Here is a 110578-nt window from a genome sequence, read left to right on the forward strand (position 1 = left end):
CGCCACCCGCAACCTCGGCGAGCACATCTCGAAGGACCTGCGCAAGGCGCACCGGAAGGCGCTCGAGGGTTAGCCTCGAGGGCCGCGGGCCTCGATCAGGGCGGTGGCCAGCTTGACCGGCTGCCGGGTGCTGACGATCCAGTACGGCGTCGGGTCGTCCGGGTCGTCGAGCAGCACCTGGACGGCCGGGCCGACCCACGGCCGCTGGATCACGAACGCGAGCGGGTGGGCCCCCACCCCGAGCGCCTCCCGCTTGCCCTCCGCGTCCAGCGCGACCACGTCTTTCACGAAGCGCACGGGCAGCCGGGCGTCGTCGACCCGGAACTCCCCGTCGGCCACGGCGACCCGGATCCGGCCGGTCCAGAGCATTCCGGCCACGGTGATCGGGATCAGCACGGCGAACGGCACCCAGGTGGGCAGGGTCGGGAAGCCGAGCAGCACCTCGACGGCCAGGATCGACACGACGACCAGCGCGACCGGCCAGATCCACCAGGTCAGGCTGAGCCGTTCGGCATAGGCGGGCGCCGCGGTCGTGCGCGCGGGGGACTCCGGTGTCACCCTGGAAGGGTACGGCGCGCCTCCGCGACCGGGCACGGCAGGATGGCAGGGTGAGGGCCGCCCGCAGCCGTACGAGTGAGGAACCAGCCTTGACCGATGTAGTGATCCCGATCCGGCGGCTCGACAAGGACCTGCCGCTGCCGGCCTACGCCCATCCGGGTGACGCCGGGGCCGATCTGGTCTCCGCCGAGGACGCCGAACTGGCGCCGGGACAGCGCGTCAAGGTGCGTACGGGCATCGCCGTGGCCATTCCTGACGGCTATGTGGGACTGGTGCATCCCCGGTCCGGGCTGGCGGCCCGCCTGGGTGTGACGGTGCTCAACGCGCCCGGTACGGTCGACGCCGGTTACCGGGGCGAGATTCTGGTCATCCTGGTGAACCACGACCCGGCCAACACGGTCAAGATCTCTCGTGGCGACCGCATCGCCCAGCTGGTCGTCCAGCGGGTCGAGCGGGCCAGTTTCCACGTGGTGGAAGAGCTCGACGACACCGCTCGCGGTGCCGGTGGGCACGGGTCGACAGGCGGGCACAGCGCTCTGCCGACGCAGGTCTGAGACGGAAGGTGGCAGTGATGTTCTCGCGTAAGCGCGGCGGCCCCAAGCACGTACGTGCGACCGACGCGCCGCCCTCGGAGGCGCTGAAGCAGAGCCTGGCCGCGGGCGACGATGCGCCGCCGCCCGACCGGGGCCCGTGGGACCAGTCCTACGCGCCGGACGACGTGCAGCGGCTCGACCTCGGCAGCCTCCTGATCCCCGCGGTCGACGGCGTCGAGGTGCGGGTGCAGGCCAACCCCGAGGGCGTGGTCGAGCAGATCGTGCTGGTCGACGGGGAGAGCGCGCTCCAACTGGGCGTGTTCGCGGCCCCGCGCTCCGAGGGCATCTGGGACGAGGTGCGCGACGAGATCGCGACGGCGATGAAGTCGGACGGCGTGTCGCCGCGCGAGGTCGACGGGCCGTACGGGATCGAACTGACCGCCCGGGTGAACACCCCGGAAGGGCCGGCCGACGTCCGGTTCGTGGGCGTGGACGGGCCGCGCTGGATGGTGCGGGCGCTGTTCCAGGGTGCCGCCGCGTCCGACCCGGGTCGTGAGGGCCGGCTCGGCGAGGTGTTCGCCGGACTGGTCGTCGTGCGCGACCCGGAGGCCCGGCCGGTGCGTGAGGCGCTGCCGCTGCGGCTGCCGAAGGAGATGACCGAGCAGGCCGAGCAGGAACAGCAGGCCCAGGGTGGCACGAACGGCAGCCCGGCCGTCTAGCGGCTCGTGACTGAGGTCACCTAGGGCGTACCGTGTAGGCACGGCACGGGCAGTTGTCCGTGCCGTTGTCACGGTGCAGGGCTGAGGAGAGGTCATGAGTACGGACGAGCGCACCGGCATACGCCGGTTCTTCGACCGTTTGACGGCCACCGATTCCGAGCTCGACGCTCAGGATCTGCAGCGCGAGAGCGCCAAGTGCGGCGCCGTGCCGGCCGGCCAGTGCACCCGGGGGCAGGTCGTCTCGGTGTCCGGGCGGCTGCGTACGGTGGCTTACACGCCGCGCACCAACCTGCCGACGCTCGAGGCCGACCTGTGGGACGGCAGCGACGTGGTGACCCTGGTCTTCCTGGGCCGCCGGTCGATCGCCGGCATCGAACCGGGGCGGCAGCTCACGGCGCGTGGGCGCATCGCGATCCGGGATGACCGTAAGGTGATCTACAACCCGTACTACGAGCTGGAGGCGCCCCGGTGACACCCGGCAGCGAGCCGCGTCACGCCGCGCACGAGAACGTGGAAGAGCGGCTCGCCGAAGAGGTCGTCGAGGAACTCGACCTCCACGAGGTCTCCGCGGCGGTGGCCAAGGACGCGAAGAAGGACGAGGACGAGCCGTTCCCGTCCATGAGCGAGCAGATCTCCGAGCAACTCGGGGGTGTCCGCGGGCTGATCGAGTCGAGCCTGCCGGTGTTCGCCTTCGTGATCTTCAACGTGGTGCTCGGCGACGCCGTGGTCGGGCTCGAGAAGCGCACCGCGCTCTACTGGGCGATCGGCGGCGCCGTGTTCGCCGCGCTGGCCATCGGCGCCTTCCGTCTGGCCCGCAAGGAGCCCGTACGGCATGCGGTGAACGGTCTTTTCGGCATCGCGGTGGGTGCCTTCCTGGCCTACCGCACGGGTAACGCGGAAGACTTCTACCTGCCCGGCATCCTGCTCACGTTCGCCCAGGCGGCGGCGCTGCTGATCTCCGTCTTCGTGCGCAAGCCGATCATCGGCTACGTGTGGGGGATCATGGCCAACAAGGGCCAGCAGGACTGGTTCGGCAACACCCGGCTGTTCCGGACGTTCCAGTGGCTCACCCTGGTCTGGGTGGCGTCGCTGTGCGTGCGCGCAGGCATCCAGTTCTACCTGTGGCAGGCCGGCGAGGCCAACGCGCTCGGCATCGTCCGCATCCTGATCAGCTGGCCGATCTACGCCGCCACGTTCGCCTTCACCGCGTGGGCCATCCACCGCGTCACCAGCGAACAAAAGGTGGCTGAGGCAACCTCTTAGCCCAGTTCGCGGCCTTCGCTGCCCAGGACCACGGCGCGGATCTGATCCTCGACCTCCGCGGTGCAGACGAAGATCAGCTCGTCGCCGGCCTCGAGCGGGTCGTCGGCCGTCGGCACCATGACCCGCTTGCCGCGCAGGATGGCCACCAGCGCCGAGTCGCGGGGCAGGGGCACGTCGCGTACGGGCTTGCCCTCGTACGGCGCGTTGTGCGGCAGGGTGATCTCGACCAGGTTGGCCTCGCCCTGGCGGAAGGTCATCAGCCGGACCAGGTCGCCGACCGTCACCGCCTCTTCGACCAGCGCGGCCATCAGGCGCGGCTTGCTGACCGAGACGTCGACGCCCCACTGCTCGGTGAACAGCCACTCGTTCTCGGCGCGGTTGACCCGGGCCACCACCCGCGGCACCGCGAACTCGGTCTTGGCCAGCAGCGAGACCACCAGGTTGGCCTTGTCGTCGCCGGTGGCCGCCACCACCACGTCGCAGCCGGCCACGTCGGCCTCCTCGAGGCTGCTCAGCTCGCAGGCGTCGGCCAGCACCCAGTCGGCCTCGGGCACCCGCTCGGGCCGCAGCTGCTTGGGCTCGCGTTCGATCAGCATGACCCGGTGGCCGTTGCCGATCAGCTCCTGCGCGATCGACCGCCCCACGTTGCCGGCTCCGGCGATGGCGATGCGCATGGTCAGTGTCCTTCCGTGTGGGTGCCGGAGGCGATGTCGAGCACGTCGCCCACCGTCTCGTCGGTGACCAGCATGAAGACCTGGTCACCGTCCTGGATCACGGTGGACGGGGTGCCGAGGGTGCCCATGCCGAAGCGCATCAGGTAGGCCACGCGGGCGCCGCTGCGTTCCTCGAGCGACTTCAGCGTGCGGCCGACCCAGTCGCGGTGCAAGGGCGCCTCGACGATCGAGACCACGCTGGTCGGGTCGCGGAACACCTCGACGGTGCCTTCGGGGACCAGGTGGCGCACCATCCGGTCGGCCGCCCAGCGGATGGTGGCGACGGTCGGGATGCCGAGCCGCTCGTAGACCTGGGCCCGCTTGGCGTCGTAGATGCGGGCCACGACCCGGGAGACGCCGAACGTCTCGCGGGCCAGCCGGGCCGAGATGATGTTGGAGTTGTCGCCGCTGGACACGGCCGCGAAGGCGTCCGCCCGCTCGATGCCGGCCGCGCGCATGACGTCGCGGTCGAAGCCCATGCCGGTCACCGTGGTGCCGGAGAAATCGGAGCCCAGCCTGCGGAAAGCGTCCGAGTTCTGGTCGATCACGGCCACCGAGTGACCGCGCGCGGAGAGGTTGTGGGCCAGCGTCGAACCGAGCCGCCCGCACCCCATGATCACCACGTGCACGTGTCGCGTCCTCCTGACTCGGTGCTGTTCAGTGAGAGATTGCCATGCGCCTGCCGTCGGCGGTGGCCGGGGCGGGGTACGAGGTGGAAAAGGCGGCCGTACGCTTGGCAGTCGTGGCCAGTACGACTTCCCTCGCTAAACGGATTCTGCTGGGCCGGCCGTTCCGATCCGACAAGCTCCAGCACACGCTGTTGCCCAAGCGGATCGCCCTGCCGGTCTTCGCCAGCGATGCCTTGTCGAGCGTGGCCTACGCGCCGGACGAGATTCTGCTGACCCTGTCGATCGCCGGTGCCGGCGCCTTCTGGATCTCCCCCTGGATCACCCTGGCCGTCGCGGTGGTGATGGTGACCGTGGTCGCCAGCTACCGCCAGAACGTGCACGCCTATCCCTCGGGCGGCGGCGACTACGAGGTCGCCACGGTCAACCTCGGTCCGCGGGCCGGGCTCGGGGTCGGCAGCGCCCTGCTGGTCGACTACATCCTCACCGTGGCCGTATCGACCTCGGCCGGGGTGAACAACCTGGGCTCGGTCGTGCCGTTCGTGGCCGAGCACAAGGTGGCCTTCGCGATCGGCGCGATCGCCCTGCTGACCGCGCTCAACCTGCGCGGGCTGCGCGAGTCGGGCACCGCGTTCGCCATCCCGACGTACGCCTTCATCATCGTGATCGTCGGCATGATCCTGACCGGCCTGTTCCGGGTCTTCGTGCTCGGCGACGACCTGCTCGCGCCGAGCGCCGGCCTGGTCATCACGGCCGAGGAGGACCATCTCACCAGCTTCGGGTTCGCCTATCTGCTGCTGCGGACGTTCTCGTCGGGCTGTGCCGCGCTGACCGGTGTCGAGGCCATCTCGAACGGCGTGCCGGCCTTCAAGCCGCCCAAGAGCAGGAACGCCGCGACCACGCTGATGCTCCTGGGCGGGCTGTCGATCATCATGCTGGTCGGCATCGTGCTGCTGGCCCGGGCGACCAAGCTGCAGTACGTCGAGGACCCGACGATGCAGATCATCTCGGGCCCGGCCAACTACGTGCAGAAGACGGTCACGGCCCAGCTGGCCGAGACGATCTTCGGGCCGGGCTCGGTGCTGCTCTATCTGGTCGGCGCGGTCACCGCCCTGATCCTCTTCCTGGCCGCCAACACCGCGTTCAACGGCTTCCCGGTGCTCGGCTCGATCCTGGCCCAGGACCGCTATCTGCCGCGTCAGCTGCACACCCGCGGCGACCGGCTGGCCTTCAGCAACGGCATCATCTTCCTGGCGATCGCGGCCATGATCCTGGTGGCGGCGTTCCAGGCCGAGACCACCCGGCTCATCCAGCTCTACATCGTGGGCGTGTTCGTGTCGTTCACGCTGTCGCAGGGCGGCATGATCCGGCACTGGAACCGGCTGTTGCGGATCCAGCGTGATCCCGAACGCCGACGGCGGATGATCCGCTCACGGGCCATCAACGCGTTCGGCATGGGCCTGACCGGGGCTGTGCTGATCATCGTGTTGATTACGAAGTTCCTGCTCGGCGCGTGGATCGCGATCGCTGCCATGATCGTCATCTACGGGCTCATGCTGGCCATCCGCAAGCACTACACCCGGGTCGCGCAGGAGCTGCAGCCGACCGACGAACGGCCCGTGCTGCCGTCCCGCAATCACGCGGTCGTGCTGGTCAGCAAGGTGCACATGCCGACGTTGCGTGCGGTCGCGTACGCCCAGGCGACCCGCCCCGACACGCTCACCGCGGTCACCGTCAACGTGGACGACAAGGACACCCGGGCGATCCAGGAGGAATGGGAGCGCCGGCAGATCCCGGTGCCGCTGACCGTGGTCGACTCGCCCTACCGCGAGATCACCGGACCGATCGTCGACTTCGTCAAGGGCGTACGGCGGGGGTCGCCGCGGGACGTGGTGACGGTCTTCGTCCCCGAATACGTCGTCGGCCGCTGGTGGGAGAACCTGCTGCACAACCAGAGCGCGCTGCGGATCAAGGGCCGGTTGCTGTTCGAGCCGGGCGTGATGGTGACCAGCGTGCCGTGGCAGTTGCGCTCGAGCCAGGACCGTAACCTCGACCGCTTCGACCAGAGCCTGACCCGGGTGCCCGCGCGTGGACCGCGGGTGCGCCCGCCGGCCGAGCCGCCCGCCACCGCCGAGAACACGGAGACGCGTACATGAGCTGGGAAGAGGGCGAACGCGTCGAGGTCACGGTCGGTGCCCCGGCCCACGGCGGGCACTGCGTCGCGCGGATCGGGGACGAGCACGGCCAGGTCGTCTTCGTGCGGCACGCCCTGCCCGGCGAGCGGGTCACCGTCGAGATCACCGAGCTGCACAAGGGCTTTCTGCGGGGCGACGCGGTGGCGATCCACGAGCCGTCGCCCGACCGGGTCGAGCCGCCCTGCTCCTTCGCTCACCCGGGCGGGTGCGGGGGCTGCGATCTTCAGCACGCCTCCGGCGATGCGCAGCGACGGTGGAAGGGCGCCGTCGTCGAGGAGCAGCTGCGGCGTCTGGCCAAGCTTTCCCTTCCCGTACGGGTGGAAGCGCTCCCCGGTTCGCTGGAGGGCTGGCGCAGCCGGGTCCGGTACGCGGTGGACGCCGCCGGTCGGGCCGGGCTCCTCAAGCACCGGTCGCACGAAGTGGTCGCGATCGACCGCTGCCGGATCGCCCACCCGGCCATCCAGGAGCTCGACCTGCTGAAGCGGGAGTGGCCGGACGCCGACGCGCTGGAGGCGGTCGCGACCACCGGCGGCGACGTGACCGTCCTGGTCCGATCGCCGGGCACCGGCGGCCCGCTCCCGCCGGACGACCCGGCCGAGGCGGCGTCGCTCGGCGGGCGGGTACGACGGGAAGGCCCGGACCGGGTCACCGAGCGGGCGGCCGGTCGCGAGTGGTCGCTGCCGCCCGAGGGCTTCTGGCAGGTGCACCCGGCCGCGGCCGAGACCCTGGTGTCGGCCGTCGTCGAGATGCTGCGCCCGGCCGAGGGCGAGACCGCGTGGGACCTGTACGGCGGGGCCGGCCTGTTCGCGGCCGCCCTGGCCGAGCACACCCACGCCCGGACGACTGTGGTCGAGGCGTCTCCGATCGGGGCCGCCGCGGCCCGGTCCAATGTGGCGGCCGAGGTCGTCGAAGCCCGGGTCGACGTCGCCCTCGCCCGTCGCCGGATCACCGGACCGGTCGACCTGGTCGTACTCGACCCGCCCCGGGCCGGCGCCGGGGCCAAGGTCGTGCGCTCGGTGGTGGCGGCCGGTCCGCGGGCGGTGGCCTATGTGGCCTGTGACCCGGCCGCGCTGGCCCGCGACATCGCCACCTTCCGGGAACTGGGCTGGCGTCTGGTCACGTTGCGGGCGTTCGACTGCTTCCCGATGACGCAGCATGTGGAGTGCGTGGCGCTGCTCGAGCCCTGACCCGGCACTGTGAAGTCGCTGAGAATTCACTGGTTTTATTAGCTTGTAGATCCATAGACTCCGATCGTTTGCCCATTCGATCGGAGTACTTGCATGTCTCTCGGCCGTCGTGCCCTGCTCACCGCCGGCGCCACCGCGCTCGCGGCGACCGTCGTTCCCACGTCCGCCCGGGCCGCCACCGCGGCCGAGCCCGCTTCGCCGACCACGTACGCCGAGGCGATCCGCGAGCTGCAGCGGGGCAACCACCGCTTCGTGACCGGCCACACCCGGCACCCGCACCAGGGTGTCGCCGCGATCCACCGGCTGGCCGCCGCCCAGGACCCGTTCACCGTCGTGCTCGGCTGCGCCGACTCCCGGACCCCGTCGGAGATCCTCTTCGACCAGGGCCTGGGCGACATCTTCGACAACCGGGTGGCCGGCAACATCGTCGACGACCTGCTGCTGGGCAGCATCGAGTACGCGGTCGAGCACTTCGAGCCGCCGCTGCTGCTGGTGCTCGGCCACGAGCGGTGCGGCGCGATCTCGGCCACGGTCGACATTCTGCAGAACGGCGGCGAGGCCCCCGGGCACATCGCCGCCATCGTCGAGGCGCTGACCCCGATCATCGAGCCGGTGCTGGACCAGCCCGGCGACCCGGTCGAGAACGGCGTGCTGGCCAACGTCCGGGCCCAGGTCGCGGCCCTGTCGGCGCAGAGCGAGATCGTGCGCGAGAAGGTCGCGGCGGGCAAGCTGCGGATCGCCGGTGGCCGTTACGACCTCGACACCGGACACTTCACGCTGGTGTAGCGACCGCCTTCTCGGCGGCGGTGATCGCGTTGCGGAACAGCATGGCGACGGTCGTCGGGCCCACCCCGCCCACGCGCGGGGTGATGGCCCCGGCGACCTCGGCGCACTCCTCGGCCACGTCGGGCAGCAGGCGCTTGCCCTCGTAGCGGACGCCGGCGCCGATCACGGTCGCGCCCGGCCGGACGTGCTCGGGCTGGATGATGCCGGGCACGCCGGCCGCGGCGATCAGGATCTCGGCCCGCTGGGTGTAGCGCGCCCAGTCGGATACCCCGGTGTGCACCACGGTGACCGCGGCGTTGGCGGTCGGCCGCTTCTGGGCCAGCAGCATGGCCAGCGGGCGGCCCAGGGTGGCGCCCCGGCCGAGGATGACGACCTCGCGCCCGGCCACCGGGATCTCGTGGTGGGCCAGGAGCGCCTCGATGCCGGCCGGGGTGCAGGGCAGCGGGCCGGGCAGACCGACGGCGAGCCGGCCCATGTTGAGCGGGTGCATGCCGTCGACGTCCTTGTCGGGGTCGAGCGTCATCAGCGCCGCGTCGTAGTCGAGGTGGGCCGGGATCGGGTATTGGATCAGCACCCCGTGCACGCTGCGGTCGGCGTTGAGCTCGGCGATCACCCCGAGCAGCTGATCCTGGGTGATGTCGCCGGACAGGTGCCGATGGGGCGAGTCGAAGCCGAGCTCGGCCGCCTGCCGCTGCTTGATGCGGATGTAGCCGGCGCTGGCGTCGTCGTCGCCGACGAGCACGGTGGCCAGGCTGGGCGTGATGCCCTGGGCCGTGAGCTTGGCCGCACGCTCGGAGACGTCGGCCAGGACGGCCTCGGCGACGGGCTTGCCGGGCAGAAGACGAGCGGACATGCGACCAAGGATGCCCGATGCCGGTTTGTCCGCCACGACCGGGTTGTTACTGTGCGGTACGTCACGTGCCGCCGCAGGTCACGGGGAAGTTTCGGTTTTGTGGAGGACCTCGGGAGGGCCCAACGGCCGGGATGCGTCGTGGCCGCGCGCCGATAGACTTCGGTCTCATGAGTGACCTCCCCGCCCCTGACAGCATCCTGGCCGGCATCACCGGTCCCGGTGACCTCAAGCGGCTCGACAACGAGCAGCTGACCGTTCTGGCGGCGGAGATCCGCGACTTCCTGGTGGCCAAGGTGTCGCGCACCGGTGGTCACCTCGGGCCCAACCTCGGCGTCGTCGAGACCACGCTGGCCCTGCACCGGGTGTTCGACTCGCCCCGCGACCGGGTGCTCTTCGACACCGGCCACCAGGCCTACGTACACAAGATCGTCACCGGCCGGCAGGACGGCTTCGACCTGCTCCGCCAGCGCGGCGGGCTGACCGGCTACCCGAGCCGGGCCGAGAGCGAGCACGACTTCATCGAGAACTCGCACGCCTCGACCGCGCTGTCCTACGCCGACGGCATGTCCAAGGCGTTCGCCCTGCGCGGCGAAGACCGGCACGTGGTGGCGGTGGTCGGCGACGGCGCGCTCACCGGTGGCATGTGCTGGGAGGCGCTCAACAACATCGCCGCCGCGAAGAACCGCCTGGTCATCGTGGTCAACGACAACGGCCGGTCGTACGCGCCGACCATCGGCGGCCTGGCCGACCACCTCTCCACGCTGCGCCTCAACCCGGGCTACGAAAAGGTGCTCGACCTGGTCAAGGACGCACTGGGCTCGACCCCGGTGGTCGGCAAGCCGGTCTACGAGGTGCTGCACGCGGTCAAGCGCGGCATCAAGGACGCGGTCAGCCCGCAGCCCATGTTCGAAGACCTGGGCATCAAATACCTCGGCCCGGTCGACGGTCACGACGTGCAGGCCATGGAGTCGGCGCTGCGCCGGGCCAAGGGCTTCAACGCGCCGGTCATCGTGCACGCGGTCACCCGCAAGGGCTACGGCTACCGCCCGGCCGAGCAGGACGAGGCCGACTGCCTGCACGGCCCGGGCGGTGCGTTCGACGCCGAGACCGGCAAGCTGCTGGCCCCGGCCAAGCTGAAGTGGACCAACGTCTTCGCCGACGAGCTGGTCAAGATCGCCGACGAGCGTCCCGACGTGGTCGGCATCACGGCCGCCATGGCCGAGCCGACCGGCATCGCCGCGCTGGCCAAGAAGTACCCCGAGCGGGCGTACGACGTCGGCATCGCCGAGCAGCACGCGGTGACCAGCGCGGCCGGCCTCGCGATGGGCGGCCTGCACCCGGTCGTCGCCGTCTACGCGACCTTCCTCAACCGTGCCTTCGACCAGGTGCTGCTCGACGTGGCGATGCACGAACTGCCGGTCACCATCGTGCTCGACCGGGCCGGCATCACCGGTCCCGACGGCCCGAGCCACTACGGCATCTGGGACATGAGCGTCTTCGGCGTCGTGCCCGGCCTGCGCATCGCCGCCCCGCGCGACGAGGCGACGCTGCGTGCGGAGCTGCGCGAGGCGATCGCGGTCGACGACGGCCCGACGATCGTGCGCTTCCCGACCGGCGCCGTGCCGGCCGCGCTGCCCGCCGTGCGCCGGGTCGGCCAGGTCGACATCCTGCGTGAGGACGACAGCAAGGACGTGCTGCTGGTCGCGGTCGGCTCGTTCGCCGGGCTCGGCCTCGAGGTGGCCGAGCGCCTGGCCGGGCAGGGCTTCGGGGTCACCGTGGCCGACCCGCGCTGGGTGCGCCCGGTGCCGATCGAGCTGAGCGGCCTGGCCGGTCAGCACCGCCTGGTGGTCACGATCGAGGACGGCGTGCGCGCCGGCGGCGTCGGCGACGCGGTGGCCAGCTCGCTGCGCGACGCGGGCGTCGACGTGCCGCTGCGCGACTTCGGTGTGCCGGCCGGGTTCCACCCGCACGGCTCGCGGGCCGAGATCCTGGCCTCGCTCGGACTGACCGCGCAGGAGATCGCGCGCGACGTCACCGAGTGGGTCTCGAAGCTGGCCGAGCAGCCCGAAGGCGTGGAGTCGAACGCGCAAAATCGGCGATAGGCCCGCAAGCCGGGCGCGGCCTGGGCGATCCCGTTATCTGCTCGTTATTTTTGGAGCATGACGGTTCAGGGCAACACGGTGATCATCGATCTGGGTCTGGAGCGGGGTGAACCCGATTCGTACGATTCGCCGCAACGCTCGACGTATCCGGGGTGGTTCCCGGCCGCCGTCCTGGCCGTCCTCGTCCTGCTCACCGCCGGCGCCTCGGCCGCGCCCGGCAAGCCGCCGTTCACCGAGGTGTTCGGCCTCGAGATCGGCACGGCCGACGCGTACGCGCTGACCGAGGACGGCCAGTTGCTGGCCCAGACCGGCGGCATGCTCAGCGCGTACGAACTGAGCGACGGCGAGACGCAGTGGGAGAACGGGGAGACCAAGCCCGCGTTCCGGCTGCGTCTCGGCTCCGGCCTGATCCTGATGCGGCCGTGGACGATCGGATCGCGCGACCCGGGCACCTCGGCGGTCTCGATCGCGACCGGCGCCTCCCAGTGGAGCCTGTCCGGCAACGTGGTCACCCTGGCCGGCTCGCCCACCCTGCTGTCGGTCTCGCAGGTCCGGGGTTCCGGCGGTTCCGGTGGATCGGGGCGGCGGGTGCAAGGGCCGATCGACGCGATCGACCCGCAGACCGGGCGCACCCTGTGGACCGTGAACGTGCCGTCCAGCGCCGCGCTGGCCGCGCTGCCCGGACCGGGTGACTCCGGCACCCGGATGTTGCTCGTGCACGACGACCGCACGATGGCCGTGCACGACCTGGTGACCGGCGAGCTGCTGGCCTCGGCCTCGGTGCCGCCCGCCGACTACGACCCGGCCAATCCGGTCGTGGTGAACGGGACGATCATCCTGCGGCACCCGGGCCGGCCGGGCATGGAGTTCTCCGCCTACGACCCGGTGACGCTGCGCAACGTGTGGTCGCAGCCGGCCGACGGGGCGTACAAAGTCCAGCCCTGCGGTTTCCTGGCCTGCATGACCGGGCCGATGGGGATGCGCGCGATCGAGCCGTCGACCGGCGACGTGGTCTGGAACCAGCGCGGCTGGCGGGGGATCCAGCAGTACGGGACGCAGTACGTGGCGTACGGCTCGGCCGAGAACACCCTGCCCCTCGGACTGATCGACCCCGACACCGGCGAGTTCCAGGTCGACCTCACCGGATGGCGCCCGGTCAACGGAACGGCCACCGAAGACCACCTGCTGGTCACGAGGCCGGTGGAACCCGGAGGCCGTACGATGGTCGCCGTCGCCCAGCCGGGCGTGCGCGAACCACGGCTGCTGGGCACCCTGCCCGCCGGCACGGGCGACTGCCAGGCCGCGTCCGAGCGCCTGGTGTGCCGCTCGATGCAAGGCCGGCTCGTCGTGTGGGCGTACGGAGGGAAGGGGTAGATCTTGGCGGTCATCGAGCTGGACCTGACCGCCCAGCCCGAGCCGGCACTCAGCTCCCCGCCGCCCGCCCACCGCTACCGGCTCCCCGGCCTGCTGGTCATCCTGGTGCTGGTGTTCGCCGCCGGTGGCGCGGTGCCGGTCGTGCCGGTGCTCTGGCGCTATCTCGGCGCCGTGCCCGCCCCGGGTGGTCCGGAGACGCCCTTCCAGCTCACCGGCGGCCGGGTCTACACGGTGGCGCTCTCCGGTCCGGATCGGGTCACCACGGCCTGGGATCTGACCGGCGGACCGCGCCGGCTGTGGACCGCGCGTTTCCCGGCCCGCGTCACCGGCCCCGACGAGGTCAGCTGGAGCGGGGTGGACGCCGAGCAGGCCGGTGACGTCGTGCTCTTCACCGACGGCGCCGACACCACCGTCGTCGACGCGCGGACCGGCAAGACCCGGTGGACGTCGCCGGTGCCGGTCACGGCCCTGCCCGGCGGGCGCATCGGCGTCACCCAGGAGCACGACTTCCGCGCCGGCACCGTCTATGACCAGGCGTCGGGCGAGCCGGGCCGGCTCTACTTCTCGTCCACCGGCGAACCGCACACCGAACCGCCGGTGGTCACCATGCTGCACGGGCTCGACCTGGCCACCGGGCGGACGGTCTGGACGTCGACCTTCGCCGGGGCGGTGAACGTAGCAGTGGCCCCGGGCGACGACCCGGCCGTGCTGGTGCTCTCGTCGAACCGGCTGCAACGCCTCGACGGCGACAGCGGCGACGCCGTCCGCGCCGTGCCGCTGCCCCGGGTCGGCGGCACCACGCCGTCGACCGGCGAGCTGGTCGACGGCGTGATGATGGTCTATTACGGCGACGAGGGCACGGTCACCGAAGAGGTCGCGTTCACCACCGAGGCCCTCGACCGGCAGTGGTCGCGCCCGGTGCCCGAGATGACGGCCGACCCGGCCAACTGCACCGGCATGCACTGCTCGGGCGGCCGGCAGGCCCTCGACGTGCTCGATCCGGGGTCGGGGCAGCCGCGGTGGCGGGCGCCGGACGACGTCGACCTGGCCAAGTACGGCGGATACGTGGTCGAGGTCGGCATCGAGTCGGGGATGCCGGTGCGCCTGGTCGACGCGGCCACCGGCGAGACCCGGGTCGACCTGGCCGGCTGGCGGGCCGAGGTGGTCGGAGAGTCCGGGCTGCCGATCGTGCTGCGCCGCAGCCTGGACGCCGGGGCGAGCGCGTTCGGTGTGGTGGTGGCGGACAAGGACGCCATCCAGCCCCTCGGGGTCACCGGCGGACCGGTCAGCGACTGCACCTCGGACGCACACTACGTCGTCTGCCGCACCGAGGGCCGCCTGCGAATCTGGGCCTATCGAGCCTGAGTGACGCGGCGCACACTGAGGGTGGGGGTGCGCCGTGTCGAACACCGTGATCGAGCTCGGCGAGGTGCCCCGCGAGGCACCCGCCGCCGTCGAGGTGGACCGGCTGGTGCCGCGCCGGGCGCTCCTGACACTGCTGTCGATCGTGCTGCTGGCCGCGGTCGCCGCTGCGGCCCCGGTGCCCGCCCTGAGCCGGCCCACGATCGTGCCGGCCCGGCTCGGCGACACCATGTTCCTCGACGGCGATCGGATGATGCTGGTCGGCGGCTCGACCTCGCAGGCGTCCCAGGTGAGCCGGCGCGCCGTGACCGCGTACGCCCTGCCGGACGCGCACCTGCTCAGCCGCACCACGGTGACCGTGTCGGGCGGCATCAACCAGGTGCTGCTGGCCGCGGACACGGTCGTGGTGTCGTACCAGATCGACGCCAGCGGCACGTGGGCCACGGTGGCGGTCGCCGAGGGCACCGAGACCACCCGCTGGCGGCGGACGGCCCGGCTGATCGCCGTCTCGGTGCCCGACGCGCTGGTGCTGCTGGGCAGCGACGAGGCGGTGACCGCGGTCGACCTGCGCAGCGGGACGGTCCGGTGGACGCTGGCCCGCCCGTCCGACGGCTTCATCGCCGAATCGGGCTGGGCCGGTGACTATCCGCGCTGGCTGGTGCTCTTCACCGACTCGGGGCGGATGGAGAGCCACGATCCCCGTACGGGCGAACTCCTCGCCACCCGCACGTTGCCGCCCCGGGCGGGCCGGGCCAACGGGCTGGTCGGGCCGGTCGACGACGTCGTGATGGCCGGCGACGGCACACCCGGGCTCACTGCCTACCGGCTGCCCGGCCTGGCCCCGATGTGGCACACCGGCGCCGACCTGTCCCGCAGCTGGATGCAGGCCGCCTGCGGACGCCTGATCTGCATGTTCCGCCAGCAGAGCGGGCTCACCGCGATCGACGCCGAGAGCGGGCGGGAGCTGTGGGACGACCCGTCCTGGGCGTACGCCGAACCCGCGGGCGCCTACCTGCTGGCCACCCGCACCGACCGCGACATCGAGGACCCCGGCCTGTGGGTGCTCGACCCGGCCACCGGGACGCCGCTGGGCGACTTCGGGCGGTGGGAGTACCTCGCGCCGGCCGGGGCCGGGCGCTTCTACGCCAAGCTCGACGTCCGCGGGACGTACCTGGTGCATTTCGGGGTGCTCGACCCGGCCCGGCGGACGGTGCGCATCATCGGCACGGCCGACGACGTGTCGAACAGCTGCCAGGTCGCGGCCGGACTGCTGATCTGCCGGCTCGTCGACGCCTCGGTCGCGATGTGGCCCCTTCGGTAGCCTTCTCTTACAGCCTCTTCACACCCGGTCGGCGAGGCTGGGCCCGGTGGTTCCCTGGAGGTCTGCGGTGCGTGTACTGGTAGTGGAAGACGAGCGGAACCTCTGCGACGCGATCGCCCGGGGACTGCGGCGCAAGGGCATGGCGGTCGACACCGCGTACGACGGGCTCGAGGGCCACGAGATGGCCTATGTGACCCGCTACGACGTCGTGATCCTCGACCGCGACCTGCCCGGCATGCACGGCGACGAGATCTGCGCGGCCCTGGTCGAGTCGGGGGCGCTGACCCGGGTGCTCATGCTGACCGCCAGCAGCGCGGTGGCCGACCGGGTCGAGGGCCTGCAGCTCGGCGCCGACGACTACCTGGCCAAGCCGTTCGCCTTCGAAGAGCTGGTGGCCCGGGTGCAGGCGCTGGGCCGGCGAGCCACTCCGGCCGCCCCGCCCGTGCTCACCGTGGGCAACCTGGTGCTCGACCAGACCCGCCGGGTGGTGACCCGCGGCGGCACCCCGATCGAGCTGACCAACAAGGAGTTCGGCGTGCTCGAAGAGCTGCTCAAGGCGCGCGGCGGGGTGGTGTCGAGCGAGGAACTGCTGGAACGGGTGTGGGACGCCAACACCGATCCGTTCACCACGACCGTACGGGTGACGGTGATGACCCTGCGGAAAAAGGTCGGGGATCCGCCGCTGATCGAGACCGTGGTCGGCGCGGGCTATCGCGTGCCCGAGCCGGTCGTCCTCTCATGACGGTCTACCTCGGTCGCGCCCGACGCGGCCCCAGCTTCACCCTGCGGCCGACCCTGCGCCTGCGGCTCACCCTGCTCAACGGCATCCTGCTGGTCGGCGCCGGAGCGATCCTCGTGCTGCTGGCCTGGCTGCTGGTCGGCGACGTGATGCACCCGGCGGTCGGGCTGCAGCCCGGGTCGACGGTGACCCTCGCCGACGGTCGCTCCGTCGACGCCGCCCAGTGGCAGGAGACGCTGGTCGACCAGGCCGCCCGCGAGATGCTGGCCAAGGGACTGGCGGCGCTGGTGGCGATCGGCATCATCGGCATCGCCGGGGCCTACGCGGTGGCCGGCCGGGCCCTGCGCCCGCTGCACACGGTGACCCAGACCGCCCGCCGGCTCGGCGAGGAGACGCTCGACCAGCGGATCCGCTACTCCGGGGCGGACGACGAGGTGGCCGAGCTGGCCCGCACCTTCGACGCGATGCTCGACCGGCTGGCGGGCGCGTTCGAGTCGCAGAAACGCTTCGTGGCCAACGCCTCGCACGAACTGCGGACACCGCTGGCGGTGATGCGCACCGAGATCGACGTGACGCTGACCGACGACGAGGCCGACGTGGCCGAATACCGCCGGATGGCCAAGGTGGTGCGCAACGCGTCCGAGCGGGCCAACGGGCTGGTCGACGCGTTGCTGGTGCTGGCCCGGTCGGAGGCGCAGTCGGGGCGGCGGCTGGTGCGCAAGGTGCCGGCCGACATGGCGATGAGCGTGACGAACGCGCTGTCGGCGGTGAAGGCCGAGGCGGAACGGCTCAAGCTGGACGTGACGACCGATCTGCAGCCGGCCATGGTGGTGGGCGATCCGTCGCTGCTCGACCGGCTGGCCGGCAACCTGATCGAGAATGCGATCCGCTACAACCACCTGCTGGGCAAGCTGTGGCTGCGCACCGAGACGGTGAACGGGCAGGCCCGGCTGATCGTGGGCAACACCGGCTACGAGGTCGAGCCGGGGGACGTACCGGGGTTGTTCGAGCCGTTCCGGCGGGGCGGCTGGGAGCGTACGGGCTCGCGGGGGTCGGGTCTGGGGTTGTCGATCGTGCGGGCGGTCTGCGATGCGCACGGCGGGACGGTGTCGGCGGTGGCTCAGGCCGGGGGTGGGCTCGAGGTGATGGTGTCGCTGCCGACGGCCGACACGACGCCGGTTGTGGCCGCGTCGGCGTCGGTTCCGCGGGCCAAGGGGCTGGGGATCGCTTAGGCCGCCGCCTCGCGGCGCACGGCTCGCCACCGGGAGGCGCTGATGCCCAGTTCGGCGGCGATCTGGGTCTCGGAGAGGTCGGGACGTTCGGCCTTGATCTGGGCCGCCCGGGCGACTGTCTCGGCGGCGGTGCGGCGTGGGCGGCCGTCGCCGGCCTGGGCGGTTACCGCTTGGGCGCTCGGTGCGGCGGTCGACCGCTGGGCGGGGACGACCCGACCGGCTGTCGCCGGCTGGCGCGCGGGGACCTGCGGGTAACTTCCGGTATCGGTGCGGGGGAGCGCGGCGGCCACCTCGGCCAGCGCGGCCGCGGTGGCGGGATTGAGTGCCGATCCGCCGCCGCGCGGGCCGTTGACGCGGGCCGACGCGGCGCTGAGCGGGCTGGGAAAGAGCCCCGGAACGGGCGCGGGTGCCGACGCCGGCGGCGCGGAGACAACGGGCGGGAGCGCGGGCTCAGGCTCGGCGGCAGGCAGTTGTTCGGCTTCGGCTTCCTGGGCGGCGGCCGCCCGCTCCAGGGTGCTGATGCGGCCGCCCAGCTCGACCAGGCAGATGCTGGCCACCACGATCAGCCCGTCGACCGAGAGCGGCAGCAGATAGGGCGACGCCCCGGTCTCGCCGTAGCGGGCGGCCACCCCGACCATGTGCCAGTAGGAGACCCAGGCTGCGATGCCCGCGATGATGGCGGTGGCGGCGAACCGCAGCACGGCCAGGTAGCGCCGGTGGATCGGCACCCGGGAGATCAGTTCGACGGTGAGCAGGAGGGCCAGCGGCGGCCAGGCCGCGATCGCCTGGCTGATCGGGTTGTCCAGCGCGTGCAGCACGTTGGCGACGACGGATGCGGCCACGCCCAGCAGCAGCGTTGCCCGTACGCCCCAGCGGACGCGACGCAGTTGCTCCAGGACCACCGGAACTCTCCCTCACTCGAATGCATCGACGGCTTACGGCGATCCATCCTGAGGGACCCGGGTTACGCAAACGCCTCCGGACGGGAACCGTGACCGGTCCGTTCCGGAGGCGTTGCGACTATGTGATCGTGTCGAGCGGCGTGTCGGCTTGACGCCGTCAGCCCTTCTTTTCGACCTCGGCCCTGAGCTTGGGGAACTCGGCCTTGGCCGAGCTCACCGAGGAGAAGTACCAGATGAACATGCCGACGCTGCCCTCGTCGGCCCAGGTGCAGATCGCCATGTCGATGCCGGACGTCTCGGAGCTGCCGCACTTGGCTACGCCGCCGAGCGTGCCGGTGGGGGCGGTCGTGATGTTGTCGATCTTCAGGCCGCCGATGCCGGCGCCGTAGAAGGTCTGGTCGAGCTCGGTCTTCGGGTTCTTCACCGGCGCCTCGGCCGCGGCCACGATCACGATGTCTTGATCCTGGACGTCGCCGTAGAGGGCGCCGACCGTGTTGGTCGCGCCCGGCACCGTCTCGAGCCCGCTCTTGAGCTGGTCGGCCAGCGCCTTGAACTGGGCCGAGGTGAGCTTCTTGCGGCCACCGAGGGTCTTCGGCTCCGAGATGGAGACCGTGGTGGTCGGCGCCTCGGTGGTCGGGGCGGTCGTCGGCTCCTCGGTCGGGAAGGTCGGCGCCGTGGTCGCCAGGTCGTTGATCGCGTTGTTGACGTCGTCGACCTTGTTCTTGCCCACCATGTAGAGCGCGGTCACGCCGCCGACGCAGAGCACCAGCACGATCGCGACCGAGATCAGGATGATCGGCAGCGCCTTCGACTTCTTCTTCGGCGGCTGCGGCGGCGGGTAGCCGGGCTGACCGTACGACGGCTGACCGAACTGCGGCGGCTGGCCACCCGGCGGCTGCTGCCCGTACTGCGGGGGCTGCTGGCCGTACTGCGGCGGCTGCTGCTGGCCGTACGACGGCTGGCCGTAGTCGGGCTGGCCCGAGGACGGGTAGGCCGAGGTCGGCGGGTACTGCGGCTGTTCGGGCTGCTGACCCGGGTAGGGCTGATAAGGCGGCTGACCCTGATACGGCTGCCCTGACGAGGGGTCGTTGGGGTATGGCTGACCGGGGTACGGGGGCTGCGACATCAAGCGCTCCATCAATCGGGTACCGCGCGAGCCTAGCGGTACCGCAGAATCCTGCACGTCACCGTTCTGGGTAGCGGGACGGTCCATGTGGGCAAAACGACCGGAACGTGACGACGCCCCGCACCTCGAAGGTACGGGGCGTCGGCAACCTGACTGTCAGGCGGGCAGACTGGCTACCCCTTGAGGCAGGAACCGCTTGCCGGTCACCCGCTCGGAGGTGCCGCTGCGGTCCAGGTACGGCGTCACGCCGCCCAGGTGGAACGGATATCCGGCGCCGAGGATCATGCACAGGTCGATGTCCTGCGCCTCGGCCACCACGCCCTCGTCGAGCATGATGCGGATCTCCTCGGCCAGGGCGTCCAGCGCCTTCGCGCGTACCTCATCGGCGGAAAGCGGAGCGGAACCGCCGGCCACCAGCTTGGCCACCTCGGGGTTGATCTCGTCGTCGACCATCACGGGCAGGCCGGCGTCGACGATCTTCTTGAGGTTCTCCGACTCGGCGAACCGGTCGGGGAACGCCCGGTGCAGCGTCTCGCCCACGTGGTAGGCCACCGCCGGGCCGACCAGCTGGAGCAGGGCGATCGGGCGCATCGGCAGGCCCAGCGGGTCCATCGCCTCGTTCACCACGTCGAGCGGCGTACCGGCGTCGATGGCCTGGAAGATCTCGCTGGTGACCCGGGTCAGGAGCCGGTTGACCACGAACGCCGGGGCGTCCTTGACCAGCACCGACGACTTCTTCAGCTCCTTGCCGACGGCGAACGCGGTGGCCAGTGTGGCGTCGTCGGTCCGCTCGCCCTTGATGATCTCGAGCAGCGGCAGCACGGCGACCGGGTTGAAGAAGTGGAAGCCGACGACCCGCTCGGGGTGCTCGAGGTCGGCCGCCATCGCGGTGACCGACAGCGAGCTGGTGTTCGTCGCCAGGATCGCCTCGGGCGTCACGATTTTTTCCAGCTCGGCCCAGATCTGCTTCTTGAGGTCGAGGTTCTCGAAGACGGCCTCGATCACGAAGTCGGCGTCGGCGAACACCGACTTGTCGACCGAGCCGCTGACCAGGCCGCGCAGCTTGGCCGCGGTGCCCTCGTCGAGGCGGCGCTTGGACACCAGCTTGTCGATCTGGTCGGTCACGTACGACACGCCCTTGTCGACCCGGGCCTGGTCGATGTCGGTCAGCACGACCGGCACCTCCAGCCGCCGGACGAAGAGCAGCGCGAGCTGGGACGCCATCAGGCCGGCCCCGACGATGCCGACCTTGGTGACCTTGCGGGCGAGCGACTTGTCGGGCACGCCGACCGGGCGCTTGGCCCGGCGCTGAACCAGGTCGAACGCGTACAGGCTGGCCCGGGACTCGTCGCCCATGATCAGGTCGGCCAGGGCCTCGGTCTCGGCCGCCGTGCCGTCTTCGAACGATGCGTCCTTGGCCAGGGCGAGCAGCTCGAGGGCCTTGTTGGCCGACGGGACCGCGCCGTGCAGCTTCTCGTCCAGCTGCTGCTTGGCGAAGAAGAGCACGCCCTCCCACATGTCCTTGTCGACCTCGGGCCGCTGCACCTGCAGCGAACCGTCGACGACCGCGGCGGCCCACTCGAGCGAGCGCTCCAGGAAGTCGGCCGGCTCGAACAGCTGGTCGGCCACGCCGAGCTCGACCGCCTGCTTGGGGCGCAGGACCTTCTGGGTGAGCGGGTTCTGCAGGATGACCTGGGCCGCGCCGGGCACGCCGATCAGGTTGGGGAGCAGCTGGCTGCCGCCCCAGCCGGGCACCAGGCCGATCGCGACCTCGGGCAGGCCGAGCGCCGCCGCGCCGCCCGACACCGTGCGGTAGTGACAGTGCAGCGCCACCTCGAGGCCGCCACCGAGGGCAGCGCCGTTGATAAACGCAAAAGTCGGAATCGCACTGTTCTTCAGGCGGGCGAACACGCGATGGCCGAGCTCGCCGAGCTCAATGGCCTGCTCGCGCGACGTCAGGTACGGGATGCCCGTAATGTCCGCGCCGACGCAGAAGATGTATGGCTTGCCGGTGATCGCGATGAACGCCGGCTCGCCGGCCGTGGCCTCGGTGATCGCCGCGTCCAGGGACGCCAGCCCACCCGGCCCGAAGCTGTTGGGCTTCTTGTAATCGAACCCGTTGTCCAGCGTGATGATGGCGGCCTTGGTCTGGCCGAGCTGGACAAAACGGACGATGGCCTTGGTGACGACCTCGTTCGGGTGCTCGATCACTTCGCCGCTCCGTCCCAGTTCGGGTTCTCCCAGATCACGGTGCCGCCCATGCCGATGCCGATGCACATGGCGGTGAGGCCGTAACGGACCTCGGGGTGCTCGGCGAAGTGCCGCGCGAGCTGCGTCATCAGGCGGACGCCGGAGGAAGCGAGCGGGTGGCCGATCGCGATCGCGCCGCCCCACGGGTTGACCCGCGGGTCGTCGTCGGCGATGCCGTAGTGGTCGAGGAACGCCAGCACCTGGATCGCGAACGCCTCGTTCAGCTCGAACAGGCCGATGTCGTCGATCGTCAGGCCGGCCTTCTTGAGCGCCTTCTCGGTCGACGGGATCGGGCCGTAGCCCATGATCTCGGGCTCGACGCCGACGAAGCCGTACGAGACCATCCGCATCGCGATCGGCAGACCCAGCTCGCGGGCCGTCTCCTCGCTGGCCAGCAGGGCCGCGGTGGCGCCGTCGTTGAGGCCGGCCGCGTTGCCGGCGGTGACCCGGCCGTGCGGGCGGAACGGGGTCTTGAGCGTGGCCAGCTTCTCCATCGAGGTCTCGCGCGGCGCCTCGTCGGTGGTGGCGAGCCCCCAGCCCTGCTCGGCGCTGCGCAGCGCGACCGGAACCATGTCCGGCTGCAGCTTGCCGTCGGCGTAGGCCTTGGCCGTCTTGAGCTGCGAGTTCAGCCCGTAGCGGTCGGTCCGCTCCTTGGTGATGCCGGGCAGGCGGTCGTGCAGGTTTTCCGCCGTGGAGCCCATCACCAGCGCCGACGGGTCGACCAGCTTCTCGGCCAGGATCCGCGGGTTGGGGTCGACGCCCTCACCCATCGGGTGGTGGCCCATGTGCTCGACGCCGCCCGCGATCGCCACGTCGTAGGCGCCCATCGCGATGCCGCCGGCCACGTTGGTCACGGCGGTCATGGCGCCCGCGCACATGCGGTCGATCGCGTAGCCCGGGACGGTCTTGGGCAGGCCCGACAGCAGCGCGGCGGTGCGGCCGATGGTGAGGCCCTGGTCGCCGGTCTGGGTGGTGGCCGCGATCGCGACCTCGTCGACCATCTCCGGCGGGAGCTGGGGATTGCGGCGCATCAGCTCGCGGATGCAGCGGATGACCAGATCGTCGGCGCGCGTCTCGGCATACATGCCGCCGGCCTTGCCGAACGGGGTGCGGACGCCGTCGACGAAGACGACCTCGCGTACTTCACGGGGCACTTGACCCTCCTAAGGCGGTGGTAAGTGGATGCTACTCGCCAGTAACTAGTGGCTGCCACCGCCTCCGGGAAACTTCACAAAGCCAATCAAGAGCGTTATGTCCCGGCGGGGTGGTGGGTGACGGACCGTCGCTCCCGCGGGGACCACGACACGATGAGCTGGCCGCTGGCGCGTCCAGAGCGCTCATCGCGCCGCGGCGGCGTGCGTGAGTGGTTGCGCCCAGAACCAGAGCGGACCGGGCGCTCGATGCGCCCGGTCCGCTGGGTCAGGTGGTGGCGGGTGCCGGCAGGACGTCGGCCAACTGGTCGGCCAGCAGGGTGATCTGCCAGTTGCGAGCGCCGAAACCGCGCAGCGTGTCGCCGACCGTCTGCGGTGAGACCTCGTCGGGTGGGGACCAGGCCAGGCGGCGTACGAAATCGGGACTGATCAGATTTTCCGGTGGCAGGTTGTGCGACTCGGCCGTCGCGACCACGACCGCGCGGCAGCGGGTCAGGCGCGCGGCCGCTATCGGGTCACGCTCGGCCCAGCGGTGCGGTGGGGGCGGGCCCTCGACCGGCTGGTTGATCGGCAGCGAGTCGTCGGGCAGGGCGCGGGCCTCGTCCAGCGCGTCCAGCCACACGCGGGCCAGGCGGCGCACCGAGCGGCCCCCGAAACCGGCGATGCCCAGCAGGGTCCGCTCGTCCTTGGGATCGGCCTCGGCCGCGGCCACGATCGCCGAGTCGGGCAGCACCCGGCCCGGCGCGGAGTCGCGGCGGGCGGCCACGCCGTCGCGGGCGTACCAGAGCGCGCGGACCCGCGACTGAGCGCGAGCCCCGCGGACGCGGTGTATTCCGGACGTCCGGCGCCAGGGGTCGGGACGCACCCGGGGCGGGCGGTCGGCGCTGGCCACCAGCGCGGCGAACTCCTCGGCGGCCCAGGCCGTCTTGCCCTGCCGGTCGAGCTCGGCCGCCAGGTGGTCGCGCAGGTCGGTGAGCAGCTCGACGTCGAGCGCGGCGTAGGTCAGCCACGACTCGGGCAGCGGGCGGGTCGACCAGTCGGCGGCCGAGTGGTGCTTCTCGAGCGAGTAGCCCAGCAGCTGCTCGGTGAGCGCGGCCAGACCGACCCGCTCGAAGCCGGCCAGCCGGGCGGCCAGCTCGGTGTCGAACAGCCGGCGCGGCTTGAGGCTCAGCTCGGCCAGACAGGCCAGGTCTTGACTGGCCGCGTGCAGCACCCACTCGCTCTCGGCCAGGGCGGCGTCGAGCGTGCGCAGATCGTCGAGCGGCAGCGGGTCGATCAGCGCCGTCCCGGCGCCGGCCCGGCGCAGCTGCACCAGGTAGGCCCGCTGGGTGTAGCGGTAGCCGGACGCACGTTCGGCGTCCACCGCGACGGGACCCGAGCCGGCGGCCATCCGGGCCACGACCTCGGCGAGTTCGTCGTCGGTCTCGACAGGTCGAGGGGTGCCCTCACGGGGCGCGGTCAACGGTACGGGCTCGGGACCGCCAGACGTCGGGTCGGGCGAGTCGGCAGGCGGTCGTCCGTCCCTTTCGGGCTCCGGCGTGTCCCGACGGCGCAGGGGTGCTTCGTCGGTCACTCCGCTACCGTACGGGGACCCCACCCCGCCTGCTTGCAGCCGGGTCCCGGCGCGCCGTTTCTCGATCGACAACTCGTCTGATCCGGAGAGCGGTTTTCTCCGTACTACCTCCCGCAGCGCCGATACCCGGGAGGCCGCGCCGGATGACCATGACCTACGAACCGTTCACCCCCGCGGGCTCCGACGGGCCCCACCACCGCGGCGGTGACCAGCGCGGTTACGACGGGCGACGGCGGCGCGTGGAGGAGGTCGAGCCGACTCCCCAGGGGCAGTGGGCGCAACCGGGGCAGTGGGCGGAACCGGCGGCCGACCCGTGGGCGGCCCCGCAGCGGGATCAGTGGGCCGAACCGGCGCCGAGCCAATGGACGCAGGCGCCCCGGCGGCAGCAGTGGGCCGAGGACCCGCAATGGCCGACGTCTCCGGCCCCGGTGCCGCAGCAGCGACACGCTTTCACCGGTGAGCAGGCCGCCCCGGCTCCCCGAACCGGCAACCGGGTCAAGCCGGTCGTCGTCGGCGCGGTGGTGCTGCTGCTCCTGGTGGCGGGCTGGCAGGCGTACCGGATCGAATCGATGAGCAAGCACAACCAGGACCTGGCCACCGTGCTCTCGGCCGAGCAGGACCGCACCGACCGGCTCGAGCAGCAGCTGGCCGGCGTGTTCGACCCCGAGGGCGTGTCGTCCAAGGTGCTGCCGAGCGTGTTCCGGGTGCGCGCGGGCAATTTCACCGGCACGGCGTTCTCGGTCGGCAAGAAGGCCACCGGCAACCAGGCCAACCTGATCACGAACTACCACGTGGTCGCCGAGACCTGGACCGACGGCGGGCGCCGGGTGACGCTCGAGCGCGGCAGCACCCGGATCAACGCCACCATCGTGAAGGTCGACAAGACCCGCGACCTGGCCCTGCTCAGCGCGGGTCAGAAGATCCCGGCTCTGGGCACGGCGACCGGTCAGGTCAAGCCGGGTCAGCAGGTCGTGGTGGTGGGCGCGCCGCTGGGCCTGGACGACTCGGTCACCACCGGCGTGATCAGCGCCTACCGCCCGGACGACCCGGACGGCCCGACCGTGCAGTTCGACGCCCCGATCAACCCCGGTAACTCGGGCGGACCCGTGGTGAACGCGAACGAGCAGGTGGTCGGGGTGGCGACGGCCAAGGCCAAGGACGCCGAGGGCATCGGCCTGGCCATCCCGATCAAGACGGCGTGCGACACCCTGAAGGTGTGTTAGCTGAGCTCATGGCCTCGCTCCGCTCGGCGGAATTTCGCCCCGGGAGGCCGATGACTTGGGCACCGAAAACGGCCTCGCTTCGCTAGCCGTTTTCGGCACCCAAGTCATCGACGGGCGAAATTCGACTCTGGTTGCGCTCAACCCACTCGCTGGGCGCGGTCTCCTAGGGCGGTCACGCCCGGTGGGGGGAGGCCGGCGGTTGAGGCGAGCATCGAGCACCAGCCCTGCAGGTGGGCGTGGAAGTCGTCGCCGGTCGGGGTCCAGGAGGCGCGGACCTCGAGGTCGGCCGTCGGGGCCGGGCCGGCCAGCTCGCCGAAGCGGGTCGACGTCGTCTGGGTGATCGTGCCGCCGATCGCCGTGTAGGCCGCGGAGTGCTGGTCGAGGGCGTCGGTCAGCCACGTCCAGGCCACGGCGGAGAGCATCGGGTCGCCCGCCAGGTCGTCCTCCAGCTCGGCGGTGACCAGCGTGACCAGCCGGATGTCGCCGTGCCAGGCCTCGTGCCCGGCCGGGTCGTGGAGCAGGATCAGCCGGCCGCCCGCGACCTCGTCGCCCGAGCGCAGCACCGTCGCGCTGATCGCGAACGCGTACGGCGCGAGCTTCTGCGGGGCGGCGATCTCTTCGAGAAGGATCTCGGGTCGTGGCGCCGGTGCCCGCAGAGCGTCGACCGCGCGGGCGAACGCCGGAGGGACAGCGGAGGGGGACGCCATGGGGGAAGACTATGCCGCCGCGCGCTGTCCGTAGCCGATCGGCGCGCCGTGCGTGTCGTGGCACGATGGCGCGGTGACTTCAGTCTTGAACGATTCGCCTTTCGTCCGGGCCTGCCGCGGCCAGGAGGTGCCGCACACCCCGGTCTGGTTCATGCGACAGGCGGGCCGGTCGCTGCCCGAATATCGCAAGATCCGGGAGGGCGTCGGGATGCTGGAGTCCTGCCGCCGGCCCGAGCTGGTCACCGAGATCACCCTGCAGCCCGTACGCCGTCACCAGGTCGACGCGGCGATCCTGTTCAGTGACATCGTGGTGCCGATCGCCGCGGCCGGTATCGATCTCGACATCGTGGCCGGCACCGGGCCGGTCGTGGCCGAACCGATCCGCGCCGAGTCCGACCTCGAGCGCCTGCGGCCGATCACCGCCGACGACGTCGACTTCGTGGCCGAGAGCGTGCGCCTGCTGGTCGCCGAGCTCGGGTCCACGCCGCTGATCGGCTTTGCCGGGGCGCCGTTCACGCTGGCCAGCTATCTGATCGAGGGCGGCCCGTCGCGCACCTATCTCAAGACCAAGGCGATGATGTACGCGGCCCCGGGGCTCTGGGACGCTCTGCTGTCCCGGCTGGCCGACATCACCCTGTCCTTCCTGCGGACCCAGATCGACGCCGGGGTCAGCGCGGTCCAGCTGTTCGACTCGTGGGCCGGTGCGCTCAGCGAGGCCGACTACCGCGAGCACGTGCTGCCGCACTCGGCCCGGGTGCTGCGCGGGCTGGCCGACGCCGGGGTGCCGCGCATCCACTTCGGAGTGGGAACGGCGGTGCTGCTCGACGCGATGGGCGAGGCCGGTGCCGACGTGGTGGGCGTCGACTGGCGGACCCCGCTCGATCAGGCCACCAAGGTCATCGGGCCCGATCGATCCGTACAGGGAAATCTTGATCCGGCTCTGCTCTTCGCCGGTTGGGACGTGGTGCGGCGGGAGGCCGATCGGGTGCTCGAGCAAGGTAGGGCCGCGCCCGGGCACGTGTTCAACCTCGGCCACGGGGTGATGCCGGAGACGGATCCCGACATCCTGACCAGGCTGGTGGCGCATGTGCACGAGGCGTCGGCGCGCTAGGGCCACAAGTCCCGCCGGATCGAATTCACACTCTCCGACCCCAGCCTGAGATCGGGAGGATGCGCCTGGGAGGCTGGGACCGTGCGAAAGCGGGTTGCGGTCATCGGCGGCGGCATTGCCGGCCTGGCCGCTGCCGTGCGTCTGCGCGACCTGACCCCGCCCGACACCGAGATCATCGTGTACGAGCAGAGCGGCGCCCTCGGCGGCAAGCTGCGCACGGGTGAGCTGGCCGGCGTGAGCGTCGAGCGCGGCGCCGAGTCGTTCCTGATGACCGGCTCCGACGGCGCCGAGTCGGCTGCGGTGGGCCTGGTCCGGCGGCTCGGCCTCGAACGATCCCTGGTCCACCCGCATCGGGTGCCCGCCGCGCTGGCCTTCGGCGGCCGGCTGGCTCCGATGCCCGCGGGCACGCTTGTCGGCGTCCCGGCCGATCCGTCCACGCTCGGCGACCTCGCCGCCGCGAGCGGGAGTGATGCCGACGCCGGCCGTCCCGTGCTGGGCGCGGGCGACGACGTCGCGGTCGGGGAGTTGGTCCGCGAGCGTTACGGCGACGAGGTCGTCGACCGGCTGGTCGACCCCATGCTGGGCGGGGTCTACGCCGGGCGCGCCGACCGGCTCTCGCTCGAGGTGACGATGCCGCAGCTGGCGGCGGCGGCCCGGGTGGAGCACACGCTGTCGGCCGCGGTGCGCCGGGCTCAGGCGGCGAGCCGGCGGGTGCCGGGGCAGCCGATCTTCGGGGCGATTGAGGGCGGGCTGAGCCGGTTGGTGGGCGCGGCCGCCGCGGCGAGTGGTGCCCGGATCAGCCTGGGTCTTCCCGTACGCGAACTGGCCCGCACCCCGCACGGCTGGCGCCTGCTGCTGGGCCCGGCCGCGACCCCACCCGGCTACTCCCCGCCTGGTTTCTCTCCGTCCGGTTCTTCGCCGGACACCAGGACCGATGACGTGGACGCGGTGGTGCTCGCGGTGCAGGCCAGGCCGGCCGCGCGTCTGCTGGCCCCGATCGCGCCGGTCGCCGCTGAGGCCGTGGGTGGGCTCGGCTACGCGAGCGTCGCCCTGGTCGCGTTGGCGCTGCCGCCCGGCACGCCGCTGCCCGAGCTGAGCGGCTTCCTGGTGCCGCCGAGCGAGGGCACGCTGGTCAAGGCGGCCACGTTCGTCACCCGCAAATGGGAGCGGCCCGCGGGCGCCCCGGTGATCGTGCGGGTGTCGCTCGGCCGGGTCGGCGAGGAGGAGCGGCTCCAGTTCGACGACGCCGTGCTGGCCGATCTGGCGCACCGGGAGCTGGGCGAGTTGCTCGGTGGGGAGTTGCCGCCGCCGGCCACTACGTGGGTGCAGCGGTGGGGTGGCGGGCTGCCGCAATACGCACCGGGTCACCGCGATCGGCTGGCCGCGGCGCGGGCCGTGCTGCCGCCGGGGCTGACGCTGGCGGGCGCGGCCTTCGACGGTGTCGGCATCCCGGCCTGCATCGCGAGCGGCGAGCGGGCCGCCGAGGACGTGAGCAAGAGTTGGTCGGCATGAGTGGCGGCGTGCGGGCTTTCGGAGACATGAACGAGGTCCGGGAGGACGCATGAGCGAGCAGCAGCAGAGCAACGCGGCGCGGATCAACGAGCTGAACGCGACGATCCGCTACACGATGTGGTCGGTGTTCCGGGCCGAGTCACCGCTCCCGGCGTTGCGCGAGGAGCTGGCGGGCGAGGTCGACGGCCTGTTCGAGCAGCTGGCCGCCAAGGACGTGACGATCCGCGGCACGTACGACGTGTCGGGTCTGCGGGCCGACGCCGACGTCATGGTGTGGTGGCACTCGAGCTCGCCGGACGCGTTGCAGGAGGCGTACTCGCTCTTCCGCCGTACGGCGCTTGGCCGCCATCTGGCCCCGGTGTGGTCGCAGATGGCGCTGCACCGCCCGGCCGAGTTCAACAAGAGCCACCTGCCCGCCTTCCTGGCCGGCGAGGAGGCGCGCCCCTACATCTGCGTCTACCCGTTCGTGCGCTCCTACGAGTGGTATCTGCTGCCCGACGAGGAGCGCCGCTTCATGCTGGCCGAGCACGGCAAGATGGCGCGCGGCTATCCCGACGTGCGGGCCAACACGGTGGCGTCGTTCGCGCTCGGCGACTACGAGTGGATGCTCGCCTTCGAGGCCGACGAGCTGCACCGCATCGTCGACCTGATGCGCGACCTGCGGGCGTCGACCGCGCGTCGCCACGTGCGGGAAGAGGTGCCCTTCTACACCGGCCGCCGGCGCTCGATGACCGAACTGGTGGCGGCGCTGCCGTAGGGCCGCTCAGTCGAGCACGCCGATCGCCTCGACCTCGATCAGCAGGTCGGGCTCACCCAGCGCGGCCACGCTGAGCAGGGTGATCGGCTTGACCGGGTCGACGCCCATTTTGGCCGCGGCCCGGGCCACACCCTCGCCGAGCAGCGGGTATTTCTCGGGCGACCAGTCGACGACGTGGACCGTCAGCTTGGCCACGTCGTCGAACGAGCCGCCGGCCGCGGCCATCGCCGTGCCGATGTTGAGATAGGCCTGCTCGGTCTGGGCCGCGAGGTCGCCCGGGCCGACCGGGTTGCCGTCGGCGTCGCGCGCCACCTGCCCGGCCAGGAAGACCAGGCGGGAGCCGGTGGCGACCGACATCTGCCGATAGACCTCGGGCTTGGGCAGTCCGTCCGGGTTGATCAGTTCTACCGCCATGACCTGCTCCTTCGTCGTCGTGGCACTTAACATAGCATCGCTATGCTATGTTAAGTCAATGGCGAGGACGAAGGATCCGGCGATCCGGGAGCTGTTGATCGAGCGGGCGGCGCACATGCTGCGGGCGCGCGAGCCGATCACCCTGCGGTCGGTGGTCGCCGAGACGGGCGTGTCGACCATGGCCGTCTACACCTATTTCGGCGGCATGGACGGGCTGTGGCGGGCGATGCGGCAGGAGGGCTTCACGCGTCTGGCCGCGCGCCTGGCCACGGTGGGGGAGACGGCTGATCCCGTACGCGATCTGGCCGCCCTCGGTGCCGCCTATGTGGGCAACGCCGGGGCGCACCCCGACCTGTACCGGATCATGTTCGACGCCGGCTTCGACCTGGAGGACCCGGCCGCGGCCGACGAGTCGCTGCACCACCTGGTGCGCGCGGTCGAGCGGGCCCGGGCCGCGGGCCGGTTCCGGGCCGATGTGGTCGCGACCGACCTGGCCACCCAGACCTGGATCGCCGGGCACGGGCTGGCGTCGCTGGTGACCGGTGGGCCGCTGCCGGCGGAGGCCTTCGGCTATGGGATTCCGCTGCTCACGGCTCTCTTCACGAGCGCCGGAGACTCCGCCGAGCGGTGCCGGCGCTCGGTCGAGGCGGGCTGGTTCTAGGCTTCGCGGGCCATCGGGATGTGCGGGATGCCGTCTTCGATGTATTCGGGACCGGTTTGCTGGTATCCGAACTTGGCGTAAAAGTCCACCAGGTACGCCTGGGCGTCGAGCACGCTCGGACGGTCGCCGACGATCGTCAATGCCTCGTCCATCAGGCGGGCGGCCAGGCCGGCGCCGCGGGCCGACTTCGCGGTCACGACGCGGCCGATCCGCAGGGTGTCGCCGTCGTCCAGGATGCGGACGTATGCCCGGATCTCGCCGTCGCGGGTAAACCACAAATGCCGCGTTCCGGGCTCGTCGTCGCGGCCGTCGAGATCGGCGTACACGCACTCCTGCTCGACCACGAAGACGTCGGAACGCAGCCGCAGGATCGCGTACAGGGTCGTCGTTTCGAGATCGCGGAACGTCGCTGTGCGCAGCTCGTCTTGGGGCTCCGGGTGCATGCCGAAAGCGTAGGCGGCGCGCCGTCACCCGTATCGCGGCGGGCCGTTATAGGGATGGAAGCCCGAGCTGTGGAGGCTGAGATGATCAAGAGGAACCGGCTCTTCGGCAACAAGACCCGGGTGACCTTCTGCCTGCCCGTCAACCAGCCGGCCGGGCCGGTGAGCGTGGTCGGCTCGTTCAACGGCTGGGAACCCGGCCGGCACGAGCTGAAGCCGCGCCGGGACGGCACCCGGACGATCAGCGTGACCGTCCCGGCGGGCAACTACCAGTTCCGCTACCTGGCCAGCGACGGGCACTGGTTCGACGACGAGGGTGCCGACGCGTTCGGGCCGCAGGGTGGCGAACTGCGGGTTTAGGGGCCATCGGGCGCTCGCGTCACGGAGACGCTGAAAAGCGAATAAAACTACTCATCTTTCGCTAACCTCATCGCATGACCACGTACGAGACTTTGGACCTGCAATCGCGGGTCGCGCGATACGAGGCGGCTCTCGAGGAGCTGCGTACGGCTCACCACGACGTCCGGGCCGTGCTGCAGGACCAGGTGCTCTACGAGCGCTGGCAGCAGATCGGCACCGAGCTGGGCTTCGTCGGCCACGGCGGCGGGGGCGCCACCAACGGGCAGCAGGATCTGCAGGCGCTGAACCAGCAGATCCCGCAGATGTCGGAGTCCTGGGCCAGCTGAGGGCCGGGTGAACCGCGCGACTCGGCCCACCCGATGCGGGGGACCGGGTCGCGCGGCGTTGTAGGTTGGCGGCCATGACGGTCGACACCCAGTACGAAGACCTGCTGCGCCGGGTTTTGAACACCGGCACCCCCAAGGCCGACCGCACCGGCACCGGCACGGTGAGCCTGTTCGGCGAGCGCCTGCGGTACGACCTGTCGGCCGGGTTCCCCCTCGTCACCACCAAGCGGGTGCACTTCAAGTCGGTCGCGGTCGAGCTGCTGTGGTTCCTGCGCGGCGAGAGCAACGTCGGCTGGCTGCGCGACCAGGGCGTGACGATCTGGGACGAGTGGGCCTCGGAGACCGGTGAGCTGGGCCCGGTCTACGGCGTGCAGTGGCGCTCGTGGCCGACCCCCGACGGCGGGCACGTCGACCAGATCGGCGGCATCCTCGACACGCTGCGCCGCGACCCCGACTCGCGCCGCATGATCGTCTCGGCCTGGAACGTGGGCGACCTGCCGGAGATGGCGCTGGCCCCGTGCCACGCGATGTTCCAGTTCTATGTGGCCGACGGCCGGCTGTCGTGCCAGCTCTACCAGCGCAGTGCCGACCTGTTCCTCGGGGTGCCGTTCAACATCGCCAGCTACGCCCTGCTGACCCGGATGATCGCCGACCAGGTCGGGCTGCTTCCCGGTGACTTCATCTGGGTCGGTGGCGATTGTCACATCTACAACAACCACGTCGAGCAGGTGACCGAGCAGCTCTCCCGGGAGGCGTACGAGTTCCCCCGGCTCGAGATCGCGCCGGCGTCCTCGCTCTTCGACTACAAGTACGACGACTTCACCGTCGTCGACTACCAGCACCACCCGGCGCTGCGCGCTCCCGTGGCCGTATGACCGTCCACATGATCTGGGCCGAGGCGCGTGACCGGGTCGTCGGCGCCGGCGGCACGATCCCGTGGCGGCTGCCCGAGGATCAGGCGATGTTCCGCGAGCGGACGACCGGCGGCACCGTGGTCATGGGCCGCGCGACCTGGGACTCGTTGCCGGCCCGGTTCCGGCCGTTGCCCGGGCGGCGCAACGTGGTGCTCACCCGCGACCCGGACTGGGCGGCGGACGGCGCGCTGGTGGCGCACTCGGTGGACGAGGCTCGGGCGTACGGGGAAATCTGGGTGATGGGCGGGGAAGCGGTCTATGCGGCCTTCCTTCCGTACGCCGATCACATTCTTCGCACACGCCTCGAGCTGGACATATCGGGCGACACTTATGCCCCCGATCCGGGTGAAGGGTGGGTGTGCGCGTCGTCCACGGGCTGGCAGACTTCCGAGGGCGGGCTTCGCTTCATCGTCGAGGAGCTGGTTCGTTCGTAGCGGCCTCGTAAGATCACGGCAATGCGGACGGGCTACTCTCTTCGGCCGACGGGAAGACTGAAACGGCTTCATGATTAATGGGGCGGATCGGTCTTTACGCCAGAGAGCCAGAAGGATAGAACATGCCCATGCCGCAAAGCCTCGTTACGCCGGTGACCCTGTCGGTCGTCACCCCGATGTACAACGAGCGCGAGGCGGTCGATCACTTCGTCGGCCGGCTCCGGCCGGTCCTCGACGCGCTGAACGTGCCGTACGAAGTGGTCGCGGTCGACGACGGCAGCACCGACGCCACCGTCGCCCGGCTGATGCAGCTGCACGCCGACTGGCCCGCCCTGCGCGTCGTATCGCTGCGCCGCAACGTCGGCCACCAGACCGCGCTGCGGGCCGGGCTGCGGGCCAGCCGCGGCGACTACGTGGTGAGCATCGACGCCGACCTGCAGGACCCGCCCGAGGCGATCGGCGAGATGCTGGCCAAGGCGCTGGCCGAAAAGGTCGACGTGGTCTACGGCGTGCGCAGCGACCGCAGCACCGACACGGCGTTCAAGCGCAACACGGCCGGCATCTACTACTGGGCGATGCGGCGGATGGTCGGGCCCTGGGTCAGCGACCAGGCCGGTGACTTCCGGCTGATGAGCCGGGCCGTGGTCGACGTGCTCAACGAGCTGCCCGAGCCGCGCCCGGTCTACCGCCTGGTGGTGCCGTCGCTGGGCTTCTCCAGTGCCGAGGTGCCCTATGTGCGGGAGGAGCGCGTGGCCGGCACGACGAAGTACCCGCTGTCCCGCATGATCCGGCTGACCTTCGACAGCGTGACCGGCTTCTCGGCCGCCCCACTCAAGATCGCGACCTGGCTCGGCCTGCTCAGCTTCGTGCTGTGCGTGGTGCTGATCGTGACCGGGCTGGTCGCCTGGGGCACCGGCGGCGTGGTGCCGGGCTGGACGTCGCTCTACATCGCCGTGCTGCTGCTCGGCGGAATACAGCTCATCTGCCTCGGGCTGCTGGGCGAATACGTCGGGCGCATCTACATGGCCACCCAGAGCCGGCCGCCGTTCCTGGTCGCCTTCGACACCGCGACCACGCCGCCCGACTCGCTGGAGTCGCTCGACACGGCCGATGTGATCATCGATCGCCGGCCGGCGGCCTGATCCGGGGCAGCTCGAACCGGTCGAACGGCGCCGGCTCCAGAAATGATGTGATCGCGCCGATCCGGCCGTCGCGCGGGGTGAGAAGCGTGATCGACCAGGCCTCGCCGTCCATGTAGAACGCGACGGCGGGGACGCCGTTGGCCGTCAGCTCGCTCCACTGCCAGCTGGGGCAGCGCGTCATCGGCACAGCGACGATTCTGGCGTGCGCCGGCCGTCACATCCACCGAGCCTGTTGAAGGAAAGACGAGCGCTGGGAGACGTACGGGAATGAAATGGTCTTTGATTCGTGCCGAGTATGCCGCGCTGGCCGACGATCTGGCCGGCCTCGACGACGGCCAGTGGGCCAAGCAGTCGCTGTGCGGTGAGTGGACCATCGAGGAGGTGGTCGCGCACCTCACCGCGGCTGCCAGCCTCTCCTTCCCGCGCTGGCTGCGCAGCGTGATCGGCGCTCGGTTCGACTTCGACCTGCACAACCGGCGCCGGGTCGCCGAGTTCCGGGGCGCCACTCCGGCCGAGACCCTGGCCCGCTACCGGGCGGCGGCCGCGCACGCCACCGGTCCGGGCGGTCCGGTCGACGCGTGGCTGGGCGAGATCGTGGTGCACGGGCAGGACATCCGGCGACCGCTCGGGCTGCCCCGCACGCCGTCGGCCGAGGCCCTCGAGCGGCTCGCCCGCTTCTATGTGCGCCGGGACTTCACCGTGGCCAGCAAGACGGTCAGCGCCGGCCTGCGGCTCGAGGCGACCGACGGACCGTTCACGCACGGCACCGGCGAGCTGGTGACCGGCCCGACGCTGGCGCTGATCATGGTGATGGCGGGCCGGGCGGCCTACGGCGACGAGCTCGCCGGCCCGGGTGCCGAGATCATGCGGGCTCGGTGCTCACCAGCAGCTTGACCAGGCGGTCGAGCTCGTCGGAGGGGTCGGCGGCCAGACCCATGTGCACCGGGCCGGCCCGCAGGATCGTGCTGCGCGGGGCGACCAGCCAGCGGAAACGCTCGCCCAGGCTGACGTCGCCCGCCGCCCCGGCCCCGGAACAGGTCGCGTCCCACGAGGTCAGCGCCGCGCTGACGGCGGGCACGTCGACCTGCGGGTCGAGGGCGCGCAGCAGTTCTTCGCGCAGGTCGGTGCGGGCCGACAGGAAGTCCTTGCGCTGGCAGTAGAGGACGACACCGACGTTGACCACCTCGCCGCGCTCGATGCGGGGCACGGCCTGGATCACGGCGTACTCGTAGGGGATTCTCACGGCAGCCAGGCCTCCGGGCGCTCGGCGCGGGCGCTGAGATGGGCCTGGTAGGCCTCGCGGTCGCCCTCGTCGAGCCACTCGGAGGGCACCTGGGCGATCGCCGCCGCCAGCAGCTCGGGCGTGATCCGCTCGGCCAGGGCCGGGCCCTCGGTGGCGAGCTCGGTCGCGTACGGCTTCAGAACGTGGTCGTCCCACTTGTACGCACGGTGCACGACGGCTTCCGCGCGCGGCCAGTTGTGATGGAAGTACAGCGTCGCTCCGTGGTCGATCAGCCAGAGTCCGCCGTGCCAGATCAGCAGGTTGGGGTTGCGCCAGCTGCGGTCCACGTTTTCCACGAACGCGTCGAACGCGATGACCCGGGAGGCCAGCCCCGCGTCGACCGGGTGCACGACCGGGTCGTACCCGAGGGCGCCGGGCAGGAAATCCATCCCCAGGTTGACCCCGGCGCTGGCCTTGATCAGCTCTTGGACCTCTTCGTCGGGCTCGGCCCGGGCCACCACCGGGTCGAGGTGGACCTCGGTCAGCTCGGGGACCGGCAGCCCGAGGGCCCGGGCGATCTCGCCCGAGATCACCTCGGCCACCAGGGCGCGGGGGCCCTGCCCGGCGCCGCGGAATTTCACCACGTACGTGCCGAGGTCGTCGGCCTCGACGACACCGGGCAGGGAGCCGCCCTCACGCAGCGGGGTGACGTAACGAATCGCGGTGACCTGACGTAGCACCCCTAGACGGTATCGGGCCCCTGCTTACGCAGCTGATCCACCTTGGTCATGGCCTCGCGCAGGTCGTTCAGCCACTGGTCGGTGTGCTGGCCGACCAGCTTGACGCACCAGGCCAGCGCCTCGGACCGCGAGCGGGCCACGCCCGCGTCGACCAGGGTGTCGAGGATCTGGCGCTCGGGCTGGCGCAGCCGGGTCATCACCGGCGCGGCCAGATGGGTGAACAGCTCGTTGGTGTCGCCGCAGCGCACGCCCCACGCGACCTTGCGCTGGTAGCGGTGCTCGACCTGACGCGCGACCCGCATCCGGGCCTCGCGGGTGTCCTCGCGGAACTGGTTGATCCGGCCGGCCTGGGCGGCGGCCCGATCGGCCTCGGTGCTGCCCTCGCCCAGCTCGGGCTCGGTGATCCGGCCCCAGATGATGATCTCGTCACGGTCGATGACGATCTCGGGGCGCTCGCTGAACCATCCGTCGGGGATGGCGCCGGTGACCCAGCCCGGTGCGTCCTCGGCGTTCGGTGGCTCGACTCGTCCGGGCGGTGCGGTGCGGAATCGCATGATTTCTTTCCCCCTCGTGCAACGGTGATTACATGATTACACCGTTAATTCGGATGCTGCCACTGCCGTCGGCTGGCTAGCGTGCGCGCATGACTGCCCTCGTACGGCATGAGTTGCGCGCCGCCGAATCCGGACCGGCCCTGAAGGCGCTGACGGAGTGGACCCCGGCCGACGTCCCGGGCGGCGGCGTCCATCCCGGTGACATCGGGTGGCACCTGCGATTCGCCGAGGCCACGGTGCTGCTCTGGACGGACGGCGACAAACCGGTGGCGGTCGGCTTCTCCGACGGCGAAGTGCTGCGTGTGACCGTCGCGCCCGGTGCTGACCTGGGCGCTGGGCTCACCGAGGGTGCGGTCGACGGCTTTCCCGTCCCGGGCCGGGTGCCGCATCCGACCGAGGCCTGGCTGGCCATGTCGTGGAGCCCGCGGCCGGTCACCACCCGGGCCCGGCCGGTCGGGGACGCCGATGTCGAGGATCGGGTGCTGGTGCAGCGCTCGGCCTTCAAGAATTCGACCTTCACCGCCGACAAATGGCACACGATGAAGCGGTCGCCCGCCGGTGACACGGCCCTCGACTTCCTGGTGCGGACGCCCTCGGGCGAGCCCGCGGCCGCGGCCACCGGCTGGTTCGCCGGGCCCGGCCGGTGCGGGCTGCTGGAACCGGTCGGCACCCATGAGGACCACCGCGGCCAGGGCTACGGCCGGGACGCCGTGCTGGGCGCGTGCGCGGCCCTGATCGAGCGTGGCGCGTCGGCAGTTGCCGTCGTGCCCCGTTCAGAGAACGCGGCCGCCGTCGCCGCCTACCGATCGGCCGGATTTACCGTCGTGGCCGAGAACCGCGATTGGGTACGCCCTCCGGCGGCCTGAGCGGGCACACTGGGCGGCATGGAGTTGCCGATCAATCCGCCGGTCAAGCCGATGCTCGCCAAACCCGTCGCCGAGATCCCGCCCGGCCAGGTCTACGAGCCGAAATGGGACGGCTTCCGGTCGATCATCTTTCGGGACGGGGCCGAGGTCGAGATCGGCAGCCGCAACGAGAAGCCGATGACCCGCTACTTCCCCGAGGTCGTCGAGGCCGTGCTGGCCAACTTCCCCGAGCGGGTGGTGATCGACGGCGAGATCATCGTGGCCGACACCGAGCGCAACACGCTCGACTTCGAGGCCCTCCAGCAGCGCATTCACCCGGCCGCGAGCCGGGTCAAGCTGCTCAGCGAGCAGACGCCGGCCAGTTTCGTCGCGTTCGATCTGCTGGCCATCGGTGACGAAGACCTGACCGAGGAGCCTTTCGCCGTACGGCGTGGTCGTCTCGAAGAGGTCCTGCGCGACGCCAAGCCACCGGTATACGTCACCCCGGCCACCGAGGACCACGAGACCGCGGCCCGCTGGTTCGCCGAGTTCGAGGGCGCCGGGCTCGACGGGCTGATCGCCAAGCAGCGCGACCTGACCTACCAGCCCGACAAACGGGTGATGACAAAGATCAAGCACAAGCGCACGGCCGACTGCGTGGTGGCCGGCTACCGGGTGCACAAATCGGCCGACAACCGGATCGGCTCGCTGCTGCTCGGCCTCTACGACGAGCGCGACGTGCTGGTCAGCGTCGGGGTGATCGGCTCCTTCCCGATCAAGGTGCGCGAAGAGCTCTTCGAGGAGCTGCAGCCGCTGGTCACCGAGTTCGAGGGCCACCCGTGGAACTGGGCCGCCCACATGGACGGCGAGCGCACCCCGCGCAAGAACGAGGTCAGCCGCTGGAACAACGGCAAAGACCTGTCGTTCACGCCGCTGCGGCCCGAGCGGGTGGTCGAGGTGCGCTACGACTACATGGAGGGCATCCGGTTCCGGCACACCGCCCAGTTCGAGCGGTGGCGCCCCGACCGGGATCCGCACACGTGCACGTACGAGCAGCTGGAACGGCCCGTGCAGTTCGATCTGGCCGAGGTGCTGACGGGCCGCTGAGCGTCGCCTGCATTCCGTTGTCAGACCGACCGGATAGCCTCGTGGCAGCAACCCGCCGTCGAAAGGTCAGCATCGTGCCGCGCCGTTCCCGTCTGGTCGTCGCCGTCCTAGCCGCGGTCGTGGCCGTTTCCGCAGGCTGCACGGTGCCCTCGTTCGCGCCGAACGGGTCGGGCGAGACACGCGCACCGTCCTCTTCGTCGTCGGCCGCCCCGAGCACGAGCGGCACCGCCGACTGGCGGCCCTGCCCCGACGTGCCGGAAAAGCTGGTCGGCCAGGGCGCGCCCGGCATGACCTACGACTGCGCCGATGTCAGCGTCCCCCGCGACTGGAACAACGCCGGCAACGGCGAGACCTACTCGATCGCCATGATCCGCATCCGGTCGTCGAAGCAGCAGGGCCGCATCGGCTCGCTGCTGATCAACCCGGGCGGCCCCGGCGGCTCCGGCATCGACACCTCGGTCTACCTGTCGTTCGGCGAGGCCTTCGGCGGGCTGCCGACCGAGGTCACCAACAAGTTCGACATCATCGGCTTCGACCCGCGCGGCGTCGGCCAGTCCGACCCGGTCAAGTGCATCAGCCCGGCCGACCAGGACCAGAGCTTCTCGGCCCCGCCCGACCCGGCCAGTCTGGCCGAGTTCGACAAGCTGGTCACGCTGAACAAGAAGATCGCCGCCGACTGCGCCGCGAAATACGGCGACCAGCTGCCCCTGTTCTCGACCGAGCAGGCCGCCCGCGACATGGACAAGCTGCGCGAGGCGGTCGGCGACGACACGATGACCTACCTCGGTTTCTCGTACGGGACACTGCTCGGCGCCACCTACGCCCAGCTGTTCCCGAAAAAGGTGCGGGCCCTGGTGCTCGACGGCGCGGTCGACCCCAAGCAGAACTTCGTCGAGGGCTCCGAGACCCAGGCCAAGGGCTTCGAGCGGGCGTTCACCAACTTCACCAACTGGTGCAAGGCCACGCCCGACAAGTGCCCGATCGCGCCCGACGCGCGCAAGGCGGTCACCGACGCGATGAAGGCGGCCGAGACCAACCCGATCGCCGGCACCGACGGGCGCAAGGCGACCAGCGGCTGGATCTTCGTCGGCGTCATCTCATCGCTGTACACCGAGTCGGGCTGGGCCAAGCTGGCCGCCGCGATCGCGCAGCTCAAGACGGGCAACCCCAAGGGGATCTTCGCGCTGGCCGACGCGTACGCCGAACGCAAGCCCGACGGGACGTACAGCAACCTGTTCGACGCCAACCTGGCCGTGAACTGCGCCGACACCGACGACGCGCCGACCGTCGACGAGGTGCGCCGGATGCAGGGGGAGTGGCGCACCAAATACCCGCTGTTCGGGGCGGCGCTCGCGGTCGGCATGCTGCCCTGCGCGGTGTGGACGGGCGAGCGCGACCCCTACCCGGCGGGCGCGGCGACCGGTGCCCCGCCGATCGTGGTGGTCGGCACGACGGGTGACCCGGCCACGCCGTACGAGAACACCGCCGATCTCGCCTCGATGCTCGGCGTCGGGCACGTGCTGACCTGGGAGGGTGAGGGTCACACGGCCTACCCGAACACGCCCTGCATCGCGAACGCGGTCGACTCGTACCTCATCGATCTGAAGGTGCCGCAGGAGGGCCTGCGCTGTCCGGCAAAGTGATGCCCTCCCGCTCGGCGAGGGCCTCCATCAGGGCCCGGACCCGGCGCAGGTTGTTCTTCAGCTCCTCCTGCTCCTCGTGATGGAAGGCGTCCGAGTCGACGATCAGCTTGCTGGCGAAGTGCGCGGTGATCAGCGGGATCACCACCAGCACCATGAGCGAGATGAGGATGCCCGCGAGCAGCCGCGCCTCCCACGACGACGGTGAGATGTCGCCGTAGCCGACCGTCGACGCGGTGACGACGGCCCACCAGATCGAGTCGCCGATGGACTGCTCATCCTCGAAGAAGTGGTAGAGCACGCCGCAGACGACGATCAGGATGGCGTACGCCAGGATCAGCGTGGCGGGCGAGTTGGCCAGCCAGACGATCGCCCGGTAGATCCGCTTCAGCGGCGTGAGCAGCACATGCATGGCCGACATGGTGCCATCCCGGGGTGTGTGACACTGCCGGGATGAAGTTTCGGACAGCGACTCGAGCCGATGTACCCGCCGTTCTGCACCTCTTGGCCGACGACGACATCAGCCGTTCGCGGGGTTACGGGTCCGTGCCCGAGGCGGTCGACGCCGCGGTGTGGGCCGCCTTCGACGAGATCGACGGCGACCCGAACAACGAACTGCTGGTAGCCGACGACAACGGCGACATCGTCGCGACCTGCCAGCTGACCTTCATCCCGGGCCTGAGCCGCTTCGGCGCCCGCCGCATGACCATCGAGGCCGTCCGCGTCCGCTCCGACCGCCGGGGTGCCGGCCTGGGGCGTGCGTTCATGGAGTTCGCCCTCGACCAGGGGCGGGCCCGGGGTTGCCACCTGGCCCAGCTGACCACCGACAAACGCCGGGGGTCAGCGCACCGCTTCTACGAGGGGTTGGGCTTCGTAGCCTCCCACGAGGGCATGAAGCTGCAGCTCCGCTAGTGGCCTCCCGTCAGCTCTTTGCGGGCGGCCGCCACCAGTTCCTCGTTCGTGTGGGCGTGGCCCCACAAACCCCAGCCGCCCGGAGTGGCCTCGGTCAGCAGCACCCACGTGCGCCGGGCCAGTGCCTCGTTCCCCGACGCTGACACCACCAGGTCGGTCAGGCGGCGGACCACTTCGAGCTGCTTGTCGCGATCCAGGGCGCCTGCGTTTGTCAGCACTTGGACGCGTACGTGGGAAGGGTCTCCGTTGACGTCGGCCAGCACTGCGTCGTGGATGAAGGCGGCCGTGTTCTCGCGGAACATCGCGATGTCGGGCACCTTTTCGACGTCCTTGACGATGGTGGCGGCGTCCGTCGCCAGCCGGGCCGGGTCGGCGAACGTGCCGGCCGGTGCGTAAATGTCGATCATCGGCATGGTCAGGCCGCCGCGATGAAGGCGAGCAGCGCCGGGTTGACGATCTCGGGGTGGGTCCAGGCGATGCCGTGCGGGCCGTCCTCGACCTCGATGATCTCGGCGCTCGGCACGAACTGGCGGATGCGGCGGGCGCCGAAGTCGATCGGGATGTTCTGGTCGGCCGTGCCGTGCAGCACCAGCAGCGGGACGTCGATCTTGGGTAGGTCGGAGCGGAAGTCCTCCTGCCAGGCGTCGACGCAGTGCAGGGTGGCCAGCGCGCTCGCCGTCGCCGCGTTGGCGAAGTTGGCCCGCAGCGCCTGCTCGCTGATCCGTACGCCCAGGTTGGTCGCGGTCACGAAGTGGGTCTGGAAGTAGCGCTCGAGATAGGCGAACCGGTCGGTGCGGATCTGCTCGGCGATCCCGGCGAACACCTCGGGCGGGAAGCCGATCGGGTCGTCCTCGCTCCAGGCGAACTGCGGGCCGAGCGTCGCGATCATCACCGCGCGGGTGACCCGGGCCGAGCCGTAGCGGGACAGGTAGCGCGCCACGTCGCCGGTGCCCATCGAGAAGCCGACCAGCACCGCGTCGGTCAGATCGAGCTGCGTCATCAGCGCGTCGAGGTCGGCCGCGAACGTGTCGTAGTCGTATCCGGTGGCCGGCCGCCCCGACCGTCCGAACCCGCGCCGGTCGTAGGTGATCACCCGGTGGCCGGCGTCGAGCAGCGGGCCGACCTGCTTCTCCCACGAGGTGCCGTCCTGCGGGAAGCCGTGGATCAGCACGATCGGCCGCCCCGACCCGTGGTCCTCGAAGTAGATCTCGTGCGCGTACGGCATGTCTTCCCCTGACAGGACTGTTCGACAAATGACCCTGTCATATTGGCCGTTAGTTGAGCAAGAAGACAAGACTTGACAGGAGCAAAAAAGAGACGAACCCTGCGCCTACGCTGAATGAATGCCGATCAGCGCGAACGCACGCTATGGCGTCGTCGCTGCCCCCGGAGGGCTCGAGCTGGTGCAGGAACTGCTCAACACGTGCGCGCGCGGGATCACCCAGCGCACGGCCGACCTGCTCGACGACGCCGGCACGGCACAGGAGTGGGCCGACGGCATGCTCGACCGGCTCGGCGTTCCCCGCGCGGCGGTCACTCCGGTCGACATCGCGGCCCTGCGCGAACTGCGGGACGCCCTGCGCGAAACCCTGCACGGGCGACCGGTCCCGGTGGCCGAGGAGATCACGGTGGAGGTCGGTGGGGACGGGCTGGTCGCGTACGGGGGAAAGGGCCGGCCCTCAGCCCGGATCCGCGGCGCCGTGCTGGCCGAAGTGCTGCTCGCGCAGGCCCGGGGCGAGTGGCCGCGCTTCAAGTTGTGCCAGTTCCCGCCGTGCGACCTGGCCTTCTACGACGGGTCACGCAACCGCAGCGCCCGCTGGCACGACGAGCGCTGCGGCAACTACGTCAACCTGATCACGTCTCGCGAACGCCGTCGTCGCTCCAGTTAGCGGCGTTCTTGCGGCTCGGCTGCACCCGCGGCGGCTCGCCCGGCATCTTGGGGTGGTCGGGCGGATAGGGCATGTCGCCCTGGCCGTTCTTCTCGTCGCGCTCGACCCACTCGAGCAGCGGCGTCAGGTCGTGGGCGACGTCGTCGATCGCCGCGTGCGGGTCCCCGATCTCGGCGAACCGGCGCGGCAACGTCCGCAGATCGAAGTCGTCCGGCTCCACGTCGGGCAACTCGTCCCAGGTCACCGGGGCCGAGGCGGTGGCCCGGCCGTTCGCCCGCAGCGAATAGGCGCAGGTGATCGTGCGGTCGCGGGCCATCTGGTTGAAGTCGAGGAACACCCGCTGCCCGCGCTCCTCCTTCCACCAGGCGGTGGTGATCAGATCGGGGCGGCGGCGCTCGGCCTCACGGGCCAGCGCGATCGCGGCCCGGCGTACCTCGACGAACGACCACTGCGGCGCGATCCGCATGTAGATGTGCGCGCCCCGGCCACCCGACGTCTTGGGGAAGCCGGCCCAGCCCAGATCGTCGAGCACCTCGCGCAGCACGCCGGCCGTGCTGACCACGTCGGCGAACGTGTTGCCCGGCTGCGGATCGAGGTCGATGCGCAGCTCATCCGGGTTGTCCGGGGCATCGCCGCGAACCGGCCACGGATGAAAGACCACGGTGCCCATCTGGGCCGCCCAGGCCACGTGCGCAAGGTCGGCCGGGCACAGCTCGACGGCCGTACGGTTGCTCGGGAACTTGATCTGCGCCGTCTGAATCCAGTCGGGCACACCGCGCGTGGGGATGCGCTTCTGATAGAAAGCCTCACCCTCGATCCCGTCCGGAAACCGCTGCAACGTCGTCGGCCGGTTCTTGAGCGCACGCATGATCCCGTCGCCAACCGACAGGTAATAGTCGAAAACGTCACGCTTGGTATAGCCGTGCTGCGGAAAGACGATCTTGTCAGGGCTGCTCAGCCGCACCTGGTGACCGGCGACGTCGATCTCTTCCGCGGGAGCCTTGGGCATGCGTCCGACGATAGTGGGTGGGCGCGCTTCGCGATTCCCGCCGATCAAGATCTTCATGTCCCGGCCGGGTGGTGGGTGACGGACCGTCGCTCCCGCGGGGACCGCGCCGTGCCTCGCTGGGCGCTGGCGCGCCCAGAACGCGAGGCGCGTCACGGCGGCGTGCGTGAGTGGTTGCGCCAACTAGCCGCGGACGCGGTTGTCCAAGGGAGCGGGCTGGGCGGCCCACCACTCCGACGGGATCTGGGCGTGGATCTCGTCGGCGATGGCTTTCAGGTGGGTTGCCGTGGCGTGGCCGTGATGGGCGTCGGCCAGTCCCTTCATGCGCATGTACCACTCGGCGAGTTGTTCGCATTTTACCGATACCTGGTAGTCCATCCGCCGAGGCTAGGCCCGTCGCCGGCCGCCCGTTCGCCGAACCGCTCGCGGTGCACCCCGAAGTGTCAGACTGCGCGGGTGAACGAGCTGACTCTGGCGCCGCGCACGCACGACCTGCTCTCACCGCGGGGTGCCGCCCGGTGGCCCGAAGACCGGCCGCGCCCGACGCTGCGCACGCTCGACCTTGTCATCGACGGCACCTCACTGCTCGACCGGGTGTTCACGCAGCTGCCCACGTTCTCGTTGCGCTCCCCACTGTGGATCGGCTACCCGCTCGTCGTCACCCACGCCCGCGCCCTGCTCGGCGGGGGCCCGTCCGACCTCGCCGACGACGACCCGGCCGATCATGTCGCGCTGTTCATGTGTCCCAGCTGCGCGATCGGTGGCTGCGGCGTCCTCTCGGCCCGCCTCACCCGAGACGGCAACCGGGTCCACTGGACCGACGTCGGCCGCCAGATCCGCGGGGTGGCCGACCTGGGCCCGTTCACGTTCGACGCCGATCAGTACGACGGGGTGTTGCGGCCACTCACCGAGACCTGACCGGTTTAGTCCGGTCGAGCGAGCTGGTTCTGTTCCGCTTCGGCGGCCACCCGGCCACCCGGCCGGACGGCGGCGACAGCTCGTGAGGGTGCATCCCCGGGCCGGGCGACGGCCAGGGTCACGTCCGGGAAGCTGATATCGCCGGAACACGGAGGACTCGTCGCTGTTCAGGCAGTGCCCGCGGTTGCTCGCTGAATCGCCCGAGCGTCAGTTCCGGCAACCGAGGGCGCGGCCCAAGCCGGCGCTGCGTCAGTCGGAGCGACGCGGATGGCCTCGACGGTCATCCGGTAAGCGGCTCAGACCCGCGGCGATGATCCACCTCGTAACTCGACCGCGGCACTGGACGGCGCACGTGAGAGCTACTGACCGAGGCCCGCTCCGGGCGGTTGGGGTGGTAGGGCACTCGCACGCCCCGGATGAGCCGGTGGCCGCCGCCGACGGTGCCGGATGAACGCTCGCCGGGGCCGGGGCCGGGGCCGGGGCCGGGGTTCGTGGCGGATGCGGGATCGGGGCGCCCGATCGCCGCTCGGGCAGCCGGGCAGCATGCGCCGGGCGACACCGACGGGCGCGTTTGTCCGAGCCGGCTTGATGTGGCGGAGGGTCTACGGCGGCTGCGTAGGGAGATGGTTCTGGGGCGGTGCCGGCGGAAGCTCGGCCGGAGCGCCCTTCTCGTCCGCACGCATGGACCAGATGTCGGAAGATGCGTGCGGGGCGACAGGGCCGATCGGCTGACTGGGAGTCGGTCGGCCCCGGCGTGGGTCAGGACTGCTTCGGGTCGAGCTTGATGGACAGGCTGTTGACGCAGTGGCGCGTGTTCTTGGCCGTCATGTGCTCGCCCTTGAAGACGTGGCCCAGGTGGGAGTCGCAGTTGGCGCAACGGATCTCGGTGCGGACCATGCCGTGGCTGTAGTCGTCGATCTCCTTGACGGCGCCGGGGATGGCGTCGTCGAAGCTGGGCCAGCCGCAGTGCGAGTCGAACTTGTAGTCGCTGGGGTAGAGGGCGGCACCGCAGGCGCGGCACTCGTACATGCCCTGAGTCTTGGTGTCGACGTATTCGCCGGACCAGGCGGGCTCGGTGCCGGCCTGGCGCAGCACCCGGAACTCGTCGGGGGAGAGGCGCACGCGCCACTCCTCCTCGGTGGTGGGAAGCGTGGATTCGTTTGTTGCCATGTATTAAAGGTACGACGCACTCGCGGTGCGCCCAGCCGGCTCGGCTCGACCGTTGAACCCGGGCATGGAAGATGCATCGCCGGCCACCTTCAGGCCCACCTGGCATCAGGCCCTCGGGCGCGGTCTCTACCTCGGCTCGCTGACCGTGGTGGGGGTGTTGCTCATCACGTCCATGCTGTTGCTGACCGGCTTCGTCGAGCCGCCACCGGGGCACGTGTGGGCGGCGTTGATCCTGGTCCCGTCGCTGGGTGGGGCGCTGGTCGGCATGCTCGTGGGCCGGGTCACCGGCACGCAGATCAGCTCGCGCGGGATCCGGACCCGCTCGGTCTTCACGCCGTGGCACCAGGTCGTCGACCTGCGAGCCGAGCGCCGGGGCGCCCGGACCGTGGTGTCGGTCTACCTCGACTCGGGGGCGAGTGTGCAGCTCCAGGCCCCGTACAGCGGGGGCTTCTTCGCCGCCGACCCACGCTTTGAGGGCAAAATGTTCGCTTTGTCCGCTCATGTGCGTAGTCACCGTTTCGGTGGTCTTCCGGGATGATGACCCGCCGAGGGTGCTTAACGGGTAAATCGGGCATTTGCCGCTAAGCTCCCCACGGACCTGGAAACACCGGAACAGGAATGGATAACTCCTCATGAGCTCAATTCGCCGGATCGTCGCCGTCGGCCTGCCCGCCGTCGGCCTCGCCGCAGCTCTCTCGCTGGGTGTCTCCCCGGCCCTGGCCGCCACCGGAGAAGGGGCGATGCCCGTCGTCGCCGCCACCGGCTACGGCACCCCGGACGCCACCGACGAGGCGCCGACCCGCGGGCAGGGTGGGTACGGAACGCCGGGCGCCACCACGGCGCCGACCACGGCGGCCACGCCGACCGCTACCGCGGGCGGTTCGCCGGACACCGACACGCCGGACACCGACACCCCGACCCGGGGTCAGCCCGGCTACGGCCCGACGCCGACGGCCAGCGTCGACACGGTGCCGCCGGGTGTCAGCCCGACCACCAGCAGCCCGGGCGTGGCCCCGGCCACCACGACCCCCGGTGGCGGCGTCAGCGCGGGCGGTGCCCTGCCCGTGACCGGCGCTCCGATGGGCACGGTCATCTCGTTCGGCGCCCTGCTGGTCGCCGCGGGTGCCGCATCGGTCTGGTACACGCGTCGCCGGCGTAACGCCTGACGTAAACGCTGTCTGACGAAAGCCGCCCGCAATCCGGGCGGCTTTCGTCGTTCCCGAAGCCGCGCTCACCATCAAGATCAAGAGCTTGATGTCCCGGCTGGGCGCCGCAGTTGGCTTCTGGGGTTTTGGGTTTGGGCGCAACCGCTCACGCACGTCGCCCGGGCGCTCCGAGCGTTCTGGACGCGCCAGCGGCCAGCTCGGATCGTGCGGGTCCCCGCGGGGGCGACGGTCTGTACGCCCCACCCCGCCGGGACATCCGGATCTTGATCTTGATTTGCGGGTCAGAGAACGAACGCGTCCGTCCAGAGCTGGCGCGACTTGCCGGACAGCGCCTGCATGAGCCCCACCGCCTGGTTGTCGGTCAGGCCGGCCACGAAGTCGATCACGGCGCGGCCGCGGGCCCGGTCCAGACGCTCGGGCGTGCCGTCGGGCAGCTCGGCCTCGGCCAGCTCGACCAGGTCCCGCAGGCGGCTCGGGATGCGCTCCTCCTCGTCGGGGTCGGTCAGCCAGGCCATCAGCGCGTCGACCAGCGAGGCGACCAACCGGCCCTGACCGCGCTGGTGCAGGGCCAGGTCGGGGCGGGCCAGCACGAACCGGTTCTGCACGAACTTGAGGATCTGCACCTCGTGCCACTGGGCTGTGGCGAGTTGCACATGCCCGGATCGCACGGCCGGGTCGGCGATCGCCTCGATCGAGTCGACCAGGCGTCTGGTCCAGGTGGCCGAGAACGCCGCCACCTGCGCCTCGGCCTCGACCGAACCGTCGAACGGCCGGGCCAGCAGGCCGTCGACCAGTTCGGCCCGCACCAGCTCGACGGCGGCCGCGAAGGCCTCGTCGTCGGCGATCCAGCCGTCCTTGCGGTGCAGCTGACGACGCAGCGACTCGATCGCGCCGCCCGCCCGGGTCAGCTCGGTGGCCGGGCCCCAGCGCTGCCAGGCCATCAGCTCGGTGGCGACCGCGCCCTGCTGCAGGATGCCGACCCGGTGCACGTCCTCCAGGTCGTGGATGGCGTATGCGATGTCGTCCGCCGTGTCCATGACACTGGCCTCGACGGTCTGCTGCCACTCGGCGACCCGCCCGGCGAACGGCGCCCGCGCCGCGTGCATGTCGGCCGACTCGGTCGAGTAGGCGCCGAACTTCACCGAACCGCCGTCCGGGTCGTCCGGGGGCGGGGCCGCGCCGCGCGGAGGCGGTTTCATCAGCCGTACGGGCCCACGCCGGGTCCACGGATATTTCAGGATCGCCGCCCGCACCGCGTTGGTCAGGTTGAGCCCGATGGTCCGCTGGCCGCGGATCTCGGTGCTGGTGACGATGCGGTAGGACTGCGCGTTGCCCTCGAAGCCGTCGCGCAGCCGCAGCCGCTGCCGGGCGACCCGGTCGAGCACCCGCTCGCCCAGGTGGCCGAAGGGCGGGTGGCCGAGGTCGTGGGCCAGGGCGGCCGCCTCGACCACGTCGGGGTCGCAGCCACCCAGCTTGTCGGCCAGATCGGGGTCGACGCGCTCGGCGATCGCGCGGGCCACCTGGGCGACCTTGAGGCTGTGGGTCATCCGGTTGTGCACCAGCAGGCCGGCGCCCCCAGGGCTGATCACCTGGGTGACGCCGGCCAGCCGGGCGAAGAACGGCGACGCGACGATCCGGTCGCGGTCGACGCGGAACGGGCTGGCGGCGAGGTCGCCGGGGGCGACCAGCCGGTTGCCGAAGAGGCGCTGAGCCCGGGGATCGTCCATCCCCCGTACGTTACCGGGACTGCAGGGCGTCCAAGGCGACGGACATGGCCGCGACCAGGCGACGGTCGAGCCGCGGGTCGTGGATCGTCACGATGTAGCGGTCGCGCAGGCCCCACTTCTTCACCACCGAGAACACCGGGCGGTCGCCCAGCACGAAGTCGAAGTGGTAGGGCAGCCAGGACAGCGCCTCGACGAACCGGCGCACGATCGCGACCACCGTGTTGGTCTCGCGGCCGATCATCTCGCCGTAGCCGGGCTGCTCGAGGTGCCAGGTCGAGCGGAGCAGCGACTGCTTGAAGTTCTTGCGGAACAGGCCGATCGGGGCGCCGTGGGCGTCGGTCACGTCGTAGGTGGCGCCCAGGTCGATGCGCTGGCGGGCCTTGAAGCCGAACACCGGCACCGACTTGGTGTCGTCGGAGTACAGGGTGACCTGTTCCTTGAACGCCATCCGCTTCTGCTGCGCGAAGGCGAGCAGACCGGCCTCACTGCCGTCCGGAGCGGCGGCGTGGATCTCGTATTGGTTCACCATCAGCCGGATGCGCTGACGGATGACCAGCTGCTGCTGAGTTTGAAGAGTGTCGACAGTCACGGTCGAGCAGTGTGTCACAAACGGCTTCCGGTGGCGGGACGGTCACTCGGCCCGTCAGACTGGGCGAATGGCGAAGCGAGGACGTAAGGGATCTTTGATTGCGCTGGCCCTGGGGGCGGCGGTGGCGTGGGTCGCGCGTGACATCCCGCGCCAGATGGGGGCCAAGGCCAAGGGCGAGCGGCTGGCCCGCATGCTCGACTCGCCGCAGTACGCGGACGGGAAGTTCCACAACTCCGTACCGGCCACGATGCTGACCGCCACCTCGATGCCGAAGGTCTTCGCCGCCACGCTGCGCGACCGGGAGCGCCGCCACCCGCGCCTGCCGATCCCACTGGTCACTCCCGACCCGGGCGCCACCGCCGACGGTCTGCACGTCACCTGGTACGGCCACTCCTCGGCGATGGTCGAGATCGAGGGCCGGCGTGTGCTGCTCGACCCGGTGTGGAGCGAGCGCTGCTCACCGTCCCGGCTCTCCGGCCCGCGCCGCCTGCACGAGCCGCCGGTCGCGCTGCGCGATCTGCCGCCGCTCGACGCCGTGCTGATCTCGCACGACCACTACGACCACCTCGACATGGAGACGATCCAAAACCTGGTCGACCTGCAGGCGGCGCCGTTCCTGGTGCCGCTGGGCGTGGGCGCGCACCTCGAGCGCTGGGGCGTGCCGGCCACCCGCATCGTCGAGATGGACTGGAACGACAAGCACCGGGTGGGCGGGCTCGAGTTCGTGGCCACCGCGGCCCGGCACTTCAGCGGGCGCGGGCTCGGCCGCGACGGCACGCTCTGGACCAGCTGGGTGATCAAAGGCCCCAGCCGCAAGGTCTTCTACTCGGGCGACACCGGATATTTCCCCGGGTTCGCCGAGATCGGCCGGGAGCACGGGCCCTTCGACGTGTCGCTGGTGCAGATCGGGGCGTACAGCGAGAACTGGCCCGACATCCACATGTTCCCCGAGGACGGCGTGGCCACCCACGTCGACGTCCAGGCCGGGGTGATGATCCCGGTGCACTGGGGGACGTTCAACCTGGCCCTGCACGACTGGGCCGAGCCGGTCGACCGCACGTGGCGTGAGGCCAAGGCCCGCGGCGTACGCCTGGCCGTGCCGCGCCCGGGCGAGCGGGTCGACGTCGACAACCCGCCCGCGGTGGACGGCTGGTGGCAGCAGATCGCCTAGGCGGCTAACACGTAGGCGGCGACGAACAGGGCGGCCAGCGTGATGGCGTACGCCGTCATCACGAGGGCGGTCGGGACCCAGGCCTGGGGACGGGTCAGGCGGCCCGGGCGCCGGGGCCGCCGCGAGCGGGTTTGTTCTCGGCCGGCGACGCGTACGGCAAGACTCGGGCGGGACGTCATGGCGAACCCCCTGGAGATGCGTAGCGGTGCGGATGTGAAGGCCAGTGTGCGGGCGGCAAACCCGCTCAATCCAGGGGATATGCGGGCATGAACCGGCATCGCGGTGGCTCGGTGGGACGAAGAGCGCTGTCGTCTATCCGACTGCGCGGCGCAGACGGGCCAGGGCGGGGAACGGCGCGGCGAGGGGTCTCACGGCAGGATCTGCCACTGCACGCTGACCCGGGCGGCGTCGGGCGGAGCCGCGGCCGCGTATTCGTCGACCACGGCCTTGATGCGACCGCGTAGTTCGACGGCCTGGTCAGCGGAGAGCAGCGGCTGCTCGGTGCCGAGGAAGAACGCGTCCTGCCAGGGCTCGGCCATCGCCGGGAGGTTCCCGATGGTTGCCTCGACACGCTGGAAGGGCGGTTGCGGCGTCCAGGTCGGTGCGGGCGGAGGTGGCCTGCCACCAGCGTTCCCGGCCGGTGCCGCAGCCCGCGTCCTCGACGAAGCCGTACGCGGCCAGCTGACGCAGGTGATAGCTGGTGGCGCCGCTCGACTGACCCAGGAGTTCGGCCAACTTGCTCGCGGTGGAAGGGCCGCGTTCCCGCAGCAGGTTGAGCAGACGCACTCGCAGGGGGTGGGCAGCTATCTTTGCAAAGGAACCTTTGCTGCAGGCACGCAGATCTTGACGGCACCGGGCGCCACCTTGGCCGAGAACGACTTCGTCTTGGCGCGGGCGCCCCCGTCCAGCTCGTACTCCATCTTGGAATCGAGCTTCACGTCGACCCGGCGAGCGCGCGTGGTGCGGACGAACGGGGAGCTGTCGCTGCGTCCGACGGCCATCGTGCCGAGCGCCCGGGCCCACTCCAGGGCGCCGTGCGCGGTGGCGACGCCGACGTCGAGCCAGCCGTCGTCCGGCTTCGCGTCGTCGAAGGCCCGGATCCCGCCCGTGATCGTGCCGACGTTGCCGATCAGGACGCAGCTGGCCTCGTCGTCGAACCACTTCGTACCGTCGATCTTGATGGTGACAGTGGCCGGCGACTCGTTGATGTGCCGGACACCCGCCCACACGTACGCGAGCTTGCCCAGCCGGTCCTTCAGGTTCCGGTCGGCGTCACTGATCATCGCGCCGTCGAAGCCGACACCCGCCATCACGCCGAAGTGCTCGCCCTCGAACCGGCCCAGATCGATCCGGTGCGGCGTGCCGTGCAGCGCGATCTCGACGGCCTCGGCCAGGTCGTGCGGAATGCCCAGGTTGGTGGCCAGCAGATTGCCCGTGCCGGCGGGGATGATCCCCACCGGCACCGACGTGCCCGCCACGACGTCGAGCGTCCGCTGCACCATCCCGTCGCCGCCCCAGACGATCAGGCGGTCGACCTTGGACTTGAGCACCTTGCGTACGGCCGCCGGCGCGAACTTGCTCTTGGGCACCTCATGCCAGAGCAGGTCGTCGATCCCGGCGTCGGTGAGGCGGCGGCGCAGTTCGTCCAGGCCGCCGCCCAGCGTCTTCTTCTGATGGGCGACTACGGCGATGGTGCGGGGGGTACGCATGGCGAGAGGCGTACCCGATGCGCCCGGAAAGTAGTCAGCTGACCGTCTCGCGCATGCGCTGCTCGGCGGCCGCGCTGCGGATCACCATGAGGCGCAGCTCCAGCTCGTCGGACACCATCGAGGCCAGATGTTCCAGGGCGGTGAGCTGCCGCTTCGAGGCGTCGCGGGGCCGGTTGTCGATCACGTTGACGGTGCCCAGCCGGTAGCCGTCGTGCGTCCGGATCGGCGCCGCCGCGTAGAAGCGCAGCCCCAGCTCGCCGCGGACCAGCGGGTGCTCGAGCGTCCGGGGATCGACCGCCGCATTATTGATCACGTAAACATCGTCCTGAGCGATGACCGACGCACACAGGCCCGGTTCCTTGCCCACCTCGCGGATGCCGCTGAGCCCCTGACACGCGGCGAGCCAGACCCGATCCTGCTCGACCAGCGACACGGTCGCGATCGGAGTGTCGAAAATAGCCCCGGCGACGAAGGCGATCCGGTCGTACGCATCCTCGACCGGCTGATCGACCAGCCGATACCGGCGGACGGCGGCGAGACGCGCCTGCTCCTCCGGGCCCACGGTGTCCAGATACTCGTACGCGTTCGACGACACAGGATTGCTGTTAGTCATGTCCGGTGATCCCCCTAACAAGTGGCATCAACGACCAACCGGCAGTGACTGGCGGGTCACGGTAGGCCTCAGTGACTCAAGAGCCTAGAAACGGCATCGCTGTCCGGCAATGCTCTCGATGGGCGAATTGAGCTCCCGGTGAAGTATTCACGCTCGAAGTCGCACAACCAGTCGGTCACCACCCGTTTCACGGTAACCCGCTTCCACCCACTCGGCAGTCCGAGCAAGACCGTTTCCCCGTACGCCGACACGCGCACCCAACCGCACCACCAACTGATCCAAGTCGCGGGTGCGCGTCCCGGCCACCTAGCGACGCGCAACGGTTCGCGGTCGGCTCAGCGTGCTCCCGATGCGTGGACCTGCTCGGTGCTTCCAGCCCGGTCGACTCGCGGCCCGGGCACGCTTCCGTGTGTGGGCGGGCGGTTTGCTGTGCGCGAGGGCTGATTCTCGTTCGCGTAGTACGTCGGCGACGCGAGGTCAGTGGTGGCCGTCGCCGAATTCTTCGGCCCAGGTTCGCCAGTTGTCGAGGACGCCGTAGAGGCCCGGGGTCAGCCAGCCCGGCGCGGAACGGCGGAAGACGCCCGGGTCCATCGAGCCGGCGCCCTCGGGGAGTGCGCCGATCATGTGCGGGACCAGTTCGCTCAAGTTGGCCCAGTGCACCAGGTCGGGGTCGGCGGGCCAGGCGCCGATGACGACGCCGGCCGGGACGCCGCGACGGGCCAGCGCCTCCAGGGTCAGCGCGGTGTGGTTGAGGGTGCCCAGGCCGGCCCGGGCCACCACGATGGTGCTGACGCCGAGGGTGGTGGCCAGGTCGGCCACGGTCCACGACTCGCCCGAAGGTCGCACGCCCATCGGGACCAGCAGCCCGCCCGCACCCTCGACCAGCACCAGGTCGTGCTTGTCGGCCTCGGCCCGGATGGCGTCGACGACCTCGTAGAGCTCCAGCGGCGGCATCGAAGCAACCGTGGCGGCCGCCAGCGGGGCCATCGGCTCGGGGTATTCGGCCAGCGTCAGAGTGGTGTCGGGAGCGGCCAGCCGGGTGATCGTCTCGATGTCGGTGGGCGCGCCGGTGACGGTGCCGGTCTGGCCGGGCTTGATCACGGCGACGCGCAGGCCCGACTGCTGGGCCGCAGCGGCCACGGCGGCGGTGACGATCGTCTTGCCGACGTCGGTGTCGGTGCCGGTGACGAGCACGATGCCTCGCCACTCGCCGGTCTCGGGGCGCCTGGGTGCGGGTTGAGCAGCCGGAGGCGCCTGAGCGGCAAGCTCGGCCGCCACCTCGTCCCCGATCGACTCGACGGGCGGACGCGGTCCCGCCGACGCGTCGGGCAGCCCGTGCCCGGGCGAGGGCGAGACAGGCGCCGGAGACACCGGGGTCGGAAGACCGGGCGCTGGGGACACGGGTGCAGGCAGGCCCGGCGCAGGCGACACGGGCGCCGACGGGTCGGGTGCCGGGGACACGGGCGTCGGCAGGCCGGGTGCGGGCGACACGGGCGTCGGTAAACCAGGCGCGGAAGGCGACGTCTCGGGAGATGCCGGTTCGACAGGCAGCGCAGTGGCCGCAGGCCCGGCGCCGGGCGTCGCGGGACCGGTCACGACGTACTCGGTCAAGTCGGCGCCAGGCGTCGTGGAGCCGACTGCGGCATAACCAGACGTGGCGGGGCCGTGCGTCGCGTCGCCGGGCGTTCCGAGGTCGTGCGGGGCGTGACCGGGTGTGGCGGGGCTGGGCGTCCCGAGCTCGGATGTGGCAGGGCTGGGCGTCCCGAGCTCGGACGTGGCGTGACCGGGCGTCGCGGTCTCAGGTGTCGCGTGTCCGGGCGTGGCGGGGCCGGATGTGGCCGGGTCGGGCGTTGTGGCGTCGGGTTCTGTGGCGTCGGCAGTGCGCTGGCCGGGCACTGCGACGACGGCGGCCTCGGTCTCGGATGTGGCCGCCGCGGAGGCCGGCACGGCCAGGGCCTCGAGTTCGACCGGCGCCAGCACCACAGCCGGATCGACCGGGCGGGACGCCGTGAAGCCCTTCGAAGTCGCCCTCAGGATGAGCGTCGCGGCGGGTAGGCGGGTCAGCACGTCGGCCAGGTGGACGGCGGCGGCGTCGCGGCGGGGAAAGTGCGGCGTGGTCACGGGGCGCACTCCACGATGACGTCCAGGGCTCGGGCGAAGTCGGCATCCGTTACGCCCGCGTTGAGGGTCAGGCGCAGCCGGGAACTGCCGTCGGGGGTGGACGGCGGCCGGAAGCAACCCACCGCCACGCCCCGGTCGTAACAGTCGGAAGCCCAGGCCACGGCGGCCTCGGGGCCGGGTGCCAGCACCGACAGCACCCCGGCGGCGGGCGGCGACACCGCGAAACCGGCCGCACCCAGAAGCGACACGGTCAGGGCGCCGCGCGCCGCGAGCAGAGCGCGGCGGTCGTCGGCGGCGCGGGCTGTGCGCAGCGCCTCGTGCACGCCGGCGGCCACCGCGGGGGGCAGGGCGGTGTCGTAGATGAACGTGCGGCCGGTGTCGATCAGGTGGCGGATGAAGGGGGCCGGACCGGCCACGACGCCGCCCGCGCCGCCCAGGGATTTGGACAGGGTGGCGGTGACGATCACATCGGAGCGGCCGGCCAGGCCGGCGGCCGCGACCCCGCCCGCGCCGGACGGGCCGAGCAGGCCGAGGGCGTGGGCGTCGTCGACGACCAGCAGGGCGCCGCGGGCCGAGGTCACCTCGTGCAACTCGGCCAGCGGGGCGAGATCGCCGTCGACCGAGAACACCGACTCGGTCACCACCAGGGCGCGGCCCGGATGGGCGTCGAGCAGACGGGCCACGTCGGCGGGCGAGTTGTGCGGGGCGATCACCGTGCGGGTGCCGGAGATCTTGCAGCCGTCGATCAGGGAGGCGTGGTTGTAGGCGTCGGAGACGATCAGGTCACACACGGCTGTGAGGCCGCGCACGGCGGCGAGGTTGGCCAGGTAGCCCGACGAGAAGACCAGCGCCGACTCCGCGCCGATCCAGCCGGCCAGATCGGACTCGAGCTCGGCGTGGGCCACCGCGGAACCGCGGACCAGGCGGGAACCGGTCGCTCCCAGCCCGTACGTGGGAAGGCTCTTGATGCTCGCCTCGATCACCGCAGGGTGGGTGGCCAGGCCGAGATAGTCGTTCCCGGCCAGATCGACCACCGGGTCGCCGGCCGGACGCGGCCGTAACCGACGGGTCAGCCCGGCCTTGGACCGGCTTGCGGCCAGGCCCTCCAACGACTCCAACCAGCCGGACAAGACACCTCCAACACCACGAGAACGCCCATCGAGCGATCACGAGAAGGGGAACCTATCACCCGCCTCCGACGGTTTTCCCCACCCCGAAGTTTTGTAGGGTACGGGCATGCCAGAGATCCTCGACCGGGCCCGTGCCCAGGTGCTCAACGACGGTGCCGGCCTCGACGAGGCGCAGATCCTCGAAGTGTTGCGGCTGCCCGACGACGATCTCCCCGAGCTCCTCCAGATCGCCCACGACGTGCGGATGAAGTGGTGCGGCCCCGAGGTCGAGGTCGAGGGCATCGTGTCGCTCAAGACCGGCGGCTGCCCCGAGGACTGCCATTTCTGTTCGCAGTCGGGGCTTTTCGCTTCCCCCGTACGCTCCGTGTGGCTGGACATTCCGTCCCTGGTCGAAGCGGCCAAGCAGACCGCCGCCACCGGCGCGACGGAGTTCTGCATCGTGGCCGCCGTGCGGGGCCCGGACAAGCGCCTGATGGACCAGATGCGCGAGGGCGTCAAGGCGATCAAGGCCGAGGTCGACATCCAGGTCGCGGCCAGCCTCGGCATGCTCACTCAGGAGCAGGTCGACGACCTGGTCGACATGGGCGTGCACCGCTACAACCACAACCTCGAGACCTGCCAGTCGCACTTCCCCAACGTGGTGACCACGCACACGTGGGAGGAGCGCTGGGGCACGCTGAAGATGGTGCGCGACTCGGGCATGGAGGTCTGCTGCGGCGGCATCCTGGGCCTGGGCGAGACGCTCGAGCAGCGGGCCGAGTTCGCGGCCCAGCTGGCCGAGCTCGACCCGCACGAGGTGCCGATGAACTTCCTCAACCCCCGTCCCGGTACGCCCCTGGGCGATCAGCCCGTGGTCGAGGGCAAAGACGCGTTGCGCGCCATCGCGGCGTTCCGCTTGGCCATGCCGCGCACGATCCTGCGGTTCGCCGGCGGGCGCGAGATCACCCTGGGCGACCTGGGCACCCGCGACGGACTGCTGGGCGGCATCAACGCGGTGATCGTGGGCAACTACCTCACGACGCTGGGCCGCCCCGCGACCAGCGACCTCGAGCTGCTGCAGGACTTGAAGATGCCGGTCAAGGCTCTGTCCGAGACCATCTGATGCTGAAGTACTGCGACCGGTGCGGCGAACCGGCCGCCGAGGGCGACCACTCGGCGTGCGCGGCGGCGCGTGAACTCGAACCGCCGCGCTTCTGCCCCGCCTGCCGGCGCCGCATGAAGGTGCAGGTCGTGCCGACCGGGTGGACGGCGACCTGCGTCGAACACGGGACTACGAGCGGTCGGTCACTCTGACGTTCACCGGGCGGTCGCCCGGCACCGGCAGGGTGACGCTGACCATGGCGCCGTCGCGGTCGGCCGGACCGGCGCCGAGCCGCCGCAGCGTGCGCAGCATCGCCACGTTGTCGGCCGCGGTGTGCGCGATCACCGCCGCGAAGCGGACCCGCTCGGCGTGCGCCAGCATGCGGCGCAGCAGGGCGGTGCCGATGCCGCGGCGCTGCCAGTCGTCGTCGACCAGGATCGCGACCTCGGCCAGGTCGCCCTCGGCGAGCAGGTTGGCCATGGCGACGACCCGGTCGCCGGTCAGGGCGATCAGGGTCCGCCCGGCGCCGGCCGGTTCGAGCAGCCGGGCCAGCCGGCTGTCGCTCGGGGCGCGGCGGCCCGGCACACCGGTCGAGCTGCGATCGTGCAGACCGCGCAGGGCCTCGAGGTCGTCCATCGTCGCGGTCCGGATCACCAGCTCGGCGCCGTCGGGCAGCAGCAGCGTGGTCTGCTCGTCCTGACGGCGCGCCATCGCGCCGGACAGCTCGACCAGGGCCTGGGCCCGCGCGTATTCGGCCGGGGTGAAGGCCGGCATGTGCCGCAGCACCTCGAACGAGCCACCGGCCGGATCGGCCAGGCTCATCCGGCCCGCGTCGTAGCCGGGGCGGCCGGCCAGCGGTTCCGGCCGCCAGCGCACCTCGGTCGCGTCGAGCAGGGCGACCAGCGCCTCGCCGAGCGCGTCGGGCTCGTGGACGAGCCGGCCGGCCAGGGCGAGCGCCCGGGTCGGCTGGTCGACCAGGCCCTGGGCCTCGGCGCGGGACACGTAGGCGTCGCGGCCGCGGCCCTTGGCGATCGCGGCGAGCAGTTCGGCCTCGGTCATCGAGTCGGGCGCGTCGACCAGGAAGTCGTCGACGGCGCCGGCCTCGGTGGTGTGCACCTGGACGGCGAGAATGTTGACCGACCGCAGCGCGAGGCTCGCGGTCAGGACGGAGAGATAGCCCGGCCGGTCGTCAACCGTTGCCCGGATCCGCCACAGCGCCATGTGCGGCACTCCCTTCCGGCGAGTCAGAGGTCGATCTGTACCGGTTCCAATCCTCCTCCGCGGCTGTTAAGCCGACATTGCTTGAGCTGCGGTTTCTACGAGAGACCAATCACAGCGTGGACGGGACGCTGGCCGTGTCGAGCCGGTCGCCCAGGATCACCGCGGCCGCGCGGACCAGCTGCGCCACCCGGTCGACCTCGGTGATGTGGAAGGCGGCGGCGGGCAGCTCGTCCTCGTCGGAGCGGGCGACCACGAGCACCAGCCCGGCCCGGCCGAACGGGGCGATCGCGAACCGGGTGTTCTCCGGGCCCATCATCGGGCGGGCCCGCAGTGGGGTGATCTCGGGGAGCAGCAGCGGGGAGGGCGCGCGCCAGCTCGCGTAGGCCACCGTCGGCTCGGCGCCGAGGCTGAAACCGGGCTCGGCGGGCAGCGGGCGGGGCGCACCGGAGCGGGCGGCCCAGTCGGCCGGCACGATCGCGGCGGCGGCCCAGTCGGCCGCGAGCAGCCCGGGCACCGCGTCGACCAGGGTGGCCAGACCGTCGGCCGGGTTGGCCGCGACCTGGGCCAGCAGCTCGGCGTCGTGGCCGCCCGAGACGGGGGCGCCGATCGCCTTCCAGACGCCGTCGACCTGCACTCCGGGGATGGCGGCGAGGCCGGCCAGCAGCCGTTCCACGCGGGAGGCGCCCGGCCACACGACGGTGAAGTCGTCGACGGCCCGGCCGCCGAGTCGTTCCAGCACCACCACCTGCACGATGTCGGCCCCGGCGACGCCCAGCGTGCGAGCCACCTGTCCGAGGGCACCGGGGCGGTCGGGCAGAGTGACTCGAACCCGCAGCAACATGCGACTCCTCCCGTTCTGCGGACGGCACGGCGATGCCATCCCCGTAGGCGTCCAGCCTGCCAATTCGGCGTTTCGCCCCGGTTGCGGAGCCATGTCCGCGCCGACAAATCCCACGGTAGGGTCGTGGGGTGATCTGCCAGGCCTGCCGGGATCGGCGGCACGACGACTGCCGCGGCGGTTCGTGGTGCGACTGCCAGCACCGCGCTCCCGAGCCGACCCCGCCGGTGACCGGACCGCCCGGCCCGTGACGAATTATCCCGCGTGGCCGCCGTCCGCGGACGGCCTGATCGAGCTTTATCCGCGTAATCCGGCACCGACCCTGCGGATGAACTTCATCGCCGGTGCCGACGGCGCGGTCACCGTCGACGGGCTCTCCGGCGGCCTGCACGGGCCCGGCGACAAAGAGATCTTCGACTCGCTGCGGATGGTGTGCGACGCGCTGATCGTGGCGTCCGGCACGGTCAAGGCGGAGAACTACGACGCGTTACGACTGACCCCCGAGGCGCGGGCCTGGCGCCGAGCCAACGGCCTGCCCGAATATCCGCTCATGGTGGTCGTCTCGCGGTCGATGGATCTGGACTGGGACCAGCTGATCTTCTCCGACGCGCCGATCCGCCCGATCGTGCTGACACATCGTGGCGCGCGGGCCCCGGACCACGCCGACCTCATCGCGGTCGGTGACGACGAAGTGGATCTCGCGGCCGGAGTGGAAGCACTGCACGAGCGCGGCGCCACCCAGTTGCTCTGTGAGGGCGGCCCGACCCTGTTCGGCTCGATGATCGCGGCCGATCTGGTCGACGAGCTGTGCCTGACCGTCGCACCACTGCTGGTCGGTGGCGAGGCCGGCCGCATCTCGACCGGGCCCGCCACCGACCCGCGACGCATGACCCTGCGTCACGTGCTGACGCTCGAGGACATGCTTTTTCTCCGGTACGTCCGTCAGGGCCGCTGACCGGCCTTGTCGACCACCGCCACCTGGAGTTGGGCGGTCCATCCGATCACCGCACCGGCCGGGAACGGCGCCGCGTCCTCCTGCGCGACCTCCCGCTCGCCGAGGAACCGGTAGGTCCGCGCGTCGAAGATCAGGTCGTGCCGGGTGGCGTGGTGCACCTTGGAGACCGCGATCCCGCGCCGACCGGCCAGGTCGACCTGCTGCTTGACCACGGTGGTGCCGGGGATCGTCGCCGCCGCCTCGAACAGCGCGGCCGCCGACGCCGGCGGGACGTACTGCTCGCGGAGGGTGTCGCCGACCTTGACGAACGCCGTGACGTCGGGCGGGTTGCCGCCCTCCTTCGTGGCGCCGGTGCCGGCGTACAGCCAGTTGCGCATCGCGGTCGCCTCGGTCGGCAGGTTCCGCAGGTAGGCCGGGATCGGCGTGCCCTGCACCGGCAGCGGGGTGTTCCGGTGGATCGTGTCGCGGCCGGCTTCGGAGGGCCGGACGGCCTGCTCGTCGAGGAGACCGTCGCGGGTGCCGTCGACCGACAGCCAGATGCGCCGGTTCTTCTCGACCGGCGGGATGTACTGGGCGTTGTCGGGAGAAACCATCGTGGCGCCGGCCCAGGCGACCCGCGACTCGATGTAGACGTACTGGTCGGGGCGGGCCGGCAGGACCGGGTCGCGCCGGGCCTCGGCCGCGGCCAGGCGCAGCACCCGGACCGCTTCGGGTGCGGGCGGCGGGCTGTCTGGGCCACGCAGCGCCACCACGGTCACTCCGGCCGCGACGACGGACGCCAGCGCCGCGACCGGGGCCAGCCGCCAGACCCACCGCCGTCGCGGGGCCGGCTCCGCGCGGAACATTCCGGCCCGGGCGCGGGCCAGGGCTGCCGGGTCGGGCGGGGCCACGTCGGCGCGGAACTTCTCCATCAGATCCAGGTCATTCATCGTCGAGTCCGTTCGAGAGGCCGAGGTGGGGGAGGGCGGCGCGAAGGCGTTTGCGGGCGCTGTGCAGTCGCGAGCGGACGGTGCCGACCGGGATGCCCAGCGCCTCGGCCACCTCGGGATAGCTGAGCTGGGCCTGGCTGATCAGGGTCAGCACGTCGCGTTCGCCGGGGCTGAGGCGGGCCAGGGCGCCGGCCAGGACCCGGACGTGCTCGCTCGCGGTGACCTGAGCCGCCACGACGTCGTCATGAGAGGCGAGAGCAGGGTCTTTTCCCGTACGGGCGAGAGCGCGGTACATCCGCACCTCGGTTCGCCGGTGACCACGCAACAGATTCGCCGCGATGCCGTAGAGCCAGGGCAGCGCGTCCGGCCGGCTCCCGTCGTACGCGAAACGGTTTTGAAAGGCGGTGAGAAACGTCTCGGCCGTCAGATCGTCGGCGAGCGTGCCCCCGACCCGCCGGGACAGATAGCGGTGGATCGTCGTGGCGTGGCGATCGAACACCGCGCCGAACGATTCGGGCTGCGTGCCCGACATTCCGATGAGCTCGCCGTCGGTGAGCACGGCCCGCGTGGGCATCGGCCTCATGCGTGCCCTTTCTCGGGAGGTGAAGTTCTGTCACCCGGCCTTTGACCGATCGGCTCACATCGGTTCGTTTCTCCGCGCGCCTCCACAGCTCAACCAAGATCTTGTGGATAACTCTGTGTATGAACACCAGAAGTTGTGGACAACGCGTGCCAACCGACGGTGCCTGCGAGTTCTGTCGTACCCCTGGTGCACGATGAGCCCTGTGTCTGACGAATCTTCCCCCGTCGGGCGGGTGCTAGGCACTGCCGATGCGACACCGCTCCAGTTCTGGACGGCCGTGGCCGACGGCAGTTATCTACAGCTCGACGATGTCGTGGTCACCCAGCGTCACTTGCCGGATCGCGAACCGGTGACGATCGCCGGGGTGGTGACCCAGGTGCGGGCGCGGCACGAGGGCGCCCAGTTCGACTCCGACGTGTTCGCCATCGCCGAGGGCACGCTGCCGGCCGTGGTGCAGGAGGCGGCCGAGATCACCACCACGCGCGTCGACCCTGAGCTCTACGTGCCACCCGCGCCCGGCGCGATCGTGCACCGCGCGTCCGGCGAGGCCCGCGACGCCGCGCTGCACTTCGACCGGATGGAGCGCCGCATCCCGATGGGCACCGGCCGCGACGGCGTGCCGGTGTTCCTCAACGCCGACTTCCTCGACGGCACCCGCGGCGCCCACGTGTCGATCTCCGGCATCTCCGGCGTGGCCACCAAGACCAGCTTCGCGACATTCCTGCTCTACTCGGTGTTCCGGTCGGGCGCGCTGGGCGCCGACGGGGCCAACGCCCGCGCGCTGATCTTCAACGTCAAGGGCGAAGACCTCCTCTTCCTCGACCACCCCAACACCAAGCTCGACGAGGCGACACGGGCCGGCTACAAGCTGCTCGAGCTTCCGGCGACCCCCTTTTCCGACGTACGGGTGTATGCCCCGCCCCGGGCCGGCGACTCGTCCGGCGCCCCCGACGTCAGCAGCCGCCTGACCGGGGTCGACACCTTCTACTGGACGCTCGAGGAGTTCGCCTCGCTGCGCCTGCTGCCCTACGTGTTCGCCGACGCCGACGACGAGCGCCAGCAATACACGATGGTCGTCCACTCGGTCACCGCCCACCTGCACCGCTACTCGGTGCCGGCCGAGGGCGGCATCAGCATCGACGGCAAGCGCCTGGGGTCCTACGGCGACCTCGTCGACCACATCGTCGAACAGCTCACCGACGACGAGACCCGCTCGACCTGGGCCGGCAGCGCGGTCAACATGGGCACGGTCAACGCGTTCGCCCGCCGGCTGATCGGCAGCAAGCGCGACCTGGCCCGGCTGATCCGCGGCGACCTGGCCCAGCGCCGCCCGCACCAGATCAAGACCGCCGAGTCGGCCCAGGTCACCGTGGTCGACCTGCACAACCTGCCCGACCGCGCGCAGCGGTTCGTGGTCGGCGTGACGCTCAAGACCGAGTTCGAAGAGAAGGAGAAGGCCGGCACCGGTCGTCCGCTGCTCTTCGTCGTGCTCGACGAGCTCAACAAGTACGCGCCGCGCGAGGGCACCTCGCCGATCAAGGAGGTGCTGCTCGACATCGCCGAGCGCGGCCGCTCGCTCGGGGTCATCCTGATCGGCGCCCAGCAGACGGCGAGCGAGGTCGAGCGGCGCATCGTGACCAACTCGGCGATCCGGGTGGTCGGCCGGCTCGACCCGGCCGAGGCGGCCCGACCCGAGTACGGCTTCCTGCCCCCGGCCATGCGGCAGCGTGCGTTGCTGGCCCGGCCCGGCACGATGTTCGTCAACCAGCCCGACATCCCGGTGCCGCTCTGCGTCGAGTTCCCGTTCCCGGCCTGGGCCACCCGCAAATCCGAGTCCGGTCCACCGCCGTCCGACACGATGAAGTCCATCGTGCAGGGCGCCGATCCGTTCGCCGTGGTCGGTTCGTCCGACGACGACATCCCGTTCTGAGAGCCTAAGGCGTTTTTGCGATGCGCATCCTGCACACGTCCGACTGGCACGTCGGCAAGGTCCTCAAGGGACGCAACCGGCACGAGGAGCACATCCGCGTGCTGGCCCAGGTGGTCGACACGGCCCGGGCCGAGCGCCCCGACCTGGTCGTCATCGCCGGTGACCTCTACGACACCGCGGCCCCCACGGCCGACGCGACGCGAGTGGTCACCCGGGCTCTCACCGCTTTGCGCAACACCGGCGCCCAGGTCGTGGCCATCGGCGGCAATCACGACAACGGTCCGGCGCTGGATGCCCTGCGACCGTGGGCGGAGGCGGCCGGCATCACGCTGCGTGGAGCCGTACGGGAAAAGGCCGAAGAGTTGCTGATCACCGGGGAGACCGCGGGCGGCGAGAAATGGCAGCTGGTGACGCTGCCGTTCCTGTCCCAGCGGTACGCGATCCGGGCCGCCGAGATGTACGAGCTGACCGCGGCCGAGGCGACCCAGACCTACGCCGACCACATCGCCCGCCTGATCGCCAAGCTCAGCGAGGGGTTCGCCCGGCCCGGCGTGATCAACCTGCTGACCGCCCACCTGACCATCGTCGGGGCGTCGGCCGGCGGCGGCGAGCGCGAGGCGCACACCATCATGGGGTACGCGGTGCCGGCCACCGTCTTTCCGCAGAACGCGCACTATGTGGCGCTCGGCCACCTGCACCGGGCCCAGCAGGTGATCTCGCCGTGCCCGACGCGCTACAGCGGCAGCCCGCTCGCGATCGACTTCGGCGAGGAAGAGAACGTGCCGTCGGTGGCGATCGTCGACGTCGCCGTGGACAAGGCGGCCCGGGTGCGTGACGTGCCGATCACCGGGGCGATCGCGTTGCGGACGGTTCGCGGCACCCTCGAACAGCTCGCCAAAGTGAACCTTCCGGAGGCCTGGCTCCGTGTTCTGGTGCGCGAGAAGCCACGGGTCGGCCTCCGCGAGGACGTGCAGGAGTTGCTGCCCAACGCCCTCGAGGTGCGGGTCGACCCCGAGATGATGCCGCAACGGGCGGGGGAGCGGATGGCACAGCGGGCCGGACGGACGCCGCGTCAGCTTTTCGGCGACTACCTGGACAGTCGCGACAACGCCGAGGACGGCGTCCGCGAACTCTTCGACGAGCTTTATGACGAGGTGAGCACTCACTCATGAGCGAGCGAAGCAAGCGAAGCGGAGACGAATCATGAGGCCGATCCGACTCGACATGGCGGGGTTCACCGTCTTCCGCGACGAGACCACCGTCGACTTCACCGACGCCGACTACTTCGCGCTGGTCGGGCCGACCGGCTCGGGCAAGTCGACGGTGCTCGACGCGATCACCTTCGCGCTCTACGGCACCGTCCCGCGCTGGGGCGGCAGCCGCGGCATCGTCAACGCGCTCGCCCCGTCGGCCACCGAGGCCCGGGTCCGCCTGGTCTTCGAGTCGGCCAACGAGCGCTACGTCGCGACCCGGGTGGTCCGGCGCGACGGCCGCGGCAACGTCAAGACGGCCGGCGCCGGGCTGCAGCTCATGCCGCCGGGCTTCGACGTCACCAAGCTCGACACCGGCATGGACCTCGACGACCTGGGCGATGTGCTGGCCGGCACCCCGGCCGAGATGGACCAGGCGATCCTGGACGCCGTCGGCCTGCCGTTCGAGCAGTTCACCAGCTGCGTGGTGCTGCCGCAGGGCCAGTTCGCCGACTTCCTGCACGCCAAGCCGGCCACCCGCCAGCAGATCCTGGTCAACCTGCTCGGCCTGCACATCTACGAAGAGGTGCAGACCCGGGCCACCGGTCGCTCGCAGACGGCCGAGGGCAAGCTCGCCGTCGTCGACCAGAGCCTGGCCGGACTGACCGACGCCACCGACGAGGCCGTCGAGGCGGCCGAGCAGCACGTCACCCGCATGCGCGAGCTGACCACGGCGGTCGAGGCGGCCGTTCCGGGGCTGCGCGCCCGGCGGACGGCCGAGGCCGAGGCGGCCACCACCCGCGACGCGCTCGACGCCGAGTGGCGGCAGCTCTCCGCCGTGCGTACGCCCAAGGGAAGCGTGGAGACCGCCGGCGTGACCGCGGCCGCCCGGGCGAGTGCCACCGAGGCGGCGGACGAGGTTCGCGGCGCGGAGGAGAAAGAGGAGAAGGTCCGCGGTGAGCTGGCGGCCGCCGGCGACGCCGGATCGCTGAGCCTCATGCTCGACCGGCACGCCGAACTGGAGCGGCTGGCCGGGCAGCAGGAGTGGTTCGCCGGTGAGGTGTCGGTGGCCGAGGTGGAGTACAAGGACGCCGCGGCCGGCGCCGACATCGCTCACAGCGCCCACCTGGGTGCGGCCCAGCTGCTCGAACAGGCCCGGCTCGACTACGTGGAGGCTCAGCGGATCGACCGCGCGTCCGCCCTGCGTCAGCATCTGTCGGCCGGTGACCACTGCCCGGTGTGCGAGCAGACCGTGACGACCGTGCCGCCGGTTCCCGAGGGGTCGGCCGTGCGGGCCGCCGAGACCACCGGCAAGGCCGCCCGGGCCGCCGCCGAGGTCGCCGAAAATGCCTGGCAGCAGCGCGACGCCGTGGCCCGCAAGCTGGAGAGCAACCTGGAACGCAAGCGCGCCCAGCACGAGCACCACCTGACCCGGATGGCCGAGGCGCGCACCGCCGTGGCCGAGTCGCCCGGCGCCGACGCCCTGCGCCGTCAGCTGGCCGAGATCGAGAAGCTGCAGAAGCTGCTCGACCGGTCGGGCGCGGCCGTGCGGTCGGCCCGGTCGGCGCATCGGCAGGCCCAGGCCGCGGTGGTCGCCGCCGAGGAGCGCCAGCGCACCGCGTGGCGGGAGTTCGACGCCGTACGGGATCAGGTCGCCCGGTTCTCGCCGCCGCCGGCCGATCGGGACGACCTCGCCGGCGCCTGGGCCGCTCTGGTCACCTGGGCGTCCGAGATGGCGGCCGAGCGCGCCACGGCCCGATCGGCGGCCGAGCATGCGGTGGCCGCCGCGCACGACGCCACCGCCGTGGTGCTCCGCGAGATCGCCGCGTTGTTCAACGACGCCGGGGTGGCCGTTCCGCCGTCCGACGACTCGGCCATCATCCGGGCCGCGGCGGTCGCCGTGGAACGCTCCGAGGCGGCCTGGAAGCGGTTGTCCGACCGGCGCGATCAGGTCGGCGAGCTCACCGAGCAGCGGATGGCCCTGCAGCGGGAGCAGCGGGTGGCCAAGGCGCTGGCCGGGCACCTGCGGGCCAACAACTTCGAGCGCTGGCTGCTCGAGGAGGCGCTCGACCTGCTCGTCGACGGCGCGTCCCGGATCCTGCGCGAGCTCACCGGCGGCCAGTACGACCTGATCCACGACAAGGGCGAGTTCTTCGTGATCGACCATCACGACGCCGGCCTACGGCGCGGGGTGCGCACGCTCTCCGGTGGCGAGACGTTCCAGGCGTCGCTGGCCCTCGCGCTGGCCCTGTCCGAGCAGCTTTCCGGCATGTCGACCACGGCCGCCAGCCTCGAGTCGATCGTCCTCGACGAGGGCTTCGGCACGCTCGACGCGGCCACCCTCGACGTGGTGGCGGCGACGCTGGAAAACCTGGCCGCGCGCGGCGACCGGATGGTCGGCGTGGTCACCCACGTCAACGCCTTGGCCGAGCGGGTGCCGGTGCGGTTCGAGGTGCACAAGGACGCGCGGACCGCGCACGTTTCGAGGGTGGGCCTTTGAGAGTCTTCGTCGAGCCGTGGGACCCCTCGTACGGGGCGTCCTTCGAGGGCGGTGGGTCCGGCGACGGCCCCGCCTCGACCAGCAGCGCCCAGATCGACACCGACGTCGAGGTGCCGGCCGCCGAGTGGGCCCCGATCGACGTGTCCGACTCGGTCCAGCCGCCCGACGTGGTCTATCTGGTCGACGGCGTACGGCGCATCGACGCCGGGCTGTCCACGGCCGAGGACGACGGGACCTCGTACGCGGGACTCGCCGCCTCCTTCGCGGCCGGGGTGGTCCGCTGTGACCTCGGCCGGGGCGTCGCCGAACTGGTGACGGCCAAGGTGGGCCGCGGCCTGTTCACGGCCAGCCCGTCGATGGAAGATCTGCTGGCCGGCCCGGTGCGCTACGAGGTGCACCGGATCGAGGGCCCGGGCGAGGCGAGCAAGCTGCCGGTGGCGGTGCAGCGGCCGCTGACCGCGCTCGAGATCCTCATCTCGTCCGAGGCCCGCGCCCACGGCCCCGAGGGCTACGACCTGCTCGTGGTCGACGGCCCGCTGCGCGCCCGGCGCCAGCTGCCGCGGACGATCGGTTTCATCAAGACCCAGGAGAAGCTCTACCTGCCGGCGGTGCTCAACCTGGTCGTGACCCGGTTGACCGCCGGGCAGCGGACCCCGGTCTTCCACCTGGGCACGGCGTGGGGCGGCTGGACCTGGTATCTGCGCCTGCCCGGTGGGTCGTCGGCGCCGTGGTCGGGGATCGTCCGAGTGGAGTGCTCGCCCGACCTCAGCCCCGAGATGGCGATCGAGCTGGCCGACCTGTCCCAGGCGACCCTGCCCCGGTTCGCGTCGTCGGCCTACAAGGATCCGCGGGCGCCGCAGAATCTGGTGCCGATCGCCGGCCTGGAACGCCGTCTGCGCGGCATGCTGGGCGACTCGCGGTTGCTGCACCGCGCGCTGACGAAGGCTACGGTCCGATCCCGATGATCGGGGCTACGGTCCGATCCCGATGATCGTTCGCAGGGCGCCGGGATCGACCGGGCGGCCCTCGCTGACGATCAAGTGGGCCGTGCCGACCAGGGTGAGTGCGAGCATCCGGGCGTCCGTCTCCTCGGGCAGGCGGCACCACTCCCGCTCGGCGGTGAGATAGGCGGCGATCATCTCGGTCGCCTCGGCCAGGTAGGGGATGCCGTGGTCGCGCTCGCCCCGCAGCCGGACACGCAGCTCGTCGCGCGCGATGATCAGCCGGATCAGGCCGAGCCCGACCGGGTCGAGGATGCCGGTGAAGGCGTCGGCGACATTTTCCGCCACGTCGCCCGTGCCGGCGTTGGCGCGCATGGTGGCGCCCCACGCCTCGAACCCGGCGATGCGCCGCTGGACCAGCTCGACCAGGAAGTCGTCGAAGTCGGCGAAGTGACGGTGCAGCACGCCCTTGGCCACCCCGGCCTCCTCGGTCACGGCCCGGCTGGTCAGCGCGTTGGCCCCGGCGCGCAGGAGCACCCGCTCGGCGGCGTCGAACAACTGCCGGCGTACGTCTTGAAGAGCCACTCCGGTCGGCACGTCCACCAGCCTCGCACATGGCCGAGTGGGCGCTCGCCCATTAGAGTGGGCGCATGCCCACTCCGCATCGTGAACGTCGGACGGCCGAGTCGTTCGGGGTCGACCCGGCCCGCTACGACCGCGCCCGGCCCGCCTACCCCGCCGCCCTGATCTCCCGCCTGGTCGCCGCGGCTCCCGGCCCGTCCTTCCTCGACGTCGGTCTCGGCACCGGCATCCTGGCCCGCCAGTTGCGCGCGGCCGGCGCCCGGGTGCTCGGCGTCGAGCCCGACCCGCGGATGGCCGGCTTCGCGCGGGCCGGCGGGTTCGAGGTCGAGGTGGCCCGCTTCGAGGACTGGGATCCGGCGGGCCGGTCCTTCGACGCCGTGGTGGCCGGGCAGGCCTGGCACTGGGTCGACCCGGTGGCCGGCGCCGCCGTGGCCGCTTCCGTGCTGCGGCCCGGTGGACGGCTGGCACTCGTGTGGAACGCCGCCCAGCCGTCGGCAGACGCGGGTGAGGCCTTCGCCGAGGTGTTCCGCCGGTTGCTGCCGGACAGCCCGCTGGCCAACCTTCCGAACGTGACGGCGGCCCAGGGCTACGCGTCCTTCCTCGATCAGGCCGACGGGGGCCTGCGCAGGACCGGTGCCTTCGCCGAACCGGAGCGCTGGGCCAGCGAATGGGACCACGTCTATACCCGGGACGATTGGCTCGACCAGTTGCCGACGCAGGGCCTGTTCACCACCCTGCCCGCCGACCGGCTGGCCGAACTGGTGGCCGCGATCGGAGCGGCGGTCGACGATTTGGGCGGGAGCTTTCCCATGCACTTCACGACGCTCACGACCACGGCCGTCCGCGCGTAGCGCGCGTGCACCGCCAAGACGACCGAGCATCCGCAGCGCTTCGTGAGATGCGACATACCGCGCCAATCGTGATTGTTACGACAGGGATCGCTCGATCGGGCCGTACGACGGCCAGACATCCCCCGAACGGGCAAGACAGCCATTTGGGAGCGCTCCCACTGACTGGGACGGAAACGCTCCGGAGGGACGTGCCTACTTAGCGGTAACGCCGCACCGGTAGTGCGTCACGCCTGCTCAGAACGCCGTTTCATGAGACCCGTGTGGCTGAGTATTATTCGGCTGCCCTGGCTGTCATATCGGTGCAGATCGATGAATTCCGATCGTTCACCGATGCGCCTCGTGACCCCCCACACGAGACCGGAGGATCGTTTGAACCCGCTCCCGAAGATTTTCCCGTCCGCGTTGATCCCGAGGGCTGTCCCCAGCCGTATCTCAGGCGACGGGGAAAACTCCGGGCGGAGGTATCGATGCAAGCGGTGGCCGAACATCGGCTTTCGCCGGGCGGGGTGCGCCTGATGACACAGCAGCATTCCGGTGGACGGTGGCAGTCACTCGACGGAGGCCGTAGTGCGGACGATGGTGGTTCGGTGATTCCCAAGCAGGCGCCGCGGCATGAGGCCGCGACCCCCAGTGGCAGTCACGAAGACACTCTGGTCCGGATGCTCTACGAGGAGCACGCGGGCCCCCTGCTGATGTTCGTGCTGCGCCTGACCGGCGGTGACCGGCAGCGCGCGGAAGACATCGTGCAGGAGACCCTGCTGCGGGCCTGGCGCAACGCGCACCGGCTCGGGGCGCAGGGTCAGCAGTCGCTCCGGCCGTGGCTGGTGACGGTCGCGCGACGGATCGCCATCGACGACCACCGCAGCGCGAGTGCCCGGCCGGCCGAGACCTACGACCGTGAGCTGGAGAGCTTCCCCAGCCAGGCCGACGACACCGACCGCGTTCTGCAGTCGATGACGGTCTCCGACGCGCTGCGCGAGCTCAGCCAGTCGCACCGCGAGATCCTCATCGAGACGTACTTCAAGGGCCGGACGGTGCCGGAGGCGGCGGAGAAGCTCAACCTTCCGTTGGGTACCGCCAAGTCACGGGTGTATTACGCTCTGCGTGCGCTGCGGACGGCGTTGCAGCAGCGGGGGGTGACCGAATGACACAGGAAGACCACTTCGACGTCGCGTCGTACGCCTTGGGCGTGCTCGACGAACACGACGCCGCCCGCTTCGAGGACCACCTCATCGAGTGCTCGCGCTGCGCGTACGAGCTGGAGTCGTTCGTCGAGGTCGCCGACCTGCTGGCCGACGTCGACGCGAATGCCGTGGTCGCCGCCGAGGAGACCAGGCGCGACGGCTTCATGCTGCAGAAGGTCATCGGTGAGGTCTCGCACGAGCGCCAACGGGCCAACAGCCGCCGGCTGTTCTCGCTGGCCGCCGCGGTCGTGATCTTCGCGATGCTGTCGATCGGCGCGTTCTTCGTGGGCGGCCAGGTGTTCGGCAAAGACAGCGATCCGGCGACGACGAACACGGCTCAGCGTGACGAGAGCCAGCTCGATCCGCTGCCCAACTCGGACGGTGGCCCCGGCATCGGCGGTCCCGACCTGGTCGGCGAGCGCTTCGACGGCTCCGACCCCCGCACGGGCGTCTCGGCGTCGGTCGCCTTCGAGAAGAAGAAGTTCGGCACCCAGATCTCGTACTCGGTCTCCAACATCAGTGGGCCGAAGACGTGCCGCCTGGTGGCTGTGCACACCGACGGCACCACCGAGGCCATCCAGACGTGGACGGTGGGCGAGCAGGGCTGGGGCACGGCTGCGAATCCGGAGCCGCTGCTGCTGCAGGCGACCACGGCCACGCCGCGCGACGAGATCGCCCACATGCTGGTGCAAGAGGTCAGCGCGAGCGGTGCCGGCGAGACGCTGGTGCGCGTTCCGTAATCGCATACGCACGGAAAGGAACCCCGGCCGATTGGCCGGGGTTCTTTCTTTTTCCTTAGGCAAGCAGCTCCGATGCGGTGCCATCAGAAACTCGGAAATTGATGGGAACTTTCTTCAACCGCCGCGACCCCGCCCGCGTACTACAGCCCGGAAACGCCAGACGAGAAACAAGCCTGGAGGGCAAGTGCTACCGGACAAGCGAAAGATGATGGCCGTCGGTGTCGCAATCACCGCGGCGTTCGCAGTGACCGGCTGCGCCCCGAAGGGATACGACGGCGGCGACTACGGCGACTCCGCCGTGCCGGCCGGCGCGCAGGCCGAGGCCACCGCGGGGGCGACCGCCGACCCGTCGGCCACGAGCGACCCGGCCGCCCAGGCCGACCCCAACGCGACCGAGGGCCCCGGTGACCCGAACGCCGCTCCCGAGCTGAGCGACGACGAGGCGACCAACTCGCTGACCGGCACCAAGGTCGCGCGGATGGGCAAGGTCGTCGTCAACGACGAGGGCTTCGTGCTCTACCGCTTCGACAAGGACGGCAACAACCCGGCCAAGTCGAACTGCGCCGGTGACTGCGAGGAGATCTGGCCGGCCGCGCTGACCAACGACGGCAAGCCGACCCTCAAGGGCGTCGACTCCAAGCTCGTCGGCACGGTCACCCGCTCCGACGGCAGCAAGCAGCTGACCCTCAAGGGCTGGCCTCTCTACACCTACATCGGCGACAAGAAGCCGGGCAGCTGGAAGGGCCAGAACGTCAGCGGCACCTGGTTCGTGATCCAGCCCGACGGCGCCAAGAACCTCACCTGCCTGCCCAAGGTGTCCAAGCCCGTCGCCCCGCCGGCCAGCGACTCCGCCGGTGACGGTGGTTCGAGTGACGATTCCGGCACCGGCAGTGACTACAGCTACTGATTCTTTCGCCGGTTCAGAACTCCTTTAACAAATCGCACTCCGGAGGTTGAGGAAAATGCTTACCACTCGCACTTCGCGCCGCACGACGCGTTGGTTGGTGGGCATTTCAGCGGCGGCTCTCACATTCCTGATGGCGCCGGTGAGCCCGGTTCAGGCGGCTCCCGGCGATCCGATCCCGGTGCCGAGCTCGAACGGGCTGGCCGACAAGGGCGTCGGCTCCATCAGTGACGCCGACAAGGACTTCGTCATCAAGGTCCGGTTGGCCGGCCTGTGGGAGATCCCGGCCGGGAACATGGCCGTGGAGAAGTCGAACGACCCGCGCGTCGTCCAGATCGGCAAGTCGATCGCGGCTCAGCACGTGGTGCTCGACAAGCTCGACCGCGCGGTGGCCAAGAAGCTCAACATCGACCTGCCGGCCCAGCCCAACAGCGACCAGCAGTTCTGGCTGCAGGAGATGAAGGACGCGAACGCGACGACGTTCGATCAGATCTTCATCGACCGGCTCCGGGCCGCGCACGGCAAGATCTTCCCGGCGATTGCGACCATCCGGGCCAGCACCCGCAACGACAGCGTCCGCAAGCTGGCCCAAGAGGCCAACCAGTTCGTCATGACGCACATGACGCTGCTGGAGTCGAGCAACATCGTCGACTACGCGGCACTCCCCACAGCTCCCGCCCCGGCAGTTCCCGGCAGTGGTCCGGTTCCGGTGGACGGGCAGATGCTCGCGGCAGCCAGCAGCAGCGGCGGCATTCCGGGCGTCAGCACCACCGTGATCCTGCTCGTCCTCGCCGCCGCGCTCGTGGCCGGCGTCATCACGTCCATGCGCATCTTCCGGGCCCGGTAGCCCCAGCCGAGTCCACCGCGTAAGAGAAAGGTGTCACCCCCATGCGAAGGTCCAAGTACCGGCGCGCATCCAGGAGCAACAACTGGTTCAGTGGTAAGCGCCGCATCATCGCGGTCGCAGCCACGCTGGTGGCCTTCGGCGGCATCGTGACCGTCACCCAGGTCTCCAACGCGAGCACCGACCGCACACAGCGGAAGGCGCTGTCCACCTGCGACAAGGTCCAGGCTCCGCAGCGCGCGAAGCTCTCCTCGGAGACGCGTCGTGGCACGTACACCACCAACAACGGCAAGGTGACCCAGCACCCGGACGACGGTGCCGGTGACACCGTGTCGACCCAGACGCTGCGTCAGCGCTGCCGGACCTGGGTGATGAACAACGTCGGCAACAACGGCAACGCCACCACGCCGCCGACCGAGCAGGCGACCACGGCTCCGGCCGCCGACCCGAGCGCGGGTGCCGGCAACGGCGACCAGGGCGCCGGGAACGGCGACAACGGCCAGGGCAACGGCGACCAGGGTGCCGGCAACGGTGACCAGGGCGCGGGCAATGGCGACCAGGGTGCCGGCAACGGTGACCAGGGCGCGGGTAACGGCGACCAGGGTGCCGGCAACGGTGACCAGGGCGCGGGTAACGGCGACCAGGGTGCCGGCAACGGTGACCAGGGCGCGGGTAACGGCGACCAGGGTGCCGGCAACGGTGACCAGGGTGCCGGCAACGGCGACAACGGCCAGGGCAACGGCGACCAGGGCGGCAACCAGCCCGACCCGCAGCCGACCGAGTCGCAGACCACCCCGCCCCCCGGCGCGGGCCTGGGCGTGCTGACCAACAGCTGTGACACCAGCCAGCTGTCGCCGCACACCGGTTTCCAGGAAGGCAGCCGCTGTGTCTCGACCGAGTTCGGTGAGGTCGGCGAGGCCAACGCCAACCCGAGCCTGCTGATCACCAACATTCCGCGGTCGGTGGCCGTGAACCAGCCGTTCACCATCACCGTCAGCACCCGCAACCTGATCCGTGACCGGTTCCTCGCGGCCGGCCAGGGTGGTTACTACGTGGAGAGCTCGGTCCTGGCCAACGGCCTGGTCCGCGGTCACTTCCACACCGCCTGCCGGATGCTGGCGAACACCAACGAGGCTCCCGCCCCCGACCCGGTCCCCGCGTTCTTCGTGGCGACCGAGGACAGCCGTGGTGGCGCGACCCCCGACTCGGTTCAGATCCAGGTCCCGGGTCTGCCGACCGCCGGTACCGCGCAGTGCGCCTCGTGGGCCGGTGACGGCTCGCACCGCATCCCGATGATGGTCCGGGCCAACCAGACGCCGGCCTTCGACGTCGCCCGGGTCCAGGTCCGCAACGGCGGCGGCGGTCGCGGCAACAACTGATCACAGAGATCTAGGAGCCACGCCGCTTTACCCGGAGGCGAACCTGGACGGGCGGGGTCACCGACATGACCCCGCCCCGACAGGGCCCCCCATTGTCTCCGGGTGGTCGCCCTTCCCCCTGACGGACGACAACTGCGGCAGCTCCCTTGGCGGTCCGGACCACTCGGGTGTCCGGTCGCCTCCTCCGATGGCCCTGACCGGGAGCGCGGTCAGGGCCATCGGCCTGTCCTCGTCGGTGGGCATTCCGGCGGCGGGGTGGCACAGTGTTCCGGTGAGCTCGACCCGCACGCTGGCGCTTCCGGAGCGCTACCACTTCGGCGCATCGGTCCGGTCGTTGCTGGTGCCCGGTCACGACCCGTGCGGCCGCTTCACCGGTGACGAGTTCTGGCTCGCGGTCCGCAGCCCGGCCGGCCCGGCCACGCTCCAACTGGTCAAATCGGGCCCCGAGCTGACCGCCACCGGCTACGGGCCCGGCGCCGGCTGGGTGCTCGACCGCGCCGACGCCATCGCCGGCCTGCGCGACGACCTCACGAGCTTCCACCCGCTGGCGGCGGCCCATCCGCTGATCGCCCGGCTGGCCAAGACCTTCGCGGGCGTACGCATGCCCAGCACCGGGTTGGTGTTCCGCAGCGTGTTGCGGGCGATCCTCGAGCAGAAGGTCACCGGCAAGGAGGCCCACCGGGCGTACCGGCTGATCTGCTCGAAACTGAGCGAGCCGGCGCCGGGCCCGATCGAGCTGATGCTGCCGCCCGACCCGGCCGTGATCGCCGCGACGCCCTACTGGGTCTTCCACCCGTTCGGCATGGAGCAGCGGCGCACCCAGGCCCTGCTGCGCGCGGCCGTGGTCGCCGACCGGCTCGAGCGGTGCGCCGACGCGGCCGAGGCGACCACGCGCCTGACCGCGCTGCCTGGCATCGGTCCGTGGACGGCGGCCGAGGTCGTCCGGGTCGCGTACGGGGACCCGGACGCGGTCAGCGTGGGTGACTTCCACATCCCCAACACGGTGGCGTGGGCGCTGGCGGGCGAGGCCCGGGGCACCGACGCGCGGATGCTCGAGCTGCTCGCGCCGTTCGCGGGGCACCGCGGCCGGGTCTGCGACCTGCTGGCCCACGGCGGGCTCGGCGCCCCCAAGTTCGGCCCGAGGATGCCGATCCGCTCCTTCGCGCGTTTCTAGCAAGCACAGCTAGCAAGCACGGAGCAGGTCCAGGCCCATGTGGTGGCGGCCTTCGACCCTTTCGTCGGTCTGTTCGGCGAGCACGGCGCCGACCAGCCGGATGATTGCGGCCCGGTTCGGGAAGATCCCGACGACGTCGGTGCGTCGCCGGATTTCCTTGTCAGGCGTTCTTGCGGGTTGTTCGACCAGATCTGACGCCAGAGCTCGCGGGGAACGTGGTGAAGGCGAGCAGGTCATCGCGGGCGGTGTCGAGATGCTCGGCCGCATCGGGGAACTTGTCGCCGACGGTGTCCAGGACCCGGGCGAACTGGGCGTTGACCTCGTCGGTGTCGGGCTGTGCTCGCGCAGCAGGTTCGCGACGTTCAGACTCGTTTCCGCGGCCGTCGCAGGTCTCTCCTTCGTGATCTTCAGACCATCCGAAGGATCTGCGATGGCCGCCTCTTGCTGCCGGGAAAGACCAGGTCATGCACCACTTCGGCGGACGTGACCCCGGCTGGCAAGCACAGCTGGCAAGCACGGCTACGAAGAACGCTGGCGCTGGGTTTCATACAGCACGACCGTCGCCGCTGTGGCCGCGTTCAGCGAGCTCGCCGCGCCGGTGATCGGGATGCGGACCAGCACGTCGGCGGCGTCGCGCCAGGCCGCGCTGAGCCCGCTCGCCTCGCTGCCGATCAGGAGTGCGGTCGGGCCGGTCAGATCGTGGTCGGCCACGTCGACCGCGCCGTGCTCGTCGGTGCCGACCAGCTGCGCCCCGGTCGCGGCGGCCCAGTCGAGGAGCGGACCGGGCCCGTCGAGCGGAATCACCGGCAGAGCGAAGATCGAACCCGTGCTGGCCCGTACGGACTTGGGGTCGTACGGATCGGCGGCATGCCCCGTGATCACGACCGCGGCCGCGCCGAACGCGTCGGCCGACCGGATCAGCGTGCCGATGTTGCCCGGCGTCGACGGCCGGTCGAAGACCACCACGAGGTCGGCGTCGGGCAGCTCGGGCGGGTCGGGCAGGCCGACCACCGCGATCAGCTCGGCCGACTCCTTGTCGGCCAGCTCGGCCACCAGGGCCGGGTCCATGGCCACGCGCCGGGCGCCGCTGCGCTCGATCACGTCGCGCGCCCACGCCGACAGGGACTGCCGATCGGGGTAGATCAGGTCGCGGATCTCCCAGCCGTGGTCGAGCGCGAGGGAGATCGGCCGTACGCCCTGCACCAGGAACTCACGGGCGCGGTGCCGTTTCGTACGGTTGGAAAGAAGCGCCTGCCACTGCTGGAAACTCGCGTTGCGGGTGCTCACCCGGACGGCCCTGGACACCGCAGCGACGATACCGGGTCACAATTGCTGTGCGAGGAGGTGTACTCCATGCAAACTGGCGGCGTGGCTTTCACCCTGACGATCGACTGTGGCGGCGGCGGCATCAAGGGTTCCGTGCTCGACGAGGCGGGGACGATGCGTGCCCAGCCGTTGCGCGTCCCGACGCCCTACCCCCTTCCCCCCGAGTTGTTCGTCAAGACGCTCGTGGAGCTCGGCGAGCGCCTGCCTGCGCACGACCGGGTCACCGTCGGCATGCCCGGCATGCTGCGGCACGGTGTGGTCGTGGCGACCCCGCACTACATCACCCGGTCGGGCCCGCGCACCCGGATCGACCCCGAGCTGCAGGACGCGTGGTTCGGGTTCGACGCCCGCACCGCGCTCGAGGACGCGTTCGGCCGGCCCACCCTGGTGCTCAACGACGCCGAGGTGCACGGGGCCGGTGTGGTCGCGGGCACCGGCTGCGAACTCGTCCTCACCCTCGGGACGGGACTGGGCTGCGCGCTCTTCGACGGCGGATCGCTGGCTCCGCACCTCGAGATGTCCCAGGCCCCCGTACGGTGGGGGATGTCCTACGACACCTACATCGGTGAGCACGAGCGGCGCCGTCTCGGTGACGCCCTCTGGTCCCGGCGGGTTCGCAACGTCGTGGAGGGGTTGCGGCCCGTGTTCCTGTGGGACCGGCTCTATCTGGGCGGCGGCAACTCGCGCCTGATCGTGCCGACCCAGCTCGCGCGCATGGGAGACGACGTGGTGGTCGTGCCGAACACGGCCGGCATCGTGGGTGGCGTGCGCGCCTGGACCCTGGGGCCCACGCGCTGACATGCGACCGGAGGCCATCCTTCTCGACTTCGGCGGCGTGCTGGCCGACGCGCCGTCGCAGCGGACCGCGCCGCCCGGGCTAGTGCTGCGTATCTTCAACCTGGTCAAGGGCGCGCTGCAGCCGGGCGAGATCCAGCGGTCGCTGACCGACGGCGCGATCGCCTACGCGGCCTGGCGCGACGAGGACTGGCCCGACGAGCTGAGCCAGGCCGAGGTGTGGGAGCGGTTCATCCTGCCCGGCTGGCCGCCCGCCGCGCAGGTGCCGGTGCGGGGCGCCGTCCGGAAGCTCAGTTACGAGTGGGCCTGGCGGGACAACTGGGCCCTGCGCCCGGGCATCCCCGAGGCGCTGCACGCGGCGGCCGACGCGGGCATCCCGCTCGCCGTCGTCTCGAACACGCTGAGCGGGGCGGCGCACCGCGACTTCCTCGACAAGTCCCGCCTGGGCGACCTCTTCGCCGTGCAGATCTACAGCGACGAGGCCGGCGTCCGCAAACCGAACCCGCAGATGATCTGGAATGCCACGGACGAGCTGGGCCTCGACCCGTCCGGCTGCTGGTTCGTGGGCGACACCCCACGCCGCGACATCGTCTGCGGCCGCCGGGCGGGCATCGGCCGGGCGATCCTGATGCCGTCGCCGCGGACCTTCGCCGAGCCCGGCAGCGACACCCCCGACGACACCGTCGAGGACGGTTTCGGCCTGCTCACGCTGATCGAGAGATGCCTCTAGCGGCGCGCCGCAGCGAGACGTGCGCGAGGCCGAGCTCGGCCAGTGCCTTCTCCGGGTCGTTGTAGCACGAGGCGCGCTCGCTCAGGAATGTGTCCCAGACCTGCAGGTCGCGGCGCCATGCCTCGACGAAGGAGTGGCACAGCCACGCGTTGATGTCCGAGCTCCGGGCGCGGGCCGCCCGCACGGACTCCTTGATCGATTCGCGCCTCGCCGGGTCGGTCACCTCGGCGTCGACCAGGTTGAGCACGTGGTCGAGCAGAAGCCGTCGGCGGGCCAGGAAGCGACCCCAGAATCCGGCATCGCTCGACTCCAGTGCGGATCCGCCGTCCAGCAGCCAGAACAGCCCTTCGGCCAGGGTGTCGCCGAGTTCCTCGCCGATCGCACGCCCGCCGGCGGCGAACGGGTCGTAGGACCTCTGATGCATCGTGCCCGACACCGCGGCTCGGAACGGCACACCGTCGCCGAGGAGAAAGAACCAATCCTCGTTGTAGATGTTGGGAAAGAACGACCGGGTCTTACCCGGGTCGACGATCATTGCGCCGCCGCCGATGAAACTGTCTTGTGCGGCCCCGATCGCCCGATAGGCGTGGCAGACCACGGAATTGTCGGGAAACCCGGTGTTACGCAATCCGACCGCGCGGAACTCGCCGCCGTCGAGGTGGCGCGCCGCAACGGTCAGTTCGGCTGCCTTGACCTGAGTGATGTCATCGTCGAGGAAGAGCACCCGGCGCCAGCCGATCAGCCGGCCCAAGAGCAGCCCGAGGTTGCGCTTGAGGCTGAGGTCGCTGCTGTGGACGAACCCGTTGCGGGCCAGCACCTCGTCGCTGCGGAAGCGGGGCAGGGCCGGCCACACCTCGTGCAGGTCGACCGCGATCACGTCGACGCCGAATTCGTCGGCCAGCTCAACCGCGCGCCAGCCCTCGGCGGGGCCGCTGCAGAGGGCGACGAGCCGGCAGCCGAGCTCCTGGGCCACGGCCAACGAGTCGCGCAGGGCGTGATGCGGTCGGAAGGTCGGCACCACGATGGCGTCGACACCGCGCTCGACCGGCTCGGTCGCGGTCACCGTGCAACCCGGGGCGGTGTCGCGCATCGTCCGGCCCCCGCGGTCGGGTGTGTCGGATGGGGTCGAAGACAGATCGGGCGTGTCGGGTAGGGCCGAAGACAGATCGGGCGTGTCAGGTAGGGCCGAAAACAGATCGGGCGGGACGGGGTCGAGGAAGGACAGCAGGTGACTGTGCGAGCCGTGGTGCAGGTCGGGAACGTCGATGGGGTGGTCAAGCGCGGCCCGGACGAGTTTTGCCCGGCCCGGGAGCGACCGGCCGACCGCCCGCGTCATGCGCTCTTCTCCGACCAGGTGTGCAGCACGGTGTTGACGTTGTTCCAGTCGGGGGTCACCACCACCCGCTCGTCGTAGACCGGCACCCGGAACAGGATGCTGTACGAGTCGTGGTCGCCGAACTGGTTGGCGATGTAGTCGGCGTTGCGGTCGCGCAGCTCCTTGTCGGTCAGCGCGCGAACCGTTCCCAGCACGCCTCGTCCGAACATCCCGTTGCACAGTGTCACGGTTCGTTCGGGGTTGTGCGGGTTGGGGCCGCGGAAGAAGTAGCCGACGTCTTCCAGGAGGACCAGCCGCTCGTCGATCTCCCCGATCACCGGCGGGTACGACTTCGAGGCGTCCTCGGTCACCCGGAAGCACCCGCGGTACATCGGATGGTTCTCGGAGATCTGGGTGACCGGCGCGTTGATCCGCCACATCAGGTCGCGGGACGCCGCGTTGAAGTCCACGCCCCCGAGAACGACCAGGTTGCCGGTCATGTCGTCGCGGCGAAGATTTCCGACATTGCGAAACTCGACCCAGAGATCGGGATTGACCGCGCGGATGTGGCCGTAGAGCTCGAGGAGCGCGTCGAGGTCGGTGAGCCGGGACAGTTCGGAGAAGTCGGGGTCGCGCGGGTCGCCGTGCGGCAGGACGTCGAGCTCGCGCTCCGGCATCTGCGGGCACACCAGCACCAGGGGTCGTTCCGGGTCGGGGTTGGCGAAGTGCCAGGGGCCGCGCCCGACCAGCGTGTCGCGGTTGGCCCAGGTGACCGTCGGCGTCGGCGCGCCCGCGGCCCCGTCGCGCAGCTGGGTGAGCTGGGCCAGCAGGTCGGCCCGCCGGCCCGTCTCGGTGGACGTCAGTTCGTCGTCGCTGAGGAGCCGAAAGGGCCGGGCCTCGACCGAGCGGGGAGTGCTGAAGAAGGTGGCGTACTGCCCGATGCGCTCGATCGGCGGCGTCACCGGGTCGGCCGCCCGCTCCCACGACGAGATCAGCGCGATGCTGCAATCCAAGGCGGTGGCCAGATTTCCCTGCGTGATCTTCAGTCCGAAGCCGTGCAGGCGGAGGTTTCGCAGCTGCCGGGCCAGCCCGCCAGCCGTTCCTTCAGTTGGCGGCACGGCTGACACCTCCAAATTTCAGCTCCCGGCCTGAAAAGTTGTACCGCATCCGGGCCGTGAAGTCGAGCGCATTCCGGGTCACGACATGCTCACAGTGGGCATTGTGCACAGACTGCGGGACGCGACTCGGAAAGAGATTTCATGGATTGCCCGATCCGGACTGGAAGCTTAACCTGATTAAACAGTCATCAAGTCGAAAGCTGAAATTCTAGCTGAAGTAGTGACTGATGATCCCCGTTCGGGACGACGAAGGGCTACCGGAAGGGCACACGCGCCATGTCTAGTGTAGACCGTTTTCCACCAGTTCAACTGGCCGCGGCGGCCGACCTGCCGCCCGGCAGCATCCGCGTCGTGATGATCCTCGTGGCCGTCGGTGTCCTGCTGCTGACCGCCCGGCAGATGCGACGGGCGGTCGGCCCGGTCGTCGAGATCCTCAAGGCCGCGCTGGCCGCGATGGCCAGCTTCGCGCTGATCGGCGTCGCGGTCGTGATCCTGCTGCTGGCCCTGTTGCCGCAGTGAGGCCGTGGCCGCGATGAGTGCCCCGACCGCCAGGAGGGGCCGCGGCCGCGGTGGGGGAAGGTACGCGGCTGTTGCCGGTCGGATCGACAGCCGCGTACCGCCCAGGGAGTATCGATCTCAGGGGGCCGCCCGCACGGGCGCTGGGGAGGGGCCGGGTGCGAATTGCCGAAGCGAACGAGCGCGACGTCGAACAGTTCGTCCGGAACGAGCAGGACCGGACCTTCTTCCTCGACCGGCTGCGGCATCCGGGCTTCCGGGGCGGCCGGGTGTTCCTCGCGATCGAGGGCAATCGGGCCGTCGGCTACGTCTATCTGCGGCTCGAGACCGCCGAGGAGTTCAAGCTGCGGTTCTTCCTGCGCCGGGCGCCGCTGCTGGAGAAGCTCCGGGTCGACAAGGATCAGCAGGGCCGGGGGGTCGGGCGGCTGCTGGTCGGGATGGCCGAGGCGACGGCGTGGGCGCATCGGCGCCGGCGGATCGCGCTCGGCGTCGTCGTCGAGAACCCCGAACCGATCGGTTTCTATCAGCGGCTCGGCTACGCGGAATGGCGGCACGGGCTGATCAAGGCGTACAAGAACGGCCCGAAGAGTGAAATCGAGCTGTGCCGGGTGTTCGTTAAGAAACTGACGCCGCCGACCAGCTGACCCGGCCAGTAGGTTACGGCGGTGACCTGGATCGTGACCGGTGGCGCGGGCTACATCGGCGCCCACGTCGTGCGGCGGATGCGCGCGTACGGCCTGGACGTGCTGGTCTTCGACGATCTCTCCAGCGGCCGGGCCGAGCGGCTTCCCGGCGGCGTCGAACTCGTCCGGGGTTCGATCACCGAGCCGGCCGACGTGGACGGGCTCTTCCGCGGGCGCCGGGTCACCGGGGTCGTGCATCTGGCCGCGCTCAAGTCGGTGGCCGAGTCGATCACCGAACCGGGGCGCTACCAGTCGGTCAACGTCGACGGCATGAAGATCCTGCTGTACGCGATGCGCGAGTCCGGCGTCCGGCGGATGGTCTTCGCCTCGTCGTCGGCCGTCTACGGGCCCCCGGCGGGCGATGTCGTCACCGAGCGATCAAAGATCAACCCCGGTTCCCCGTACGGGCGCAGCAAGCTCGACGGCGAGCGGCTGATCACCGAGTACGGCGTCCGGTCGGTGGTGCTCCGGCAGTTCAACGTCGTCGGCGCCGGTCCGTATCGGCACGCCGCCGACACGGGGACCGCTCTGCTGCCCACGGTGGTGCGCGCGCTGACCCCGTACGGGAAACCGGTCTTGATCCTGGGGAATGCCCACGCCACGCCGGACGGGACCGCGGTGCGCGACTACGTGCATGTCGAGGACGTCGAGCGGGCCTATCTGGCCGCGATCGAGCATCTGGCCCGGGGGAGCGGCGCGGCGCAGCTGATCGTCAACGTCGGCACCGGCACCGGGCGCAGCGTGCGGCAGGTGCTCGAAGCGGTGGGGGCGGTCGCCGGGCGAGCCGTGCCGTTCGAGACCGGCGGACCGCGCGCGGGTGACCTGCCCCGGGTGGTCGCGGCGACCGGACGGGCCGCACGACGGCTGCACTGGAAGGCCGAGCGCACCTTCGACGAAGCCGTGCGGTCAGCGGTTGACCAGCTGCCAGACCTTGGTGCGACGGGTCGGGACGCTCTCCAGCGACACCGGCACCGGGATGTCGTAGACGGCCCGCTCGATCAGGCCGGAGTCGGGCAGATAGGCCCGGCCGGGGTCGCCGACCAGCACGAGTGAGCCGCGGCCGGCCGCCCGGCGCAGGAACGGCAGCACCCGGGCGGCCATCTCGCGGCTGTAGAAGACGTCGCCGGCCAGGATGACGCCGTACTCGTGGTCGGCGTCGAGGATGTCGGCCTCGAGCGGCTCCACGTCGACGTTGTTCACGGCGGCGTTGGCCGTGGCCGCGGCCAGCGAGTACGGGTCGATGTCGTTGGCGGTGACCGGGCGCGCCCCGGCGACCGCGGCGGCCACCGCGACCAGGCCCGAACCGGTCGCCAGGTCGAGCACCGAGCGGCCCGACACCAGGTCGGTGTGGTCGAGCACGTGCCGGGCCAGGGCCTGACCGCCGGCCCAGGCGAAGGCCCAGAACGGCGGGGGCTGGTCGACCCCGGCCGCCTCGGTCTTCTCCCACAGCGCGATCGGCTCGTCGGCCTGGTAGAGCGTGATCTCGGGCACGAACGGGACCGGGGCGGGCGTGGTGTTGCCGCGAATGAACTCCAGGAGCACCAGACGATTGTGCCCGGTGCCTCAACTGCGCCCGTACGGGACCGATATTTGCCACCGTCCCCCGACAGATGAGGAACCTCCATGCCGGCTCGGTGGGCCGCCACATTGTTCGGCGGCTGGATGGCTGTGCTCGCGGTGCTGTTCGTGCTGGCGCCGCACGACGCGCAGACTCCCGTACGCCTTCTCGCCGGTCTGACGGCCGTCGTCGTGGTGACGCTCGGCGTGCGCCGCAACCGGCCCGCCCACCGCTTCCCGTGGCGGATGCTGACCACCGCGCTCGTGCTGTCGGTGGCGGGCACGGCGCTGTACCGGCTGCCCGCGGACACCGCGCTGGCCGACGTCGGGTCGCTGATGGTGCTGGTGAGTTATCCGGTGCTGGCCGCCGTGCTGGTCGCCTTCCTGCGCCGGGGGGCCGGCGCTCCCCGCGACCGGGCCGCGCTGCTCGACTCGCTCACCGTCACGGCCGGCGTCGCGCTGCTGTCGTGGAGCTTCGTGATCGGCCCCAACCTGCAGGACGCGCACGCACAGACCTGGCAGCAGATCGCCTTCCCGCTGGCCGACCTGCTGCTCGTCGGCATGCTGGCCCGGCTGTTCGTCAGCCGGGTCACCGCCCCGGCCGGCCGGCTGCTCGGCGCCGGGCTGCTGGTGATGCTGCTCGGCGACATCGGGTACGAGATGTCGCTGCTGGACGGCCCGACCACGGTGGTCGGGCTGGGCCGGTTCGCCCTCTACGCCGCGGCCGGCCTGGCCGCGCTGCACCCGTCCATGGTCGAGCTCGACCGGCCCGCCGGGCTGCCCGCGGCGCAGCTCGGCCGGGGTCGTCTGGCCCTGCTCGGGATCGCCTCGATGATGGCACCCACCGTGCTGCTGGTGCGCATGGTGCGCGACGGCGAGGTACCCGACCTGACCGTGGTGGCCGCCCTCAGTGCGCTCACCTTCCTGCTCGTGCTGGCCCGGATGGCCGACATCATGGCCGGTCACCGGCAGGCGCTGGCCCGGGAACGGGCGCTGCGCGAGGCCTCGGCCGCGCTCGTCTCGGCGGCCGACACCGATGAGGTCGGCGACGCCGTACGGACCGCGGTGGCTCATCTGCTGCCCCCGGACACGCCGCACTCGGTCGTGCTGGCGGTCGCGGTGGCCGAGTCGGGTCCGACCGACCCCGGCACCACCGCACGGATCGTGCCCACCCGGGACGTCGACTGGGCGGTGTCGGTGCGGCTCGACCACTTCCCGATGACGCTGGTCTGCCCGCTCGTGCTCACCGACCGGCCCACCGGCGATCCGCTGCTCGGCGTGCTGCATGTCGCCGCGGCCATGCCCGCGCTGGCCGGGCTGGTGCGCTCGATCGAGGTGCTGGCCAGCCAGGCCGCGCTGGCCCTGGAACGGATCGGGCTCAGCCAGGAGGTCATCCGCCGCAACAGCGAGACCTATTTCCGTACGCTCGTGCAGAAGACCTCCGACGTCATCCTCATCGTCGACGAGGACGACCGGATCCAGTACGCGAGCCCGTCCGCGGCCACGGTGCTCGGCGCCGACCCGACCGGCTCGCATCTGCACTCGCTGATCGTCGTGGCCGAGCGCTCCCGGCTGACCGAGGCGCTGGCTGACCTCCGTACGGGAAAGGGTCTTGCGGAAGGCCTCGATTTCCGCGCCGAGGCCGAGGTCGTGCTCGAGATGCACGGCCAGGACCTGCGGGCCGACCCGACCGTGGCGGCGCTCGTGCTGACCCTGCGCGACGTGACCGAACGGCGCCGGCTCGAGGCCGAACTGACCCACCGAGTGTTCCACGACGCGATGACCGGGCTGGCCAACCGGGTGCTCTTCCACGACCGGCTCGGCCACGCGTTGCAGCGCGGCGCCCGGGACGGCTCGGTGGTCGGCGTGCTCTTCATCGATCTGGACGACTTCAAGAAGGTCAACGACACGCTCGGCCACGCGGCCGGCGACCAGCTGCTGGTCGGGGTGGCCAACCGGATCGCGGGCGCGCTGCGGGCCGACGACACCGCGGCCCGGCTCGGCGGCGACGAGTTCGCCGCACTGGTCGAGAACGTGCAGGACCCGGGCGCCGTCGAGGAGACGGCCCAGCGGATCCTGGCCGCGCTGGCCGAGCCGATCGCGATGGACGACGGCTCCGAACTGACCGCGGTGGCCAGCATCGGCATCACCACCACGCCCGAGGCGGACACCGCGGACGAGTTGCTGCGGCAGGCCGACCTGGCCCTCTATGTGGCCAAGGGTGCGGGCAAGAACCAGTGGCGCCGCTACCAGGCCCACCTGCACGGGGCGATGGTGGAGCGGCTGGAACTGCGGTCCGCCCTCGACCACGCCGTGCACGAGGGGCACTTCCTGCTCGCGTACCAGCCGATCGTCGACCTGCAGACCGACGAACCGGTCGGCTTCGAGGCCCTGGTGCGCTGGCACCACCCGACCCGCGGGGTGATCGCGCCGGCCGAGTTCCTCGAGGTCGCCGAGGAGAGCGGACTGGTTGTGCCGATGGGCCGCTGGGTGCTCGACCAGGCGCTGCGCACGGCCGCGCAGTGGTGGCGGACGCTGCCGCGCAGCCGCCGGCCGTACGTGAGCGTCAACGTCTCGGCCCGCCAGCTGCGCGACCCCGGCTTCGCCGACCAGGTGAAGCAGTCGCTGGCCTGGGCCGGCGTGCCGCCGAAGGCGCTGATGCTCGAGCTGTCCGAGCCGCTGCTGGGTGACGCGCACGAGGCGATCTGGCCGGTCGTGGCCGACCTGCGGGACCACGGCGTGCGGATCGCGATCGACGACTTCGGCACCGGCACGTCCTCGCCGAACGCCCTGCGCCGCCACCCGATCGACGTGGTGAAGATCGACAAGGCCTGCCTGGACGATCTGCCCCTGGTCACCGGGATCGTCGCGCTGGCCCGGTCGCTCGACCTGACCGTGATCGCCGAGGGGGTGGAGTCGACCGTCCACCGCGACCTGCTGCTGCGGGTGGGGGCGCCGCTCGGGCAGGGCTATCTGTTCTCGAGTCCGCTCGACCTCACCGGCTTCAGTGCGGATTACCTGTTCCCGGCCCGAGTCTGACTCTTTTAAAGATCAACTTTGCCAATGGACGAACCGCCCCGGCACCGGAGAATCGGCGACGAGGCGGCTCGGGATCGGGGTTTGTACCTATGCCTTGGTGCAGGCCGCGCCGTTCAAGGTGAAGGCGGACGGTGCCGCCGCGTTTCCGGTGTGCGTCGCCTGGAAACCGAACGACGCGCTGCCGCCGGGGGCGATCGCGCCGTTCCACGAGATGTTCCGGGCCGTGACCGCGCCACTGGAGCCGGTCAATGCCGCGTTCCAGGAACTCGTGATGCTCTGCCCGGACGGCAGCGTGAAGGCGAGCGTCCAGCCGTTCAGGGCGGTCGATCCGGTATTCGCGACCGTCACATTGGCGGTGTAGCCGTTATTCCAGGTGTTGGTGGCGTACGTGACGCGGCATGCGCTCGTTCCACCCGTCGGGGGCGTTGTCGTGGGTGGCGTTGTCGTCGGGGGTGTCGTCGTTCCGCCGCCACTGTTCACTGACGCCGAGAAATCGGTGACGGCGAGACCGGCGCCGCCGATCCACGGCTCGAATCCGGCCTGAATGCTTGTCAAATACCAACTATTAGTGATCGCGCCGCGATTCTGCGTGTCGCGGATGAAGTCGAGGACGCTGAACGTCCAGCTCTCGATCGGCGCCGGCGCGACGTAGGAGACGACCGCATTCGAACCGTTACTGCCCTGCCACACCTGCCAGGTGCGACCGCCGATGGTGGCGTTGCCGACGATCGATCCGATCGGCTGGATCGAGCCCTGACGGTTGAACCAGATCATGATTTCCTGCTGGTTCACACCGTCCTTCTTGGGCGACGGGTCGAGCCAGATGTCGTACGCCGCGTCGTAGGTCGCCCCGGACACGTATCGGTAGGTGATGCTGCTCGTCGCGCTCGAGATGTCGCTGACCCGGATCGGCAGGTTCGTGCCGGGCGAGCAGTTGGTGTAGTGGCAGCCCAGGTAGACGGCCGGATAGGAGACCGGGGCGCCGCTCGTGTTGCCGGTGCCCTGCTGGCTGGTGATGGCGAAGCCGGTGCCGGTGACGTCGATGCACTGCTGGGCCGAGGTGCCCCAGCGGTTGTTCATCACCACGTAGCGGCCGCCGATCGTGGTCGAGCCATACTGCTCGCAGATCTGGGCGTCGGCCGAGGCCGGGCCGGCGGTGGCGAACGCGGTCACGCCGGCGGTCACCAGAACGCCCGCGGCCAGGGCGGCGCGGAGAAGACGTCGCATTTCGTCAGCTCCTCGGGGAGGGGGATGTGGGAGCGCTCCCACGGCACGTTACAGGACATTCACGAGTGTGAAAAGAGCCCGTACCGGGCGCCGTGGGCCACCCACCGGACGGACAGAATTGCGACATGCGGAAGGGTGCAATTTGCACTCCGACTTATCGCACGACAGAATGATTGCGTATCGAACATTCCGCGGCTCGGCATAGTCGTGGTTCAAATGACATCGTGGTAGGAGCGGGGCACACCATGGCCAAGCAGGTAATAACCCTTCTGACCGACGACCTCGACGGCGGCGAGGCCGACCGCACGGTCGAGTTCGGGCTCGACGGTGTGAACTACACGATCGACCTCTCCGAGAAGAACGCGGGCAAGTTGCGTAAGGCGCTCGACCCGTTCCTGAATGCCGCCACCCGGGTCGGTCGCACGGCCGTTGCTTCTCCGGCCCGGCGCATCGCCCCGGCGAGCACCGGTCGCGCCAGCCGCGACCAGAACCAGGCGATTCGCGAGTGGGCCAACAAGAACGGCTACGAGGTCTCGGAGCGCGGGCGCATCCCGAGCCACATCGTGGAGGCGTACCACAGCAAGCGATAGGTTGATCCACCAAGCGCTGAAATGACGGCGCCGCCGATCCCGGCGGCGCCGTTTTCTTCGACAATGGGGTGGGCCATGCCGGTGGTAATCGTGACGGGCGCGTCGAGCGGAATCGGACTTGTCACGGCGCAACGGCTCGCCCGGAACGGCACGACAGTGGTGCTCGCGGCCCGGCGCGCCGAAAAGATTTCCGCGCTGGCCGCCGAATTGCCGCAAGCCCTTGCGGTGCCCACCGACGTACGGGATCCGGCCGCCCTTTCCCAACTGGTCGAGCGGGCCCGGTCGGTGACCGGTCGCATCGACGGCCTTGTGAACAACGCGGGCGTCGGCGGGGTGGCGTCGGTGCTCTCCGACGACAACGCGGTCGAAGGCATGATCCAGGTGAACCTGCTGGCCCCGATCCGGCTGATGCGCGCGGTTGTCCCGATCATGCGGGCTCAGGGTGGCGGCTCGATCGTCAACATCGGCTCGGTGGCGGGCGAGGTCGGCATCAGCGGCGTCTACTCGGCAACGAAGTTCGCCCTGCGCGGCATGACCGACTCGGTGCGCCGCGAACTGGCCGGCACCGGCATCGGCGTGACGCTGGTCGAGCCCGGCTACATCGCCGGCGACGCCAACCCTCATCGCCGCGGCCTGCCCGGCCCCGAGATCGTGGCCGCCGCGGTCGAGAAGGCCCTGACCCGCCCGCGCCGCCGCATGATCGTCCCCGCCCGGTACCGCGCGGCGATCGTGATGGCCAACGTGCTGCCGGCCGTCGCGGACCGCATGTACGCCGGCAAGGCCGCCGGAAAGGGCGACGTGAAGGGCCGCCTCTGAGGTTGCCTCGGGCCTGCTTGCCTGACTGGCCCTATCGGGTGAGCGGCAAACGTGACCGCCGGATAGAGCGACGCCACCACAGCTGCCGGGGCGAGCGCTGCGACGACGGCCACGATGAAGGCGGAGAACGGTCCCGCTCAGCCCATCGATCCGGTCGTGCCCAGAACTGATCGCTCGGGCTGACGCATCCCGGTCTTTCAGGTCGTCTCGCGGACGTCTTTTCCGTGCTCGGCGAATGCCTTGAAGTCGTGCATGTGTTGCAGCGACTGCTTGCGGAACGTGACGGGCATCAGGAGTCCGACCAGCCGCATCGGGAGGCTGGTGAACCTGTATTCGTTCTCGCTCTCCCAATGCGTTGTGCCGGGGGTGGGCTCGGTCAGGCGTTCGCGGGCGGCGTTCCACATGCCGGGGGCGACGATCTCGCGCTCGTAGTGGACTGTGCCGGGGGCGACCAGTTCGTGGCGGGTGATGGTCTCGGTGCCCTCGAACTTCTGGCCACCCGATTCCAGCACCACCCGCGACCTGGTGCCGACCTGGCCGTGCTCGCCGTTGAGCGGCTCGTGCAGCACCATGCCGCGCAGCCACTTCGGCAGGTGCGCCGGGTCGGCCAGCAACTCGACGACCCGATCTCGCGGCAGGTCGATCTCGATCGCGACGGTGTATTTCATGGCGGAGCGCTCCCGTCCTGGCGTGAACTGGGGCCACTTTAGCTGTGCCGACCCTTTCGTTTGGCTTTGCTTTCCCCTCGGTCCGGTGAGTTTGGGAGCGTTCCCATTAGAGTCGCTGCGGTTCACCGTCGAGGAGGCGAGCAGCGATGAGCGAGACGACGCCACAACCGGCCCGGCACCGTCGGCCGGGTCGCCGGGCGCTGCTGGTGGCTGCGCTGGCCGGAGTGCTCGTGGCGGCGGTGGCCTTTCCGGCCGGGGCGTGGGCGCTGGGCTGGTGGGACCGACCAGACTCGACACAAGCCCGCCAAGTCGAAGTGGCCGGGCCGGCTGCGGCGTCGCCCTCGGCCGGCAAGCCCACCGCAACCGCTCCGACGTCGCCTCCGGTGTGCGGCAGCCCAACCGCGCCGACCCAGACCCAGGCGGCGGCCGCGTCGAACCAGGCCCAAGCCGCGGCCGCGTCGAGCCGGACCCAGGTGGCCGCGTCGAATCGGACCCAGGTGGCCGCGTCGAATCGGACCCAGGTGGCCGCGTCGAATCGGACCCAGGTGGCCGCGTCGAACCGGACCCAGGCCGCGTCGAACCGGACCCAGGCCGCGTCGAACCGGACCCAGGCCGCGTCGAACCGGACCCAGGCGGCGCCGAGCCGGACCCCGGCCGCTGAGAGCGGGCGCTGCCCCGGAGCCGCGCCACAACCGTCGGCGAGCAAGAAGGCGGCCGGGCCCTGCGGGCGGAAAGTCGGTGCGGCACCGGCCGTGAAGGTTACGGCGGTCCAGCTCGGGTCCGATGTGGTCGGTTACGGCGGTGAGGGCGATACCGAGAAACTGCCGATGGCGATCGCGAGCCGCCCCGACGGCGGGTCGTGGCTGGCCTGGCTCGGGACCGACGGCCGGGTGCACCTCGGGCGCCTCGGCTGTGACGACAAGCTGGTCGGCACGCCCACCACGTTTGCCGGGATCGACCTGCAGGACGTGCAGGCCGACGCCAACGGTGGGGTGCTTCTGTTGACGCGTAAGGGCAACTGCAACAGCGGGCCGCTGTGCGGGGGCGAGTCGAGTCCGTGCAACACCATGCACGTGGTCCGGTTCGACAATGCGGGCCGGCTGGTCTGGGAACGCCAGGTCACCAACCTGACCGGCGGGCGCGGCGGCTACGACGACGGGGCCCGGTTCGTGTGGTGGTATCAGCATCACGGGCGGCTCGCGTCGAACGGCAGCGACTACGCGGCGTACTTCGGCGTCGCCATCACCGTGCGGAACGGCGACTGCGTCGACATCCACCAGGGTGACCGCATGCAGGTGGTGAGCGCGAGCGGCAAGCTCAAGGGTGGCGGCTTCGAGGTCGGGTGCAGCCATGCCTGGACGTCGCGGATCGTGTGGGATCCGCGGGCCGGGAAGTTCGTGACCGTGTGCGCCACCGACAACGGCTGCCGGATCGCCCAGCCCGCGCCCTACCGGACGGTCGCCAAGGGCACCTGCGACGGCACGCTCTTCGGGGGCGACCTGGTACTCGCCAAGGCCAAGGGTTACTGGACGGCGTGGAGTCAGGGCGGCCAGGTGCGGCTCGCGCATTTCGCGGGCAGCGCGGCCGCGGACAAGACCGTCACTCCGGGCGTGGGGTCGAAGCATCCGCACCTGGTCCCGTACGGGAAAGGTCGCATGCTTTTGACCTGGCAATCCGGATCATCGATGAAGGGGCAGGTGCATGACTCGGGGACGGGCGCTCGCGTCGGCCCGGCGTTCACGATCGCGGTGAAAGACCATGACTACCAGGCGTTCAAGCCGTACGCCGATGGCAGCGTGGCCTATCCGGCAGCCGGCTCGAGCAGCGGGTCGATCAAAGTGGCCCGGGTGATGCCGAGCTAGGCGTTGCGGATTGTGGCGGCGTCCTCCAGGCCCAGGATGCCGACCGACTTCTCGCGCATCTCGACCTTGCGAACCTTGCCGGTGACCGTCATCGGGAAGCCGTCGACCACGTGCACGTAACGCGGCACCTTGTAGTGGCTCAGCTTGCCCGCGCAGAACGCCCGCACGTCGTCGGCGGTCAACGGGGTCGTGCCGGGGCGCATGACGACCCAGGCCATCAGTTCCTCGCCGTACTTGGCGTCGGGCACGCCGATCACCTGCACGTCGGCGATGTCGGGATGGGTGTAGAGGAACTCCTCGACCTCCCGCGGGTAGACGTTCTCACCACCGCGGATCACCAGGTCCTTGATCCGGCCGACGATGTTGACGTAACCCTCGTCGTCCATCGTGGCCAGATCGCCGGTGTGCATCCAGCGGGCGGCGTCGATCGCCTCGGCTGTCGCGTCCGGCTGCTCCCAATAACCGAGCATCACCGAGTAGCCCCGCGTGCAGAGTTCACCCGCTTCCCCGTACGGCATGATCCGGCCGGACACGGGATCGACCACCTTGGACTCGAGGTGCGGCATCACCCGGCCCACGGTCTCGGTGCGCCGGGCGAGGGTGTCGTCGGGGCGGGTCATGGTGGAGACCGGGGACGTCTCGGTCATGCCGTAGCAGATGGCGACCTCGGACATGTTCATCTCGGCCACCACCCGCTTCATCACCTCGACGGGACAGGGCGATCCGGCCATGATTCCCGTACGCAGCGAGGACAGGTCATAGTCGTCGAAGTTGTCCAGACCCAGTTCGGCGATGAACATGGTCGGCACCCCGTACAGGGAAGTGATCTTCTCCGAGCCGACGGTGGCGAGCGTGGCGGCCGGGTCGAAGCCGGGCGCCGGCAGCACGATGCAGGCGCCGTGCGAGGTGGCCGCGAGGTTGCCCATCACCATGCCGAAGCAGTGGTAGAGCGGTACCGGCAGGCAGATCCGGTCCCGCTCGGTGTAGTTGATCAGCTCGCCGACGAAGTAGCCGTTGTTCAGGATGTTGTGGTGCGAGAGGGTGGCGCCCTTGGGGAAGCCGGTCGTGCCCGACGTGTACTGGATGTTGATCGGGTCGTCCGGGTTCAGCTCGGACATGTCGGGTTTGTCGCCCGTATCGCTGCTTGTCGCTAACAGTGCCCGGAACTCGTCGGTGCCGATGTAGATCGCGGCGCCGAATCCGATCTCCTCGACCATCGCCCGGTAGTCGCTGGTCTTGAAGCTGGTCGCGCTGATCAGGAGGCTGAGCCCCGCCTGCTCGACCACATACTTCAATTCATGCGTCCGGTACGCCGGATTGATGTTGACCAGAATCGCGCCGATCTTGGCGGTCGCGTACTGCGTGATCACCCACTCGGCACAGTTGGGCGCCCAGATCCCGACCCGGTCGCCCTTGCCGATGCCGCGCCCGAGCAGGCCCCGGGCCAGCCGGTTGACGTCGGCGTCGAACTCGGCGTACGTCCAGCGGCGCCCGGCCGCCACGTCGACCAGCGCCTCCCGATCCCCGAAGCGCGCGACGGTGCGCTCGAGGTTGGCGCCGATGGTCTCACCGAGAAGGGGCAGGTCCGAGACACCCGAGGCATAGGACGACATGTGGCCAGCATCACCCCTGGACCCGTACGGAGGCTAGGGTTCGATCGTGATGCGTCGAGTGATCGTTTCGGGTGACGGGGTTGCGGTGGTCTCGGCCGAGGTGCCGGTGCCGGGGGCCGGTGAGGTGCTGGTGCGCACCGCCGTGGCCGGGGTCTGCGGGTCGGACACGCATGCGCTGGCCGGGTTGCATCCGTTCATCGAGCTTCCGTACGCGCCGGGCCACGAGGTGTGCGGCACGGTCGAGGCGGTCGGGGCGTCGGTGTCCGGGATCGCGGTCGGGCAGCGGGTCACGCTCGAGCCGTTCCTGCCGTGCTGGGAGTGCAAGCAGTGCCTCGCCGGGCGGCAGAACATCTGCGAGCGGCTGCGGTTCTTCGGGTGCGCCCACGATCAGGGTGGGATGGCCGACCGGTTCACGGTCGATCAGCGGCGGCTGCACGTCATCCCGGACGGCCTGTCGTGGGAGGTGGCCGCGTTCATCGAGCCGCTGGGGACGCCGGTGCATGCCGTGGGGCTGGTTGGGGGCGTACGGGGGAAGGCAGTGGCGATTCTCGGAGCCGGAACGATCGGCATCCTGATGATCCAGGTCGCGCGGGCCTACGGGGCTTCACGGGTCGTGGTGACGGCCCGGTCGCAGGCTTCGCGGGACCGGGCGCTGGCGTTCGGGGCGGACGCGGTCGTGGACGCCACCCTCAACGCCGCTGAGCTGGTGCGGGACGCGCTGGGGGAGAGCGCCGACGTGGTGTTCGACTGCGTGGCCGAACAGTCGACGACCGATCAGGCGCTGGCCATGGTGATGAAGGGCGGGACGGTCGTGGTGGTCGGGGTGCCGCCGGCCGACGTGACGATCCCGTTGCCGCTGATCCAGGACGCGCAGTTGCGGATCCAGGGCAGCGCGACCTACCTGCCGGACGATTTTCGCGAGTCGATGCGCCTGCTCGTGTCGGGCGAGGTCGACGTCTCGCAAATGGTGACCGCACTGCACCCACTCGACGAGGCGGCGGCCGCCTTCACCGACGCCGCGTCCGGTAAGCACTTGAAAGTGCTGCTGACTGCTACGTAGCAGCCGGCTTTCGTCCTCCACTACGAGCTGCCGGCTCGCGGGTGACCACCGAGCCCGGTATCGCGCTCAGGCCGGTGCGTTTGTCGCAGTTGACGTGGCGTACGGAAGAAGGGTCTTCTCTGTTACCGGCTGGTAATGCGACAGTGGGCCGATGGCGGACTACGACGTCGTGATCGTGGGTAGCGGGTTCGGCGGCAGCGTGAGTGCTCTGCGGCTGGCCGAGAAGGGCTATCGCGTCGGGGTGCTCGAGGCCGGGCGGCGGTTCACGCGGGAGACGCTGCCCAAGACTTCGTGGGATCTGCGAAATTTCCTGTGGGCGCCGCGGCTCGGGTTTCGCGGCGTTCAACGGATCACCAAGCTCAAGGACATCGTGGTGCTGTCGGCGGCCGCCGTGGGTGGTGGGTCGCTGATTTATGCGAACACGCTGTATCGGCCGGGAGCGACGTTCTTCGCGGATCGCCACTGGGCCGGCATCACGGACTGGGCCGATGAGCTCGGGCCGCACTACGACCAGGCGTCGCGCATGCTCGGGGTGACCGAGCAGCCGACGATGACGCCCTCGGACGTGGTGATCAAGCGGGTCGCGGAGGAGATGGGCGTCGGTTCGACGTTCCGGCGCACGCCGGTCGGGGTGTTCTTCGATTCACCGGGCCGGACGGTGCCCGACCCGTTCTTCGGGGGCGCCGGGCCCGCCCGTACGGGCTGCACCGAATGCGGCAACTGCATGATCGGCTGCAAGGTGGGGGCCAAGAACGCGCTCGACGTCAACTATCTGTATCTGGCCGAGCGGGCGGGTGCGGTCGTGCATCCGTCCACTGAGGTGTCCGCTCTGAAGCCGGGCCCGGACGGCTGGGTTCTGGCGACGTCGCGCGGGCAGTTCACCGCTCGTCAGGTGATCTTGTCGGCGGGTGCTCTGGGTACGCAGCGGCTGCTGCACGCCATGCGCGCGAATGGCGTTCTGGGTGATTTGTCCGACCGGCTGGGCTCGCTCACCCGGACGAACTCGGAAGCGCTGCTCGGCGCTCAGGCCCCAAAAGTGCCGGCCGAGCCCTACTCGCGCGGCGTGGCGATCACGTCGTCGTTCCACCCGGACGAGACCACCCACATCGAGCCGGTCCGCTACGGCCCTGGCAGCAACGCGATGGGCCTTCTCTCGACCCTGCTCGTCGACGGTGGCGGGCGCGTGCCCCGGCCGATCCGCTTCCTGGGTCAGGCTCTGCGGCACCCGTACGTGCTCCTGCGCTCCCTGTCGGTGCGGCGCTGGAGCGAGCGGACGATCATCGCGCTCGTCATGCAGACGGCCGACAATTCCCTCACCGTACGCCGTACCAAGCGCGGCCGACTGACCACCGGCCCGGGGCACGGCGCCCCCAACCCGAGCTGGATCCCGGTCGGCCACGACGCCACGCGGCGCATCGCGGCGCACATCGGCGGCTTCCCCGGCGGCGGGGTCGGCGACATCTTCAACGTCCCGATGACCGCACACATCCTGGGCGGCGCGACCATCGGCGCCACGCCGGACGAGGGTGTGATCGACGCCTATCACCGCGTTTTCGGGTACGAGGGGCTGCACGTCATCGACGGCTCGGCCGTCCCCGCCAACCTGGGCGTCAACCCGTCCCTGACCATCACGGCACTCGCCGAGCGGGCCATCTCGCTGTGGCCCAACCAGGGCGAGCCCGACCCCCGGCCGGCCCTGGGCTCCGCCTACGTGCGGCTGGCCCCGATCCCACCCGCCTCTCCGGCGGTCCCGTCGCATGCCCCGGCCGCACTAGGGTGGCCGACATGGAGGAGAGCCTCGTAGCGCACGCCCGGGAACTGCTCGATGCCAACCGGTACCTGACGTTGGGCACGGTCTCGCCGGGTGGGCAGCCGTGGACGACTCCGGTCTACTTCTCGTGGGGGCCGGACTGGGAGTTCTACTGGATGTCGACCATCGACGCCCGGCACTCGCAGAACCTGGCGGCCCGTCCGGCGGTCAGTGTCACGGTCTTCGACTCGACCGTTCCCGCCTATCAGGGCCGGGCCGTGTACGCCGTGGGCGAGGCCCGCGAGGTGCCGCCGGACGCCCTCGACGGGGTGCTGGCGTCCTACCCCGGCCCGCCTTCGCGAGGTGGCGGCGCCGTATCCCCCGACGAAGTCACGGGCGACGCGCCGTGGCGCATGTACCAGGCCGCGGCGGCCGAACTGTGGGTCCTGTGCCCGCGCGAACCCCGGCAGGGCTGCCCGCTGCACGACATCGCCCAGGACCACCGAGCGCAGGTCTTCTAGTACGGGGCGTCCGGCAGATTGCCGGGCACGCCGGGTTCGTCGCCGCCCCCGTGCGCCTCGTCGTATTCGTAGTCACCGGCCGTGTCATCGGCGTCGGGGTCGGTGGTGCCGTCGGGCAGCTTGTACGGCTGGTCGTCCCTGCTGTCGGTCATACCTCAGGAATACCCGCCCGGGCCCGGCTGACGCGTGCTGTGAAAACGTCAGCGGCGGTAGATGGTCATCGAGTAGCCGACCTCGTCGATCGGGGTGCTTGAGTCGATCAGTTGTTTCAGGCGGTTCTGGGCCAGGGCGACCCGGGAATCGGACACGACGATGATGCCGTGGACCTGGTCGATCGGGACGGTCAGAGGGTTTTGGGCGTCTATGCCGTAGTAGGCCGGCACGCCGGCGCCCTTGTAGACCAGCCAGATCTGTTCGCCGGGGTATGCCGTGCGTAGGCGGGTGGCCAGGCGGGGCAGGTCCTGGCCCCAGTCCACGTTGGAGTCGTGCAGGTTGTTGTGGGTGTTGGAAGTGCCGCCGAACGCCTCGTTCGAATAAGGCAGGTAGTAGGGGAATGTCAGGATGGAACTCACCCCTACCCACGCGGCCAGGGCCGCGGCCGGGACCCACGACCAGCGCCATCTGAGCAGCACCACCGTGCTCGCCACCACGGCCAGCATCATCGGCATGAAGATGATGTAACGGGTTCCGTAGTCGCGGGCGCCGGTCATCGCCACCAGCATCAGCACCGCGGCCGGCACCAGCAGGTAGAGCGCGGCGACCCACTTCTTGAGCAGCAGGGTGATCGTGCCGGCCAGCCACAGCAGCAGCATCCCGATCGGCGTCTTGATCAGCAGCGCGGTCGGCAGGTAGTACCAGAGGCCGCCCTTGTACGCCTCGCCCAGCAGGAACCCGTTGAAGGTGCGCTGCTCGAAGCGGAATTGGATCAAGACCCCGTCCCGGTACGCCGGTGGCAGCGGCAACAGGTCGACCGCCAGCCCCTTGAGGCCGCCCGGATTGTTCAGCCACGACGGGGTGGTCCAGCGCAGTCGCGGGTCGACGATCAGATAGACGATCCACACGACGGCGACTGCGATCACGCCGACACTGATCGCCCCGAGCACGCGCATCCCGAGCTCCCGCCACAGCGAACGCGACCGCAGCGCCGCCGCGAAACGTCCGGCCGCCGAGCGGGGAGAAGCCGGCGCGGGATCAGGCGTAGCGGGAGCAGCCACGGCGGAAACAGGCGCGGCGGGAGCAGGCGCGGCGGGAGCAGGCGCGGCGGGAGCAGGCACGGCGGGCGTAGGCACGGCGGGCGTAGGCACGGCGGGCGTAGCAGTGCGGCGGAGGACGGAGGGCGCCAGCAGGGCCAGCAGTAGCGCGATCGGGACGGCGGGGAGCGTGCTCATGCGCGTGGCGAGGGCGGCGCCGAGGGCCACTCCGGCCAGCGGCAGATAGAGCCGCGGGGAGTACCTCGCTCGCCACAACATCCAGAACGTGACCAGGACGAATCCGGCGGCCGGCACGTCCAGGGTGGCCAGCGAGCCGTGGGCGATCAGGTCGGGCGAGAAGGCGTACAGGGAGAGGGCTATGAGACCCGCCCACCGCCCGGCCAGATCGCGGGCGAAGAACAGCACCGCCAGGCCGAACAGCAGGGTCAGCACGATCATCGGGATCCGGGCGGCCAGCAGCAACTCGTACGGGTTGTTGCCGCTCTCGTAGAGCACGTGCCGCCCGAGCGCGGTCTGGTTCCCCCGGTAGCCCTGATCCCACGACGCGTCGGTGAACGCCATCCCGGCCGCCATGATCAGTTTGGCCAGCGGCGGGTGTTCCGGGTTGTAGAGCACCTGGTGCTGCGACAGGTAGTACTGCGCCGTGCCGACGTAGACCGGCTCGTCGATCGTCGGCGACTGCTGCATCGCGGTCGTCACCATCGCGAACGCCATCTGGCCGAGCAGAAGCACCACGGCCGTCACATAGAGCAAACGCCGTCGCAGCATCGCGCCAATCTAGCCCGGCGCCCATCCAAGATCACAGCGGACCGGTCGAGCGCTCGGCCGCGAGCGCCAAGAACCGCCACGGGGCGCCCAGAAGTGGGTCAGCCGCGAAACTCACCCGGAGGAGTGGCGGCGGGGTCGGCGTGCTTCTCGACCTCGGCTGCGCGCAGCTCGACCCGTCGGATCTTGCCGGAGATGGTCTTGGGGAGGTCGCTGAACTCCAGGCGGCGGATCCGGGCGTACGGCGGCATGTGCTCACGGGCGTACGCGAAAATGGTCTCGGCCGTCGTGGCATCCGGGGACCAGCCCTCGGCGAGCACGATGTAGGCCTTCGGCACCGACAGGCGTACGGGATCGGGGGAAGGAACCACCGCCGCCTCGACCACCGCCTCGTGCTCGATCAGCACGCTCTCCAGCTCGAACGGCGAGATCCGGTAGTCGGACGCCTTGAACACGTCGTCGGTGCGGCCCACATAGGTGATGTAGCCGTCGGCGTCGCGGGAGGCCACGTCGCCGGTGTGGTAGTAGCCGCCGGCCATCCGTTCGGCGGTCAGCTCGGGGTCGCCGTGGTAGCCGACCATCAGGCCGGTCGGGCGTGGGTCGAGGGCGACGCAGATCTCGCCCTCCTCGGCTTCGGTGCCGGTGGTCGGATCGATCAGGGCGATCCGGTAGCCGGGCACGGGACGGCCCATCGAGCCGGGCTTGACCGGCTGGCCGGGCGAGTTGGCGATCTGCACCGTCGTCTCGGTCTGGCCGAACCCGTCACGGATGGTGACGCCCCACGCCTTGTCGACCTGGTCGATGACCTCGGGGTTGAGCGGTTCGCCGGCCCCGACCACGATCCGCGGCGGGGTGGTCAGCGCGAACAGGTCGGACTGGATGAGCATGCGCCACACCGTGGGCGGCGCGCAGAAACTGGTCACGCCGCAGCGCTGCATCTCGGCCATCAGGCGGCCCGCGTCGAAGCGCGTGTAGTTGTAGATGAACACGCAGGCCTGTGCGTTCCACGGGGCGAAGACGTTGCTCCAGGCGTGCTTGGCCCAGCCGGGCGACGAGATGTTGAGGTGCACGTCGCCGGGGCGCAGCCCGATCCAGTACATGGTCGAGAGGTGGCCGACCGGGTACGACGCGTGGGTGTGCTCGACCAGCTTGGGCCGCGCCGTCGTGCCCGAGGTGAAGTAGAGCAGCAGGGTGTCGCTCGCCAGCGTCGGCCCGTCTGGCACAAAAGGGACATTTATCAAGTAGGCGTCGGCGAATGGGCGCCAGCCGGAAACCGATGCGCCGACCGCGATGCGGGTGACCGACGCGTCGACCCCGGAGAACTTGGACGCTGCCGCGGACGTGGCGATCACGTGCTGAGCGCCGCCACGAGCGACCCGCTCGGCCGAGTCGGCCGGGCCGAGCAGCGGCGTGGCCGGGATGAGCACGGCACCGAGCTTGATGGCGGCCAGGATGGTGTCCCACAGTTCGGCCTGGTTGCCGAGCATGACCACGATGCGGTCGCCCCGGCGTACGCCCTGGGTGCGCAACCAGCTCGCCACCTGGTTCGACCGGTGGGACATCTCGGCGAAGGAGAACCGCTGCTCGGAGCCGTCCTCCTCGACGATCCACAGGGCGGGCGCGTCGTTGCCCTCGGCGATCACGTCGAACCAGTCGAGCGCCCAGTTGAACTCGCCCAGCTCGGGCCATCGGAACTGCTCGATCGCGGTGGCGTAGTCGTCGCTGTGGGCCAGCAGGAAATCGCGCGCGTCTCGGAACAGGTTCGTGGTCATCTGGGCCTCCTGGCTCAGATGCTAATCGTCCCGGTCGCCACGAGGCCACGGGCAAGATCACCCGTGATGCCGGCCATGGCCAGCTCGCCGCCGTCGTCGGTGACGGGCGTGGCCAGGGCCAGGTGGGCGGCGCTGTCCTGGTAGCCGTTGACGCTGTAGACCGTGGCGGCTACGTCGGCCGGGAGCCCGATCTGGCCGGCCGTGGACAGGGGGCGCGAGCCGGAGCCGGGCCGGGCGACCGCGCGTCGCTCCGGGTTGACCTCGTAGCTGAGGTGTGGCCAGCGGCCATCGCCCGTACCGGGAAAAATGGTGTAGAAGGTGACCCACCCGGACTCGTCGGATGTCTGGATGCCGCGCAGGTAGTTGCATTGCTCGAGCCCGGGCGAATGCAGGGAGTAGGCGCCGTCGCGATCGGCTGACCAGAGATAGAGCGCCTGGCCGGCCAGCGGCCGGTCCGCGGTGCCGACGACTCGCAGGCGCACGACCAGCGGTACCCCGCGGGCGACCCCGACGGCGCGGCCGAAGCTGCGGCGCAGGTCGGAGCGGACGATGCCGGAGCGGGTGAGGACATCCGTGTCCCCACCCGCCAGCGTCGTGACGGTGGTGCCGTTGACCAGGCCCATCATGCGGCGCCGGCGCAGCACCGGGAAGTCGACGGCGAGCCCAACGCCGTCCTGCTGCGCCTCTGCCTCTACCTGCACCTGCGTGGTCATCCGGCCCCCTCCGTCGGCGATCAGCCCCTATTACGACGCGTACCAGTTGCGGATCGGGGTCGCGCTCGGTTGCTGTGAAGTTGCTGGGTCCGGCCATAAATTTGAAACATTGACGTAATCCAATGCCTCACTTTTACTGGTCCCCACACACGTGAGAGCGCTCTCAGGAGGCGTCGATGGGGCAGTTTCGAGGTAGAGGGTTGGCCGGGGCGATAGCCGTGGCCGTGGTGGCCGGGCTCGGGGCGGTGGCCCTCAGTGCGCCCGCCGGCGCGGCCACCGTGGGCGCGGGCAGCTACACCGAGACACTGCCGGCCGGTGCGAGCCTGCCCGTCGGCTGCGGTGACCTGGCCACCAACCCGCGCCAGTTCATGACCGCGAACGCCCCGGCCGGGCCGGTGCCGACCAACGACTGGTGGTCGTCACTGGTCTTCAAGAAGTTCGACTGCGCGTACAGCGAGAACCTGCACGCACACCCGACGAGCTACGACACCACCGCGGGCGGGCTCGGCTTCTCGTACAACACGACGCCGCAGATCAGTGGCACGTCCACCGGCGTGGGGGAGTACCACTACATCTACCAGGAGGACTTCACCGCCGGGGTGGCCGGGCTGAACGCGCCCCGCACCCTGGTCGACGGCTGGACGGACTGGACGGTCACGCCGTACTGGAGCGACGGCACCCGCACCATGAAGGCGACCATCGGCCACGGTCTGCCGTTCGCGTACTTCCAGATCACCGGCGGCAACGCGCAGATCACGGCCAAGAGCACGCCGACGATCTGGTCCAACAGCGGTTCACGGATCGGCTACTCGGTCGCGGGCAAGGACTACGTGGCGTACGCGCCGACCGGAGCCACCTGGACGGTCAGCGGCAACATCATCACCTCGACGCTGGCCGGCAAGGGCTACTTCTCGATCGCCGTGCTGCCCAGCAACTCGGACAAGGTGGCGCTGGCCGACAGCTACGGCCGCTACGCGCACAACCACGTCACCGGCACCAAGGTGTCCTACTCGTACAACCAGAGCACGAGCCGGGTCGCCACCACGTACACGTATACGACGACCGCCCGCGAGGGCAGCGGCACCGGAACCGTCATCGGCCTCTACCCGCACCAGTGGCGGGCGCTGACCGGAGCGACGCCGATCGCGCAGACCTACGTGACCGCCCGCGGCGCGATGAAGGCGCTGGTCGGTGCCTCGTCGTACACCACCTCGGCGGTCTACAACGGAGTGTTGCCCGAGGTGCCCGCCGTGGCCGACAGCAGCGGCGCCGATCTGACCACGCTCAACGGGTTCCTCGATCAGGTCAAGGGCAATCCGGTTCCCGTACGCGGGAATGACACGTACTGGACCGGCAAGGCGCTCGGCGTCGGCGCGCGCATCGCCGAGATCAGCGACCAGCTCGGCCGTACGGACGTGCGTGACGCCGCTCTGGCCGCCATCCGTACGAAACTGACCGCCTGGTTCACCGCCCAGCCCGGGTCGGTTTTCTACTACGACAAAAACTGGGGCACGCTGATCGGCTACCCCGCCTCGTACGGGTCCGACACCGAGTTGAACGACCACCACTTCCACTACGGCTACTACATCGCGGCGGCGGCGACGCTGGCCAAGTTCGACCCGGCCTGGGCGTCCAGCGCGCGGTTCGGCGGCATGGTCGACCTGCTGATCCGCGACGCCAACAACTACGACCGGGCCGACAACCGGTTCCCCTACCTGCGTGACTTCGACATCTACGCCGGTCACGACTGGGCGGCCGGGCACGGCGCGTTCTTCGCCGGCAACAACCAGGAGTCCTCGTCCGAGGGCATGAACTTCGCCAACGGCCTGATCCAGTGGGGCCAGGCGACCGGCAACACGGCGATCCGCGACGCCGGCATCTTCCTCTGGACGACCCAGTCGGCGGCGATCAACGAGTACTGGTTCGACACCCGCAACGAGAACTTCCCGGCCGCCTTCGGGCACGGCACGGTCGGCATGGTGTGGGGCGACGGCGGGGCGTACGCGACCTGGTTCTCCTCGGCGCCCGAACAGATCCAGGGCATCAACATGCTGCCGGTGACCGGTGGCCACTTCTACATGGGTAACGACCCGGCTTACGTACGCAGCAACTACGCGGAACTGGTCCGCAACGCCGGCCGCGAACCGGCACTCTGGCAGGACATCCTGTGGCAGTACCTGGCCCTCGGCGACGGGGATGCGGCGCTGGCCAAGTTCCGGGCCAACTCCGGTTACACGCCCGAGGAGGGGGAGACCAAGGCACACACCTTCCATTGGGTACGCAACCTGGCCGCCCTCGGCACGGCCGACCTCTCGGTCACGGCCAACCATCCGCTGTACCGGGTGTTCACCAAGAACGGCGCCAAGACCTACGTGGCCTCGAACATCACCAACGCGGCCCTGACCGTGACGTTCTCGGACGGCAAGGTGCTGTCGGTGCCGGCCGGCAAGACGGTGGCGAGCGGAGCCCAGAACTGGTCGGGCGGCAATGCGGTCGGCGGCGGAGTGACCACGCCGCCCCCGACCACCACTCCGCCGACCACTCCTCCGGTGACCACGCCGCCTCCGACCACGCCGCCTCCGACCACCACTCCGCCTCCCTCGGGTGGCGGCGCGGTCCGCTACCTGCAGACCGGTGGTTCGCTGGCCGGCGCCGCGGGCACGGCCGGCACAGCGACCGTGGCCAAGTCGACCGGCGCCAACGACAACCAGCCCCACGACCCGACCACGTTCACCGCGACCGGTCTCAACCTGACGTACCGCTCGGGCGCCGCCACGACGTTCGGCCTCTCGGTCGACGCCGGCACCTCGGTCGGCAACGCCACCCAGGTCCGCGTCTCGTACGACCTGACCGGCGACGGCAGTTTCGACCGGGTGGAGACCTACCGGTACTTCGCCACCGACCCGGTCACCGGCTGGGAGCGCTACACCGACGCGGTCGGCCAGGCCTCGGCCACCGGCTCGTTCGGCAACCTGGCCAACGGCACCGTCAAGCTGGAGATCTGGAGCGCCATCGGCTCCGCCCCCAGCACCGTCTCACTGGGTGCCCTCTCCACGGTGACCCTGCCCTACCAGTGATCTGACCCGTCGAGCCGCCGCGTGGCACCCCGCGCGGCGGCTCAGACGGTCATGCGGCCGGTCTCGTAGACCCACATGGCGATCTCGACCCGGTTGCGCGCGCCGAGTTTCGCCATCAGGCTCGCCAGGTGCGTCTTCACCGTGCTCAGGCGGATGCGCAGGGTGTCGGCGATCTCGGCGTTGGAGAGGCCCCGCGCGACCGCCAGCACCACGTCCTCCTCGCGCGGCGTCAACGGGTCGATCGGCTGGGGCGCGGGGCGGCCGGTGGGCACCGTGGCGAACGCTTTCAGCAGGCGGACGGTCACGCTCGGCGCGATCAATGCCTGGCCGTCGGCCGCCGCCCGCACCGCCTGGACGAGCAGCTCGGGGCCGGCGTCCTTGAGCAGGAATCCGCGGGCGCCGGCGCGTAGCGCGCCGTGGACGTACTCGTCGAGATCGAACGTCGTGATCACGACCACCGCGAGCGGGTCGGTCACCCCGGGGCCGGCCAGTTGCCGGGTGGCCTCCACGCCGTCCGGCCCGGGCATCCGGATGTCGAACAGGCACACGTCGGGCCGGAGCTGCCGGGCCAGCCGCACCGCCGCGTCGCCGTCCGCGGCCTCGCCGACGACGTCGATGTCGGGCTGGGCGTTCAGCATGATCCGGAGCCCGGCGCGGATGACCGGCTGGTCGTCGGCGACGAGAACGCGGATGGACACGATCACCCACTCTTTTTCAGCGGCGTACGCAGCTTTTTCAGTGGCGTACGCAGCCTCTTGTTCAGTGGCGTACGCAGCGGCAGCCGGGCCTCGACCAGCCAGCCGCCGTCCGGTGCCGGTCCGGCCTCGAAGCTGCCGCCGAGCAGTGCCGTCCGCTCGCGCAGACCGGTGAGGCCATATCCGGCTCGGCCCGGCCGCGTACGGGTTCCGTCGTTGCCGACCGTGACGTGCACCAGGCCCGCCGCCGCGGCCACCCGGACCCGGATCACGGTGGCGCCGGCCGCGTGGCGGGACGCGTTGGTCACCGACTCCTGGACGATGCGGTAGACCGCACCATCCACTGTGGCTGGAAGCTGGTCGAGCGGGCCCTCGAGCCGCAGGTCGATCGGCAGCCGGCCGCCCAGGGCCCCCAGCTCGGCCACACCCTGGTCGTCGCGCAGGACCTTGACCATGCCGCGCATCGCCTCGAGGGTGCGGGCGCCCTCCTCCTCGACCTCCTCGAGACTCCGGCGGGCGGTGACCGGGTCGTGGTCGACGAGCACCCGACCGGCCTGGGCCTGAACCACCATGGCCGTCACGTGATGCGCCACCGTGTCGTGCAGCTCGCGGGCCAGGGCCGCCCGTTCGTCGGCCCGCATGCGGTCCAGCTCTCGACCGCGGGCCGTCGACCACAGGCGTACGCACGCCCCGATCACCCCGGGCAGGGCCAGGAACACCAGGCTTCCGGCGATGTCTCCGGCCGGAACGTCGTCGACGACGGCCGACAGCGCGAAGGCCGACAGCACGACCGCCGACCCGAGCACGATGTCTCGCCCCGATCCCCACCGCGTCATCGCGTAGACCAGGATCAGGATGACCATTCCGGTGCGGAGGCCCGTCTCCGAGCCACCGGTCAGGGTGAGCACGATCCCGAGGCCGTACGCGAGCGAGACCATCGCGAGCGGTCTGGTGCGCCGCCACAGGGTGGTCAGGCCGAGCCCGGCCGTGACCAGCACGGCGGCCGGCCACCGGCCGACGTCGTCGCGCACCGCGAGCTCGAGCCCGATGCCGGCCAGGACGGCCGCCAGGAGCACCCAGTCGCGGGGGACCCGGCGCGGCGGGTCCGGCGCCGGCGGCTCGGCCCACAGCCGCCGCAGCTCGTCTCGGATCACAGCCTTCAGCGTAGGCGGCGCCGGGCGGGCGTCATCGGCCGAAAGAACGAGGAGCGGACCCGCCGCGGGCGTCATCGGCCGAAGGAACGAGGACCGGATCCGGCGCCGGACGGACGGCAACGCCGCCCGGCGGCCGATGATGCGTCCGGCGGGCATCGCCACGCTGATCCGCATGAAGAGTCGTCTGATCGGTGCCCTGTTCGTTCTGGCCTCGGCCGCCGCTATTGCCGGCGGCTCCCTGATCGAGGCCGGCGGGCACGCCGCGTCGGTCACCGGAGCGCTGCTTGAGGTCGTCCTGGCCGGCGCGGTCATCGCCATTGCCGCCCTGTTGTGGTCGGTACTACGTCACGCCAGCGAGCCGGGGGCGGCGGCGTACCTGGCCGTCCGCACGCTGGAGGGGATGCTGATCGTCGCCGGGGCGATCGCCGCGCTGGTCATGCGGTCTCAGCCGGGAGCGTCCACCGGCCGCGAATGGGCCTATCTGCTGGGCACGGTCGTCGTCTTCGGGGCCAGTGCCGTGATTCTCAACTTCCTGCTGCTGCGTGACGACCGGGTGCCGTCCTGGCTCGCGTGGTGGGGGCTCGTCGGCGGCGCGCTGCTCGTGCTGCGGGGCGTCGTGGAGACGTACGGCGTCAATTTGCCTGTGGCCGTGCAGATCGTCCTCGCCGCGCCGATCGGGATCCAGGAGATGGTCTTCGCCGTCCGGCTGATCGTGCGCCCACCGGTCACCTGGTGAGGCCGGCGCCTATGCTCGCTCGTGTGGCTACCAAGTCTGTCTCGATCTTGGCGGTGCTCCGGGCCGAGATCATCGACGGCACCATTCCGGTCGGGACCAGGCTGAAGGAAGAAGCGATCGCGTCCCGCTTCGGGGTGTCGCGGGTGCCTATTCGCGAGACGCTGCTGCAGCTCGAGAGCGAAGGCTTCATCCGCACCGAGAAGTACAAGGGCGCCACCGTCTCGGCCCGGTCGCAGCAGGACGTCCTCGAGCTCATGCAGGTGCGGCGCGGCCTCGAGGTACTCGCCGCGACGCTGGCGGCCGAGGCACACGGCGGCGATCAGGTCGACCACCTGCGGGCTGTGGTCGAGCGGGGCCGGCGGGCGGGCGACGCCGGGGCGGTCGACGATCTGCCGCCGCTCATCCTGGAGTTCCACCAGGCCGTCGCGCGGGCCGCGGGCAACGCCGAGCTGGCGCGCATGCTCGACGGGCTGCTGCAGCGCATCGCCTGGGGTTTCGAGCTCGACATCGAAGACCGGATCGACACGTCGTGGGCCGATCACGCCGCCATCGCCACCGCCATTCTGGGCGGTTCGCCGGTGCAGGCGGGCTATCTGATGGACGAGCACATCCGTAAGGACGAGCAGATCTACCGCCGCCAGTCGCACTGAAGATCGTATACGAGATAGAAGATATACGGCTCACTTCACAGTCCTGACACGATAGGATACGGTTCGGAAACAAGGGTCGTATACAAAATGGCTAGTTCGTGCCGCAGTCTTCGTGACTCCCCCGGGGCGACGCCCGGCGGGGGAGGACCCACCGATGTGGAGCGCAAGCCATGCATGCCGATCACAACCTCGAAAGCGCGCCGACCGGCGCGGTGGCCACGACCCTCGATCGCAGCGGATTCACCCGGGCCCAGTTCTGGGTTCTCCTGATCATCCTGGCCGGGATGTTCTTCGACACCCTCGAGCAGAACTCCGTCGGCGCGATGGGTGCCAACCTCAAGCAGTCCCTCGACATCTCCGACACCCAGCTGACCGTGATCAACACCGCCACCGTGCTCGGCGGCCTGATCGGGCGGCTCGTCGGGGGCTGGCTGGCCGACCGGTACGGCCGCCGGGCCGCGCTGTCGCTCAACCTGCTGGTCTACACGCTGGGTGGCCTGATCAGCGCCGTCGCCGTCAACTACGAGATGCTGATGGCCAGCCGGCTGCTGGTCGGCATCGGCCTGGGCGGCGAGTTCGTGATCGGCATCGCCATGCTGTCCGAGATGGTGGCCACCCGGCATCGGGGCGCGCTGGTCGCCACCCTCAACATCGGTTCCGGTGGCGTCGGCAACTTCCTCTCGTACGGGCTGTTCTTCCTGATCCTGGGCCCGTTCGCCGGCGCCTTCGGGGGCGACGAGACGGTCTGGCGGTGGACGTTCCTGCTGCTGGCCCTGCCCGCGGTGCTGGTCGTCGTCTATCGGCGGCGGCTGCCCGAGACGCCACGGTTCCTGCTGTCGAAGGGGCGTATCGAGGAGGCCAACCGGTCATTGGCCATCCTGACCTCGAACTCGCTGCGGCCGCCGACCGGATCCGCGCCGGCCGGGCCGCTCACCGAGGCGGACGTTCCGGAACGTCAGCTCGCCTCGTCGCCCAAGGCGGTGTTCGCCCGTTCGGTGCTGCCCCGCACGGTCGCGATCGGTGCCGCCTCCTGGATGGCGTTCGGCGCGCAGGTCACGCTCAACTTCCTGATGCCGACCCTGCTGGTCGAGCGGGGCTACTCGATCTCCGAGAGCCTGCTGTTCACCATGATCATGAACGTCGGGTCGCTGCTCGGGGCGTGTGCGGCGGCGGTACTCGCGAGCCGGGTCGGTCGGCGGGCCGCGGTCGGCGGGGCCGGCGTGCTCGGCTGTCTGACCGCGGTGGCGTTCGCGATGTTCGGCGAGACGACCGCGCTGATCCTGGTGCTCGGGGCCACCTTCCAGTTCTTCACGATGATCACGAACACGACCCTGGCCGTGTGGTCGCCCGAGCTCTACCCCACCGCCGTACGGGCCAGTGGCACCTCGATCGTCAACGGCATCGGCAACATCGCCGGCGCGGTCATGCCGTTCCTGGCCGTCTGGTTGTTCGCCCGGTTCGGCCTGGCCGGAGTGTTCAGCATGGTCGCGGTCATGTACGCCCTGCTGGTCGTCGCCTCCCGCTTCGCCCCGGAGACCCGCAACCGTTCGCTCGAGCAGATCAACGTCCGGACCGAGCGCGTCGTCCGCACCTCCCTCGGTCCCGCCCTTCCCGCCTGAACAGAGAAAGAGAGCGCCCATGGACACCCTCGCCATCTCCGCCACCGCCAACGGCCTGAACTACCTGCCGGAATATCTGGCCGAGGCCACCGGGCTCTTCCGGGACGCGGGTCTGTCGGTCACCGCCCGGGCCTGCGACCCGTGGACGGGTGTTCTCGACGACCTGGAGTCCGGTGCCGCCGATCTCGCGCTGGGCGGGCTGTGGGTGCCCGGCATGTACGCCGGTACGCCGCGCGAGCTGAGCGTCATCTGCCAGCTCAACCACCAGGCGCCCAAGGCGATCGTGCGGCGCGGCGGGCCCGGGCCGTTCGCGTTCGCCGACCTGCTCGGCCGGGTGGTGCTCGCGCCCGGCATCGGCGGCAGCGCCCCGTACGCGGTG

General features: G+C 70.6%; 113 protein-coding genes and 3 pseudogenes (2 of these 116 running past the window's edge). 65 read left to right on the top strand and 51 right to left on the bottom strand.

Annotated elements, in window-relative coordinates:
* A protein-coding gene (locus KOI35_RS02425; RefSeq protein ID WP_246612366.1) for a hypothetical protein crosses the window boundary here: on the top strand, positions 1-73 show its end. The gene continues 737 nt to the left of window position 1, outside the view; the window shows 73 of its 810 coding nt (coding positions 738-810); its start codon lies beyond the left edge, outside the window; it ends in the stop codon at positions 71-73.
* Here KOI35_RS02425 and KOI35_RS02430 read toward each other — a convergent pair.
* A complete protein-coding gene (locus KOI35_RS02430; RefSeq protein WP_215784315.1) occupies positions 70-558 on the bottom strand; it encodes a DUF3093 domain-containing protein in 489 nt (162 codons plus the stop codon). The genes KOI35_RS02425 and KOI35_RS02430 overlap by 4 nt on opposite strands.
* A gap of 89 nt (positions 559-647) precedes the next feature.
* Between KOI35_RS02430 and dut the strand changes: the two genes are divergently transcribed.
* The 4 genes from dut (at position 648) to KOI35_RS02450 (ending at position 3073) form a co-directional block, all read left to right on the top strand.
* A complete protein-coding gene (gene dut / locus KOI35_RS02435) occupies positions 648-1112 on the top strand; it encodes a dUTP diphosphatase (protein ID WP_215784316.1) in 465 nt (154 codons plus the stop codon).
* A gap of 17 nt (positions 1113-1129) precedes the next feature.
* Positions 1130-1810: a DUF3710 domain-containing protein gene (locus KOI35_RS02440; protein ID WP_215784317.1), complete on the top strand. Its 681-nt coding sequence runs from the start codon at positions 1130-1132 to the stop codon at positions 1808-1810.
* Between the two features lie 94 nt (positions 1811-1904).
* A complete protein-coding gene (locus tag KOI35_RS02445) occupies positions 1905-2282 on the top strand; it encodes an OB-fold nucleic acid binding domain-containing protein (RefSeq protein WP_215784318.1) in 378 nt (125 codons plus the stop codon).
* Positions 2279-3073 (top strand): DUF3159 domain-containing protein, encoded by a 795-nt coding sequence (locus KOI35_RS02450; protein WP_215784319.1) that lies wholly within the window; start codon positions 2279-2281, stop codon positions 3071-3073. Before KOI35_RS02445 ends, KOI35_RS02450 begins: the two co-directional genes overlap by 4 nt.
* On the opposite strand, the gene KOI35_RS02455 is transcribed toward KOI35_RS02450, so the two are convergent.
* Positions 3070-3753, bottom strand: a complete 684-nt coding sequence (locus tag KOI35_RS02455) for a potassium channel family protein (protein WP_215784762.1) — start codon at positions 3751-3753, stop codon at positions 3070-3072. The genes KOI35_RS02450 and KOI35_RS02455 overlap by 4 nt on opposite strands.
* The gene (locus tag KOI35_RS02460) at positions 3750-4415 is read right to left on the bottom strand and encodes a potassium channel family protein (protein ID WP_215784320.1); all 666 of its coding nucleotides are present in this window, start codon (positions 4413-4415) and stop codon (positions 3750-3752) included. The genes KOI35_RS02455 and KOI35_RS02460 overlap by 4 nt, the downstream gene beginning before the upstream one ends.
* A gap of 44 nt (positions 4416-4459) precedes the next feature.
* Between KOI35_RS02460 and KOI35_RS02465 the strand changes: the two genes are divergently transcribed.
* The 3 genes from KOI35_RS02465 (at position 4460) to KOI35_RS02475 (ending at position 8580) form a co-directional block, all read left to right on the top strand.
* Positions 4460-6568: an APC family permease gene (locus KOI35_RS02465; RefSeq protein ID WP_215784321.1), complete on the top strand. Its 2109-nt coding sequence runs from the start codon at positions 4460-4462 to the stop codon at positions 6566-6568.
* Positions 6565-7794 carry a class I SAM-dependent RNA methyltransferase gene (locus KOI35_RS02470; RefSeq protein WP_215784322.1) on the top strand — a complete coding sequence of 410 codons (1230 nt, stop codon included), beginning with the start codon at positions 6565-6567 and terminating at the stop codon, positions 7792-7794. Before KOI35_RS02465 ends, KOI35_RS02470 begins: the two co-directional genes overlap by 4 nt.
* 93 nt (positions 7795-7887) lie before the next feature.
* The gene (locus KOI35_RS02475; RefSeq protein ID WP_215784323.1) at positions 7888-8580 is read left to right on the top strand and encodes a carbonic anhydrase; all 693 of its coding nucleotides are present in this window, start codon (positions 7888-7890) and stop codon (positions 8578-8580) included.
* Here KOI35_RS02475 and KOI35_RS02480 read toward each other — a convergent pair.
* Positions 8567-9433: a bifunctional 5,10-methylenetetrahydrofolate dehydrogenase/5,10-methenyltetrahydrofolate cyclohydrolase gene (locus KOI35_RS02480; RefSeq protein WP_215784324.1), complete on the bottom strand. Its 867-nt coding sequence runs from the start codon at positions 9431-9433 to the stop codon at positions 8567-8569. The two genes, KOI35_RS02475 and KOI35_RS02480, sit on opposite strands and share 14 nt — an antisense overlap.
* A 167-nt stretch (positions 9434-9600) precedes the next feature.
* Here KOI35_RS02480 and dxs point away from each other — a divergent pair, with 167 nt between their 5' ends.
* The 6 genes from dxs (at position 9601) to KOI35_RS02510 (ending at position 17563) form a co-directional block, all read left to right on the top strand.
* Positions 9601-11535 carry a 1-deoxy-D-xylulose-5-phosphate synthase gene (gene dxs, locus KOI35_RS02485; RefSeq protein WP_215784325.1) on the top strand — a complete coding sequence of 645 codons (1935 nt, stop codon included), beginning with the start codon at positions 9601-9603 and terminating at the stop codon, positions 11533-11535.
* 57 nt (positions 11536-11592) lie between these two features.
* Positions 11593-12909 (top strand): outer membrane protein assembly factor BamB family protein, encoded by a 1317-nt coding sequence (locus KOI35_RS02490; protein ID WP_215784326.1) that lies wholly within the window; start codon positions 11593-11595, stop codon positions 12907-12909.
* A gap of 3 nt (positions 12910-12912) precedes the next feature.
* Positions 12913-14274, top strand: coding sequence for a PQQ-binding-like beta-propeller repeat protein (locus KOI35_RS02495; protein WP_215784327.1), 1362 nt, complete (start codon positions 12913-12915; stop codon positions 14272-14274).
* Between the two features lie 34 nt (positions 14275-14308).
* The gene (locus tag KOI35_RS02500; protein ID WP_215784328.1) at positions 14309-15592 is read left to right on the top strand and encodes an outer membrane protein assembly factor BamB family protein; all 1284 of its coding nucleotides are present in this window, start codon (positions 14309-14311) and stop codon (positions 15590-15592) included.
* 67 nt (positions 15593-15659) lie between these two features.
* Entirely contained in the window at positions 15660-16334 is a 675-nt protein-coding gene (locus KOI35_RS02505; RefSeq protein ID WP_215784329.1) for a response regulator transcription factor, read from the top strand.
* The gene (locus KOI35_RS02510) at positions 16331-17563 is read left to right on the top strand and encodes a sensor histidine kinase (RefSeq protein WP_215784330.1); all 1233 of its coding nucleotides are present in this window, start codon (positions 16331-16333) and stop codon (positions 17561-17563) included. Before KOI35_RS02505 ends, KOI35_RS02510 begins: the two co-directional genes overlap by 4 nt.
* Here the strand turns inward: KOI35_RS02510 and KOI35_RS02515 are convergent.
* The 5 genes from KOI35_RS02515 to KOI35_RS02535 all read right to left on the bottom strand — a co-directional run bounded on the left by KOI35_RS02515 (position 17560) and on the right by KOI35_RS02535 (position 24565).
* Positions 17560-18465 carry a DUF2637 domain-containing protein gene (locus KOI35_RS02515; RefSeq protein WP_215784331.1) on the bottom strand — a complete coding sequence of 302 codons (906 nt, stop codon included), beginning with the start codon at positions 18463-18465 and terminating at the stop codon, positions 17560-17562. The genes KOI35_RS02510 and KOI35_RS02515 overlap by 4 nt on opposite strands.
* Positions 18466-18622: 157 nt before the next feature.
* On the bottom strand, positions 18623-19591 hold the full coding sequence (locus KOI35_RS02520) for a hypothetical protein (RefSeq protein WP_215784332.1): 969 nt from the start codon (positions 19589-19591) through the stop codon (positions 18623-18625).
* A gap of 156 nt (positions 19592-19747) precedes the next feature.
* Positions 19748-21802, bottom strand: a complete 2055-nt coding sequence (locus KOI35_RS02525; RefSeq protein ID WP_215784333.1) for a 3-hydroxyacyl-CoA dehydrogenase NAD-binding domain-containing protein — start codon at positions 21800-21802, stop codon at positions 19748-19750.
* A complete protein-coding gene (locus KOI35_RS02530; protein WP_215784334.1) occupies positions 21799-22995 on the bottom strand; it encodes a thiolase family protein in 1197 nt (398 codons plus the stop codon). Before KOI35_RS02530 ends, KOI35_RS02525 begins: the two co-directional genes overlap by 4 nt.
* Positions 22996-23260: 265 nt before the next feature.
* On the bottom strand, positions 23261-24565 hold the full coding sequence (locus KOI35_RS02535) for a ribonuclease D (protein ID WP_215784335.1): 1305 nt from the start codon (positions 24563-24565) through the stop codon (positions 23261-23263).
* Positions 24566-24708: 143 nt separating this feature from the next.
* Here KOI35_RS02535 and KOI35_RS02540 point away from each other — a divergent pair, with 143 nt between their 5' ends.
* Complete coding sequence (locus tag KOI35_RS02540) at positions 24709-25788, top strand: S1C family serine protease (protein ID WP_246612368.1); 1080 nt, start codon at positions 24709-24711, stop codon at positions 25786-25788.
* A gap of 137 nt (positions 25789-25925) precedes the next feature.
* Here KOI35_RS02540 and KOI35_RS02545 read toward each other — a convergent pair whose 3' ends face one another.
* Positions 25926-26495: a DUF3000 domain-containing protein gene (locus KOI35_RS02545; RefSeq protein ID WP_215784336.1), complete on the bottom strand. Its 570-nt coding sequence runs from the start codon at positions 26493-26495 to the stop codon at positions 25926-25928.
* A gap of 73 nt (positions 26496-26568) precedes the next feature.
* On the opposite strand from KOI35_RS02545, the gene hemE reads away from it, so the two are divergent.
* From hemE to hemQ, 3 genes are all read left to right on the top strand, one after another.
* Positions 26569-27606, top strand: a complete 1038-nt coding sequence (hemE, locus tag KOI35_RS02550) for a uroporphyrinogen decarboxylase (protein WP_308120747.1) — start codon at positions 26569-26571, stop codon at positions 27604-27606.
* 81 nt (positions 27607-27687) lie between these two features.
* Positions 27688-29118, top strand: coding sequence for a protoporphyrinogen oxidase (hemG, locus tag KOI35_RS02555; RefSeq protein ID WP_215784337.1), 1431 nt, complete (start codon positions 27688-27690; stop codon positions 29116-29118).
* Between the two features lie 49 nt (positions 29119-29167).
* Positions 29168-29875: a hydrogen peroxide-dependent heme synthase gene (gene hemQ / locus KOI35_RS02560; RefSeq protein WP_215784338.1), complete on the top strand. Its 708-nt coding sequence runs from the start codon at positions 29168-29170 to the stop codon at positions 29873-29875.
* Between the two features lie 6 nt (positions 29876-29881).
* Here the strand turns inward: hemQ and KOI35_RS02565 are convergent, their stop codons facing one another.
* Positions 29882-30289 (bottom strand): RidA family protein, encoded by a 408-nt coding sequence (locus tag KOI35_RS02565; RefSeq protein ID WP_215784339.1) that lies wholly within the window; start codon positions 30287-30289, stop codon positions 29882-29884.
* A gap of 58 nt (positions 30290-30347) precedes the next feature.
* Between KOI35_RS02565 and KOI35_RS02570 the strand changes: the two genes are divergently transcribed.
* Positions 30348-30950 carry a TetR/AcrR family transcriptional regulator gene (locus tag KOI35_RS02570; RefSeq protein WP_215784340.1) on the top strand — a complete coding sequence of 201 codons (603 nt, stop codon included), beginning with the start codon at positions 30348-30350 and terminating at the stop codon, positions 30948-30950.
* Here KOI35_RS02570 and KOI35_RS02575 read toward each other — a convergent pair.
* Entirely contained in the window at positions 30947-31393 is a 447-nt protein-coding gene (locus KOI35_RS02575; protein WP_215784341.1) for a GNAT family N-acetyltransferase, read from the bottom strand. The two genes, KOI35_RS02570 and KOI35_RS02575, sit on opposite strands and share 4 nt — an antisense overlap.
* Positions 31394-31474: 81 nt before the next feature.
* On the opposite strand from KOI35_RS02575, the gene KOI35_RS02580 reads away from it, so the two are divergent.
* From KOI35_RS02580 to KOI35_RS02600, 5 genes are all read left to right on the top strand, one after another.
* On the top strand, positions 31475-31750 hold the full coding sequence (locus KOI35_RS02580; protein WP_215784342.1) for an isoamylase early set domain-containing protein: 276 nt from the start codon (positions 31475-31477) through the stop codon (positions 31748-31750).
* Between the two features lie 74 nt (positions 31751-31824).
* Positions 31825-32076 carry a hypothetical protein gene (locus tag KOI35_RS02585; protein WP_215784343.1) on the top strand — a complete coding sequence of 84 codons (252 nt, stop codon included), beginning with the start codon at positions 31825-31827 and terminating at the stop codon, positions 32074-32076.
* A 74-nt stretch (positions 32077-32150) separates the two neighbouring features.
* On the top strand, positions 32151-32951 hold the full coding sequence (locus tag KOI35_RS02590) for a thymidylate synthase (RefSeq protein ID WP_215784344.1): 801 nt from the start codon (positions 32151-32153) through the stop codon (positions 32949-32951).
* The gene (locus KOI35_RS02595; protein WP_215784345.1) at positions 32948-33424 is read left to right on the top strand and encodes a dihydrofolate reductase; all 477 of its coding nucleotides are present in this window, start codon (positions 32948-32950) and stop codon (positions 33422-33424) included. Before KOI35_RS02590 ends, KOI35_RS02595 begins: the two co-directional genes overlap by 4 nt.
* A 122-nt stretch (positions 33425-33546) precedes the next feature.
* Positions 33547-34566, top strand: coding sequence for a glycosyltransferase family 2 protein (locus KOI35_RS02600; protein WP_246612369.1), 1020 nt, complete (start codon positions 33547-33549; stop codon positions 34564-34566).
* Here the strand turns inward: KOI35_RS02600 and KOI35_RS02605 are convergent.
* On the bottom strand, positions 34541-34753 hold the full coding sequence (locus KOI35_RS02605) for a hypothetical protein (RefSeq protein WP_215784346.1): 213 nt from the start codon (positions 34751-34753) through the stop codon (positions 34541-34543). The two genes, KOI35_RS02600 and KOI35_RS02605, sit on opposite strands and share 26 nt — an antisense overlap.
* Before the next feature lie 92 nt (positions 34754-34845).
* Here KOI35_RS02605 and KOI35_RS02610 point away from each other — a divergent pair, with 92 nt between their 5' ends.
* On the top strand, positions 34846-35460 hold the full coding sequence (locus KOI35_RS02610; RefSeq protein ID WP_246612370.1) for a maleylpyruvate isomerase family mycothiol-dependent enzyme: 615 nt from the start codon (positions 34846-34848) through the stop codon (positions 35458-35460).
* Here the strand turns inward: KOI35_RS02610 and KOI35_RS02615 are convergent.
* Genes KOI35_RS02615 through abmR form a run of 3 tightly spaced genes read right to left on the bottom strand, consistent with a single transcriptional unit; the run spans position 35429 to position 37082 of the window.
* Positions 35429-35809, bottom strand: coding sequence for a DUF3037 domain-containing protein (locus tag KOI35_RS02615; RefSeq protein WP_215784348.1), 381 nt, complete (start codon positions 35807-35809; stop codon positions 35429-35431). The genes KOI35_RS02610 and KOI35_RS02615 overlap by 32 nt on opposite strands.
* Positions 35806-36528, bottom strand: a complete 723-nt coding sequence (locus KOI35_RS02620; RefSeq protein WP_215784349.1) for a HipA family kinase — start codon at positions 36526-36528, stop codon at positions 35806-35808. The genes KOI35_RS02615 and KOI35_RS02620 overlap by 4 nt, the downstream gene beginning before the upstream one ends.
* Positions 36529-36530: 2 nt before the next feature.
* Positions 36531-37082 carry an ATP-binding transcription factor AbmR gene (abmR, locus tag KOI35_RS02625; RefSeq protein ID WP_215784350.1) on the bottom strand — a complete coding sequence of 184 codons (552 nt, stop codon included), beginning with the start codon at positions 37080-37082 and terminating at the stop codon, positions 36531-36533.
* Between the two features lie 89 nt (positions 37083-37171).
* Between abmR and KOI35_RS02630 the strand changes: the two genes are divergently transcribed.
* The 3 genes from KOI35_RS02630 (at position 37172) to KOI35_RS02640 (ending at position 40677) form a co-directional block, all read left to right on the top strand.
* Positions 37172-37948: a GNAT family N-acetyltransferase gene (locus KOI35_RS02630; protein WP_215784351.1), complete on the top strand. Its 777-nt coding sequence runs from the start codon at positions 37172-37174 to the stop codon at positions 37946-37948.
* An 18-nt stretch (positions 37949-37966) separates the two neighbouring features.
* The gene (locus tag KOI35_RS02635) at positions 37967-39034 is read left to right on the top strand and encodes an ATP-dependent DNA ligase (RefSeq protein WP_215784352.1); all 1068 of its coding nucleotides are present in this window, start codon (positions 37967-37969) and stop codon (positions 39032-39034) included.
* Between the two features lie 74 nt (positions 39035-39108).
* On the top strand, positions 39109-40677 hold the full coding sequence (locus KOI35_RS02640) for an alpha/beta hydrolase (RefSeq protein ID WP_215784353.1): 1569 nt from the start codon (positions 39109-39111) through the stop codon (positions 40675-40677).
* Here KOI35_RS02640 and KOI35_RS02645 read toward each other — a convergent pair.
* A complete protein-coding gene (locus tag KOI35_RS02645; protein ID WP_246612371.1) occupies positions 40628-41095 on the bottom strand; it encodes a potassium channel family protein in 468 nt (155 codons plus the stop codon). The genes KOI35_RS02640 and KOI35_RS02645 overlap by 50 nt on opposite strands.
* Positions 41096-41127: 32 nt before the next feature.
* Here KOI35_RS02645 and KOI35_RS02650 point away from each other — a divergent pair, with 32 nt between their 5' ends.
* Positions 41128-41586, top strand: a complete 459-nt coding sequence (locus tag KOI35_RS02650; RefSeq protein WP_215784354.1) for a GNAT family N-acetyltransferase — start codon at positions 41128-41130, stop codon at positions 41584-41586.
* Here KOI35_RS02650 and KOI35_RS02655 read toward each other — a convergent pair.
* Both KOI35_RS02655 and KOI35_RS02660 read right to left on the bottom strand, forming a co-directional pair.
* Positions 41583-41993 (bottom strand): tautomerase family protein, encoded by a 411-nt coding sequence (locus KOI35_RS02655; RefSeq protein ID WP_215784355.1) that lies wholly within the window; start codon positions 41991-41993, stop codon positions 41583-41585. The two genes, KOI35_RS02650 and KOI35_RS02655, sit on opposite strands and share 4 nt — an antisense overlap.
* 8 nt (positions 41994-42001) lie before the next feature.
* Positions 42002-42811 (bottom strand): alpha/beta fold hydrolase, encoded by an 810-nt coding sequence (locus KOI35_RS02660; RefSeq protein ID WP_215784356.1) that lies wholly within the window; start codon positions 42809-42811, stop codon positions 42002-42004.
* Between the two features lie 118 nt (positions 42812-42929).
* Between KOI35_RS02660 and KOI35_RS02665 the strand changes: the two genes are divergently transcribed.
* Positions 42930-43475 carry a CGNR zinc finger domain-containing protein gene (locus KOI35_RS02665; protein ID WP_215784357.1) on the top strand — a complete coding sequence of 182 codons (546 nt, stop codon included), beginning with the start codon at positions 42930-42932 and terminating at the stop codon, positions 43473-43475.
* Here the strand turns inward: KOI35_RS02665 and ligD are convergent.
* The gene (gene ligD, locus KOI35_RS02670; protein WP_215784358.1) at positions 43441-44484 is read right to left on the bottom strand and encodes a non-homologous end-joining DNA ligase; all 1044 of its coding nucleotides are present in this window, start codon (positions 44482-44484) and stop codon (positions 43441-43443) included. The two genes, KOI35_RS02665 and ligD, sit on opposite strands and share 35 nt — an antisense overlap.
* Before the next feature lie 180 nt (positions 44485-44664).
* Positions 44665-44859 carry a hypothetical protein gene (locus KOI35_RS02675; protein ID WP_215784359.1) on the bottom strand — a complete coding sequence of 65 codons (195 nt, stop codon included), beginning with the start codon at positions 44857-44859 and terminating at the stop codon, positions 44665-44667.
* 78 nt (positions 44860-44937) lie between these two features.
* Here KOI35_RS02675 and KOI35_RS02680 point away from each other — a divergent pair, with 78 nt between their 5' ends.
* Positions 44938-45399: a hypothetical protein gene (locus KOI35_RS02680; RefSeq protein WP_215784360.1), complete on the top strand. Its 462-nt coding sequence runs from the start codon at positions 44938-44940 to the stop codon at positions 45397-45399.
* Positions 45400-46158: 759 nt separating this feature from the next.
* Here KOI35_RS02680 and msrB read toward each other — a convergent pair.
* Complete coding sequence (gene msrB, locus KOI35_RS02685) at positions 46159-46569, bottom strand: peptide-methionine (R)-S-oxide reductase MsrB (protein WP_215784361.1); 411 nt, start codon at positions 46567-46569, stop codon at positions 46159-46161.
* Between the two features lie 64 nt (positions 46570-46633).
* Here msrB and KOI35_RS02690 point away from each other — a divergent pair, with 64 nt between their 5' ends.
* Positions 46634-47107 (top strand): hypothetical protein, encoded by a 474-nt coding sequence (locus KOI35_RS02690; protein ID WP_215784362.1) that lies wholly within the window; start codon positions 46634-46636, stop codon positions 47105-47107.
* A 94-nt stretch (positions 47108-47201) separates the two neighbouring features.
* Complete coding sequence (locus KOI35_RS02695; protein ID WP_215784363.1) at positions 47202-47735, top strand: hypothetical protein; 534 nt, start codon at positions 47202-47204, stop codon at positions 47733-47735.
* Between the two features lie 281 nt (positions 47736-48016).
* Here the strand turns inward: KOI35_RS02695 and KOI35_RS02700 are convergent, their stop codons facing one another.
* The gene (locus tag KOI35_RS02700; RefSeq protein WP_215784364.1) at positions 48017-49462 is read right to left on the bottom strand and encodes a deoxyguanosinetriphosphate triphosphohydrolase family protein; all 1446 of its coding nucleotides are present in this window, start codon (positions 49460-49462) and stop codon (positions 48017-48019) included.
* 10 nt (positions 49463-49472) lie between these two features.
* On the bottom strand, positions 49473-50051 hold the full coding sequence (locus tag KOI35_RS02705; RefSeq protein WP_215784365.1) for an LURP-one-related family protein: 579 nt from the start codon (positions 50049-50051) through the stop codon (positions 49473-49475).
* A gap of 67 nt (positions 50052-50118) precedes the next feature.
* Between KOI35_RS02705 and KOI35_RS02710 the strand changes: the two genes are divergently transcribed.
* Positions 50119-51222: an MBL fold metallo-hydrolase gene (locus KOI35_RS02710; RefSeq protein ID WP_215784366.1), complete on the top strand. Its 1104-nt coding sequence runs from the start codon at positions 50119-50121 to the stop codon at positions 51220-51222.
* Here KOI35_RS02710 and KOI35_RS02715 read toward each other — a convergent pair.
* The 7 genes from KOI35_RS02715 to KOI35_RS02745 form a co-directional block, all read right to left on the bottom strand.
* The gene (locus KOI35_RS02715; RefSeq protein WP_215784367.1) at positions 51219-51401 is read right to left on the bottom strand and encodes a hypothetical protein; all 183 of its coding nucleotides are present in this window, start codon (positions 51399-51401) and stop codon (positions 51219-51221) included. The genes KOI35_RS02710 and KOI35_RS02715 overlap by 4 nt on opposite strands.
* Positions 51402-51590: 189 nt before the next feature.
* On the bottom strand, positions 51591-51761 hold the full coding sequence (locus tag KOI35_RS02720) for a hypothetical protein (RefSeq protein WP_215784368.1): 171 nt from the start codon (positions 51759-51761) through the stop codon (positions 51591-51593).
* Positions 51700-52062: a winged helix-turn-helix domain-containing protein gene (locus KOI35_RS49285; RefSeq protein ID WP_438870584.1), complete on the bottom strand. Its 363-nt coding sequence runs from the start codon at positions 52060-52062 to the stop codon at positions 51700-51702. Before KOI35_RS49285 ends, KOI35_RS02720 begins: the two co-directional genes overlap by 62 nt.
* Positions 52026-52931 carry a diacylglycerol/lipid kinase family protein gene (locus KOI35_RS02730; protein WP_215784369.1) on the bottom strand — a complete coding sequence of 302 codons (906 nt, stop codon included), beginning with the start codon at positions 52929-52931 and terminating at the stop codon, positions 52026-52028. The genes KOI35_RS49285 and KOI35_RS02730 overlap by 37 nt, the downstream gene beginning before the upstream one ends.
* Before the next feature lie 34 nt (positions 52932-52965).
* Positions 52966-53544 (bottom strand): GAF domain-containing protein, encoded by a 579-nt coding sequence (locus KOI35_RS02735; protein WP_215784370.1) that lies wholly within the window; start codon positions 53542-53544, stop codon positions 52966-52968.
* Positions 53545-54021: 477 nt separating this feature from the next.
* Positions 54022-54741, bottom strand: coding sequence for a dethiobiotin synthase (gene bioD, locus KOI35_RS02740; protein ID WP_308120788.1), 720 nt, complete (start codon positions 54739-54741; stop codon positions 54022-54024).
* A gap of 920 nt (positions 54742-55661) precedes the next feature.
* A complete protein-coding gene (locus KOI35_RS02745) occupies positions 55662-56795 on the bottom strand; it encodes an 8-amino-7-oxononanoate synthase (protein WP_215784371.1) in 1134 nt (377 codons plus the stop codon).
* A 106-nt stretch (positions 56796-56901) separates the two neighbouring features.
* Between KOI35_RS02745 and bioB the strand changes: the two genes are divergently transcribed.
* Together bioB and bsaP are read left to right on the top strand one after the other, a co-directional pair.
* Positions 56902-57897, top strand: a complete 996-nt coding sequence (gene bioB, locus KOI35_RS02750; protein WP_215784372.1) for a biotin synthase BioB — start codon at positions 56902-56904, stop codon at positions 57895-57897.
* An 8-nt stretch (positions 57898-57905) separates the two neighbouring features.
* Positions 57906-58088, top strand: a pseudogene (bsaP, locus tag KOI35_RS48730) (biotin synthase auxiliary protein BsaP); the annotation flags it as partial.
* Here bsaP and KOI35_RS02755 read toward each other — a convergent pair.
* Complete coding sequence (locus KOI35_RS02755) at positions 58066-59097, bottom strand: GNAT family N-acetyltransferase (protein ID WP_215784373.1); 1032 nt, start codon at positions 59095-59097, stop codon at positions 58066-58068. The pseudogene bsaP and the gene KOI35_RS02755 sit on opposite strands and share 23 nt — an antisense overlap.
* Positions 59098-59206: 109 nt before the next feature.
* Positions 59207-59938, bottom strand: a complete 732-nt coding sequence (locus KOI35_RS02760) for an ACT domain-containing protein (RefSeq protein ID WP_215784374.1) — start codon at positions 59936-59938, stop codon at positions 59207-59209.
* 244 nt (positions 59939-60182) lie between these two features.
* Here KOI35_RS02760 and KOI35_RS02765 point away from each other — a divergent pair, with 244 nt between their 5' ends.
* Positions 60183-60890, top strand: a complete 708-nt coding sequence (locus KOI35_RS02765) for a pyrimidine reductase family protein (protein ID WP_438870576.1) — start codon at positions 60183-60185, stop codon at positions 60888-60890.
* On the opposite strand, the gene KOI35_RS02770 is transcribed toward KOI35_RS02765, so the two are convergent.
* Both KOI35_RS02770 and KOI35_RS02775 read right to left on the bottom strand, forming a co-directional pair.
* The gene (locus KOI35_RS02770; protein ID WP_215784376.1) at positions 60878-61819 is read right to left on the bottom strand and encodes a CU044_5270 family protein; all 942 of its coding nucleotides are present in this window, start codon (positions 61817-61819) and stop codon (positions 60878-60880) included. The genes KOI35_RS02765 and KOI35_RS02770 overlap by 13 nt on opposite strands.
* Positions 61812-62402 (bottom strand): RNA polymerase sigma factor, encoded by a 591-nt coding sequence (locus KOI35_RS02775; protein WP_246612372.1) that lies wholly within the window; start codon positions 62400-62402, stop codon positions 61812-61814. Before KOI35_RS02775 ends, KOI35_RS02770 begins: the two co-directional genes overlap by 8 nt.
* 193 nt (positions 62403-62595) lie before the next feature.
* Between KOI35_RS02775 and KOI35_RS02780 the strand changes: the two genes are divergently transcribed.
* From KOI35_RS02780 to KOI35_RS02795, 4 genes are read left to right on the top strand one after another with little or no spacing between them, the layout of a single operon-like run.
* A complete protein-coding gene (locus KOI35_RS02780) occupies positions 62596-64332 on the top strand; it encodes an ATP-binding protein (protein ID WP_215784377.1) in 1737 nt (578 codons plus the stop codon).
* Positions 64333-64352: 20 nt separating this feature from the next.
* Positions 64353-65504, top strand: coding sequence for an exonuclease SbcCD subunit D (locus KOI35_RS02785; RefSeq protein ID WP_215784378.1), 1152 nt, complete (start codon positions 64353-64355; stop codon positions 65502-65504).
* A 31-nt stretch (positions 65505-65535) separates the two neighbouring features.
* The gene (locus tag KOI35_RS02790) at positions 65536-68022 is read left to right on the top strand and encodes an AAA family ATPase (RefSeq protein ID WP_215784379.1); all 2487 of its coding nucleotides are present in this window, start codon (positions 65536-65538) and stop codon (positions 68020-68022) included.
* Positions 68019-68987: a hypothetical protein gene (locus KOI35_RS02795; RefSeq protein WP_215784380.1), complete on the top strand. Its 969-nt coding sequence runs from the start codon at positions 68019-68021 to the stop codon at positions 68985-68987. Before KOI35_RS02790 ends, KOI35_RS02795 begins: the two co-directional genes overlap by 4 nt.
* A 6-nt stretch (positions 68988-68993) precedes the next feature.
* On the opposite strand, the gene KOI35_RS02800 is transcribed toward KOI35_RS02795, so the two are convergent.
* A complete protein-coding gene (locus tag KOI35_RS02800) occupies positions 68994-69560 on the bottom strand; it encodes a TetR/AcrR family transcriptional regulator (RefSeq protein ID WP_215784381.1) in 567 nt (188 codons plus the stop codon).
* 53 nt (positions 69561-69613) lie between these two features.
* Here KOI35_RS02800 and KOI35_RS02805 point away from each other — a divergent pair, with 53 nt between their 5' ends.
* From KOI35_RS02805 to KOI35_RS02835, 7 genes are all read left to right on the top strand, one after another.
* Positions 69614-70396: a class I SAM-dependent methyltransferase gene (locus KOI35_RS02805; RefSeq protein ID WP_215784382.1), complete on the top strand. Its 783-nt coding sequence runs from the start codon at positions 69614-69616 to the stop codon at positions 70394-70396.
* 467 nt (positions 70397-70863) lie between these two features.
* Positions 70864-71544: a sigma-70 family RNA polymerase sigma factor gene (locus KOI35_RS02810; protein ID WP_215784383.1), complete on the top strand. Its 681-nt coding sequence runs from the start codon at positions 70864-70866 to the stop codon at positions 71542-71544.
* Positions 71541-72320: an anti-sigma factor family protein gene (locus tag KOI35_RS02815; protein ID WP_215784384.1), complete on the top strand. Its 780-nt coding sequence runs from the start codon at positions 71541-71543 to the stop codon at positions 72318-72320. The genes KOI35_RS02810 and KOI35_RS02815 overlap by 4 nt, the downstream gene beginning before the upstream one ends.
* A 205-nt stretch (positions 72321-72525) precedes the next feature.
* Positions 72526-73227, top strand: a complete 702-nt coding sequence (locus KOI35_RS02820; protein WP_246612373.1) for a COG4315 family predicted lipoprotein — start codon at positions 72526-72528, stop codon at positions 73225-73227.
* Positions 73228-73357: 130 nt separating this feature from the next.
* Entirely contained in the window at positions 73358-74071 is a 714-nt protein-coding gene (locus KOI35_RS02825) for a DUF4142 domain-containing protein (protein ID WP_246612374.1), read from the top strand.
* Between the two features lie 41 nt (positions 74072-74112).
* Positions 74113-75447 carry a Pecanex-like protein 1 gene (locus KOI35_RS02830; RefSeq protein WP_215784386.1) on the top strand — a complete coding sequence of 445 codons (1335 nt, stop codon included), beginning with the start codon at positions 74113-74115 and terminating at the stop codon, positions 75445-75447.
* A 271-nt stretch (positions 75448-75718) separates the two neighbouring features.
* Positions 75719-76621 (top strand): DNA-3-methyladenine glycosylase family protein, encoded by a 903-nt coding sequence (locus tag KOI35_RS02835; RefSeq protein WP_215784387.1) that lies wholly within the window; start codon positions 75719-75721, stop codon positions 76619-76621.
* A 9-nt stretch (positions 76622-76630) separates the two neighbouring features.
* On the opposite strand, the pseudogene KOI35_RS02840 reads toward KOI35_RS02835, so the two are convergent.
* Both KOI35_RS02840 and KOI35_RS02845 read right to left on the bottom strand, forming a co-directional pair.
* Positions 76631-76958 (bottom strand): annotated as a pseudogene (locus tag KOI35_RS02840) (transposase); the annotation flags it as partial.
* A 182-nt stretch (positions 76959-77140) separates the two neighbouring features.
* Positions 77141-77926 (bottom strand): TrmH family RNA methyltransferase, encoded by a 786-nt coding sequence (locus KOI35_RS02845; protein ID WP_215784388.1) that lies wholly within the window; start codon positions 77924-77926, stop codon positions 77141-77143.
* Between the two features lie 63 nt (positions 77927-77989).
* Between KOI35_RS02845 and KOI35_RS02850 the strand changes: the two genes are divergently transcribed.
* Positions 77990-78745, top strand: a complete 756-nt coding sequence (locus KOI35_RS02850; protein WP_215784389.1) for an ROK family protein — start codon at positions 77990-77992, stop codon at positions 78743-78745.
* A 1-nt stretch (position 78746) separates the two neighbouring features.
* On the top strand, positions 78747-79472 hold the full coding sequence (locus KOI35_RS02855) for an HAD family hydrolase (protein WP_215784390.1): 726 nt from the start codon (positions 78747-78749) through the stop codon (positions 79470-79472).
* Here the strand turns inward: KOI35_RS02855 and KOI35_RS02860 are convergent.
* Together KOI35_RS02860 and KOI35_RS02865 are read right to left on the bottom strand one after the other, a co-directional pair.
* Positions 79447-80808 carry a hypothetical protein gene (locus KOI35_RS02860; RefSeq protein WP_215784391.1) on the bottom strand — a complete coding sequence of 454 codons (1362 nt, stop codon included), beginning with the start codon at positions 80806-80808 and terminating at the stop codon, positions 79447-79449. The genes KOI35_RS02855 and KOI35_RS02860 overlap by 26 nt on opposite strands.
* Positions 80805-81905, bottom strand: a complete 1101-nt coding sequence (locus tag KOI35_RS02865; protein ID WP_215784392.1) for an XRE family transcriptional regulator — start codon at positions 81903-81905, stop codon at positions 80805-80807. Before KOI35_RS02865 ends, KOI35_RS02860 begins: the two co-directional genes overlap by 4 nt.
* A 276-nt stretch (positions 81906-82181) precedes the next feature.
* On the opposite strand from KOI35_RS02865, the gene KOI35_RS02870 reads away from it, so the two are divergent.
* From KOI35_RS02870 to KOI35_RS02880, 3 genes and pseudogenes are all read left to right on the top strand, one after another.
* Entirely contained in the window at positions 82182-82424 is a 243-nt protein-coding gene (locus KOI35_RS02870) for a hypothetical protein (protein WP_215784393.1), read from the top strand.
* Positions 82425-82579: 155 nt separating this feature from the next.
* The gene (locus tag KOI35_RS02875) at positions 82580-83065 is read left to right on the top strand and encodes a GNAT family N-acetyltransferase (RefSeq protein ID WP_215784394.1); all 486 of its coding nucleotides are present in this window, start codon (positions 82580-82582) and stop codon (positions 83063-83065) included.
* Positions 83066-83098: 33 nt separating this feature from the next.
* A pseudogene (locus tag KOI35_RS02880) lies at positions 83099-83998 on the top strand (NAD-dependent epimerase/dehydratase family protein); the annotation flags it as partial.
* Between the two features lie 12 nt (positions 83999-84010).
* Here the strand turns inward: KOI35_RS02880 and KOI35_RS47020 are convergent.
* Positions 84011-84646, bottom strand: a complete 636-nt coding sequence (locus KOI35_RS47020; RefSeq protein WP_308120751.1) for a class I SAM-dependent methyltransferase — start codon at positions 84644-84646, stop codon at positions 84011-84013.
* 81 nt (positions 84647-84727) lie between these two features.
* Here KOI35_RS47020 and KOI35_RS02885 point away from each other — a divergent pair, with 81 nt between their 5' ends.
* Positions 84728-87700, top strand: coding sequence for a putative bifunctional diguanylate cyclase/phosphodiesterase (locus tag KOI35_RS02885; protein ID WP_215784396.1), 2973 nt, complete (start codon positions 84728-84730; stop codon positions 87698-87700).
* Positions 87701-87787: 87 nt separating this feature from the next.
* On the opposite strand, the gene KOI35_RS02890 is transcribed toward KOI35_RS02885, so the two are convergent.
* Positions 87788-88927, bottom strand: coding sequence for a glycoside hydrolase family 12 protein (locus KOI35_RS02890; protein ID WP_215784397.1), 1140 nt, complete (start codon positions 88925-88927; stop codon positions 87788-87790).
* Positions 88928-89172: 245 nt separating this feature from the next.
* On the opposite strand from KOI35_RS02890, the gene KOI35_RS02895 reads away from it, so the two are divergent.
* Both KOI35_RS02895 and KOI35_RS02900 read left to right on the top strand, forming a co-directional pair.
* A complete protein-coding gene (locus tag KOI35_RS02895; RefSeq protein ID WP_215784398.1) occupies positions 89173-89517 on the top strand; it encodes a histone-like nucleoid-structuring protein Lsr2 in 345 nt (114 codons plus the stop codon).
* Between the two features lie 75 nt (positions 89518-89592).
* Positions 89593-90333: an SDR family NAD(P)-dependent oxidoreductase gene (locus tag KOI35_RS02900; RefSeq protein ID WP_215784399.1), complete on the top strand. Its 741-nt coding sequence runs from the start codon at positions 89593-89595 to the stop codon at positions 90331-90333.
* A gap of 197 nt (positions 90334-90530) precedes the next feature.
* Here KOI35_RS02900 and KOI35_RS02905 read toward each other — a convergent pair whose 3' ends face one another.
* Positions 90531-91001, bottom strand: a complete 471-nt coding sequence (locus KOI35_RS02905; RefSeq protein WP_215784400.1) for an SRPBCC family protein — start codon at positions 90999-91001, stop codon at positions 90531-90533.
* Between the two features lie 106 nt (positions 91002-91107).
* Entirely contained in the window at positions 91108-91707 is a 600-nt protein-coding gene (locus KOI35_RS02910; protein ID WP_215784807.1) for a hypothetical protein, read from the bottom strand.
* Positions 91708-91753: 46 nt separating this feature from the next.
* Between KOI35_RS02910 and KOI35_RS02915 the strand changes: the two genes are divergently transcribed.
* Positions 91754-92863 carry a hypothetical protein gene (locus KOI35_RS02915; RefSeq protein ID WP_246612377.1) on the top strand — a complete coding sequence of 370 codons (1110 nt, stop codon included), beginning with the start codon at positions 91754-91756 and terminating at the stop codon, positions 92861-92863.
* On the opposite strand, the gene KOI35_RS02920 is transcribed toward KOI35_RS02915, so the two are convergent.
* A complete protein-coding gene (locus KOI35_RS02920; protein WP_215784401.1) occupies positions 92860-94476 on the bottom strand; it encodes an AMP-binding protein in 1617 nt (538 codons plus the stop codon). The two genes, KOI35_RS02915 and KOI35_RS02920, sit on opposite strands and share 4 nt — an antisense overlap.
* Positions 94477-94525: 49 nt before the next feature.
* Here KOI35_RS02920 and KOI35_RS02925 point away from each other — a divergent pair, with 49 nt between their 5' ends.
* From KOI35_RS02925 to KOI35_RS02935, 3 genes are all read left to right on the top strand, one after another.
* The gene (locus KOI35_RS02925) at positions 94526-95536 is read left to right on the top strand and encodes a zinc-dependent alcohol dehydrogenase (RefSeq protein WP_215784771.1); all 1011 of its coding nucleotides are present in this window, start codon (positions 94526-94528) and stop codon (positions 95534-95536) included.
* 151 nt (positions 95537-95687) lie between these two features.
* Entirely contained in the window at positions 95688-97340 is a 1653-nt protein-coding gene (locus tag KOI35_RS02930; RefSeq protein ID WP_215784402.1) for a GMC oxidoreductase, read from the top strand.
* Positions 97322-97807: a pyridoxamine 5'-phosphate oxidase family protein gene (locus KOI35_RS02935; protein ID WP_215784403.1), complete on the top strand. Its 486-nt coding sequence runs from the start codon at positions 97322-97324 to the stop codon at positions 97805-97807. Before KOI35_RS02930 ends, KOI35_RS02935 begins: the two co-directional genes overlap by 19 nt.
* Here KOI35_RS02935 and KOI35_RS02940 read toward each other — a convergent pair.
* The 4 genes from KOI35_RS02940 to KOI35_RS02955 all read right to left on the bottom strand — a co-directional run bounded on the left by KOI35_RS02940 (position 97804) and on the right by KOI35_RS02955 (position 102268).
* Positions 97804-97959 (bottom strand): hypothetical protein, encoded by a 156-nt coding sequence (locus KOI35_RS02940; RefSeq protein ID WP_215784404.1) that lies wholly within the window; start codon positions 97957-97959, stop codon positions 97804-97806. The two genes, KOI35_RS02935 and KOI35_RS02940, sit on opposite strands and share 4 nt — an antisense overlap.
* Positions 97960-98007: 48 nt before the next feature.
* A complete protein-coding gene (locus KOI35_RS02945) occupies positions 98008-99786 on the bottom strand; it encodes a glycosyltransferase family 39 protein (RefSeq protein ID WP_215784405.1) in 1779 nt (592 codons plus the stop codon).
* 98 nt (positions 99787-99884) lie between these two features.
* The gene (locus KOI35_RS02950) at positions 99885-101555 is read right to left on the bottom strand and encodes an AMP-binding protein (RefSeq protein ID WP_215784406.1); all 1671 of its coding nucleotides are present in this window, start codon (positions 101553-101555) and stop codon (positions 99885-99887) included.
* A gap of 14 nt (positions 101556-101569) precedes the next feature.
* Entirely contained in the window at positions 101570-102268 is a 699-nt protein-coding gene (locus KOI35_RS02955; protein ID WP_215784407.1) for a dioxygenase family protein, read from the bottom strand.
* Positions 102269-102444: 176 nt separating this feature from the next.
* On the opposite strand from KOI35_RS02955, the gene KOI35_RS02960 reads away from it, so the two are divergent.
* Complete coding sequence (locus KOI35_RS02960) at positions 102445-105345, top strand: glycosyl hydrolase (protein WP_215784408.1); 2901 nt, start codon at positions 102445-102447, stop codon at positions 105343-105345.
* A gap of 41 nt (positions 105346-105386) precedes the next feature.
* Here the strand turns inward: KOI35_RS02960 and KOI35_RS02965 are convergent, their stop codons facing one another.
* Together KOI35_RS02965 and KOI35_RS02970 are read right to left on the bottom strand one after the other, a co-directional pair.
* Positions 105387-106043, bottom strand: coding sequence for a response regulator (locus tag KOI35_RS02965; protein ID WP_215784409.1), 657 nt, complete (start codon positions 106041-106043; stop codon positions 105387-105389).
* 2 nt (positions 106044-106045) lie between these two features.
* A complete protein-coding gene (locus KOI35_RS02970; RefSeq protein ID WP_215784410.1) occupies positions 106046-107194 on the bottom strand; it encodes a sensor histidine kinase in 1149 nt (382 codons plus the stop codon).
* A gap of 172 nt (positions 107195-107366) precedes the next feature.
* Between KOI35_RS02970 and KOI35_RS02975 the strand changes: the two genes are divergently transcribed.
* From KOI35_RS02975 to KOI35_RS02990, 4 genes are all read left to right on the top strand, one after another.
* Positions 107367-107930, top strand: coding sequence for a DUF4386 domain-containing protein (locus KOI35_RS02975; RefSeq protein ID WP_215784411.1), 564 nt, complete (start codon positions 107367-107369; stop codon positions 107928-107930).
* A gap of 23 nt (positions 107931-107953) precedes the next feature.
* Complete coding sequence (locus tag KOI35_RS02980) at positions 107954-108580, top strand: GntR family transcriptional regulator (protein WP_215784412.1); 627 nt, start codon at positions 107954-107956, stop codon at positions 108578-108580.
* Between the two features lie 170 nt (positions 108581-108750).
* Positions 108751-110199: an MFS transporter gene (locus tag KOI35_RS02985; RefSeq protein ID WP_215784413.1), complete on the top strand. Its 1449-nt coding sequence runs from the start codon at positions 108751-108753 to the stop codon at positions 110197-110199.
* A gap of 19 nt (positions 110200-110218) precedes the next feature.
* Positions 110219-110578 carry the 5' portion of an ABC transporter substrate-binding protein gene (locus KOI35_RS02990; RefSeq protein WP_215784414.1) on the top strand. Its footprint extends 540 nt past the window's final position, so 360 of the gene's 900 nt are visible here — the first part of the coding sequence; the start codon lies at positions 110219-110221; its stop codon lies beyond the right edge, outside the window.

The sequence above is a fragment of the Paractinoplanes bogorensis genome, assembly GCF_018829635.1.
Lineage (GTDB): Bacteria > Actinomycetota > Actinomycetes > Mycobacteriales > Micromonosporaceae > Actinoplanes > Actinoplanes bogorensis.

What these genes read in the sequence shown, in the direction of transcription:
- KOI35_RS02440 (WP_215784317.1), top strand. Translation starts at nt 1,130, where the DNA reads ATGTTCTCGCGTAAGCGCGGCGGCCCCAAGCACGTACGTGCGACCGAC.
- KOI35_RS02445 (WP_215784318.1), top strand. Translation starts at nt 1,905, where the DNA reads ATGAGTACGGACGAGCGCACCGGCATACGCCGGTTCTTCGACCGTTTG.
- KOI35_RS02465 (WP_215784321.1), top strand. Translation starts at nt 4,460, where the DNA reads ATGCGCCTGCCGTCGGCGGTGGCCGGGGCGGGGTACGAGGTGGAAAAG.
- KOI35_RS02470 (WP_215784322.1), top strand. Translation starts at nt 6,565, where the DNA reads ATGAGCTGGGAAGAGGGCGAACGCGTCGAGGTCACGGTCGGTGCCCCG.
- KOI35_RS02475 (WP_215784323.1), top strand. Translation starts at nt 7,888, where the DNA reads ATGTCTCTCGGCCGTCGTGCCCTGCTCACCGCCGGCGCCACCGCGCTC.
- KOI35_RS02480 (WP_215784324.1), bottom strand. Translation starts at nt 9,433, where the DNA reads ATGTCCGCTCGTCTTCTGCCCGGCAAGCCCGTCGCCGAGGCCGTCCTG.
- dxs (WP_215784325.1), top strand. Translation starts at nt 9,601, where the DNA reads ATGAGTGACCTCCCCGCCCCTGACAGCATCCTGGCCGGCATCACCGGT.
- KOI35_RS02490 (WP_215784326.1), top strand. Translation starts at nt 11,593, where the DNA reads ATGACGGTTCAGGGCAACACGGTGATCATCGATCTGGGTCTGGAGCGG.
- KOI35_RS02510 (WP_215784330.1), top strand. Translation starts at nt 16,331, where the DNA reads ATGACGGTCTACCTCGGTCGCGCCCGACGCGGCCCCAGCTTCACCCTG.
- KOI35_RS02520 (WP_215784332.1), bottom strand. Translation starts at nt 19,591, where the DNA reads ATGTCGCAGCCCCCGTACCCCGGTCAGCCATACCCCAACGACCCCTCG.
- KOI35_RS02540 (WP_246612368.1), top strand. Translation starts at nt 24,709, where the DNA reads ATGACCATGACCTACGAACCGTTCACCCCCGCGGGCTCCGACGGGCCC.
- KOI35_RS02545 (WP_215784336.1), bottom strand. Translation starts at nt 26,495, where the DNA reads ATGGCGTCCCCCTCCGCTGTCCCTCCGGCGTTCGCCCGCGCGGTCGAC.
- hemQ (WP_215784338.1), top strand. Translation starts at nt 29,168, where the DNA reads ATGAGCGAGCAGCAGCAGAGCAACGCGGCGCGGATCAACGAGCTGAAC.
- KOI35_RS02565 (WP_215784339.1), bottom strand. Translation starts at nt 30,289, where the DNA reads ATGGCGGTAGAACTGATCAACCCGGACGGACTGCCCAAGCCCGAGGTC.
- KOI35_RS02570 (WP_215784340.1), top strand. Translation starts at nt 30,348, where the DNA reads ATGGCGAGGACGAAGGATCCGGCGATCCGGGAGCTGTTGATCGAGCGG.
- KOI35_RS02575 (WP_215784341.1), bottom strand. Translation starts at nt 31,393, where the DNA reads ATGCACCCGGAGCCCCAAGACGAGCTGCGCACAGCGACGTTCCGCGAT.
- KOI35_RS02580 (WP_215784342.1), top strand. Translation starts at nt 31,475, where the DNA reads ATGATCAAGAGGAACCGGCTCTTCGGCAACAAGACCCGGGTGACCTTC.
- KOI35_RS02585 (WP_215784343.1), top strand. Translation starts at nt 31,825, where the DNA reads ATGACCACGTACGAGACTTTGGACCTGCAATCGCGGGTCGCGCGATAC.
- KOI35_RS02590 (WP_215784344.1), top strand. Translation starts at nt 32,151, where the DNA reads ATGACGGTCGACACCCAGTACGAAGACCTGCTGCGCCGGGTTTTGAAC.
- KOI35_RS02595 (WP_215784345.1), top strand. Translation starts at nt 32,948, where the DNA reads ATGACCGTCCACATGATCTGGGCCGAGGCGCGTGACCGGGTCGTCGGC.
- KOI35_RS02600 (WP_246612369.1), top strand. Translation starts at nt 33,547, where the DNA reads ATGCCCATGCCGCAAAGCCTCGTTACGCCGGTGACCCTGTCGGTCGTC.
- abmR (WP_215784350.1), bottom strand. Translation starts at nt 37,082, where the DNA reads ATGCGATTCCGCACCGCACCGCCCGGACGAGTCGAGCCACCGAACGCC.
- KOI35_RS02630 (WP_215784351.1), top strand. Translation starts at nt 37,172, where the DNA reads ATGACTGCCCTCGTACGGCATGAGTTGCGCGCCGCCGAATCCGGACCG.
- KOI35_RS02635 (WP_215784352.1), top strand. Translation starts at nt 37,967, where the DNA reads ATGGAGTTGCCGATCAATCCGCCGGTCAAGCCGATGCTCGCCAAACCC.
- KOI35_RS02645 (WP_246612371.1), bottom strand. Translation starts at nt 41,095, where the DNA reads ATGTCGGCCATGCATGTGCTGCTCACGCCGCTGAAGCGGATCTACCGG.
- KOI35_RS02650 (WP_215784354.1), top strand. Translation starts at nt 41,128, where the DNA reads ATGAAGTTTCGGACAGCGACTCGAGCCGATGTACCCGCCGTTCTGCAC.
- KOI35_RS02655 (WP_215784355.1), bottom strand. Translation starts at nt 41,993, where the DNA reads ATGATCGACATTTACGCACCGGCCGGCACGTTCGCCGACCCGGCCCGG.
- KOI35_RS02660 (WP_215784356.1), bottom strand. Translation starts at nt 42,811, where the DNA reads ATGCCGTACGCGCACGAGATCTACTTCGAGGACCACGGGTCGGGGCGG.
- KOI35_RS02665 (WP_215784357.1), top strand. Translation starts at nt 42,930, where the DNA reads ATGCCGATCAGCGCGAACGCACGCTATGGCGTCGTCGCTGCCCCCGGA.
- ligD (WP_215784358.1), bottom strand. Translation starts at nt 44,484, where the DNA reads ATGCCCAAGGCTCCCGCGGAAGAGATCGACGTCGCCGGTCACCAGGTG.
- KOI35_RS02675 (WP_215784359.1), bottom strand. Translation starts at nt 44,859, where the DNA reads ATGGACTACCAGGTATCGGTAAAATGCGAACAACTCGCCGAGTGGTAC.
- msrB (WP_215784361.1), bottom strand. Translation starts at nt 46,569, where the DNA reads ATGGCAACAAACGAATCCACGCTTCCCACCACCGAGGAGGAGTGGCGC.
- KOI35_RS02690 (WP_215784362.1), top strand. Translation starts at nt 46,634, where the DNA reads ATGGAAGATGCATCGCCGGCCACCTTCAGGCCCACCTGGCATCAGGCC.
- KOI35_RS02695 (WP_215784363.1), top strand. Translation starts at nt 47,202, where the DNA reads ATGAGCTCAATTCGCCGGATCGTCGCCGTCGGCCTGCCCGCCGTCGGC.
- KOI35_RS02700 (WP_215784364.1), bottom strand. Translation starts at nt 49,462, where the DNA reads ATGGACGATCCCCGGGCTCAGCGCCTCTTCGGCAACCGGCTGGTCGCC.
- KOI35_RS02710 (WP_215784366.1), top strand. Translation starts at nt 50,119, where the DNA reads ATGGCGAAGCGAGGACGTAAGGGATCTTTGATTGCGCTGGCCCTGGGG.
- KOI35_RS02715 (WP_215784367.1), bottom strand. Translation starts at nt 51,401, where the DNA reads ATGACGTCCCGCCCGAGTCTTGCCGTACGCGTCGCCGGCCGAGAACAA.
- KOI35_RS02720 (WP_215784368.1), bottom strand. Translation starts at nt 51,761, where the DNA reads ATGGCCGAGCCCTGGCAGGACGCGTTCTTCCTCGGCACCGAGCAGCCG.
- KOI35_RS02730 (WP_215784369.1), bottom strand. Translation starts at nt 52,931, where the DNA reads ATGCGTACCCCCCGCACCATCGCCGTAGTCGCCCATCAGAAGAAGACG.
- KOI35_RS02735 (WP_215784370.1), bottom strand. Translation starts at nt 53,544, where the DNA reads ATGACTAACAGCAATCCTGTGTCGTCGAACGCGTACGAGTATCTGGAC.
- bioB (WP_215784372.1), top strand. Translation starts at nt 56,902, where the DNA reads ATGCCAGAGATCCTCGACCGGGCCCGTGCCCAGGTGCTCAACGACGGT.
- KOI35_RS02755 (WP_215784373.1), bottom strand. Translation starts at nt 59,097, where the DNA reads ATGGCGCTGTGGCGGATCCGGGCAACGGTTGACGACCGGCCGGGCTAT.
- KOI35_RS02760 (WP_215784374.1), bottom strand. Translation starts at nt 59,938, where the DNA reads ATGTTGCTGCGGGTTCGAGTCACTCTGCCCGACCGCCCCGGTGCCCTC.
- KOI35_RS02770 (WP_215784376.1), bottom strand. Translation starts at nt 61,819, where the DNA reads ATGAATGACCTGGATCTGATGGAGAAGTTCCGCGCCGACGTGGCCCCG.
- KOI35_RS02775 (WP_246612372.1), bottom strand. Translation starts at nt 62,402, where the DNA reads ATGAGGCCGATGCCCACGCGGGCCGTGCTCACCGACGGCGAGCTCATC.
- KOI35_RS02780 (WP_215784377.1), top strand. Translation starts at nt 62,596, where the DNA reads ATGAGCCCTGTGTCTGACGAATCTTCCCCCGTCGGGCGGGTGCTAGGC.
- KOI35_RS02785 (WP_215784378.1), top strand. Translation starts at nt 64,353, where the DNA reads ATGCGCATCCTGCACACGTCCGACTGGCACGTCGGCAAGGTCCTCAAG.
- KOI35_RS02790 (WP_215784379.1), top strand. Translation starts at nt 65,536, where the DNA reads ATGAGGCCGATCCGACTCGACATGGCGGGGTTCACCGTCTTCCGCGAC.
- KOI35_RS02805 (WP_215784382.1), top strand. Translation starts at nt 69,614, where the DNA reads ATGCCCACTCCGCATCGTGAACGTCGGACGGCCGAGTCGTTCGGGGTC.
- KOI35_RS02810 (WP_215784383.1), top strand. Translation starts at nt 70,864, where the DNA reads ATGCAAGCGGTGGCCGAACATCGGCTTTCGCCGGGCGGGGTGCGCCTG.
- KOI35_RS02815 (WP_215784384.1), top strand. Translation starts at nt 71,541, where the DNA reads ATGACACAGGAAGACCACTTCGACGTCGCGTCGTACGCCTTGGGCGTG.
- KOI35_RS02820 (WP_246612373.1), top strand. Translation starts at nt 72,526, where the DNA reads ATGATGGCCGTCGGTGTCGCAATCACCGCGGCGTTCGCAGTGACCGGC.
- KOI35_RS02825 (WP_246612374.1), top strand. Translation starts at nt 73,358, where the DNA reads ATGGCGCCGGTGAGCCCGGTTCAGGCGGCTCCCGGCGATCCGATCCCG.
- KOI35_RS02830 (WP_215784386.1), top strand. Translation starts at nt 74,113, where the DNA reads ATGCGAAGGTCCAAGTACCGGCGCGCATCCAGGAGCAACAACTGGTTC.
- KOI35_RS02855 (WP_215784390.1), top strand. Translation starts at nt 78,747, where the DNA reads ATGCGACCGGAGGCCATCCTTCTCGACTTCGGCGGCGTGCTGGCCGAC.
- KOI35_RS02860 (WP_215784391.1), bottom strand. Translation starts at nt 80,808, where the DNA reads ATGACGCGGGCGGTCGGCCGGTCGCTCCCGGGCCGGGCAAAACTCGTC.
- KOI35_RS02870 (WP_215784393.1), top strand. Translation starts at nt 82,182, where the DNA reads ATGTCTAGTGTAGACCGTTTTCCACCAGTTCAACTGGCCGCGGCGGCC.
- KOI35_RS02885 (WP_215784396.1), top strand. Translation starts at nt 84,728, where the DNA reads ATGCCGGCTCGGTGGGCCGCCACATTGTTCGGCGGCTGGATGGCTGTG.
- KOI35_RS02890 (WP_215784397.1), bottom strand. Translation starts at nt 88,927, where the DNA reads ATGCGACGTCTTCTCCGCGCCGCCCTGGCCGCGGGCGTTCTGGTGACC.
- KOI35_RS02895 (WP_215784398.1), top strand. Translation starts at nt 89,173, where the DNA reads ATGGCCAAGCAGGTAATAACCCTTCTGACCGACGACCTCGACGGCGGC.
- KOI35_RS02900 (WP_215784399.1), top strand. Translation starts at nt 89,593, where the DNA reads ATGCCGGTGGTAATCGTGACGGGCGCGTCGAGCGGAATCGGACTTGTC.
- KOI35_RS02905 (WP_215784400.1), bottom strand. Translation starts at nt 91,001, where the DNA reads ATGAAATACACCGTCGCGATCGAGATCGACCTGCCGCGAGATCGGGTC.
- KOI35_RS02920 (WP_215784401.1), bottom strand. Translation starts at nt 94,476, where the DNA reads ATGTCGTCCTATGCCTCGGGTGTCTCGGACCTGCCCCTTCTCGGTGAG.
- KOI35_RS02925 (WP_215784771.1), top strand. Translation starts at nt 94,526, where the DNA reads ATGCGTCGAGTGATCGTTTCGGGTGACGGGGTTGCGGTGGTCTCGGCC.
- KOI35_RS02930 (WP_215784402.1), top strand. Translation starts at nt 95,688, where the DNA reads ATGGCGGACTACGACGTCGTGATCGTGGGTAGCGGGTTCGGCGGCAGC.
- KOI35_RS02935 (WP_215784403.1), top strand. Translation starts at nt 97,322, where the DNA reads ATGGAGGAGAGCCTCGTAGCGCACGCCCGGGAACTGCTCGATGCCAAC.
- KOI35_RS02940 (WP_215784404.1), bottom strand. Translation starts at nt 97,959, where the DNA reads ATGACCGACAGCAGGGACGACCAGCCGTACAAGCTGCCCGACGGCACC.
- KOI35_RS02945 (WP_215784405.1), bottom strand. Translation starts at nt 99,786, where the DNA reads ATGCTGCGACGGCGTTTGCTCTATGTGACGGCCGTGGTGCTTCTGCTC.
- KOI35_RS02950 (WP_215784406.1), bottom strand. Translation starts at nt 101,555, where the DNA reads ATGACCACGAACCTGTTCCGAGACGCGCGCGATTTCCTGCTGGCCCAC.
- KOI35_RS02955 (WP_215784407.1), bottom strand. Translation starts at nt 102,268, where the DNA reads ATGACCACGCAGGTGCAGGTAGAGGCAGAGGCGCAGCAGGACGGCGTT.
- KOI35_RS02960 (WP_215784408.1), top strand. Translation starts at nt 102,445, where the DNA reads ATGGGGCAGTTTCGAGGTAGAGGGTTGGCCGGGGCGATAGCCGTGGCC.
- KOI35_RS02975 (WP_215784411.1), top strand. Translation starts at nt 107,367, where the DNA reads ATGAAGAGTCGTCTGATCGGTGCCCTGTTCGTTCTGGCCTCGGCCGCC.
- KOI35_RS02985 (WP_215784413.1), top strand. Translation starts at nt 108,751, where the DNA reads ATGCATGCCGATCACAACCTCGAAAGCGCGCCGACCGGCGCGGTGGCC.